Here is a 115,343-nt window from a genome sequence, read left to right on the forward strand (position 1 = left end):
TTTTTTGCGTATTCTTTCGCCGAGAGGGTCCATTATGCCGAAGTTTACGTTCATCGGCTGAAAATCAACAATTCCGCGGTTGCTGATGTAGTTTGCAAGCGCGCCGATTGCCGTTTCACGCGTGAAATCAAGCATTTCTTTGCCGTTTAAAAGCATCAGCATATTAAGCCCTGCGTTAAGTCCCGACGCGGCGGATTCGACATAACCCTCAACGCCCGTGAGCTGACCCGCAAAAAATATTTTTCCGCACTTTTGAGCCTGGTAATATTTGTTCAAAAGCTTGGGCGAATTTATATAAGTATTTCGGTGCATAACGCCGTAACGGAGAAATTCTGCATTTTCAAGGCCCGGAATAAGCGAAAACACACGTTTTTGCTCGCCGAATTTTAAATGCGTCTGAAATCCGACGATATTATACATAGTCGCACCGGTGTTGTCTTGGCGAAGCTGAACAACTGCGTAGGGCAGAGTTCCGTTTTTTGGATTTTCCAGTCCTACGGGTTTTAACGGCCCGAACAAAAGCGTCATTTCACCGCGCTTTGCCATCTGCTCAACCGGCATACAGCCCTCGAAAACAGAACCGTTTTCAAAGCCGTGGACCTCGGCGCATTCGGCGTTTATAAGCTCGGTGTAAAATTTAAAATACTCGTCTTTTGTCATAGGGCAGTTTATATAATCCGCGTCGCCCTTGCCGTAGCGTGCGGCTTTGTATGCCTTTGTCATATCTATGCTTTCGTATGAAACTATCGGCGCGGCGGCATCGTAAAAATGCAGATATTCGCCGCCGAAAAATTTCTGAATGTTTTCGTAAAGCGCACCGCTTGTGAGAGGTCCGCTTGCAACGATTGTATAGTCACCCGTGTCAAAATCGGTGATTTCCTCGTTCATCACCGTGATGTTGGGGCTGCTTTTTATTTTTTCGGTAACAAGACGTGAAAAACCGTCCCTGTCAACCGCAAGCGCACCGCCTGCCGGAACGCGCGTTTTGTCGGCACATTCCATAATGAGCGAACCCAAACGGCGCATTTCTTCCTTTAAAAGTCCGACCGCGTTTTCGATATTTCCCGCGCGCAGAGAATTACTGCACACAAGCTCGGCGAAATTTTCGCTCTTGTGCGCCGGCGAAAACTTTTTTGGTTTCATTTCGTATAAATTAACCTTGATATTGTTTTGCGCAAGCACATATGCCGCCTCACAGCCTGCAAGACCTGCGCCGATAACATTAACCGTCATATTGCATATCCTTTATTTTTCAGTGTCTTTTTTGGTCTTCTTTTTGCTCTCTTTTTCGTCACGGCATTTGGGACAGTATTTGCCTTTAAATCTGCCTGTGCGCTGATACATCTGCGAACCGCATACGGGACATTTTTCGTCCAGCGGTTTATCCCAGCTTGTAAAGGCACATTCGGGATAACCCTCACAGCCGTAGAACAATTTTCCGCTCTTTGTTTTTTTCTCCACAATCGCTTTTCCGCATTTGGGGCAAAGCGTGCCGGTTTTCTTCACAATCGCCTTTGCGTTACGGCATTCGGGGAAACCGGGACAAGCGAGAAATTTGCCGAAACGGCCGTGTTTGTAAACCATAAGACGACCGCATTTTTCACACACAACGTCCGAAACTTCGTCTTTTAATTCAATATTTCCGATTGCTTTTTCCGCGTCCTCAACGGTTTTTACAAACGGGGGATAGAAGTCTGCAATAACCGTGTGCCAGTCTATGTCGCCGTCGGCAACCATATCAAGCTGTTCCTCCATTGCCGCGGTAAATGTAACGTCCACAATTTTTGAAAAATATTCTTTCATAAGGTCGGTTACAATCATACCGAGTTCTGTTGCGACAAGCTGTTTTTTCTCTCTCAAAACATATCCGCGCGCAATGATTGTTGTAATTGTCGGCGAATATGTGGACGGTCTTCCGATTCCTTTTTCTTCAAGCGCTTTGATAAGACTTGCCTCGGTGTAGCGTGCCGGCGGCTGAGTGAATTTTTGTTCTTCTTTAAGTTCTTTAAGCTTTAATACATCACCGTTTTCAAGCTTGGGAAGCTTCTTTTCCGCCTCTTCTTTCTGGTCTGCGCCCTCGGTATAGAGAATTGTGAAACCGTCAAATTTAACGGTTGAGCCTGTTGCCTTGAATGTGTATGAATTTGCGTCAATCGTCGCGGAAACCGCGTCGTAAACAACGTTTGTCATCTGGCTTGACAAAAATCTTTCCCACACAAGCTTGTAAAGCTTAAACTGGTCGTTTGAAAGATTGTCTTTTATCTTAACGGGCGAAAGGTCGAGCGACGTGGGACGTATTGCTTCGTGCGCGTCCTGTGCTTCTTTTTTCGTCTTATAAAAACGAGGAGCGGGGGTGATGTACTCATCGCCGTATGCCGTCTTAATATATGCGCGCGCCTGCGCCTGAAATTCCGACGAAATACGCAGTGAGTCGGTTCTCATATAAGTTATAAGACCGACAGTGCCTCTGCCCGTGATGTTAATTCCCTCGTAAAGCTGTTGTGCCGCCTGCATTGTGCGCTTGGTGGTAAAGCCGAGTTTCCGCGCCGCCTCCTGCTGCATTGTGCTTGTGGTGAACGGTGGTGCAGGGGTGCGCTGTTTAACAGACTCTTTAACGTCGGAAACCACGTAGGACGCGCCGTCAAGCGCTTTTAAAACCTTGTTTGTGTCCTCTTCGGTTTTAAGCTCGCATTTTTTGCCGTTAATGCCGTAAAATTTCGCGGTAAGCGCTTTTTTGTCTTTTAAAAGGTGCGCGTCAAGCGTCCAGTATTCTTCGGGGATAAAATCCTTTATTTCGTTTTCTCTGTCGCATACAAGGCGCGTTGCAACCGACTGCACTCTGCCGGCGCTCAAGCCTTTTTTTACCTTTTTCCATAAAAGCGGGCTGATTTTGTAACCCACAATTCTGTCAAGAACACGTCTTGTCTGCTGGGCGTCCACAAGGTTAATGTCTATTTCACGCGGTTTTTTGATGGAATCGGTAACCGCGGTTTTTGTGATTTCGTTAAAAGTTATACGGCATTTTTCGCCTTCGTCAATGCCTAAAATCCGCGCAAGATGCCACGAAATGGCTTCTCCCTCGCGGTCGGGGTCGGTTGCGAGATAAACTTTCGATGACGATTTTGCCTCTTTTTTCAGCGAGTTTACAAGCTCCGCTTTTCCTCTTATTGTGATGTATTTCGGCTCATAATTATTTTCGGGGTCAATGCCGAGCTTGCTTTTGGGAAGGTCGATTAAATGCCCCATACTCGCCATAACCTTATAATCTTTGCCGAGATATTTTTTTATCGTTCCTGCTTTTGCAGGCGACTCCACTATGACCAGTTTTCCTTTTTTTACAGTTTTAGAACCGGTTGATTTTGCCATTTGGATTACAAACCTCCGTTAAATTTATATAAAGTCTGAAATTCTTCTATATTGCAAGCGTGTATAAATCGCCTGCCTGTGAAATGATTTTACCGTTTAATTCGAGTTCGAGCAAAGGTACACTCAAATCGGAAACGCTTATTCCCGTGAGTGCCGATATTTTGTCGATGTGCATAGGCTCGCCGTTTATAACCGAAAGAACCTTTTCGGATACCGACAGTTCCTTAACCACTGCGGTGCCGTTTTCTTCCGCGAAAGCTTGATTTTCTGCATTTTCGTCCGAATTAAAATCAGAGTCTGGCGCAAAACGCATTTTTGACTCTTTTTCTTCAAGATTAACAATCGCGCGTGCGATTTTCTCCTTAAATTCGTCTTTTGACGCGTAGTTGACAATAATATCATCGGCGTTTGTCGCAAGAAGCGCGCCGTCTTTTAAAAGCTGATTTGTGCCCTTTGAATTAAGACTGTTTATGTTGCCGGGAATTGCGTAAACCTCTCTGCCTGCTTCGTTTGCAAGCGACGCGGTGATAAGCGAACCGCTTTTGAAAGTTGCCTCAACCACAACAGTACCGCTGCAAATTCCGCTTATAATTCTGTTGCGCTCGGGAAAATGATGCTTCATAGGCTCGGAATTGGGCGGATATTCGGTCATAACCATACCCGTTTCCATTATTCTTTTCATAAGGTAAGCGTTTGATGCAGGGTAAACCCTGTTTATTCCGCAGCCGAGAACGGCAACCGTGGGCGCTTTTGCGTCCAGCGCACCGAGATGCGCTGCCGAATCTATACCGTCCGCCATACCGCTTACAACAAGTGCGCCGTTTTTAGCAAGGTCGTTTGCAAGAGAACGCGCAACGTTAAGTCCGTATTGCGTAGCCTTGCGCGAGCCTACAAGCGAAATACACAGATAGTCATTGAGATTTATAAAATTCCTGCCTCGGCAGTAGAGGACATACGGATAATCGGCGGTTTCCTTCAAAAGATACGGATATGCCTCGTTATCGGATGTTAAAATTCTTACATTATACTGCGCAAGCGTGTTTAAAAATTTGTCTATTCCGTCAACGCTTTTGTCGCAGAGTCTGCTTTTTTCTTCTGCGTTAAGAAACTTGAATTTGCCGTAATCGCTTTCCGATGCGTCATAAAGTGCGTCGATGTTTACGAAAACCTCGTCGAGCATAACCTTAATCTTTGCACGTCTTATTCCGCATTTAACAGTCAGCCAAAGCCATTTATCAACGTTCGTCATTTGCAGTCACTCCGAAATATGTGTTTGAAAATATTCACTATTTTATACAGTACAATAAAATTTATCATTTGTAAAGAGTTTTTTTAAAAAAGTTTTTTCCTTTATAATAAGCAAATATTAAAAAAACGGCGCAAAAATGTCAAAAACCGTCTTGTTTGCTGTGCATTATGCACAAAAATAAAATTATGATGATATAAAATTGTGCATATTTCACATAAAAATTATAAAATTTTGGTTATTATATTTTTTTAATTCAAAAGGAAATAACCAAAGTAAAATAGAAATATAATGATAAAGGCGAAAATGAAAATTTATGCCGAAAATATAAAATTATATAACAAGGAGGAAAGGTAAATGTTTGACTATGAAACCAAAAACTTAAGAAATGTTTGCTTGATTTCGCACGGCAACGCCGGTAAGACGTCGCTTTGCGAGGCCTTGCTCTATAAGGCTAAAGCGACGGACAGACTTGGCAAAGTGCTTGACGGAAACACAGTATCGGACTATGATGCAGAGGAAATTAAACGTAAAATTTCGATTAACACAACAATCGAGCCGCTTGAGTGGAAGGGCGTTAAAATTAACATTATCGACACGCCGGGATACTTTGATTTTGTAGGCGAACAAATCGAGGGCGTCGAGGCTGCGGACAACGCGGTTATTATGGTTAGCGGAAAATCGGGCGTCAGCGCAGGAACGGAACGTTCGTGGGATTTTGCCTCTTTTTTCAGCGAGTTTACAAGCTCCGCTTTTCCTCTTATTGTGATGTATTTCGGCTCATAATTATTTTCGGGGTCAATGCCGAGCTTGCTTTTGGGAAGGTCGATTAAATGCCCCATACTCGCCATAACCTTATAATCTTTGCCGAGATATTTTTTTATCGTTCCTGCTTTTGCAGGCGACTCCACTATGACCAGTTTTCCTTTTTTTACAGTTTTAGAACCGGTTGATTTTGCCATTTGGATTACAAACCTCCGTTAAATTTATATAAAGTCTGAAATTCTTCTATATTGCAAGCGTGTATAAATCGCCTGCCTGTGAAATGATTTTACCGTTTAATTCGAGTTCGAGCAAAGGTACACTCAAATCGGAAACGCTTATTCCCGTGAGTGCCGATATTTTGTCGATGTGCATAGGCTCGCCGTTTATAACCGAAAGAACCTTTTCGGATACCGACAGTTCCTTAACCACTGCGGTGCCGTTTTCTTCCGCGAAAGCTTGATTTTCTGCATTTTCGTCCGAATTAAAATCAGAGTCTGGCGCAAAACGCATTTTTGACTCTTTTTCTTCAAGATTAACAATCGCGCGTGCGATTTTCTCCTTAAATTCGTCTTTTGACGCGTAGTTGACAATAATATCATCGGCGTTTGTCGCAAGAAGCGCGCCGTCTTTTAAAAGCTGATTTGTGCCCTTTGAATTAAGACTGTTTATGTTGCCGGGAATTGCGTAAACCTCTCTGCCTGCTTCGTTTGCAAGCGACGCGGTGATAAGCGAACCGCTTTTGAAAGTTGCCTCAACCACAACAGTACCGCTGCAAATTCCGCTTATAATTCTGTTGCGCTCGGGAAAATGATGCTTCATAGGCTCGGAATTGGGCGGATATTCGGTCATAACCATACCCGTTTCCATTATTCTTTTCATAAGGTAAGCGTTTGATGCAGGGTAAACCCTGTTTATTCCGCAGCCGAGAACGGCAACCGTGGGCGCTTTTGCGTCCAGCGCACCGAGATGCGCTGCCGAATCTATACCGTCCGCCATACCGCTTACAACAAGTGCGCCGTTTTTAGCAAGGTCGTTTGCAAGAGAACGCGCAACGTTAAGTCCGTATTGCGTAGCCTTGCGCGAGCCTACAAGCGAAATACACAGATAGTCATTGAGATTTATAAAATTCCTGCCTCGGCAGTAGAGGACATACGGATAATCGGCGGTTTCCTTCAAAAGATACGGATATGCCTCGTTATCGGATGTTAAAATTCTTACATTATACTGCGCAAGCGTGTTTAAAAATTTGTCTATTCCGTCAACGCTTTTGTCGCAGAGTCTGCTTTTTTCTTCTGCGTTAAGAAACTTGAATTTGCCGTAATCGCTTTCCGATGCGTCATAAAGTGCGTCGATGTTTACGAAAACCTCGTCGAGCATAACCTTAATCTTTGCACGTCTTATTCCGCATTTAACAGTCAGCCAAAGCCATTTATCAACGTTCGTCATTTGCAGTCACTCCGAAATATGTGTTTGAAAATATTCACTATTTTATACAGTACAATAAAATTTATCATTTGTAAAGAGTTTTTTTAAAAAAGTTTTTTCCTTTATAATAAGCAAATATTAAAAAAACGGCGCAAAAATGTCAAAAACCGTCTTGTTTGCTGTGCATTATGCACAAAAATAAAATTATGATGATATAAAATTGTGCATATTTCACATAAAAATTATAAAATTTTGGTTATTATATTTTTTTAATTCAAAAGGAAATAACCAAAGTAAAATAGAAATATAATGATAAAGGCGAAAATGAAAATTTATGCCGAAAATATAAAATTATATAACAAGGAGGAAAGGTAAATGTTTGACTATGAAACCAAAAACTTAAGAAATGTTTGCTTGATTTCGCACGGCAACGCCGGTAAGACGTCGCTTTGCGAGGCCTTGCTCTATAAGGCTAAAGCGACGGACAGACTTGGCAAAGTGCTTGACGGAAACACAGTATCGGACTATGATGCAGAGGAAATTAAACGTAAAATTTCGATTAACACAACAATCGAGCCGCTTGAGTGGAAGGGCGTTAAAATTAACATTATCGACACGCCGGGATACTTTGATTTTGTAGGCGAACAAATCGAGGGCGTCGAGGCTGCGGACAACGCGGTTATTATGGTTAGCGGAAAATCGGGCGTCAGCGCAGGAACGGAACGTTCGTGGGATTTTGCGCAGGCGAAAAATATGCCCGTTATGTTTTTTATAAACAAGCTTGACGATCACAAGGCAAACTATCAGAAAGTATTGGAAGAGCTTAAAGATAATTTCGGAAAATCTGTCGCGCCGTGCCTTTTCCCCATTAAAGACGGCGACGATTTTATAGGTTTTATAGATATCGTTTCAATGCAGGCTAAAATGTTTAACAAAGACGGAAGTATCACGTTTGAGGATATTCCGGAAAATATGCAGGAAATCGCGCAGACAAACCGAGATATGCTTATGGAGGCGGTTGCCGAGGTGAGCGACGAATTTATGGAAAAATATTTTGACAGCGGAGAATTTACCGATGATGAAATTACATATGCCCTGAAACACGGCGTTAAAGAGGGAACTTTCGTGCCTGTTTTGTGCGGTTCGGTTTTAAAAGGTATCGGCATTGAAATTCTGCTTGACTATATGAGAAAATATTTCTGCAATCCGCTCGAGGCAGGCACCGTAATCGGCGAAAATCCCAAAACGGGTGACGCGGCTGAAATTGAGGCGGACCGTGACAAACCGCTTTGTGCAAAGGTTTTCAAAACGATTGTAGACCCGTATGTGGGCAAAATGTCGTTTTTAAAAGTTATGTCCGGCACGCTTTGTGCCGACAGCACGGTTTATAACTCGACGAAAGGCGAAAACGAAAAAATTGCAAAATTATACGTTATGCGCGGAAAAAAACAGTTTGATGTTCCGAAGCTTTACGCAGGCGATATCGGCGTTACCGCAAAACTTTTGTGCACCGATACGTCGGATACTCTGTGCAGTGCGAAAGAACCTGTTGTGCTTGAAAAAATAGATTTTCCCGAGCCTGTTCTGTCGCTCGCGGTTATCCCGAAAGCAAAGGGTGACGAGGAGAAAATCAGCGCCGGACTCAACAAACTTGTTGAGGAGGACCCGACGTTTAAGGTTTATCAGAATAAGGAAACAAAACAGACGATAATCGCCGGCACGGGCGAACAGCACCTTAATATCATAACCACAAAACTGCAAAATAAATTCGGTGTTGCTGTGGAGCTTGCCGAACCTAAAATCGCGTACAGAGAAACAATTAAGAAAAAAGTTAAAGTTGAGGGAAAACATAAGAAACAGTCGGGCGGTCACGGTCAGTACGGTCACGTTTGGATTGAATTTGAGCCGTGCGACAGTGAGAATTTGGTGTTTGAAGAAAAGGTATTCGGCGGTTCTGTGCCGAAAAACTTCTTCCCGGCGGTTGAAAAAGGACTTCGCGACAGCGTTAAGAGCGGAGTTTTGGCGGGTTATCCCGTTGTAAACCTTAAAGCAACGCTTGTTGACGGTTCGTATCACAGTGTCGATTCGTCCGAAATGGCGTTTAAAACCGCGGCAAACCTTGCGTATAAAGCAGGTCTTGCCCAGGCTGACCCCGTTTTGCTCGAACCTGTCGGACGTCTTAAAGTTAAGGCGCGAAACGACTACACAGGCGATGTTGTGGGTGATATAAATAAGCGTCGGGGCAGAGTGCTCGGAATGGAGCCGAAAGATAAGAATATCACCGAGGTTGAGGCGGAGGTGCCTATGGGAGAAATGGCGAAATATGCAATAGACCTCCGTGCCATCACGAACGGACGCGGTAAATTCAGTTTTGTTTTCGACCATTATGAGGAGGCGCCGTATAACATCCGCGACAAGGTTGTTGCCGAGAGCAAAAAACAGTAAAATGTCCGAAAAATAAAACTTAAATCCGGCTTTTCGCCTTCTTCGAGTGCGTGCTGCGGTACGCGTTCGGAGTGGTGAAAAGCCTTTTTTTGAATATAAAGAAAAAGTATTCAATGGAGTTAAATCCCGAAAAATAGGCAATTTCCTTAATTGAATAATCGGAATTTTCCAAAAGTCCGCACGCGTATTTTAAACGCAGAGTGTTGACGTAATCGTTAAACGAAACACCGATGTTTTTCTTGAAAACCGAGCCGAAATAATTCGGCGCAATTTTAAGATGTTTTGCGGTGCTTTCAACCGATATGTCATAACGGAAATTTTTGCGTATATAATTTACCGCCTGCTGGATTGTACCGGGTGCAGAGTCGGCGCTGTCTTTCGTTGATTTTCTTATAACATCTATGATGATTTCGTTAAGAATACTTTTTGACATCTGATAATAAAATTTATCTTTTTTTTCGTTTTCTTCAAAAATTCTGTTTACACAGCCGATGATTTTTTGAATTTCGTCCTCATCGAATTTAATGTTGAATTTTCCTATTCCCGACAAAAGATTATCGCAGATTTCCTTGCCGACCGAATTTTCAAAAAATCGTATGTTTATCATTACAACGTCTGAAATATGATTTAAAGCGTGGAAATCACAGTATGACATAAGGGTTGCGTTTCCGCGCGACGCAATAAATTTTTCGTTGTTATATGTAACCTCTTCTATGCCTGAAACGATAATTTCAAGCTCAAAATAATCGTGCCAGTGTATGCCGACCGCAGTATCTTTTTTTAGTGTTTTTTCAACTACGATAAATTCGCCGTCAAAAACCGCACCGCGCTCATACACCTCGGGAACAATATTCATAAGACGTTTTTCTTTCATAATGCTTCCTCGCAAATCTTTGATTTTCTTAATAATTATATCACTTAAAGATCAAAATTTCAAGTTTTTTTACTGGACGAATATTTAAAGTATGACAGAAAAATTATCACAGGTCACGATATAAACGAAGTGAATATAATGTTTGATTTAAGCGGAAAACTTGCATTTGTCACAGGTTCGAGCTGTGGAATAGGCAAAGCGTTTGCAATAAAGCTTGCAACGGTGAAAAACCACGCAAGCCATATTCTGCAAAAGCTTTCGGTTACGCGCAGGAGGGAGACGAAAACCGCCGCTGAAAAATTTAAACTTCACCGTTAAAATTAAAAAAATCCGAGCGTATCGTTCGCTCGGATTTTTCGTTTATATAAGTTTTGCAGTTTTTAAAAGATTGTAAATTCTGACTGCAATTTCACCGCGCGCTGCGTTGTTTTGGGGGTTTATTAAGTCTGTATCATCGGAGAAAATGTCATTTTTATAACAAAACGCGAGTGCATTTTGTGCCCAGTCGCTTGACGCGGTGTAGTCTTCAAATACAGCGAGAATATCGCGCGCACCGTCCTGTGAAATATCGTTTTCAAGTCCGCAGATTTTCGCCGCGCGTTCGAGCATAACCGCCGTTTCTTGGTTTGTGATAAATCCGTTCGGGTTAAATTCCGTGTCCGAAATTCCTTTCACTATCCCGTAATTTGCGCATACCGAAATGGGAGTGAAAAACCAGTCGTCCGCCAAAACGTCATCAAAATTTTTGACATTTTCTGCCTTTACAAGACCGAGTGCACGCGTTATTAGAGCCGAAAACTCCGCACGCGTAACAGGCATATCGGGCGCGAAAATATCGTCTGTTTTTCCGTTTATGATTTTTCGCGATGCAAGCGCCTCAATTTCGTTTTGCGCACTGTTGCCGATTATATCGGAAAACGTCCTATTTTCCGAAAATCCGGGCACGTTTATATCGGGATTTTTGCCTGAAAGTCCCGTGTTATTCGCGTTTTCGTCCTGTTTTTTTATGTCTGTCATATCGTATATCGAACATAAGTTTTCGTTAAACCTTTTAAGCGACACCAGTGCGCAGAAAGCCTGTTCCGATGCCATTTGATTTGAACCGCTTTTGTCCGTGTCGTGATAAAAACCGCCGTTGCCGTCGTAATACGTCATAAGATTGTCGTACGGCGTCTTGCCGTTTTTGACAAAACGCGCGTCGTTCTGCGGAATTTTAAGTGCGCAAAGTGCGATAATAACCTGTGACACGCTTTCAGAGGTTTCTGTTCCGTAGGTTGAAAAACCGCCGTTTTCGTTCTGCGAATTTGATAAAAATTCAACAGCCGAATTTACCGCCGTGCTTATTTTTTCATCATTTTTATACTTTGCGAGAGCGGTCAATGCCATAGCTGTGAGATCGGTGTCCGACGTACCCGTATCGCTGAGCGACCAACCGCCGTCGGGATTTTGTTCCGAAATTATTTTTTCAATATATTTTCCGCGGATTTCTGTGTTTTCGGAAATGTAATTTCCGCTGTCAAGCGCTATAAGCGCCCAAATTGCGCCGTTTATGCCCTGCCAAACGGTGTTGTCAAAACCGCATAAAGGCGTTATAAGATTGTATCCCGAAACGTTTTCCGCGTTTTTGCCGATTGCGGTCACAGCCAAAATTACGCGCGAATACTCCGTGTACTTTCTGTCGTGAAGAACGCCGTTTTTTTCTGTGAGTTTTTTTACAAGGTTGTCATAGTATTTGCCGAAAAATTCCTGTTGATTTTCTGCACCGCTCCGCGCAAGCGCGGTAACCGCCCATTCACCGCCGATTGACGAAACGTTGGGTGATGGGACTGCCGAATTTATGTACTGAACGCTTTTTTCAACCGCAGCGTCCAAATCGGGCGCGGAATATGCAACGGAAAACAACATTATAAATGTCAGTAAAATGCTGGCTGTTTTTTTCATTTTGTCACCTCAATAAAATACGGAGCGAATTTATCCGCCCCGTAAAATTCAAAAGTAAAATTATCTTACCAAATTCTGCTCTCTGTTCGGACCTACGCCGACCATAGAAACCTTGCAGTCACAAAGTTCCTCAATGCGCGAAATGTATTTTTTTGCGTTTTCGGGGAGCTCATCATAGCTTTTAACTCCCGAAATATCACCGTTCCAGCCGTCAAATTCCTCATAAACAGGCTCGCACAAAGCAAGTTCCTCAAGGCTGGGTGGAAATTCCGAAATTATTTCGTCGCCTTTTTTATACGCAACGCAGATTTTAAGCTTGTCAATACCGCTCAAAGTGTCGATTTTGTTAACCGAAAGCGAGGTAAGTCCGCTTGTTCTTACGGCAAATTTAACGATAACCGCGTCGAACCAACCGCACCTTCTCGGACGTTTTGTAACCGTGCCGTACTCAAAGCCTTTCTCGCGGATTTCGTCGCCTGTTTTGTCGAAAAGCTCGGTCGGGAAAGGACCTTTGCCGACTCTGGTTGTGTATGCTTTTACAACGCCGAGACACTCGTCAATCATAGTCGGTCCGATGCCTGTTCCTATGCAAACACCGCCCGAAACGGGATGCGACGATGTAACATACGGATAAGTTCCGAGGTCGATGTCGAGAAGCGTGCCCTGCGCGCCCTCAAAAAGAACCTTTTTGCCTGCTTTGATTTCGTTATACAAAATTGCCGTTGTGTCCGCGGCATATTTTTTGAGCTTTTTCGCATAGCCGAGGTAATCGCTTATGATTTCTTCGGCATCAACACCCTCACCGCCGTATATTTTTTCGATAATTGCATTTTTGATTTTTACATTTTCGCGCACCTTTTTAACGAAAACTTCCTCGTTCATAAGGTCGCACACGCGTATGCCTATTCTCTCGGCTTTGTCCATATAGCACGGACCGATACCGCTTTTTGTTGTGCCGATGTCACCCGTGCCCTTTGCCTTTTCCGAAAGAGTGTCAATCACAATGTGATAGGGCATAATAAGATGTGCTCTTAAATCGAGCCTTAAATTTTCGGTTGAAACACCTTTGGAGTTTAACATATCCATTTCCTCTAAAAGAACCTTGGGCGAAACAACCACGCCGTTTCCGATAATGCAGAGCGTGTTTTTGTTTATAATTCCCGACGGCGTTAAACGGAGCTTATACTGCTCGCCGTTTGCCTCAACGGTATGACCTGCATTGTTTCCGCCCTGCGAGCGCACAACAACGTCCGACATACCTGCAAGTATATCTACAATTTTGCCTTTGCCTTCGTCGCCCCACTGCGCGCCGATTACCACTTTTGTTGGCATTGCAAATCCTCCTTAAATTATGTAAAAAGTTAAAACAGTTCAAAGCCCGAACCGAGAAAAGGGTACGGGCTTTGAAAAATTATTTTGTTTTGAGATAGTCGTTGATTTTGTTTACAAGCTCGTCGGCGTCAACGCCGTGAACCGCGCACGCCTCCTCGATAGACTCGCCCGAAGCCGAGGGGCAGCCGAGGCAGTGCATACCGATTTCAAAGAAAAACGGTGCCGTGCCTGCATCAATTTTCAAAACATCTGCAATAATAGTATTTTTATCAACACTTGCCATTGTAAATTCCTCCCGTAAGTTATATTTAAGCAATACATCTGTTATTATACCACCGAAAAACAAAAAAATCAATCCTTTTTGACGCAATATTTATAATATTTTTTCAATTTGTAAAACAGTTGACTTTTTGAGCGTTTTGTGCGATAATAAAACAGTATATAATATAATAGGAAAAATATCGACAAAGAGGTGAAATTTATGAGCGGCAAAACATATGTTTCGGTGAGAATTTACGGTCACGACTATACCTTTACGGGAACGGAAAGCGAAGAATACATTCAGAAAGTATGTTATAATGTGGACAAAAAAATGCGCGATTTCAGACAGCGCGACCCGAAGCTTAACGAAACCAAGCTTGCAATACTTACGGCGGTGAACACTGCCGACGAGTTTTTTAAAAACAAGGCGCTGCTTGATGAAACCATTGCGGATTTGAAAAAATACAAAGAGGAAGCTTTTAACGCTAAAAACAAACTTCTTGTAACCGAGAAAGAAAACGAATATTTGAAAGAAGAAATTCAAAGTCTTAAAATAGAGCTGGCGAAAAATGGAAAATAATATCGAAATTCTTGCGCCGGCAGGCGGTTATGATACATTTGTGTCTGCAATAAACAACGGCGCGGACGCAGTGTATATCGGCGGAAAAAGCTTCAGCGCGCGAAAAAATGCCGTGAATTTTTCGGACAAAGAAATTATAAACGCGGTGAAGTATGCGCATCTGCGTGGTGCAAAGGTGTATATAACGCTTAACACACTTTTAAAAGACAGCGAAATTAAGGATGCGTCGGAATTTGTGAAATTCTGCGATAGTGCAGGCGTTGACGCGCTGATTATTCAGGATTTGTCCGTTTTGGCAATGATTAAAAATATGAACGTCAATCTTGTGCCTCACGCGAGCACGCAGATGACGGTTATGAACACCGAGGGTGTGAAAATCTGCGAAAAAATGGGATATACGCGCGTTGTTTTGGCGCGTGAGCTTTCGTTTGACGATATTAAAAATATCAGCGAAAAAACAAACTGCGAACTTGAGGTTTTTGTACACGGCGCGCTTTGCGTGTGCTGTTCGGGACAGTGCCTTTTGAGCAGTGTTATCGGCGCGAGAAGCGGAAACCGCGGTGACTGTGCCCAGCCGTGCAGACTGTGGTACAATCTTATTGATTATGACGGCAAAAAGGTATTCAAAACGCCGAAATATCTTATTTCGCTGAAAGATTTGTGCCTTGTCGATGAGGTGGGAAAATTTAAAGAAATCGGTGTAAAATCGTTCAAAATCGAAGGCAGAATGAAAAGCAAAGAATATGTTTCTCTTGCGTCAAATGCCTATCATACGGCGAAAATTAACGGCAGTGTTTCGTCTGAAACGGTTGCGGAACTTGAAAATATTTTCAGCCGTTCTGGATTTACAAAGGCATATTTTAACTCGAAAATCGGGCGCGGTATGCTAAATTTTGACAAAAATAACGACGAAGTTTACAAAAATATAGATGAAAACGTTTTGAAAAAAGCGTCCGAAATGGCTAAAAACGAAGGTGTAAAGCGGAAGATTGAAATTTATGCAAGAGTATTGAAAGACGAAAAAATTCTGGTGAAGTTTTCCGATGATTTCGGCAACGGTATTTTTTATGAAAGAGATATTGTTCCGCAGACCGCAAGCAACGCACCGCTGACATACGAAAAGCTTTATGACGCGTTTGCAAAGCTTGGCGGTACGGCATTTTCGCTTGAAAAATTCTCGTGTGATTTGGACGAAAATCTTTTTGTTTCTGCAAAGGATTTGAACTCGGTACGGCGCGAAGGCGTGCGTCTTTTAGAAGATAAAATTTTAAATACGCAAAACCGAAAAACGGTTAAAAATTTTGAATATCATACAGAAAACAAAGAGATTGAAAAATGCGGTTTTACCGCGTCGGTGCGGACGTCCGAACAGCTTGAAACGGTTATGCGCGAGGATGTGTTTGAAAAAATTTTCGTGCCGTATGAATTATACAAAAAATATGAAAAAAATTTTAAAAACGATAACAGAATTGTGTGCGTTCCGTATGACACATTCGGTGATAAAATGCCCGATTTAAGCGGTATTGAACGCATTTCGGCAACAAACATAAGTCAGCTTGGCATTTGCCGTGAAAAAGAAATTTTCGCCGAGGCATCGCTTAACATCACAAACAGCGTTGCGCTCGATATGTATAAAAATCTCGGCGTTTCGTGCGCGCATCTTTCAAACGAACTTACAATCGGCGAAATTAAAAATATGAAAAAGTGCATTGACACCGAAATCACGGTTTACGGCAAAATTGCGGTTATGCTCACGAAAGCGTGCGTTGTGAAAAACGGCATCGGCAAATGCGGGTGCAAAAGCGAAAAGTTTTTGTATATTGAGGACAGGCTCGGCAAAAAATTTCCCGTTATCACAAACAAACTCAACTGCACGAATACGATTTTCAATTCCGCGCCTATTGTGATGTCGGACAGGCTTAACGAGGTGAAAAATATCGGTGTGCGGTATCTTCGTCTTGAATTTACCGACGAGGGTAAGGATTTGGTTAAAAGCATAATTTCGCTTTATAAATCGGGCGGAAAATGCGGTTTTGAATTTACGAGAGGTCATTATTACCGAGGTGTGTAAATGCTTAAAAAAGGCGATTTTATTGCGGTTTTCACGGTTGCTTTTGTGTGGATTTTGTCGCTTGTGCCGTTTTTTGCGTACGGCAGAACGGCGAATCTTAAAGCCGTGATTTATCTTGACGGTGAAAAATATGCCGAATACACGCTTGCAAAATATGAAAAGCCGATTTCGGTGACGGTTGACGGCACTGGCAGAAATGTTGTTGAAATTTCCAAAAACGGCGTCCGTGTTGCCGAAAGCGACTGTGCCGACAAGCTTGAAATAAACGGCGGTACGATAAACAAGGCAGGGCAGTCGCTGATTTGTCTGCCGAACAGATTTTTGGTGAAAATTGAGGGCGGCGGTGATGAAATTGACGCGGTTACCTATTAGAAAAATTCTTCTTGCAGGAATTTTCTGTGCGGCGGCAACGGTTTTGGGAATTTTTGAAAATTCACTTCCCGTGCTTAATGCCGTCCCGGGCGGAAAAATCGGTCTTGCAAACGCGGTGTGTATGCTTGTGCTATATATTTACGGCGCAAAATATGCCTTATCCGTGAGCATTGTCCGCGCATTTTTGGTGTCGTTTATCCTGGGCGGTGCAAACGTTTTGCCGTATTCTTTATCGGGTGCGGTTTTGAGTATGGCGGTTATGGCTTGTTTTTACTGTAATGAAAACTTTTCGCCTGTCGGAATTTGCATTTTGGGTGCGTTTTTCAACAACACCGCGCAGATTTTGACCGCGTGCGTAATGCTGGGAAACACCGCTCCGCTCTGCTGTTTTACATATCTTGCGCCCGTGTCGCTTATATGCGGAGGTGCGGTCGGAATTTTGGCAAACAGACTTTTAAAGTATAAAAATATAATTTTGAAAGAAGATAAAAGATGAAAAAAATTATTCTGGCGTCAAATTCGCCGAGAAGAAAAGAAATTTTGGAAAACCTCAATATAAAATTTGATATTTTGTCACCCGATGCGGACGAGAACAGTGTTGACAAAACGCTTCCGCCCGAGCTTTACGTTGAAAATCTTGCAAGCTTAAAGGCCTTTGCGGCGGCAAAAGAGACGGTTTTGGAAAAAATCATAATCGGCGCGGACACCGTTGTTGCGCTTGATGATAAAATTCTTTTAAAACCGAAAGATGATGACGACGCGTTTAATATGCTCAAAAGTCTTTCGGGCAGAGCGCATTCGGTTTATACGGGAATTTGTGTTGTAAATTCGCACACCGCAAAATCGTGCATTGCATACGAAAAAACCGATGTTTATTTCAGAAATCTCGATGATGACGAAATTACGCGCTACATTCAAACGGGAGAAAGCGCGGACAAGGCAGGTGCGTACGGAATACAGGGACTCGGCAGTCTTTTTATCGAAAAAATCAACGGCGACTATTTCAATGTTGTGGGACTTCCCGTGTGCAAATTGGCAAAAATTTTAAAAGACGAATTTTGCACGCCTGTTTTGTAAAAGATATACTGTAAATTCAATTTTAAGCAGAAAGAAAGGCTGAAAATATGAAAAACGATATTGGTGTGGATATTGGCACTGCAAATACGCTTATTTATATGAAATCAAAAGGAATTGTGGTGAACGAACCGTCGGTTGTGGCGCTTGACAAAGAATACAAAAGCGTTCTTGCGGTCGGAACGGAGGCAAAAGAAATGCTCGGAAAAACTCCGTCTGCAATTTTGTCGGTTTGCCCCATAAGAGAGGGTGTTATCGCGGAATTTGACACGGCGCAGTCTATGCTCAAAAGTTTTGTGCGGAAAGCTTTTTCAAAGAAAGCATTCGTCAAATCGCGCGTTGTTGCGTGCGTTCCGATAAACGTTACCGCGGTGGAAAAACAGGTTATAAAAGACGCGCTTATAAATTCGGGCGCACGCGAGGTTTTTGTTGTTGAAAAGCCTATGGCGGCGGCAATCGGCGCAAATCTTCCCGTTTCCGAGCCTATTGCAAGTATGATTGTGGACATCGGCTGCGGAACGACCGAAATCGCGGTTATTTCGCTCGGCGGGATTGTATGCGGAAAAACGGTGAAAACCGCGGGCGGAAGTTTTGACCGCGCGGTTGAAAAGTATATAAAACGTGCGCACGCACTGCTTATCGGCGAGCAGACGGCGGAGAAAATCAAAATCGAGCTTGGCTCGGCATTTGACGTAAACGACGGAGAAACGCTTGAAGTGAGCGGTTCGGACTATATGACGGGACTCCCGAAAAACGCGGTCATCACGGCGGAGGAAATCCGCGGTGCCTTAAAAGACAGCCTTATGGGAATAATCGAGGCGATTAAGGACGTTTTGGAGGACACGCCGCCCGAACTTTCGGCGGACATTATCGAGCGCGGAATAACGCTCACAGGCGGAGGCGCGCTTTTAAGGGGAATTGACAGTCTTATAAAAAAGGAAGTCGGTATGCCCGTTTATATAGCGGACGAGCCGAAAGAGTGCACGGCGAACGGCACGGGCATTATTTTGGACGACATTGACCTTATAAGAAAGGACAGCTTGTATCTTTCGGCAAAATAGCATAAATTTACGGAGAAGAATATGTCATTTTTTAAAAACAAAACAAAGGTACTGATTTTAATACTGACAATAATTTTAGCGGCGCTTATGGCAGTTTCCACGCTTCCCTCCAAAAATGCGGGGTTTATTTCCAATGCGTTCGGCTATGTTATAACACCCGTGCAAAACGCTCTTGAAAGGGTTATCGACGCGACCGAAGGGTTTTTTAAGTATTTTATCGATATGAAAAATTTGGAGCGCAAAAACGGCGATTTGAAAGAGGAAATCTCGGCGCTGAACTCGTCGCTCCGCGAGATGACTGACCTTAAAAACGAAAACGAACAGCTCCGCAGTCTTTTGGGATTAAAGCAGAGAAATTCGGATAAACAGTATATCGCCGCGGAGGTGTCGGCACGCAATTTCAACAACTGGTACTGCGTGCTTACGCTTGACAAAGGCACCGACGACGGCGTTGCGGTAAACGACGTTGTGCTGACAAACGACGGCGTTGTGGGATATGTTTACGAAATCGGCACAAACTGGGCAAAGGTTACGGGAATAATCGACTCTACCTCGTCCGCCGCGGCTATTGCAAAGCGTACTGGCGACAAATCGGTTGTCGAGGGCGATATTAACCTTATGCAGAACGGACAGTGCAAAATGCCGTATATCCCGAAAGAATCGGGAATTTTGCAGGGCGACGAAGTTTATACGTCGGGCGGCGGCGGTGTTTATCCGGAGGGGTTATACATCGGCACGGTTGAGGAAATCGTAAATTCCGCGGACGGAATGTCGAAAGAAGCGGTTATAAAAACCGGCGCGTCGCCGTATGACGTTAAATGTGTATTTATTCTTAAAAGATAATTTTGCGGGGTAGGGTAATTGAAAAATTTTAAGGAATATTTGTGGATTTTAATACTTTTTCTCTTGCAGACGACACTGTGCGCGCGGTACAAAATTTTCGGCGTTGTGCCTAATCTTGTGCTTGTGTTTGCAGTGAGCGCGTTTGCGGTAAATTCTATTCCGCGCTCGGCATTTCTGGCGGTTTTTGCAGGTCTTATGCTGGACTGGTCGGCGGGCAGAGCGGGGGTAAACGCGCTGCTGCTTCTCTATCTTTCATTGCTCGTTTCATATGCCTCAGAAAAGTTTTTCTATAAACGGCTTGTTTACATAGTAATCCTGACGTTTGCGGCGGATATTTTATACAGTGTGTTTTATCTTGCACTTAATTTTTATATCTGGGGTGTTTTTGTAAACTTTCAGTCGTTTATGCGCGTAATCATTCAGGCATCTGTTGACACGGTTCTGTCGGTAATTTGCTATTTTGCGTATGTAAAATACAAAAACCGAGAAAACATAAAACTTTCATTTAAAAAGGACGTGATTTTTTGAACGAAAAGCTTTATAACAAACATTTTATAGTTATCACCGTCTTTTTTGTTTTGTTTTTTCTCATACTCACAAGACTTGTAAATCTTCAGGTTATAAACGGAAAAACGTATTATGAAAAAGCGCAGAACAGACTTTTAAATTCGCAGTCGGTTCCTGCACCGCGCGGTGAAATTACCGACCGCTACGGCAGAGCTTTTGTAACGAATGAAACGGGTTTTTCGGTGGAAATCACAAAAAATGCGTCAACCGACGACAATATGCTAAATCAAACGGTTTTAAACGTTATAAACGTGCTCAACGACCATAACGAAAAATATACCGATAATTTACCGATTACCTATGCGCCGTACGAATACAAGGAAAGTGAAGGAATTGAGAAATTTTCCGTTGACGAAAAGACTGGACAAAGCGTCACGGCAGAGGAAAAAATGCGTATTTTGTGCAATAAATACGGCATAAACGAAAACTACAGCGAAAATGAAAAACGTGTTCTTGCAGGCGTACGCTGCGAAATGGAAACGCGAAATTTCAGTTCGGTCACACCGTTTACTCTTGCTCCTAACGTGTCGCTCGGCACGGTTACAGTGCTGAAAGAACAAAAACTTTCGTTTCCGAACGTCAGCATTGTGACGCGCCCTGTGCGAAAATACCCGAACGACGGGCTTGCGTCGCACATTCTCGGCAGGGTAGGCATTATTTATAAAGAAGAATTTGAGGCGATGAAGGACGAAAATTATTCTATGAACGCCATCATCGGCAAAGACGGTATGGAAAAATACCTCGAACGCTATATCCGCGGAAAAGACGGAAAAAAAGTTGTGGAGCAGGCAGTGAACAATTCGTCGTTTGAAAGCGAAAACATTTCGCCCGTTCCGGGAAATAACGCCGCGCTTACCATTGATATGGATTTACAGCGCGTTGCACAGCAGTCGCTCGCCGAGGTTGTTTCAAGCATAGATTCCGCGTCGGGCGGAAGTGTTGTTGCGATAGATGTAAACAGCGGTGAACTTTTGGCAGTTGCAAGCTATCCTACATATTCGCTCGAAAGCTTTGACCGCGATTATGACGCTTTGTCGAAAAATCCGCGAAAGCCAATGTTTAACCGCGCAATCGGCGGTGTGTACGAGCCGGGTTCAACGTTTAAAATGCTCACGTCGGTTGCGGCTCTGGAGGGCGGATACATCACACCGCAGACGAAAATCACCGACAACGGCGTGTTTGAGCTTGCAAACCAGCAATTCAACTGCTGGATTTGGACGAGCCAGCACGCGACGCACGGAAGTATAAACGTGTCGGAGGCACTGCGCGATTCGTGCAACTATTTCTACTATACCGTCGGCAACAAAATGGGTATTGACGAAATTTTAAAATGGGGCAAAAAATTCGGAATTGCCGAGCTTACGGGCATTGAAGTGTCGGGCGAGGCGAGGGGAAATTTAGCGTCGCCGGAGTATAAACAGGACGTGTTTAAAACGCCGTGGTACCCGGGTGACACCGTACAGTGCGCAATCGGACAGTCGTTCAACCTTTTTACACCGCTCGAACTTGCAAGCTATACCGCGACAATCGCGAACGGCGGAACAAGATACCGCGCACATCTTCTTAAGAATGTGAAAAACTATAAAACGGGCGAAACGGTGTTCGAGCCCGAAAAAGAGGTTCTCGGCACGGTTGAAATGAGCAAAAGCACCTATGACGCGGTGACAAAGGGTATGCGCCTTGTTGCGTCGGAGGGCACGGCAAAGACGTATTTTGAAGATTTCGGCGTCGAAGTTTGCTGTAAAACGGGTTCCGCACAGGTCGGCACCAAGAATGCAAACGGTGTGTTTGTTTGCTATGCGCCGTACAAAAATCCCGAAATCGCGGTTGCTGTGGTAATTGAGGCGGCAGGTTCGGGAAGCAGCACAATTCCGGTTGCAAAAAATATTTTGAAAGAATATTTCAATATTGAGTAAATTTTTGTAGACAATTTAAAAATTATGTGATAAAATTAGTATGTTGGACTGCGGAGGTGAAAAAATGGGCGAAGTTTACGTTATAACATCAGGCAAAGGCGGTGTCGGAAAGACGACCGCGGCGGCGAATATCGGCATCGGTTTGTCGCTTGAGGGCAAGTCGGTTATTTTGATAGACACCGATATAGGACTTCGCAACCTCGATATAGCGGTCGGACTGGAAAACGAAATAGTTTACGACCTTGTTGACGTTGTAAACGGCGACTGCGAGCTGAAACAGGCAGTTGTCGTCAACCGAAACCAAAAAGGTCTTGCGGTGCTTCCGGCGGCGCAGACGAAAAATCAGCAGGCGGTTACGGGCGAGCAGATGAAAAAACTCTGCAGTGAGCTTAAAAATATTTTCGATTATGTTATAATCGACTGCCCGGCAGGCGTGGACTACGGCTTTGAAACGGCAATCTGCGCGGCGGATAAGGCAATCGTGGTAACAACGCCCGATTTGTCGTCAATGCGCGACGCGGACAAGGCAATCGAGCGTCTTTATGAAATGCAGATTGAGGACGTAAAGCTTATTATAAACAAAATTTATCCCAAGCTTATGGGTGTTCAGCTTCCGTATGCCGACGAGGTTTTGGAATATCTCCGCATAAACCTTCTGGGCATAATTCCTGAAGATATTAAGCTTGTCATAGCGTCAAACGCGTCAAAGGCGGTTGTCACCGACGAAAAATCGCTTTCGGGCGAGGCATTCCGAAACATTGTAAAACGTATTCAAGGGCAATATGTCCCAATTATAGATTTTGACTGCAAAAGAAAAATAAAAAGATTTTTATAAAAGGGGTTTGGTTAAATGAATATCGCACTTATCGCACACGACAAGAAAAAAGAATTGATGGTTCAGTTTTGCATAGCATATAAAGGTATTTTGGCACATCACAACCTTGTTGCAACGGGCACAACAGGTTCGCTCATCATCGACGCAACAGGTCTTAACGTACATAGGTTTTTGTCGGGTCCGCAGGGCGGTGACCAGCAAATCGGCGCGAGAATCGCATACAACGAAATTGACCTTGTGCTGTTTTTCCGCGATCCTCTCACCGCACAGCCTCACGAGCCTGATGTAAATGCGCTTCTGCGACTTTGCGATGTTCATAACATTCCGCTTGCGACAAACGTTGCGACGGCGGAGGTGCTTGTACGCGGAATGGAGCGAGGCGACCTTGAATGGCGCGATATTGTAAATCCGAAAAGCAACAGAAACATATAAATATTTTGGGGTGATTTTATGAAAGACATTGTAAAAGAAACCATTGAAAACCTTAAGAAAAACAATATGGACGCGTATTATGCCGAGAAAAAAGAGGACGTTTTGCCTATCGTGAAAAGCCTTCTTAAAAACGGCGAAACAATCACGAGCGGAGGCTCGGTGACTCTTAAAGAATGCGGTGTTTTGGAGTTTGTGAAAAACGGCGATTATAATTTTCTCGATCGCTACAAAGACGGTCTGACGCCCGAAGAACGCGAGAAAATCTACCGCGATGCATTTTTTGCGGACACATATTTTATGAGCAGTAATGCTATCATCAAAGACGGCGTTTTGTATAACGTCGACGGCAACGCAAACAGGGTCGCAGCGCTTATGTACGGTCCGAAATCGGTTGTAATTGTAGCCGGAGAAAATAAAATTGTGAATAACTTTGACGAGGCGGTAAAGCGCGTTAAAGAAATTGCCGCACCGCTCAATACAAAAAGGCTCAACTGTGCGACATACTGCAAGGAAACGGGCAAATGCGTAAAAGCCGGCGCCGGTGCGGATGAACCGTATGCAGGCTGTTCAAGCGACGGCAGAATTTGCGCAAACTATGTTATAAGCGCATATCAGAAACACCCGGGCAGAATTAAGGTAATCATCGTCGGCGAAAACCTCGGATATTAAGACAAAACAAAAAGCAGACATTTTAACAAATGCCTGCTTTTTTAATATGTAAGGGGATTATTCCTCTGCTTCAGCGTTGTTATACGCTTCAATAACGGCGTCCTCAATAAGTTTTCTCGTTTCAATATTGATAGGATGAGCAACATCTTTAAAAGTGCCGTCCTTTAATCTTTTGTTAGGCATTGCAACAAAAACTTTGCCGTTGTTTTCAATAACCTTAACGTCGTGAATTGCAAAGCAATCGTCAATGGTGATTGATGCGATTGCACGCATTTTACCCTCCGTGGCGAATTTTTTGATTTTAATACTTGTAATGTTCATAACACCCGTTCTCCTTTGCAGTTAAATATGTATATTGGAATTATATCCCAAATTGTTAAAAATGTCAATATTTTATCGAGTTTTGCAAAGAAATTTGTGGATATTATACATAATGCCGACCGTGCTTTTAGCAGATATGCCATAACACATTAAGGTATGTTATTTGTATTAAAAAAGTATTTCTGATAAAATTTAAAGTTATGCAACAAAAAGCCGGAACAAAGTTTCCTTTGTTCCGGCGTGGAGCTACTGGTCAGAATCGAACTGACAACCTGCTCATTACGAATGAGCTGCTCTGCCATTGAGCCACAGTAGCAAAGTTTTATCGGCAACATCAAGTATTTTAACATAAATCTCACCGCAAGTCAACATATTTATGAAAAAAATTGAATATTATTTCAAAAATTTTCATTAAATTATTAAATATATTGACTTTTTTGCGCCAAAGGGGTAAAATTACTATAAATGGGAGGACTGAATTTTGGAAATTGTAAAAGATGTTTTGCTCGATTCGTTAAAAATACTGCCGCTTTTGTTTGTTGTTTACGCGGTTATAGAATTTTTGGAGCACAAAAACAACAATTCGTCATATCATATTCTTATGAAACAAAAAAAGCTGGGGCCGTTTCTCGGGGCGGTTTTCGGCTGTATTCCGCAGTGTGGTTTCAGCGTCATTGCGTCCGATCTGTATTCGCGCAGGGCGATCACTGTCGGCACGCTTTTGGCGGTGTTTTTGTCAACGTCGGACGAGGCTGTGCCCATTCTTATCACAAACCCGTCGTTTTTTCCCGATGCGCTTAAAATTTTGGGAATAAAGCTTATAATCGCATCGTTTTTCGGATATATAGCGGATTTCATCATAAAAACCGAAACGGGACACGAGTGCGAAAAAAAGGAAAGGCACACGCATTTTCACGGTAACTGCGAGCCGTGCGACCACGGAATTTTGCAGTCTGCGCTCATTCACTCGGTGAAAATTTTTGTTTTTATATTTTTGGTGTCGCTCGCGCTTGAGTTTGTTATGGAAAACGCGGTCGGCGACAATGTTTTTGACTTTTTTGGCACGCACACAGTTCTCCAGCCGTTTTTGACCGCGCTGGTTGGGCTTATTCCGAACTGTGCCGCGTCGGTTATTCTTACGCAGTGCTTTATCGCCGGCAAAATCACACTCGGTGCGCTTATCGGCGGACTCTGCACGGGCGCCGGAGTGGGACTTGTGGTGCTTTTTAAATTTAACAAAAACACCGCGCAAAACTTTTTGATTTTAATTTCTTTGTATTTATGCGGTGTGTTTTCGGGCATAATATTGCAAATGATTTTATAAATTTTTGGGAATGTTATTTATGAAAGGCGGAATTTATATGAATTTTTTTGAAGAACTCACGGTAAAAGTTAAAAAAGGCGCAAAAACCGCGGTTAAAGCGTCGGGCGACGTTGCGAATTTTACGAAAAACAAAATGCTTCTTGCCGACCTTAAAGACCAAATCCGCGAAAAGGAAATGAAAATCGGTCATATTGTTTACTGCAAGTCGAAAGAGATTGAATGTGAATACGACGGTGAGGACATTGAAATTCTGTGCGGCGAGATAGAGTCGCTCAAGGGCAAAATTGCAGACGTTGAACTTGAAATCAACGAATTTAAAAACGCAAAAATCTGCGAAAACTGCGGTGCGGCGTCGAACAAAAACAACGACTATTGCCCCAAATGCGGACATAAATTCTAAAAAATCGGACGGAATAACACTCCGTCCGATTTTTTTTAAAATTTAAGAAAAATTTCGGAACTTTTTTTGTTTTTCAAACGTCTAATAGGTACAGAATAAATTTTGGGAGGATAACAAAATGAAAAAAATGATTTGTGTAAGCTTAAGTATTGCAATGCTTATCACGTCGCTTTTTGTGCCGAGCGCGTTTGCGGCGGACAAGGGCGTTGAGCAGGCAATTCTCACGGCGAAAAATCTTTTGGACATTTCGGACGACCGATATGTTATCGACGAATTTTCGCAGAACGGAGAGGATTATAATCTTTCGTGGAAAAACCGCAGTGAGAACGTTCTCGACGGCATTTCCGCAACCGTTTCGGGCGGTGAAATCACCTCGTATTATAAAAACTACGAGCGCGACTATGACAGAATGAAATTCCCGACGGTTACAAAAGAGGACGCGCAGGCAAAAGGCGAAAGCTTCATCGCAAAGGTTTGCCCGACCGTCTTTGAAAATATGAAAATCGAACGTTCAAACTTTGAGCGTTATGCCGGCGGAACCTACACTTTTACATATACGCGCTATTACGACAGTGTTCCCGTGCGCGACCAGGAAACTTACGTTGAGGTTGCGGCAGACAGCGGCGAGGTTGTCGGATTTAACACAAACTACGACCGTAATCTGACTTTTGAGGACAAAAACGGCGCAGTCGGCTTTGAAAAAGCAAAAGACGGATATATTAAAAATTTCGGCTATGAGCTTAAATATGTTTTAAAATACGACGACAAGGAAAAAACTAACAATGCGTTTCTTGCGTATGTGCCGAATGATGTGAAATATTATACTTATCTTGATGCTATGACCGGTGAACTTGTGGACGTGAAAGATTTGATGTTCGAGAGCCGAGGAGGTATGGGAGATAAGCAATCGGCGGCAATGGGTATGCTTCCGGATGATACAAACAATGCAAAATCGGAAAACGGCGCGGTTTTGTCAAAAGAAGAACAGGCGCTTAACGAGGAAATTGCAATGCTTCCAAAGCAGGACGAGATTGTAAACAAAATAAAGGCGGTTGAGGAATTTAAAATCGACGGCGGATATACAGTTGAAAGATACAAAATTTTCAAAAATTACGACGGCGAATACTTTGCGTCGGTTGAGCTTTCAAACGAGGGCGCAAAACGCGGTGAAGATTACACGACAAAATATATAAAATACAATCTTACCGCGAACCGTTTGGAAAATTACAGTTCATACGGCACAGACATAAGAACGGAAAACGACAAAAAAGCCGATTTTTCGGATATGGAAGAAAAATCGCAGAAGTTTATTGACGAGTATTATGCCGAATTTGCAAATGAATTTAAGTATACAAAAGATGTAAATTCCGATTATGTATATAAATTTAACAGAATTTACGGCGGAATAAAAGTAAACAGCAATTTTATAAGCTTTGCATATGACGAATACACAGGCGAGCTTACAAACGTAAATTTCAACCGCGATGAGGCAAAATTTGCGTCCAAAGAAAATGTTAAAAATATTGACGAACTTTACAGCAAAATACTCACAAGCGATACGTTAAAGCTTAACTACATTGTTTACAGAAAATACGGTGCAGACAACAAACTTATGCGCGCAGCAAAGCTTGTTTACTCGCTTGATGACAACTACACTTTGTATGACGCGAATACGCTTGACGAGGTTGATTACAGCGGTGAACATCCCGTTGAGAGAACGTATAATTACGACGATATTGAAAATCACTATGTAAAACCGTATGCCGAAAAGCTTGCACAGCTTGACATCGGTTTTGACGGCACAAGCCTCCGTCCCGACGAGAGCGTTACAAAACGCGACTATCTGGCGCTTATTGCACTTGCGGACAACAGGTATTATTTTGATTATGCAAGCGACCAGCTGGCTAAAATAATGATAAGAAACGGAATTATCGAAAAAGACGACAAAAACCTTGACGAGCCCGTTTCGCGTATTGACGCGGTAAGATTTATGATTAACAAGCTCGGCTACAAGGAGGTTGCGTCGAAAACGAGCATTTTCAACTGCCCGTTTGCCGACATTCCCGAAAATATGATAGGTTACGCAACGCTCGGCGCGGCATTCGGTATTGTTTCGGATAAGTCGGACGTTTTGGACGCGCAGACAAATCTTACACGCGCGGACGCACTTATAATTATATACAATTACCTTACAAGGGAATAATTTCCGCAAAATAAGGCAAGAATAAAGACGGTGTAAAAGCCGTCTTTATTTTTTTGCAAAGGAGTAAAAACGATGAAACAGTATGTGGAAATTATTGATGTTTTTGCACGTGAAATTCTCGATTCGCGCGGAAATCCGACAGTCGAGGCTGAAGTTGTTACCGACGACGGATTTGTCGGCACGGCGGCAGTTCCGTCAGGTGCGTCTACGGGAATTTACGAGGCAGTGGAACTTCGCGACGGCGGAAAAAGATATATGGGGAAAGGCGTTGAAAATGCGGTAAAAAACGTTAACGACAAAATATCCGAGGCGCTTGTCGGCGTGAATGTTTTAAATCAGCGCCAAATTGACAAAATTATGTGTGACCTCGACGGGACAAAAAACAAGGAAAATCTCGGCGCAAACGCGATTTTGGCTGTGTCGCTCGCGTGCGCAAAAGCGGCGGCAAAGTCATGCGGACTTCCGCTTTACAAGTACATTGGCGGCTGCAACGCGCACACGCTTCCCGTGCCTATGATGAACATTTTAAACGGCGGTGCACACGCCGACAACAACATTGATATACAGGAATTTATGATTATGCCCGTCGGCGCAAAGTGTTTTAAAGACGCACTGCGAATGTGCGCTGAGGTGTTCCACAGCTTGAAATCGCTGTTAAAATCGGACGGATATTCAACTGCGGTTGGCGACGAGGGCGGTTTTGCACCGTCTTTTTCAAAGGACGAGGAGGCGCTTTCATATATTGTTGAGGCGATAAAAAAAGCCGGATACAAAACCGAAACCGACTTTATGATTGCCGTTGACGCGGCGTCATCGGAATGGACAACGGGCGAGGGAGGAGAGTATCTTTTGCCCAAGGCGAACAAAAAAATGACGCGTGATGAGCTTGTGTCATACTGGGAGGATTTGTGCAGTCAGTATCCCATAATTTCAATAGAGGACGGCGTCGCCGAGGACGACTGGGAGGGCTGGAGTCTTCTTACCGAAAGACTCGGTAAAAAAGTTCAGCTTGTCGGCGACGACCTTTTTGTTACCAATACCGAACGTCTTGAAAAGGGAATTGAAAAAAACGTTGCAAATTCAATTCTCATAAAAGTTAACCAAATCGGCACGCTTACCGAAACTCTTGAGGCGGTGCAAAAGGCAAACAGGGCAGGGTACACGGCGGTTATTTCGCACCGTTCGGGCGAAACCGAGGATACCACCATTGCAGACATTGCGGCAGCGCTCAACGCCGGACAGATTAAAACGGGCGCACCGTCTCGCACCGACAGAGTGGCAAAATACAACCGTCTTTTGCGCATTGAAGAAGAGCTTGACGGCGAATGTGAGTATCTCGGCAAGGACGCTTTCTTTTGTATAAAATGACATTAAGGGTGATGAAAAATCACCCTTTTTACATATAAAAAGTGTAAAAAATTATCATTTGCACCAAATATGTAAGTGATTTCTGGTAAAACATTGAAAAAAATTTTCTTATATGTTATAATTTTTACACTAAAAATATAAGTTATGGAGGCACATAATGGATAAAATAAAGATGCTTGACGGCGAGTGCTGGTGGGGCGGAAAAGTTCCGAGCGGCTGTGATATGCCGTTTGATGAAAACAGTGACTGTACTTTTGACATTGAGTCGCGCGATGGTGAAAACGATCAGTCCGCATCGCTTTTTCTATCGTCGTGCGGACGTTACATATGGAATGACAACCCGTTTGCCATAAAATTCAATAAGGGCGAAATTTCGCTTGAGTGTGCATACGGCACTGATTTTGAAATCGGCGAGGGTTATAAAAACTTAAAGGGTGCTTATCTTGCGGCGGCGAAGAAACATTTTTCATTTAACGGTGAACTTCCCGACAAGCTTTTCTTCACATCACCGCAGTATAATACGTGGATGGAGCTGGGCACAGACCAGACGACCGAAAACATTTTGAATTATGCGAGAGGAATTTTGGAAAACGGACTTCCTGCCGGTGTACTTATGATTGACGGCGGCTGGCAGGAGGATTACGGCGTTCTGGAATTTCACAAGGGCAAAATTCCCGACCCGGCGTATCTTATTTACGAGCTTCACAAGCTTGGATTTAAAGTTATGCTTTGGACTTCTCCGATCGTTTCGTCGGCGGGTGTGAGATTTAAATACTTGCGCAGCAAGGGCTATCTTTTAAAGGACAAAGACGGTGAAATTGCGGTCAGAAGATGGTGGAGCGGATTTAGCGCAATGCTTGATTTTACCAATCCCGACGCGGTAAAATGGTTCCGCGGGCAGCTTGACAGTCTTGTTGAATGTTACGGAGTGGACGGATACAAGTTTGATGCCGGCGACGCGAGCATTTACTGCCGCGATGACGATGCATATGTTAAAACCGCGCCGAGAAATCACACAACTGCGTTTAATATTATGGGAGAAAAATACAAATTTAACGAATTCCGTGCAGCGCACAATTCGGGCGGACGTCCTATTGTCGCACGACTTCACGATAAAAATCACAGCTGGGACAATATCGGTCTTAACACGCTTATTCCCAATACAACCGTACAGTCGCTTTTGGGATATGCTTATTGCTGTCCCGATATGGTTGGCGGCGGAATGATCGGCAGTGTGAACAGTGCAAACGATACTGACGGTGAGCTTTTCATACGTTGGTCGCAGGCAAACGCACTTATGCCTATGATGCAGATTTCACTTGCTCCGTGGCGCGTTTTAAGCAGTGAAAACTACGAAATCGTTAAAAAGTCAATTTGTCTGCACAAAGAATACGGCGAGCATATTTATGCGCTTGCGCAAAACAGTGCAAAAACAGGTGAGCCGATTTTCAGAAATATGGAATATGAATTTCCGAACGAGGGGTTTGAGCACGTTTGCGACCAGTTTATGCTGGGAAGTGACATAATGTCAGCGCCTGTTCTGACAAAGGGCGCAGCAAAACGCTCGGTTAAATTCCCCAAAGGCGAGTGGGCGGACAAAGAAGGAAATATTGTTTCGCACGGAGGCGAAACAAAAGAATTTGATGCACCGATTGACACGCTTTTATATTTTAAAAAGGTAAAATAATTTTAAATAAATGTAACTAAAAACGGCAGTTTTAGTAACTGCCGTTTTTGCTATGTTTCGGGATTGTCTTTAAATTTTATTGTGACCGACGAGCCGGTGCCGAGCTCGCTTTCGATAAGCAAATCCGCATTGCCGCCCCACAAAAGTTTTAATCTTTTGTATGTGTTGCAAATTCCTATGCCTTTTCCCGTAAGACTTAAATCCTTGCTTGTAAATTTGTTTCGGAGTTTTTCAAGTTCTTCGTTTTTCATTCCGCAGCCGTTGTCCGATATAACAATAACAATAAAACCGTTTTGCGCATAAATTTTAATTTTTATAACACAGTTTTCAGATTTGTTGTCAAACGCGTGGAAAAAGCAGTTTTCCATGATCGGCTGGAGAATGAGCTTGAGCGTCTTGCGGTTGAGAAGATTTTCGTCAATATCCCATATAAATTTAAATCTTCCGGGAAAACGTATATCCCAAATAGAGAGGTAATTTTTTGTGTTTTCTATTTCGTCGCCGAGAGATACGGTTTCGTTTGCACGGCTTATGGAATATCTGAAAATTTTCGATAAATTTCCTATAACCTTGCTTGTGGAAAAATCGCCGTATTTAAGCAGGTTGAGGTTAATCATTTCAAGAGTGTTGTATAAAAAGTGGGGGTTAATCTGCTGTTGGAGCGCATTCAGTTCTGCCTGAATTTTAAGCGCATTCGCGCGTTCTTCTTCCCGCATAAGCGAGAGCTTATCTTCGGTGATTTTCTTGATATGCCGTATCATTTTGTTGTAAACGTTCAGCATTTCCTCAATTTCGTTCGTTTCGTCCGATATTTTATCGAGCGGATATTCCGATGCCTCTGCGGCAGACATTGCGCTTTTCACTCTTTCAAGCGGACTTAAAAATTTTGACGAGTATCTCCACGAGATAAGCAGAACAACCACAAGAAGTGATAAAATCGCAAAAATATCGAGGCTGATGGTGGTGTAAATACTGCTTTTAAGTTTGGATACGCTTGTGAAAGTGTATAGCTTCCAGCCGAAATTTTTGTAATCGGAGGTGAATACAATTTCAGGCGAATTGCCGTTTATAAGCTTTTGTTTTTTCGCGCTGTCTATAAGCGTGCTCTGGAAAATTGTGTTTCCGCGCAAATCGACCAGCATATAGCCTATATCTGCATTCGCAACCGAAAAGCTCGGCGCTTCCATTTTAAAAATTATAACCTCGTATGTACCGGCATATGTTCTTGTCATAAGTCCGATTGCGCTGTCGCCGAAAAGGTCGGTGGGAATATAAACGAGCGCTTTTTCGCCCGGTGCGTTTCTGCACGCCTCTGAAACGCGCGACACAAATTTCGGGTTTATGATTCCGACCTGACTTTCGTTCGGTATGCTTACAAGATTATATTTTGAGTCGAGCGTCACTTTGTACTTTATGCGGGTCAAAAAATCGTCGCTGATTGTTTCGCCGTCAAGGCAAAATGCGTTTATGTAAAAGTCGAAATTATCCATAAGCTGCTGCGAAAGCTGACGGTGCGACACCTGCGCTTTGTCTTTTATAAAGCGGTTTGACATAAGGTTAAAGGTTGTAAGATACATCGCCGACGAAACGATTGCCGGCAAAAGAATTGCAAAAATCATTGCGTAAAATATATTTTTGCTTATGTCCGAGCGCGGTTTCGCCGAATGGGGCAGACTCAAATAATCAAAGTTTTCAATTTCGTCGCTTTTGTTGTTAAGATAGAAAAATCCGTTGAGTATGCTGTACGGCTCCATAATGCGGTTTGCGTATTTTTCGGAAACGGCAAATGACCATTTGACGAATGCAAAGCACAGAAGAAGCATTGTGCCGATAAACAGAAAATCGGCAAAATTATAGTGAAATCTGCTCTTTATAACGGTGGTGAACATTGATGTTGTATGTACCGGCAGATTTTTTGTGCTGTTTTTTTCATATACGCTGTTAACGGCAAAATCGCCGCCCTTGGTATAAAAAGCAGTATTTGAATTGTCGAGGAGTGCAACGCTTGAATTTGTAAGCCCGGTATCGGCAAAAATATCGTCGAAAAAAGAACTGTTGTATATTATTATGCACAAAACGTCGTCTTTAATGGTGTAATATGTAATTTTGCCGTCCAGCTCATCCAGCATTTTTTCATAGTCCGATTTCATAGTATCGGGAACTTTGATATCTTTGTAATCATTTTTATCAAAAACAAAAATACGCTGGTAGTTAAGCGTAAAAGCGTTGTTTTCAAAATTCTGAATAAGGGGCAGATATTCAAGCTCAAGTTTGCCCATTGACGAAAAAGTTTTGTGAAGATAACTTACGGAAAACTGATTCGGGTTGCGTCCGATAAGATAATATCCCTCGAAATATGTTTCCGAAAGTACAGAATTTTCAATGGTTTTCTTTATTTTGTCATACCGCTGACCGTTTTCGGCAGGCGGAGCAAAAACCAGGTTATCACGGCAGAAAGAAAGCGCCGACGAACTTCTGAAAAGCTCTATAAGATTGTCGGTTTTGACATTTAACGTGTCCGCCTCGGAAAAATAATGATATTTCTGAAATTCCAGCGTTTGCCGATAGCTTGTAAATTTTGTTTTAAGATATGACGACGAAATGGTCACAAACAAAAACGCCTGCACGCAGATTGCGAGTATGCGGATTAGAAGCATTATTTTTTTGTGATATGAATTTTTAGTCGTTTTCACTGTGCTCACTCCTGAAAGTATAGGGGGTAAGACCTGTCTGTTTTTTGAATGCAAAGGTAAAATATCTGGGGTTTGAATATCCGACCGTTTCGGCAATTTCGTTTATTTTGTAGGCAGGGTTTTTAAGGAGCTTTTTCGCCGCGTCAATGCGCAGTTTTGTCAAAAGCTCGGTAAAGCCTATGCCGACTTCGGTTTTTATAACGCGTGAAAGGTATGTCGGGTTTGAATATATGTGCGACGCAACGTCGGTAAGCGTAATCTGTTCGCTGTAATGCTCGTTCATATATTCAAGCGCGGCGGATACGATATGATTTTTTGAATGTGCACCGATTTTTATGGCGCTCTGCGTCTTTTCAAACCGCTCATCCAGCCTTTTTGTCATCTCGCTGAACGTTTCTTTCCATTCGTCAATGTCGATGGGTTTTAAAAGATAGTTGAAAACATCATTTTTAAGACAGTGTTTTACAAATTCAAAATCATTATAACCCGAAAGCGCCGCGATTTCAATATTTTTGTTGTATTCCTTAACAAGGCGTATAAGTTCCAGCCCGTCCATAAGAGGCATCTTTATATCGGTAAGAAGAATATGCACCTCGTTGTTTTTAATGTATTCATATGCGGCGCGTCCGTTTTCAACGGTTGCCGCAACGCTGATGTTAAACTCCGCCCAGTCAAGATATGACAGTCCTTCTCTGATATTCGGTTCGTCGTCGGCGATAAGAAGCTTATACATTTTTACCTCCAAAGTTTCATAGTAGCTACATTATATATTTTACACGAAAATTTTTTCATTGCAAGATGTTTTATAGAAATTATACAATAAAATATTTGAAAATGATAGTCATTTTGCCGATTATGTAAAAATTTATGAACAAAAGCAAAATTTTATACGTTGTGGATATTGCGTGACAATGGTATAATTTTAATATAAAATACTGCACGTTTTTGTGCAAACATTACAATATATAAGGAGAATGAGAAGATGAGAAAATCACTTTGCTTGCTTATTGCAATCGCTGTTATGATGTCGTGCACACTTAACGCCTTTGCAGTAACAGAGCTCACCACTTCAACCGGAATGGAAACAATTCGTATTGACGGCAGAAACGGTAAGTATTTCTATTATGACCCGTTAACCGGTAAAGTTTCGGCTGATTCATCAACAACCGCGACGGGGCTGGGTGATCTTATTATGCCGACAAAGGAAAATTCTGCATATGCGTTTACTGCAGAAACAAACGGCACTGTTTATCATTATCAGGTGCTTGATGAAACTGTAGTTGACGGTGAAAAGCAGTATTTTATATACTGCAATGACCTTTACGGTACAAACCCCACGGCGTATCCGACAAATGTGTTTGACCCTGATGTGGAGGGGACTATTGCAAACTGGCTCAATATATCCTTTTTAAACGGCGAGCAAGGTGACGGAATGGTTGCGCTTGATGAAAACATAAAAGGTCATATAGTTCAGCACGACTGGCTTGTTGAGGCAAACAAAAATGCGCCGGAAGGTTATCCGACGACTGACTATTCGGTAAACTGCAAAATTTCTCTTCTTTCAATTACCGAATATGCAAAGTATGCTAAAAAAATCGGTTGGGGTGCGTATGTAAATGGTACGATGACTTCGGGCGGAATTCATATATTTTTCAGATCGCCGGTAGGTAACCGGACAAATTTAAGAACTTTATACGCACAAAGCGGTTGTACAGCTAATGTTGCGTCTTCGTACGCAACAGCGCAAATACGTCCGGCATTTTATATAAGTGAAAATTATTTCAGAGAAAACAAACTTACGGGGTACGGCAATTTTGTTTCGGCAATTATAAAGGAAAACAACACACGCGATTCGCTTAAAGAACTCGGATATTCCGATGAAGAAATCAATGGAATCTTCACTGATGAATCCCTTACTTTTGACAGCGTAACTGTTTCGGGTGACGGACTTATCGGCAGCGAGCTTTCGGTTTCGGCGGTATATTCCGACGGCGTTGAAGAAAAATGCGACACTTCGGCGGCGATTATAAAATGGTATGAATCTGCAACGGAAAACGGAGAATATGCTAAAATCGGCGGCGCTGAGGGTGATACTTATACAATCGGCGCGTCGGACAGCGGAAAATACATAAAAGCGTCGGTGACTCCCGTTTCGCTTGACGGTTCGCACGGTATCGAGAAAATATCGGACAATGCGGTTAAAGCAAAAGGTCATATAAATGCGGTTGTTCCGTCAGTTCTTACCTCCACAACATCATTTTACACAAATGACGGTCGTATTTCGGCACAAAGTCCCGAAAATGAATTTGTGTCCAAGAATGATGACGGTGAGTTTACATATTCACTCTTGAATACCGATATAAAAGACGGTGATGTTGCTTTCCTTGTCTTTTCAAACGATAACTATGGTGATGTGAGTACGGTAAGCGAAATTTTCCATACAAACAATACATTTAATCCCGACGACAAAACAAACATTGCACACTGGCTCAATAACGAATTTTTAAACGGTGAGGGAAGTGCACAGAACGGAAACAAGTCAGTATTTGATCAAACCGCAGCGCAGTATGCGCTTGTAAACGACTGGTATGTTGAGGGTAATGGTTGCGGTGAGAACGCAAATTATAAAACCACCTCTGTTACACAGAATGACTACACAGCAACCTGTAAAATTGCGCTTTTGTCGTATAGTGAATATTTAAAATATCACGACAAAATCGGTTATAAAGCAACTTCAACCATTGCGAGCTCCGGTGACAGAACACTTCTTCGTTCACCACATACAGGCAGAGCTTATACGATGAAGTTTTTCGGTTCGGGTACAGGCAGTATTTCAAATCAGAATATGGCGAACGAGCTTAATTCAGACGGCAGTGTAAAAAACGAATATTCATTCTATTTTGAAACCAACCCGGTTGTTATCCGCCCGGTAATGTATTTGAGCGTTGATTACTTTAAAAATGCAAAGCTTGCAAAAGCGGGCGAAAACGTTAAAAAGACAATCAGAGAAAATATTCCGAAAAGCGAGCTTTTGGGACTGTATACCGAAGATGAGCTTGTAAGTATTTTGGGATATTCCTCCGACAGCACGGACGTTTCGGACGCGGTTGTTTACGGTATTGCGGCGGTAGGCGAAACGCTCGGTGTTTACTATGATGAGTCAACTCTCCCCGAAAATGCGAAAGTTACGGTACGGTGGTATGTTTCGGACAGTGCGGACGATGCAGGCAAACAGGAATTTGAAGGGATTCGCTGCACAATTCCGTCAAATTATGAAGGTAAACACATTACCGCGCATTTTGACGTTACCGACAGTGCGAGCGGAGAAAAGCTTAAATCCGAAAAAATTTATGTCGGAAAGGTGAGAAGCGCACAGAGTGTAAGCGCAGTTTATACCGTAGTCGACGACAGGAATGTATCGTTCACAATAAAAAACACTTCCGGGGACGATACCAAAACAGCGCGCACAATCGTTGCCGCGTTTGACGAAAACAATGTGATGCTCGGCATCGAAGGCAAATTATACAGTCTTTCGGCAGCGGTCACCGACAAAATTACCATAAATGAAGTTAACAATGCGGCGTTTTACAGAATTTTGATTTTAAACGCAGATGATAACAGTCCGCTTTGTGCTTTGACGCTGCGATAGGAAAGGAGATTTATAAGGTATGACAATAAAGAAAAAAATATTTACGGCGGTATGCTCGGCGCTTGCAGTGCAGACGGCTTTTGCGGTCTGCTTTGCCGAAATTGAATTCAGACCCGAAAACGGCGGATATTCGCTTGTCGGCACAAACGAGGCTTGCGACGGAAATTATTTGTCGGTTATTGTCGAGCATAGCGACGGCACCGCAACGGTTACCGATCATGCGTCGTATGCCGTGATTGACAGGAACGGAAATTTTAACTACCGTTTCGCATTAAAACCCGACGCGGTATCGGCGGATTACACCGTTAAGGTTTCCGCACCGAACAAAGGCATTATTTTCACAACTCCGTTTTCTCACGCGGATGAAAACAAAAAAGCTGAAATCATAAAATATTTAAACGGAGAAAAAATGCCGGCTGACGCACTCTCCGAGGCGGTTAAGTATTCTATGGTTTCGTATCCCGAAAACAGGCGCGACACTTTCCCGCCGAGCTGGACGGAAGATTATAAAAAGCTTGTTTATTCGCAGATTGCCGAGCACGGCTTTACAGATGCGAACTACGCGCTGAAAATCAATCAGATTTATGCGGTGACCGAGCTTGCGTTTGCAAATGGTGAAAATATATCGGAAATTATTACAAGAAATATTGATTATTTGGGATTTAAAGATTTTTCGGATTATTATAGACGATATACCGAGAATACATCCGGCATAAACGCATTAATACTTAAAAACGAGTTTAAAAACATCTTAGATACGCAAAGGGTGTTCAAGGAGGTAACGGTACTCAATGAAATCAATAAAGCGTCCTCGCCGAGTGCGATTGTGACGGTCATTGACAACAATTCCGGCCTTTTCGACAAATCGGTTACCGACCTTGACGGCAACAGTAAAATTTCACTTGCCGGAAAGATACTCGACGCAAGGGAAAAAGGCACAATTTTAACAAAAATGTAGGAGGTTAAATCATATATTCCGTCAGAGGACGGCAAAACTCCCGGCGGTTCAACTACACCGTCAAAGGGTTCGTCAAGCTCGGGTTCGGGTACATCCGGCTCAAAAATGACGGTTGTTCCGGGCGGAAACATTACCGATGAAAAAGACGAGCTTATGAGCTTTGCAGATATTAACGAAGCAAAATGGGCAAGAGAAGCTATTGAAAGCCTTGTTGCGAAAAACGTTATAAAGGGTTACGAGGACGGCGATTTTAAACCCAACGCAAACATCACGCGCGAGGAATTTGTAAAAATCGTTGTCGGCGCGTTCGGCGTTGAAGTTTTAGAGAGCGAAAGCGTATTTGACGATGTTTCAAACGACAGCTGGGCTAAAGATTACATCACCGCGGCAAAAAACGCAAAAATTATAAACGGAATAAGCGAAAATATTTTCGGACTGGGCAGAAACATTACGCGTGAGGATATGGCGGTTATGCTGGTAAATGCGTACGAGGCGAAAATCAGAGCAATAAACGACGGCATGCACGCATTTGCAGATGACGCACAAATTGCGGATTATGCAAAATCGGCAGTTGCAAAGCTTTACGGCGCCGGTGTGATTTCGGGTTATGAGGACGGCACGTTCCTGCCGAAAAACAACGCAACCCGTGCAGAGGCGGCTCAAATGGTTTATAAGATACTAAAAATAGGGGAGTAGAATAAATGAATAAGAGAATAACAGCATTTATAACAGGAATTGCTATGTTGCTTACACTCTGCGTCTGCACTTCGGTTTTTGCCGAAAATGACAGTGCCGCGGCAAACGACGCTGCATATGACGAGGCAGTAACCCTGCTTTCCGCACTCGGCGTAAACAGCTTGTCGGCAACCGACAAAAACGTTACCTATAATGTGTTTTACGACGCACTTTCAAACATTTTGTCACAGGGCGGTGCGGCGCTTGATATTTCCGACCTTACGGGTATTTCGTTCAGCCGTACGTCGGGCAACACAGGTCTTACATACGAGGACGCGGTGCGCAGTCTTGTAAACCTTTTGGGATACAAGGCGCAGACAGACCCGGCGAACGGAAGTTTTGCGGTTTATGCCTCGATTGCAGGCAGAATAGGCCTCCTTTCGGACGTTGAGAATGCTGACGGTAAAACAATAAACGCACGAAACACGGCGGTTATGCTCAAAAACGCGCTCGACACCGATATGCTCCAGGTTAAAACCCTCGGCACAAAGATAAGCTATGAAACCGTAAAAGGCGAAACGCTCCTTTATGTTTACAGAGGAATTAAAAACGACGAGGGCGTTGTTGAGGCAAACGGATATACTTCGTTTTTCTCGCCCGACGGTATGGGCAAAGACCGGGTTAAAATCAACGGCATTATGTATGAGGACGAGAAAAACTCGGCAGGCGATTTAATCGGCTATGCGGTTAAATATTACTATTACGACACTGGCAAAACCGACAAAATTGTGACAGCGTATAAAAATGACGAGTTAAACGGTGTTATTGAAATCAACGGCAACTTTACGGGACTTGAGGGCAGAAAAGTTTACTATACAAATGCTAACGGCAAAGAGAAAAACGTTACAATCCCCGGCAGTGTGCCCGTAATTTACAACGGTGCGGCGCTTTCGTCGTACAAAAGCTCGGTGTTCGATTTCTCGGACAGCTGTGCATATCTTATTGACAATGACAACGATGGCAAAATCGAAGTCGTTGTAATTTGGAAAAGTACGGAATATTACGTTAACAGCGTTGATACAATTCTTACAAAAATTCACGACGGAATTGGAAATCAGCTTATAGATTTGAGCGAGTCGAGCGAGTTCGACCGCATAAGATTTTATGACGAAAACGGCAACAAAACAACGTTTTACAGCATCGGTGCAGGTGACTTTCTCACCGCGTATATAAGCAATGACGGACACCTTTTCGACGCGTACGTTTCAAAAACTTCGGTTGACGGCAAGGTTATTGAAATCGGAAAAGATAACACCGACAGAATGTTTGTTACAATCGGCGAAAACGAGTATTTTATGACAGACAGTTTTTATGCCAAGGAAAAAGATAATCTTCTCCTCGGCGTTTCGGGAACGTTTTATTTAAACCGCGACGGAAAAATCGCGCACGCGGTTTACACCGACGGCAAAATGGACTACGGTTATCTTACATATATTGACTACGAGGACGGTCCCAGAAGCCCGATTTCGGGAAGAATATTAAAATCTGACGGAAAATTCGGTCAGCTTGAGATTAAAGAAAAGGTGAAAATTGACGGTAAAAACTATACCTCGTCCAAAACCGCACTTGAGGCATTAAGAAACGCGGTAACGGCAAGCGGAACGGGCGTTATACGCTACGATGCCGATGATGACGGAAAAGTTTATGTGGTAGACACCGCATACCGTTCGGAATACGAGAGCGGCAACACGCTTTTCTCGTTCGGTCCGAAGTCGGCGGCATCATACACTGCCGCAACGACACTTTTCCCCACAAAATTCAGACTTGACGCAAAAAATACGGTGCTTTTCTTTGCACCGACCGACGCAAATCTTCAGAGTGAAGACAACTTCGGTGTGGGTGACCCGTCAATGCTTAAATCAAATGCAACACATATTGTTCAGGGATTCGGCACCGACAGAAAGAATTTTATTCCCGAAGTTGTCGTATGTGATGAGAGCTTTATTCTTGACAACAAAATTATAAGCTCTACAGCCTCGTATGTTTTCAAAGAGGCTAAAAAGGTACTTGACGAGGACGGCAACGAAACGTATAGAATCAAATATTTTAAAACATACAATCCGAAAGAAGCATATTGCTCCGAATTGAGCGTGTTTGAGCAAAGCGGCATAAAAAGCGGTGACGTATTTGTGGGACTATTTAACAACAAGGGCGAATTTTCGAGAATGCTCAAAATTTATGACGCAAAAACACATACGCTTGATTTAAGTTATTATGAGTCAGAAGGTATATCAACCGCAAGCTATTCCTCATACTGCTACCAATTTGCAGGATATATTTACTTTAACAACGGAACGACAATCGGTGTTTGCACCGACGACCCTGCGACAATTACCGATATGGGCGACGGAAAAATCACATGGTTTAAAATCAGCGATACTGTCGGCACGCTTATCGACAGCTCGTACAAAGAGAGCGACGCGCGATATATGAGAAGACTTGCGGGTATTGAAATGAAAGATTATGTTCGCTACGGCAGCGACTGCGCAAGATGTTATGTGAGGGTTGACAACAACAGTACACAGCTTGTTGCGGTATATCAAAAGTAGGAGTGTGAGCTTAAAATGAAAAAAATCTTTGTTTTGCTTTTTGTGTTGCTTATGCTTTCGCCTGCGGTATATGCCGAAAAATGCGAGGTCAGCGTGTCGGTGCCGAAAACTTTTTTGAGTATTCAGGATTTCGGCAAGGCATACATTACCGTTTCGGTAACAAACAAAGGCAGTGAAAATACAGAATACGATTTATCGTATGAAATTTTAAACTACGAAAACTACGGCGGAGAACACAAAATCGGCAGTTTGAAAGTTTCGGCAGATTCAACCGAAACGCTCAACGTTACCGATGATTTTCCCAAAGGCTCTTATGAAATTCAGGTTACCGCGTCAAACGGTGACGAAAAGTATACCGCAAGCACAAAAATGGCGGTTATGGAGCCGAGCAAACCGCAGTTTATGGACGAATATACCCGTATCGGCGTGCATACCTCGCTCGCCGTTGCGGACGTAACGTCTACAAACCTTGAAACATCAAGAAAAAATGCGTATATCGCAGTAAAATTCACCGAAACGCTCGGCTTTATGTGCGTGCGTTACGGTCAGGCAATTATGTGGCGTTATATCGAATCGGACGACGGCGAATTTAAAGATTACATCGTTCCGATGGACTATCTTAACAACATACGCGCACAGTCGTTTTTGGGTATTCAGCCGTACCGTCCAAGCAACGGCCCGGGCGGTGAACACGGACAGACGTCCAAAACACCCGAACAAATTCAGAGAAACATTGACTATATGTTAAAAAGACTTCGCAACGATTACCCGAAGATTAAGTTTTTCGCGGAGTTCGGAAACGAACCCGACCTTAACAAATACTTCCCCGGCAACGACAAATACGGCATAATGTATCTTGACCTTGCGCGCCATATTTCGCTTGCGTTAAATGACGAAACAGACGATTTTTCACTTGTCGGCGGTGTTACGAGCGGAGGAAACAACGCAAAGCAGTATTTAAAATATATGTATGAGCAGGACGGTTATAAATATTTCGACGGTTTTTCGTATCACCCCTATATGAAAGCGTCAACGGTTGACTCGCGCTATGATTCGTTTACCGAGGGGTACGAGAGTGCGTCGGACGGTGTCGGCGGCTGGGTTCAGAAAAAAATCACCGAAATCGGCTGGGATGGAAAATGGGTTGCGGACGAGTCGAGCCGCAGTCATTATGAACGTTCGGAAGATGTGACGAAACTCTATCTTAAAACGTATCTGCACGATATTGACACGACAATTTACTATGCGGCGGTATCGACAGGTCTGGGACTTCAGCTCGGCGCTAACGACTTTGAGGTTGCAACTCCCACAAGTATTGTTGCGGCAAACTGCACAAAAATGCTCAATGCGGCGCAGTATGTCGGCGAATATCCAATATGTGAAAACTCGCAGTGTGCAATGTTTATCCGTGACGGCAAACCGTTTATGGCGGTTTGGATTCCGGGTGACGAAACATATACACTCAAATTCAACACACCGGTTACCGTTGAAGATATGTACGGCAATATTACCGAAAAGGATGTTACTGAAGTTGTTATAAATTCCGACGTTAAGTATATCTACGGTTTCGGTTTGGATTATGTTTTCGACACGGCTTATTCGGTAAAAGAGAAGGTTATTGAAAAGCTTTCGGAAAAATACGGCGGAAAATTTGACAAAACCGTATTTGACGGGTTAAAGGCACTTTCGGCTGATGACATTGCAAAAGAGCCGTACGAAGCATTGCAGATTTTCTACAATGTCGGCGACAGACTTATTGATGATTTTATAAACGGAAAAACAAATTTCGAGCTTAAAGAACTTTCGGAATTTTTGTCTGATTTAAACAAACAGGGCGAAAAAATCGCAAACGTTTACGGCATTGCATACGGTGATAAAAACTTGCCTGTAAGCGGAAAATACAACGAAGTTAAGAGTGAAGTTAAAAAGCTTAAAGACGGCGAAAAACACGCGCAAATTCTCTACACCGAGAAAATGCTCGAATATTCGCGCATTTACTACAGCAAAGCAAACGACGCGAAAAGCCGTGATTACGACGTTATGCGCGCACCGATTGCAAACGCGAACAGTTTCCTTTCAGAGCGCGTTGCAGCCTGGGCGGAAAAAATTCTTCCGTTCCAGAAAGTTGACTACACAATCGGCATTTTGTCGCACGCACTTCCCACAACGGCAAATTTCTATTCGCTTGACGAATATGTTGAAACGGAATATGAAGTTTACAATGAGCGTTCCATTCCTATTGACGGTGAAATTATCGTTGAAAACGGCGAGGGCAGACAAATGGGCGAGAGTATACCGCTTAAGCTTGACGCAGACGGATACACAAAAATGACGCTTAAAGTGTATAACGACAAAAGCACAAAAACCTCCGACAGATATTTAATAAAAATCGTTCAGAACGGCGAAGTTTTAAACGAAAGATGGTTCCCGATTACGCGTCAGCTCGCGGTTAAAGCAGAGCTTATGCAGGCAGAGGGCACGTTTGACAATCTTGAACACATAAACGTTAAAGTTACAAACGTTACACCTTACCCTGTTGACGGAACTGTTGAAATCACATATCTGCCCGAGGGCTGGGAGCTTGAAAAAATGTCGGAAAGCTACACGGTCGGCGCAGACGAAACAAAAATCGTAAGCTTTAAAATTCTCTTAAAGAAAAAGGTTGCGTTTAACAACTATGTAATAGGCGTAAAAGTGTCCGACACAAGCGGAACGGAATTTTTGAACGTTAAGAAAGGTCTTAACTTCCCGTTTGTTGTTTCAACGTCCAAAGCGATTGACATTGAGTCGTTTGACGGTGACATTTCAGACTGGGCAGACGCATATCCGCTTTATGCAGGCGGTATTGCAGACGCAGCAACAAAGGAAAACTGGCGCAAAGAGGACGTCGGCTCAATCACTTATATGAAGCATGACAATAATTATATTTATGTTATGTCCACGGTTTACGACAGTATTTACAACCAGCAGTTCACCGGCTCGAACTCGTGGAACGGCGACAGTATTCAGATGTATATCGACCCGCTCAACAACGGCGGAACATCACCGCAGGCAGACGACTACCAATTCTATGCCGCGTATACCAAAAACGGCAATGAAACGGGCGTTATGAACGTTAAAGCAGCTGAATACACGGCTTGCAATGAAAATATTAAAGTGCTCCGTGACAACTCGCTCGGAATTTCTCGTTACATTATAAGAATTCCGTACAGCTCGGTTCAGCCTCTCAAACCGAACGACAAATTCAGGTTTAATGCTTGCTTTAACGATTCGGATATTGAGGTTCGCCACAAGGTTGTCGAAATTACCGACGGTTTGAAGGTCGGCGGTAACGGCAGAGCGCCGTCAAAATATTATGAATATACGCCGTGCGACCCCGAGAGAGCAGCAGACACACCGTTTGAGGACGCGCTTGTTGACATTACAATGCGTCACAGCTTTGTTGACTGATATTTTTTATAAAAATGTAAAAAATTATGACTAAAACAAAAGTTTGTTACGTTGTGCATAATGTATGAAAACAGTATAATTAAATTAAGATGAAATGTTAAATCTGCACAGGCGCAAATTGGATTTTGCGTCTGTGCGGAACAATAACGTGAGGAGGCTTAAATATGAAAAAAAGACTAATCGGCACAGTTTTGTGCGCGGCGGTTGTTGTCGGCGCGTTAAGCGGCTGCGGCAGCAAGGACACCGCAAACGACAATGAGAAAAAGACAATCAGAATTACTTACTCGGCAGGTGAGCTTGACGGCGAGTCGAAAGATTTGAACGTGATATTTGCTGACTTCTACAAGGATCACCCCAACTGTGAGGTTGTTCTTGAAGAGGGCGGAAGTGCGCTTATGGCGAAAATCGCCGCAAACGATGCGCCGGATATTATCAGAACAAACTCTATTTTGGATTTGCCTACATATGTTAACAAAAACATTATTATGCCGCTTGACGATATGCTTAAGAAAAGCGACCTTTACGACGAAAAAGATATTTTCCCCGTTTGTATCGATTGCTTTAAATATGACGGCAAGGATTTTGGAAAAGGCAAAATTTACGGACTTCCCAAAGACTGGGGCCCGTCGTCAATGTGGGTTAACAAATCTATGCTGGATGCAAAAGGCTTGAGAGTTCCCACATATGACGCTCCGATTACGTTTGACGAACTCGCGGATTATGCTAAAAAGCTTACCGTTAAAGAAGGAAACAAGGTTAAAGTGTTCGGTTATTCAAACATTGAGTCGCCCAACGTTACGGTAGAAACTATGCTCAACCTCATAGGAAAATCAATGTATTCGGACGATTTCTCGAAAATCAACCTTAAAGATGAAGATGTAAGAAAAGCTTTCAAATACGTTTACGATATGAAAGTTAACGGTTACACACAGTCGCCGCTTTATCCTATGGGCGGCAACGGAAACTCTGAATTTCCGCAGGGACTCTGTGCTATAAACAATTTCGGTTTGTATTCGGGTTCAACATATGTTAAAAACCCCGACAGAAGTGTTGACTACGACGATATGATTCTTTGCCCAACGCCTGTTATGGAAGAAGGTCAGGGTGCTAAATACACAGCCGGTCCCGTTGGTGCAACAATCAGCGCGAATACAAAAGACCCCGAACTTACATTTGATTGCTGGGAGTTTATCCACCTTGGAATACCTGCACAGAAAAGAGCAAACGCAGGCTTTAATCTTCCGATTAAAAAATCGCTTGCCGAAAATGCAGACATTAAAAACGAATTCCAGAAAAGAAACTTTGATACCACCGTTAAGTATGCGGAAAACGGCGAATACACCTTCGTAAGATCCAATCCTTATGTTGCGGCTAATGCGGTTGAAAGCATTATGGAAAAATATTTTACACCGCTCCTTTACGGTCAGTATACCTTTGACGAGGCTATGAAGCTTATGGAAAACGAAATTCAGCTTTTGATTGACGAAGGTATGGCGCACTAAAAATCAGCATTATTAAGTTTAAAGCCGAAGGAGTTATCTTTCGGCTTTAAATAAAAAGATATTTATTTTAAGGAAGATGTATTATGAAAAACTTAACAAAGAAGGCATCGGCATCTGAAACAGAAAGAGTGCTTAAAGTGAAGAAAAGCGGAGTAGGACTTGAAAAAGCGCGCTACCGTGCGTTTTATGCCATTATGGCGCCGTTTATTTTCTTTTTCCTCTTATCAAAAGGCTATCCGCTTGTATGGGGACTTTATATCAGCTTTACAAACTTTACGGGATTTAACCTTGACAATCTCACCTTTGTGGGACTTGCAAACTTTAAACGTGTTTTTGTTGACAACGAGGCTTTGCCGTCAATTCTGCGCGTAATCGGAATAGGCGTTATAACCGTTCCCGTCGGCACGGTAATATGCGTTACCATATCGCTGATATTAAGCAACACATTCCGCGGTGTCGGCGTGTTTCGAACGCTGTTTTATCTGCCGTCGGTTATCCCTGCGGTTGCAATAGCGCTTATGTGGAAAGGCATTTACGCATATGACGGCGGACTTTTCAACTTTGTGCGCGAGCTTTTCGGCGCAGAGGCGGTAAACTGGCTTGGATTTGATTATGTAAAACGCGCCCTTATAATTATGATGTTATGGACATCGGGCGGCGGCGCGCTCACAATTATTGCGGCGATAAAGGGAATACCCGACGATTTGTATGAGGCAGCGGATATCGAGGGAGTAGGCGCAGTGTCTAAAACATTCAAAATCACATTGCCGCTTGTGTCGAATATGATTTATATGCACATAACCACCTCCATCATCGGTACACTTCAGCTTTTTGCTCAGCCGGTGCTTTTGGCGGGCGCAAGCGGAGAGGGACTCACAAGCGTTCCGATACGTCCCGTTTACACATATCTCGTTCACGTATATCAGCAGATTTTCGTAAATATGCGTTTCGGTTACGGTATGGCTATGGTATGGGTAATTTTTGCAATAATTATGACAATAACGTTTGTGCTTGAGGGTACAAAAAAATATTGGGTATATACCGAATCAAATTAACTTGTAGGAGCTTATTATGGAGAAGAAAAAAAGAATTACATATATTATTTGGTTTACAGTCTGCACAATTATAAGCATCATATTTATAGTTCCTCTTTATTACACCTTTGTAAATTCACTGCGTTCGATATATTCGCTTCCCTCAATAGCGCTGACGCAAAAACCCGACTGGAGTAACTATAAATATGCGGTAACGCTTATACCGTTTTTAAGATACCTTAAAAACTCGTGTATTGTAGTAAGTATAACAGTATTTTTCGGAGTAACGGTCGACTTTTTCTACGGTTTTGCATTTGCAAAGCTTAAAGTTAAAGGAAACAAGTTTTTGTTTATGCTCCTTTTGTCGTGTATGATGATACCGGGCTTTGCATTACAGATTCCGCAGTACATCGCATTTTCAAATTTCGGCATAAAGGACACGTACTGGATTTGGTTTTTGACCTGTATGGCAGGTTCGCCGGGTATTGTGTTTTTGTATAAACAGTATATCGAAAGTATTCCGAGCGAAATTGAAGAGGCCGCATTTATCGACGGATGCGGATTTTTCAGAATTATAACACAGATTTATATGCCGATTTGCAAAAGCATCTTGGCGGTAGGACTTTTCAGGGTGTTTATCGGTGAGTGGGGAAACTATATGACTCCGTATATGTTTTTGACAGAAAAGAAGTATCCGCTCTCCATTGCGCTTTTTAACGCGAGCTACACATTGCCGAGCGACCCTACGGCAAATCTTGATCCTATCAAATGTGCGGCGGCTTTGCTTTACGCAATTCCCTCGATTTGCGTGTTCTTCCTTTGTCAGAAACAGCTTGTCGCAGGTCTTACGGCAGGAAGTGTCAAGGGTTAATATATAAAATTTAAGAACGGAGTGAAAGTTAATGAAAAAGTTTATTGCATTGTTTTTGGCTTTTGTTATGGTGTTTGCGGTTTCTGTTAACGTATTTGCGGTAACAGGGGCAGAAACGTCAACGCCTATGGCAACTATTCGTATTGACGGATATGAGAAGTCGGGTAATGTAAACCCGGGATGGTATTACTATAATCCGTCGGACGGGGCGATTACGTTTGTTGCGGAGGGTGAATCTGCAGAAGGAAAAGGGAATCTTATAAAGCCTGAAAAAGTAAATGCTGATTATGCATTTACTGCAACAACAAACGGTACGGTTTATCATTATCAGGTGCTTGATGCAATCACTGTTAACGGTGAAAAACAGTATTACATTTACTGTAATGATTTATACGGCAAAAATCCCACTGCATCGGCAACAAATGAATTTGATCCCGATGTTGACGGAAATATTGCAAAATGGCTTAATACGTCATTTTTAAACGGCGGGCAGGGCGACGGGTTTGTTGCGCTCGACACAAATATTAAACCGTACATTGCTGAGCATGACTGGCTTGTTGAGGCAAATGCAAAGGCACCGAGTGGTTATCCGAAAACCGATTATACTGCAAAATGCAAAATTGCACTTCTTTCAATCACGGAATATGCAAAATATTCAAAAAAGATTGGTTGGGGCGCATACGAGAATGGTTCTCTTGTTTCAAGCGGTACTCACACTATGTTGAGATCACCTGTAGGGAACAGTACGAATTTAAGAACGTTGTATCAACAAACTGGCTGTACTGCAAATGTGGCGGCAAATTATAAAACTGCCCGAATACGTCCTGCTTTCTACGTAAGCGAAAACTATTTCAAAAATGTTAAACTTGATTTAAGTTCTGTCGGAAGTGAAGTTAAGAAGATTATTTCAGAGCTTAATCCGTCTATATACTCGCCCGACGAAATGCTCGCATTGAAAGGTATTTTCACAATCAGCGCAGACGGCAGCGAGGGAACACTTTCGTCGTCTGATTGGACAAACACAGCAAATGCAACAATAGATGAAAACGGCGTATATAACATTACTAACGGCAAATGGATCGGCAGAAACCTTCCCGAAAAAGTTCAGGGCGGTGTAATCACTGTTGAGGCTGACGTTAACGAATCAATCGGAACCGGCTTTCATATAGGTCTTTTGTATGACGGCGATGTATCTCCGGCCTATAAATATCCGTTCTATATAATGGGCTCTTCTGATGTAGGTCAGGGCGGATATTACAAAGAAGCCTCACATGGCAAGGGCGCAAGCTATAAAAGGCTCGAAAACAAAAACTACGATCTTTGGTGTAATCATTTTAACAAACCGTTCAGAGTTAAAGTTACAGTAAATCTTGACACCGGAAACAGCTATGTTTCGATTTCGGGAAAAGCAGTTGCAGGCGGCAATGATTTGGTTAAATATTCCGACGGTACGACAATTTTGCCGTACATAAACAGAGAAAAAGTATTTTCCAAAGTTGCGTTTTATAATGCATCGGCACAAGCGACCAAGGTTGACAACATAAAAATTACTTACGACGCTAACGGCAACGCTTACGATACGGTTAAGGCGCTTGATGATAATACACTTATCGTAACATTTAAAGATTATGTTGACACAGCAAACGTTACCGCGTCCGATGTTTTGATTTCAAATAACACCGCGGTGTCGGCTGTTCCCAATGGCAACAAGCTTACTGTTAAATTTGAGAAAAAGCTTTCCGCAGACGGCGGATATATTATTGTCAACAACTTAAAACGCGCAGACGCTAAGAGTGCGTCGTACTGCGTAATAGGCAACGGCACGGCATTTAAATATGAATTGGCTGAATACGCTGCCGGCGTAACAATAAACAATCCTGCTTTCACAAGCGGAAGCACAGTTACTGCGACGGCAAGCTTCACGGCTGGAAATACGTCGGGCAAAGCGCTTGAACTCATTCTTGCGGCGTACAAAGGAAACAGAATTATCGGAATTTCCGATATTGTAAGATTTAACGTTACTGGCGGTTCTGCCGACGAACAGACCGAAACCGCAACGCTCACTCTCGGTGATGATGCCGACACCATAAAAGCATTTTTGTGGGACGACAATATGCTTCCTGCGGCGTTTGACGCTGTGTCCGCACAATAATACGAACGGAGAATAACAATGAAAAAATTTGTTTTATCGGTGGTTATACTCGCATTTGTTATTGTTTTGTTAACACCTGCCGTTCCGATTTATGCCGCGCAAACGCTTTACTGCAAGGCAAATGAGTCAAACGGCATAACCGCGTCAGGCAGTTCTGTAACCGCACAGAGCGGTCAAAGTGTTTTTTATGCCGATACGGCAAACGGCAACAAAACAATTTATTTTAATGTTAATGATGGAGTGATAAACGGTAACACGGAATATAAAAATGTTACCGTGAAGATTGAATATATCGATTCGGGTGAAAGCGGAAAGTATTTCGCGTTTGAATACGATTCGCTTTCAAATCCGCAGAAACGCCACGAAGTATACGGCGAAACCACGTCGAAAAAGAATGTCACACGCACCGCGGTGTTTGAAATTGAGGACGCATATTTCGGAAACAGGCTGAAAAATGCAGATTTCTCAGTGGTTATGCCCAAAATGAACATTGTTTATTTCGTAAGCGTGACACTCGAAATTTCGGACAAAGCGTCGGGTGTGGAAATCGGCGGCGCAACAGGAAAATTCGGAAATATATTCTTTAAAGATGACGAAAAAAGTATAGATGTTAATTTTACAAATCACCGCAGTACCGCCGTTTCGGGCAATGTCACTTACAGTGTTAAAAACGATGCGGACGGTGCGGAGGTTTACAGTTTGCAAAAACCGCTTGAGCTCGGCGCAAACTCCGGCGGTTTGCAGACGGTTGCAATACCGTCGGAAAACATTAAATTCGGGACGTACACGCTGAACGTGAATTTTTCAAATTCCGAGCAAAACATCAGCGCGAACGGAAAGATACCGTTTTCAGTGTGTCAGAGCGTAACGGCGAACGGCAAAAATACAAAAATGGGCGTCGGCGCGCACTTTAACTGGGGCGGAAGAAACATTCCCGGCAGTATAAATTTGCTTGATAAAACGGGATTTTCGCATATTCGTGAGGGATATGCCTGGACGGCGTTTGAAACCGTAACGGACGGCGAAAGAAACTACGGCGCGGTTGACGTTTGCACCGATTATATCGAGCAGTCGAGCGCAAAGAATATGAAAACGCTCATTATGGCAGGTTACGGAAACGTTAACGTCTTAAAAAGTATTCCTGCCGAGGTTTCGGCGGCATTGGCAAACGGCGAGGAAATCACCTTGTATTACCTCCCTGTTACTGCCGAGGGCAGAAAGGCATATGCCGATTATGTTGTAAAACTTCTCGATACTTACGAAGGCAAAATCGACACAGTGGAAATATGGAACGAGCCTAACCTCAGACAATACTGTGAAAACGCGTATACGGTGCCGACAGGTGTTGAGCGTTATACAGCGCTTTTGAAAGATACTTATACTGCGGTTAAGGCAAAATACCCCGATGTTAAGGTTGCAGGACCTGTAATCTCATCGCTTATGGATTATGCGGATAAATACCTTAAATCGTTTCTTGCACAGCCCGATATAAATAATTATTATGACGTATTTTCGTTTCATAATTATTCGTATTCAAACAGCGGACTTGACAACATAATAAGCAGTATAAGCGCCGACCTTGCGCTTATTCCCGAGAATAAGGAAATTTATGTTACCGAGTTTGGTGTGCGCAATACAGCGTACAGTGATACCGAAGACGAACGGTATCAGGCGGCCGGACTTGCGAAATATTATCTTTCTATGGCGTCGGAGAATTTCTGCGACAGATATTATATTTATCAGCTTTCCAAAGAGAACACGCGTTCGGAAAGCCTCGGAATACTTAATTACCACAACTCAAAATATCCGTATTCGGCGCGCCCTGCCTTTTTGGCAATGGCGAATGTAAACGCGCTTACGGCAGGCTCGACGGGTAAAGGTTATACAAAACTTAATTCAAACGTGCGCAAACTTTCGTTTGAAAACAGTGCAAAACACACCGAAACGGATGTGTACTTTGCGGTGTCGAAAACGGAAAATGTGTCGGTAGAAAGCAAGGGCAAGCTTACGGAGTTTTACGATATGTACGGCAATATGCTTGACATTGCCGAAAATGACGGCGTATTCAGCTTTGACGTAACAACAGAGCCGATTTACGCGGTTACGTATTATAAAGATAAGCTTGACGTTTCGGTGACGTACAAGTTCGGCACTCTTACCGTGTCGGGAAATGTTTATACATCGCACAAAGATGAGATTTTGACTATAAAAGTTTTTGACGATAAAAACAAGCTTATTTACATAAACCAAACTGCGCTTGACGAAAATTTATCGTTCAAATTTAACTTTGTTCCGCTCAGCGAGAGCGCAATATACACCGTTAAGCTCGGAAACGCGTCGTTTGACGAAATACATTCGGCAGAATATACCATTCCGAAAGTTAATGATGAGATAAGCGTTTCGGCGTCGAGAAATTTTAACAAAATCACGCTTTCGGGAACGGTTAAAAAGGCTTTAAAAGACGAAAACGTTACGGTTAAAGTTTTTGACAGCAGCGGCAGTATTATTTATGTAAATCAGACGAAGACAGATGCAAAAGGCGGTTTTGAATTTGAATTTGTACCGCTTAAAACGAGTGATGTTTATGTGTTTTATATTGCGAATAAATCGCTCAGCGAAATCTTTTCGGTTAACTTTGACGGCGAAACGTTTACGGGCATAAAGCTCAAGGCGCTTTCAAACAGCGACGGAGTTTTTAATTTATGCGATTACAATTCGGCGGACACAGTAACGGTTTCGGTTGACAACGACGGAGAGGTGTATGACGGCGATTTTACCGTTGCGGTTGCAAGCTATAAAGGCGATGCGCTTACCAAAATTGAAATGATTGAAAAAGGCGATATGCTTTTTGACGGCAGTGTGTACCGCTATGACATTCACAACAAAATAAGCAATGCCGATAAAGTTAAAATCTTCTTGTTTAATTCTTTTTCAAATATAAAACCGCTCACGTACAGTGTTGAGCTAAAATAAAAGAAAGCAGAGGAATGAATGATGAAAAAATTAGTATGCATACTGCTGACCTTGTGTATGCTTATGTCGGCAGTAAGTGTATTGGCGTTTGAACAGGTTTTGGACGAAAATGGCAGTCCGAAATATACAAGTTCTGCAAATTATACCAATTCGGGTGATATTAACGATACAAACACCGAATATGAGTTTAAATCACCGTCGGGATATTATTATACGGTTATCCCTGTTGACACCGTTACGGTTGACGGCGAAAAACAGTATTTGTTTATTTCAAATAATTATTACGGTAAGTTTCCTGATGGAACTGTTGCCTTGACAGGAAGCGCAACTAAAGAGGAAAGAGAAAAATTCATTTTTGATCCTGAAATTACAACAAGCTATGCTTATTGGCTCAATAACGGATTTTTTGACGGCAGTAAAAAGGCTGTTGCTGTAAACAGCAACGGCGGTGTTGCTCTGGACAGCGAAATTGCAAGTTATATAAGAACACACGACTGGTATGTTAACGGCTACAACGGAAAAAGTACAGATAACACATATATTGATAAAAAATACAACTTCGACTATACGGTTAACTGCAAAGTTGCGGTTTTGTCCATTGACGATATTGTAAAATATGCTCAGTATATGAAAAAGACACTCAAATCTGCAGGTTCGGAAAATACAGTTAATGCCGATACTTATGCTTGTATTTTGAGAACATTCGGTGCTCTTGACGGTGCCGGTGCAAGTTCATTGATAAAAAGACAAAATCCTGCAAGCGGAAATGCCGCTAACAGCGGTTCAAGTCTTTGCGGTATAAGACCGATTTTCTATGTAAGTGAGGATTATTTTAAAAACGTTAAGCTTGACTTAACCACTGCCGGAAGTGAAGTTAAGAAAATTATTTCCGAGCTCAATCCGAGCGTTTATAATGATGATGAGCTTCTTGCGCTGAAAGGTATATATACTCTTACCGAGGACGGCAGCAGTGAATCTCTCTCAACTGATGATTGGTACAACACTGCCGGGGCAACTATTGCAAACGGCACAATAAATCTTCCCGGTGTAGGCGGCAGATTTCTTGCAAGAAATCTTCCCGGAAATGTAAAAGGCGGAATAATAAACATTGAAACCAAGGTTATCGGCAATACGGCCGGAAGCAGTTTAAACATAGGATTTTTAGATCCGAGTTCAAACAGTCCGAGTTTTAGATATCCTTTGTATTTTTTCGATGGCAATTTTTTGGGATATTATGCAGAAGCCAAGACAGGAACGGGAACAAAATATAAAAGATTGGATAATAATGATAATGACTTGTGGTACACACATTTTGCATCACCGCGTACTTTAAGGCTTACTGTTAATCTTGACACGGGTAATTGCTATGTATCGGTTTCCGGTGAAAAAGCCGGGGCAAATACAACCGCCAATATAAGATATTCACTCGGAACAACCGTTGTACCTTATGTTGACAGTGCAAAAACATTTTCAAGAATAGTTTTTTATAACAGTTCAAGTATTGCAACAACACTTGATGATATAAAAATCACATATGACCCCAACGGCAATGCAATTAAGTCGGTGAAAAAGACAGGCGATAAAGAAATAAAAATCACTGTTGAAGATTATGTTGATTTGAAAGATGTAACAAAAGACAGTATTTGTCTTACTGCAAATAGTGTGTCTGCAATTTCCAAAGACGAAAACACTATAACCGCAACACTTACAAACAAGCTTACTGACGGCAATACATGCTGTGTTATCGTAAACGATATGAAACGAAACGACGTAGGAAGTGCAAATTACACAATAATCGGAAACAGTAAGGTATTTACCGTTAAAACACCGACCGAAACGGTAATCGGTGCACCTGTTATTTCGGGCAATTTGACGTCAGGCTCAACCGTTTCGGCAGCGTCAGCGGTTACAAAGGGCACGCTGACCGACGTTAAACCCGTGCAGTTTGCTATTGCGGCATATAACGGCGACAGACTTATCGGAGCTAAAATTGTTAGCGTTGCAGATGTTAACACAGCCGCAGAATTAAAAGCCGAGATTACACTTTCGGAAAACGCAACGGAAGTCCGCGCGTTTATCTGGGACGCAAACAACTATCCGATATGTTCGGCAGTATCGAAAAACAAATAATTAAACCTAATAAAAGCTCTCACCGTTAGGTTGAGAGCTTTTTGCACAACATATACAAACATTTAAAACACAGATAAAATCATAGGAGTGAAAGTATGTCTGTTCAGTATTTTGAAAACGAGAAAATTTTTATGCTTCAGGGGCGCAAAAGCACCTACGCTTTTGAAATTCAGAACGGCGGTGCGGTTTGCAATCTGCACTGGGGCGGAAAGGTTAACGATGTTATTGACCTTCCGACAACCGAGGAGCTTGTAAACCACATTTCAACCGGTCCGTTTTCGCAGGTTAACACCGACGACCGCCAGGAATACAGACCGTTCGGCGGTAAATCCGTTACCGACCCGGCGCTCAAAATCACATTTAAAGACGGCACGCGTAACGTTTTTTTGAATTATGTATCACACAAGATAGATAACGACACTCTTTATGTTGTTACAAAAGACCCGAAATATCCCGTTGAGGTTACGCTCGTTTACCGTCTTATCGAGGAATTTGACATAATCGAGCGAAAGGCGGTAATTAAAAACACCGGAGATGAAGATTTTGTAATCGAAAATGCGTTTTCGGCAAAATATTATCTTCCCAATATTGACAAATACCGTCTTACATATTTCCCCGGCGCGTATTATCACGAATTTCAGAGAACACAGGAAATCATCAAAAATGGGCGCCGTGTTGTGGAAACGCGCAAAGGCTTGTCAGGCAACGACGCTATGCCGTTTTTTATGATTGACGATACAACCGCGGTTGAGGAATTCGGCGGTGTTTATTTTGGTACGCTTATTTGGAGCGGTAACTGGAAATTTATTTTCGAGCGCGATCAGACTGACAGAATTGTTATCACTTGCGGTGCAAACGATTTTGATTTTGACGTTTGTCTTGAGGGCGGTCAGACATACGAAACACCCGTTATTGCCGCGGGCTACACCAACGGCGGTTTCGGCAACGTTACGCGAAATCTGCACAGATACGAGAAAAAAGAAATTATCCACCCGACCGAAAAGGACAGAATTCTGCCCGTTATCTATAACACGGCCGGAAGTCTGCGAAATGCTGCAAACGAAGAAATTGTTTTAAAAGAAGTTGATATGGCGCACGAGGCAGGCATTGAGCTTTTTGTACTTGAGGGAGGCTGGACAGGTACGGAGGATATCGGCTCGCCGACAAACAACGGTCAGTCGCACAGGCTCGGTTTCGGCACGTGGACGGTCAACAAGGTGCGTTTTCCCAACGGACTTAAGGCAATTTCGGACAGAGTTCATTCGTACGGTATGAAATTCGGTTTGTGGATTGAGCCGGAGTCGGTATTTCCTTTGAACGAACTTGTCACCGAGCACCCCGACTGGATTGTCGGCTACGACCACCGCGACCTTGAAATTAAAGGTATCGGCTGTTATTCGCTCAATATGGCGAACGACGACGCGTGCGAATACATAACAAACGTGCTTATAAAGCTTATAAGCGAAAACGGCATTGACTACATCAAAAACGATTTTAACCGCGCAAACACGCATCTCGGCTGGAGAGGCGAGGAGATTAAGCATCAAAAAGAGGCGTGGGACAAATATGTGAGAAATATGTGGAAATGCTACGGCACAGTTAAGGAAAAGTTCCCGAACCTCATATTTGAAAATTCCGCCGGCGGAGGAAAAAGAACCGACCTCGGTATGCTGAAATTTGCCGGACGGATGCACCGAAGCGACAATCAGGACCCTGTGGACAGCCTTAAAATGCACGAGGGATTTACATATCTTTTGCCGTCGAAATTTGCAGGCGGTGCGTGCTTTATTTCGGATTTGTACTCTCAGCTTGTAAACAGGCGCAAAACCACTATGGAATTTCAGGCGCACGTCGGTATGATGAGCGGACTTTCGGTGTCGCTTAAATTTGCGGAGCTGTCCGACGATAGAATGGCGGAATTGAAACGTTTGCTTGCGCTTAACAAAGAAATCCGCGAAACCGTTCAGACGGGCGAATTTTACCGACTTGTTTCAATTTACGAACGTCCGTACTGCGCGTATCAGTTTAGGGGCAATGACGGAAAAAGGAGTATTGTTTTCTGTTTTGCCGAAAATATCGCATTCGGCAAAACCGCCGATTTTATACGTTTGAAAGCGCTTGACCCCGACAAAAAGTACAAGGTTACGGGCAACGGAACATATTATAAATATCACACAACGTCGCCGAAATACAAAACCGAAATTCCGTCGCATAAAAAAGATTACGGTATTCACACCGGCGCAGGTCTTATGAATGTCGGAATTCAGATTGGTATTCACGGTCAGGGAAGCAGTGAAATCCTCGTTGTTGAGGAGCAGTAAAAGGAGCATAAAATATGATAGACATAAATTCACTTTCGCTCGAAGAAAAAATTCTTCAGACAAAAGTTGCACAGATGAAAAAAGGCGAAAAAATCACAGAACAGGTCGGCGCGGCTTTCTTCTTCGGCGAGATTATCACCGAGGCGGAGGAGGGCGGTATCGAGGAACTCCGCGGTTATGTGAAAGATTTGTATGCAAATGCAAAAATTCCTCCGTTTATAACGTCCGATTTTGAAAACGGCTGCGGAAGTATGGTAAAATGCTTAACTCCGCTCCCGTATCTTATGGGACTCGGCGCGTCAAACGACGAAAAGCTTGCCTACGATTACGGCAAGGCGACTGCGCTTGAGGCATGCAGTGTAGGCGCAAACTGGACATATTCGCCCGTTGCGGATTTAAACATTAACAAAAGAAATCCGCTTGTAAACGTAAGGTCGGTTTCCGATAATCCCGACGTTGCGTCAAGGCTTTTGAAACAGGTTGTCAAAGGTATGCAGGAAAACGGACTTTCCGCGTGCGCAAAGCATTTCCCGGGCGATGGCCTTGACTGGCGCGACCAGCATATTGTCACCACAAATAACACTCTTTCGTTTGACGACTGGAAGAAAAAATCGGGTAGAGTGTTTAAAGAACTTATTGACTCAGGCGTTGACACCATTATGGCAGGACACATCACGCTCCCGTCGTATCAAAAGGAGCGCGACGAAGAGTTTAATATGCCGTATCCCGCGACACTTTCAAAAGAACTTATCACCGGCCTTCTTAAAAACGAAATGGGTTTTAAAGGAATTGTTGTCACCGACGCGCTCGGAATGGGCGGTATAAACGGCTGGTACGAGTCGCGCGAGAGAACGGAAATCGAGGCATTTAAAGCCGGCTGCGATATGATGCTTTGGCCCACCGAAAATTACGTTGAAAATATGAAAAAAGCGATTGAAACGGGATATATTTCGGTTGAAAGGCTCAACGACGCGGTGGAAAGAATTATCAGAACCAAAGAAAAAGCAGGGCTTTTTGACAAAAACAGACCGATGTTCAAAGATCTCACCGCCGAGGAAAAGCAGTTTGTTAAAGACACACAGGAAAAAGTGTCGCTCAAAAGTATGACGCTTATAAGAGATACCGTCGGAAATCTTCCTCTCAATAAAGGTGATGTTAAAAAAATCCTTGTAATTCCCGTAATAAACTATGAGCCGGCGTTTAAATCCGCAGAGCATTTGTGTGACCTTATAAGGCAGAGAAACGTTGAGGTCGTATACAAGCCGTACATCACACCGGCGGATTTTTACAAATACACCGAGGAGTGCGACCGCGTAATTTTTGCAATGTTTTCGCGCTCATTCAAACCCGTCGGATTTTTGGATTATTACGAACGTGCCGCGTCCACAATGCAAAAGGCACTCAACAACGGGCGCAAAAAGACAATCGGCGTGTCGTTCGGCTCACCGTACTTTTTCAAACAGTTTTTCGAGCGTTCGTGCACGTTTGTAAATGCGTATTCAATGCTTGACTGCGCTGTTGAGGCATTTGTAAAATGCGCTTTCGGCGAAGAAAAATTTAACGATTTTTCGCCTGCGGAACTTTAAAAATTTATATGAAAATCTCCCGATTTTGCATAAAACGGGGGATTTTTTGTAATTCCTGCATTTTTATATGCCTTTTCATAAAAATACTTGACTTTTTTTTGTCAAAAATATATTATTATATTGAAAAATCGGTAATAATAGGGATGGTGATATTATGCGAAAATTTAAAATTACCGGTATGAGCTGTGCGGCGTGCAGTACGCGCGTTGAAAAAGCGGTTTCAAAGCTTGACGGCGTAGATGTATGCAGTGTAAATCTTCTTACAAATTCAATGAATGTCGAGGGCAGTGCAAGCGACGGGGAAATTATTTCCGCAGTGGAAAAGGCAGGCTACGGCGCGGGCAAATTCGGCGAGAAAAAACAGGCGAAAGCTGCCGATATTGACGAAAACAAAGATTTTGTAACGCTCAAAAACAGGCTTATCTGGTCGGTCGGAATTTTGGCTGTGCTGATGTATGTTTCTATGGGACATATGATGTGGGGCTGGAAACTGCCGTCGTTTTTAAGTGACAATCACATTGCTATGGGGCTTGTTCAGCTCATTTTGTCAGCACTTATTATGGTTATAAACCAAAAGTTTTTTATATCGGGATTTAAAGGTCTTTTGCACCGCGCACCCAATATGGATACTCTCGTTGCGCTCGGTTCGGGAGCGTCGTTTGTATACAGCACGTACGCGCTTTTTGCAATGACCGACGCACAGCTAAAAGGCAATGCCGACGCGGTTATGCACTATATGCACGAGTTTTATTTTGAGTCGGCGGCAATGATTTTGACGCTGATAACCGTCGGCAAAATGCTTGAGGCATATTCAAAAGGAAAAACGACGAACGCGCTGAAAAGCCTTATGAAACTTGCACCCAAAACCGCGGTTATAATCCGTGACGGAAAGGAAGTCACAATTCCGGCGGACGAGGTTCAAAAGGGTGATATTTTTATTGTCCGTGCCGGCGCAAACGTGCCTGTTGACGGCATTGTTGAGGACGGCGACGGCTCGGTGGACGAGTCGGCATTAACGGGCGAGAGCATACCCGTTGACAAGTCGAAAGGCGACAAAGTTTCGGCAGGAACGCTCAACACGTCGGGATATATGCGATGCAGTGCGGTGAAAGTGGGAGAGGACACAACACTTTCGCAGATTATCAAAATGGTAAGCGACGCGTCCGCAACAAAAGCACCCGTAGCAAAGGCGGCTGACAAGGTTTCGGGAATTTTTGTTCCGACGGTTATCGTTATTGCGGTTGTCACATTTTTTGTATGGTTTTTCGCCGGCAAAGACGTGGGATTTTCGCTTGCACGCGGAATTTCGGTTCTTGTTATAAGCTGTCCGTGCGCGCTCGGACTTGCAACACCCGTTGCAATTATGGTGGGAAACGGCGTCGGCGCGAAAAACGGAATTTTGTTTAAAACCGCCGTTTCGCTCGAAGAAACAGGCAAAATTAAAAATATTGCGCTTGACAAAACGGGAACAATTACAAAAGGCGAGCCGACCGTTACGGACATAATTCCGCTCGGCGGCTGCACAAAAGAAAAGCTTTTGCAGACGGCGTATTCCGCCGAGAAAAAGAGCGAACATCCGCTTGCGGGCGCGATTGTAAAATTCGGTGACGAAAACAGTGTTTCCGCAATTGAAGTTAACGATTTCAAAACGCTTTCGGGAAGCGGAATAGAGGGAAAAATCAACGGCAAAACCGTAATTTGCGGAAGTTTGAAATTTATATCGCAGAAGATTAAAATACCGGGCGAAACCGAAAAAATATCGGACAAGCTTGCAGACGGCGGAAAGACACCTCTGTTTTTTGCGGAAGATGACGTTTTGCTCGGAATTATCGCGGTTGCCGATACCATAAAGGACGACAGTGCGTCGGCGATTGCGGAACTTAAAAATATGGGAATTAAAACGGTTATGCTCACGGGCGACAATCAGAAAACCGCGGACGCAATCGGAAAAATTGCAGGTGTCGACACAGTTTTTGCGTCGGTTATGCCGAACGAAAAAGAGAGCGCAATAAGGCGCCTTAAAGAAAGCGGAAAAACGGCAATGGTGGGCGACGGAATTAACGACGCGCCGGCGCTTACGAGCGCTGACGTGGGAATTGCAATCGGCGCCGGCACCGACATTGCTGTGGAGTCTGCCGACGTTGTTCTAATGAAAAGCTCACTTTCCGACGCGGTGAGCGCGGTAAAATTAAGCCGTGCAACACTGCGCAACATACACGAAAACCTGTTCTGGGCGTTCTTTTATAACGTCCTCGGCATACCGCTTGCGGCAGGCGTGTTTATTCCGCTTTTCAATCTGCGTTTAAACCCGATGTTTGCGGCGTTTGCTATGAGTTTGTCGAGTTTTTGCGTGGTGACAAACGCGTTAAGGCTTAATCTTGCAAAAATCAAAGTCAACGGGGATAAAAATGCAGTAACTGAAAAAACTGAAATAAAAAAATACGAAAGAGAGGGCAAAATTATGGAAAAAACTTTGAAAATCGAAGGTATGATGTGCGGTCACTGCGAGGCAACAGTTAAAAAATGCCTTGAAGCGGTGGACGGTGTTGTAAGCGCAGATGTCAGCCATACAAACGGAACGGCGGTTGTTAAACTTGACAAAGATGTACCGTATGACACGCTTAAATCCGCGGTGGAAAATCAGGGTTACAAGGTTATAGGTTAATTTTGCGGGACGGGTAACCGTCCCGTTTTTGCGTAAATAAGTAAAAAAATATGAACAAAACAAAATTTTTTTGCGTTGGCAAAATTCCGCGCGGATTTTATAATATCATTGTGAGGCGGTAACGTGAAAGCATCTTCTGATGCCGTTAGCCTCCGGCAGGATTAAATGCCCGTGCGAAAATTTTCTCGCTTTGCTCGGAAAACGCACATGGGCGTAATAATCTCTTATCATTCCTTGCCCTGCCGATAAGAGATTTTCGTTACTATTTATGCGCTCGCAGGGCGGCGGAATGGAGATTATTATGTCAAACGAAGCGGTAAATTTCAAAATCGTCCCGTCTGTTGTAAGAGCGAACGAGGAAACGACGCTTAAAATTTACAGTTACAACGCACGGTTTGGATTTTTTGACGATATAACATATAATATTGTTTTTACGCCGATGGAGAAAAGCGATGTTCCGCAGGACGAATTTGTAACTTTGAGCGGACGCAGTAAAATGCGCGAAATACATAAGGTTAAGCCGAAAAATGGAGTTATTGAAATCAGCCGTAAATTTTTCGGCGAACAGGAATGGCGCATACACATCAGTGCAAGCGTTGACGAGTACAAAAAATATCAGCCTCCGATTTACGAGGCGTTAAAAGCAGGGTGGGGCAATCTTATAAACGTTCCGGCAAGAGGTTTTACGCTTTCGGTTTATTCGCTTTTGCCCGATTTATACGAGCGGAAACTTAAAAAATGCGATTTCCACAGTCACACGAATTGGTCGGACGGCGCGGAAAATCCCGAGCGCACCGCGTCAAACTACCGCAAACGGGGATTTGATTTTCTTTCGATGACCGACCACAACGTTTACAATTCGTCGCGGTATGTGTCGGAAAAACTTAAATTTGTGAAAAATTATGAAATTGTGCGCGGTGAAGAAGTGCAGAACGACTATCCCGGGCTTATTCATATGGTCAATGTCGGCAGTGATTACAGTGTAAACGAGATTTTCATAAACGAACCCGAGCGCGTGGAAAAAGAGGTTGCCAATCTTGCGAAAACAACCGAAATTCCCAACGGTTTGGACAAAAAAGAATATCTTTACAGAGTGTGGATTTACAACGAAATCAAAAAAAGCGGAGGTTATGCAATATTTCCGCACCCGTTCTGGACCATAAAGGAGCAGTATCACACCGAAACGAAAATGAGCAAGGCAATTTTTAAAAACAAATTGTGTGACGCGTTTGAAATTATGGGCGGATGTTCGCCAGAGGAAAACAATCTTCAGCTTTCGCTTTATTACGATATGCGCCTTAAAGGTATGGATATGCCGGTTGTCGGTTCGAGCGACAGTCATTCGTCATTGCCGGGCGTTCAATGGTTTGATGAAACGTTTACGATTCTTTTTGAGGGAGATAACGGCGTTTTCGGTGCGGTTGACGACGGCTTTTCGGTTGCCGTGGAGAGGCTTAACAACTCGCCTGCAAGAATTTACGGAAACTTCAGAATTGCAAAATATGCGCATTTTCTGCTTAAAAATTATTATCCGAAACAGGAGGAGCTGTTTTCGGCGTCGGGTATGCTTATTGAAAGGTATCTTGTTTACGGCGAAGATACAAAAGATTTGATTTTGCAGATTGAAGAAAAAATAGAAAACGTTAAAAAAGAATTTTTCGGAATATAAACAAAAAAGCTTGAACAGGTAAATTGTTCAAGCTTTTTTATGTTAATTATGCTATTTGTATTCTTTACAAAGCTCGTCGGACAAAGCGTTGATTTGAGCTAAACTTTCGTCGTTTAATGCCGATTTTATATGAACGGTATTTTCGGCAAATGTGAGATTTTTGCTGTTTGAAAGCATTGTATGCATAACTTTTGCCGCCGTGGGCGCCCACGTGCCGTTTTCGATAAATGCAACAGTGCGGTTTTGGTAATTTCTTTCGGTGAGATGGTTTATAAATTCTTTCATAAACGGGAAAATATCAGCATTGTAGGTTGTTGCCGCAAGAACAAGCTTGCTGTAACGGAACGCGTCCTCAACCGCCTCTGCCATATCATCGCGCGCGAGATCGCAGACTGCAACTTTCGGACAGCCTTTCTCTTTAAGCTGTTCGGCAAGCATTTCCGCCGCCTTTTTTGTGTTGCCGTAAACCGACGTGTACGCAACCAGCACACCGTCGTTTTCGGGTTTATATGACGACCAAACATCGTAAAGATTTATGTAATATCCAAGATTTTCTGTGAGAACGGGCCCGTGGAGCGGACAGATTATCTTAATGTCGAGCGCGGACGCTTTCTTTAAAAGATTTTGCACCTGAACGCCGTATTTTCCGACAATTCCGAAATAATATCTTCGCGCCTCGCAAGCCCAGTCCTCGTCGGCATCAAGCGCGCCGAATTTTCCGAATCCGTCTGCGGAGAAAAGCACTTTGTCAAATTTATCATAAGTTACAATGACCTCGGGCCAATGCACCATAGGCGCGGTTACAAAGGTTAATTCGTGCTTGCCGAGCGAAAGCGTGTCGCCCTCGCCGACAACGATTTGACGGTCGGAAAAATCCGTGCCGAAAAACTGTTTCATCATAACGAATGCTTTTGCGCTCGATACGATTTTCGCTTGCGGATATTTTTCCGCAAAAACTTTAATGTTCGCCGAATGGTCGGGTTCCATATGCTGAACAATAAGATAATCGGGCGTTTTTCCGCCGAGTGCATTTTCGATATTTCCGAGCCACTCATCGGCAAAATTTGCGTCAACGGTGTCCATAACGGCAATTTTTTCGTCGGTTATTACATAAGAATTGTATGCCATTCCGTTTTCAACGGCATACTGACCTTCAAAAAGGTCGATTTTGCGGTCGTTAACACCGACATATTTTATATCGTTTGTAATTTTCATATTTAATCCCCCTTACGGTGTACTGTAATATGATTTATATTACCACATTTTGTGCAAAGTGTCAATAAAACACGCAAAATGCGATAAATTTGCGCGGAAAACTGTATATTTAACGGCAAAAACGGCATAAATAACATTTTTTGCAAAAATTTTCAAATTTTTATTTACTTTTTTTGCATTTTATGGTATATTATTAGAATACTATGTTTTGAGGAGTGGAAAAATGGGTGACAAACTTGATATTCTGATTGCGATGGCAGGATATATGCTTGTTGTAATTTTCATCGGCATATACTTTGCAAAACGCGCACAGCAGAGTTCTGAAAACTATTTTCTCGGCGGACGTTCGCTCGGTCCGTGGGTTACGGCGATGAGCGCCGAGGCATCTGATATGAGCGGATATCTTCTTATGGGCGTTCCCGGTCTTGCATACTGGGGATATTTTGCCGAGGCATCGTGGACTGCAATAGGTCTTGCGGTCGGTACGTACATAAACTGGCTCATAGTTTCAAAAAGACTACGCAGTTACTCTATTGTTTCGGGCGACGCGATTACCGTTCCGGACTTTTTGAGCAACCGTTTTCACGAGAAGAAAAAAGTAATTCTCAGTATTTCGGCATTGTTTATTCTTATATTCTTTACGGTATACACAGCAAGCTGTTTTTCGTCGTGCGGAAAGCTTTTTGCAGGACTTTTCGATATGCCGTATCACAATATGATGATTGTCGGCGCGGTGTTCGTTGTTTTATACACCGTTCTCGGCGGATTTCTGGCTGAAAGTGCGTCCGACTTTATGCAGTCAATCGTTATGATATGCGCGCTTGTGGCGGTGCTTGTATGCGGTGTTATTTACGCAGGCGGTATCGGAAATGTTATAGAAAACGCGAAAAACATTCCCGGATATTTGTCGCTTAACACTATTGCAAATCCTGTTGTAAATTCCGACGGAGTTCAGCAGGCGTCAAACGGCGCGGCACTTTTCGGCGAGGCGGGCAAATACGACTTTATCACAATTTTGTCAACTCTTTCGTGGGGACTCGGTTACTTCGGTCTGCCCCAGGTTCTTTTAAGATTTATGGCTATAAGACGAGGTGACGAGCTTAAAAATTCAAGAAGAATTGCAACCGTTTGGGTGGTAATTTCGCTTTTTGCCGCAGTTTTAATCGGTATTGTGGGAAGAGCGGTATTTCCGTATGATGCGTCGCTCGCAACACAAAGCTCGGCTGAAAATGTGTTTGCGCATCTTTCTTCGCTTTTGTTCCACCCGCTTTTTGCCGGAATTGTAACGGCAGGTATTCTTGCGGCGATTATCAGCTCATCCGACTCATACCTTCTTATTGCGGCGTCGGCGGTATCAAAAAATATTTATGAGACAATAATAAAGAAAGACGCAACCGACAAACAGGTTATGCACGTTTCAAGAGCCGTTTTGCTTTTGATAGCACTTATCGGCATTGCCATTGCGTGGGATGAAAACAGCGTAATTTTCCGTGTTGTTTCGTTCGCGTGGGCAGGTTTCGGTGCAACGTTCGGTCCGATTATGCTTTTCTCGCTTTTCTGGAAAAGAACAAACCGCCCCGGTGCGATTGCAGGTATGCTTGCGGGCGGTATAATGGTGTTTGTATGGCACTTTGCAATTAAACCTCTCGGTGGAGTTTTCGGAATTTACGAACTCCTTCCGGCTTTTATCTTCTCCTGCATCGTAATTGTTGCGGTTTCGCTTATGACGGAAAAACCGTCCGAGGAGATTGAGAAAGAGTTTGAACGTGCAAAAACCTACCGCGATGAGGAGTTTGTAAAATAGGTATAATTTGATAAGTTTTCATCAAATTTACACATTTTTTTGATAATTTTTACAAAAATTGTCGGTTTTTTTATAAAATTACAGTAACACTGTGATGAAATCGCAAAAAAGCTATTGACATTTTGCTGAAAAAATAGTAAATTGATAAAAAGTGCCGAAAACGATTTCGGTATAAAAATGGAGGATGGTATCTATGAAAAAAATCTTGGCAGTGGTTTTATGTGGTTTAATGGTATTCGCTGCACTTGCGGGCTGCGGTAACGGCGGCCAATCGGCAGGTAACAATTCTTACACGGCAAACAACACAGAGTTTGTAATCGGCGGAACGGGTCCGTTGACAGGCGATACTTCGTCTTACGGTATTTCCGTTCTCAACGGCGCTCAGCTTGCTGTTAAAGAAATTAACGCTAACGGCGGTCTTAACGGCGTAAACTTCAAGCTTGAGTTCAAAGACGACAAATCTACTGCGGCTGACGCTGCAACGGGTTACGACACACTTTTTGAAGGCGGTATGCAGGCTTCAATCGGCGCGGTAACATCGGGTTCCTGTGACTCTTTTAACTCCAAAGCGGCTGAAGACAACCTCTTTTCAATTACACCTTCCGCATCTGCGGCTAACGTAATCGAAAACAGAGATAACGCTTTCAGAATTTGCTTCGGCGACCCTGACCAGGGTGTTCTTGCGGCAAAAGAGCTTACTTCAAAATATAAAAACATCGGTTGCATTTACGACACAAGTGATCCGTATTCTTCGGGTATCTACAAAGCATTTGAAGAAGAAATGAAAACGCTCGGCGTTGAATTTAAAACTCAAACATTTGACGCTGAAAACAAAAAAGACTTTTCAACGCAGGTTGAGGCTCTTAAGGACTGCGATGTAATCTTCCTCCCGATTTACTACACAGAGGCAGGATTTATTGCTAAAAACGCAACCGCTAAAGAGTGCAATGCAGTTCTCTTCGGCTGTGACGGTTTCGACGGTATCGCAGACCAGATTGACGCATCGGTTAAAAACGAAATCAAATACATCACACCGTTCGATGTTAACGGCGAAAGCGAAGCAACAAAGAAATTTGTTGAAGCTTACAAAGCTGAATACAATGAAGCTCCCGACCAGTTCGCGGCTGACGGTTATGATGCGGTTATGGCAATCTACGAAGGTATGAAGAAAGCTGACGTTAAAGACGTTAAGATTTCGGCTTCTGACCTTTGCGACATTCTTAAAACTACAATTACAGCTTCCGACTTTAAGCTCGTAGGCGCAACAGGCGAAATGACTTGGGACGCTTCGGGTGCTTGCGAGAAAGTTCCACAGATTGTTGAGCTTAAAAAATAATCTTAAAATTTAATCTTTTTAGTGCGGTTTTTGGTTGGGTGCTCTCTTTGCGCCCAGCCATAACTTCATTTTTACGAGTATTGCAAAAGTTTTGTTTCACATGGTTTATACAGTTTTATCAACTGCCGTTTTTCGGCAAAAATAATGATTGTGTTTGTTCTTTAAATTTTTATATCCGCTGCGTCTGAAATTTGAAGCACCAACCGAAAGGAGAAATTCTAAATGAGTACTTTCATTGACGGGTTGAGTCTTGGCAGCATATACGCGCTGATTGCACTCGGCTACACAATGGTATATGGCATAGCGAAAATGCTTAACTTTGCTCACGGCGACATTATTATGGTCGGCGCGTATGCAATTCTTACAACACTAAATATCTGCGGTAATCCTATTGTCGCTATCGTGGTATCCGTCGTCGTGTGCACACTGCTCGGTATTGTTACGGAAAAGCTTGCGTACAAACCGCTCCGCGGCGCATCTCCGCTGGCAGTTCTTATTACCGCCATAGGTGTCAGCTATTTGCTTCAGAGTATTGCCCAGCTTATATACGGCGCAAAATTCCGCTCGGTTACAATTGCAACTTTTAAGGCAATTTCAATCGGCGGTGCAAAAATAAACATTGCAACAATCATTTCACTTGTTGCAGGCGCAATCATTATGGCGGCGCTCACAATTTTTATCAAAAAAACACGAACCGGCAGAGCTATGCTCGCAGTTTCGGAGGACCGCGGCGCGGCGCTTTTGATGGGAATTAACGTTAACAGAATTATAACAATAACCTTTGCAATCGGCTCGGCACTCGCCGCTTTTGCAAGTGTATTTTATCTTATGCAAATCCCCAGCACCAACCCGACACTCGGTTCAATGCCCGGTATCAAAGCTTTTACGGCGGCGGTTATCGGCGGTATCGGTTCGGTTTCGGGCGCAATGCTCGGCGGTGTTTTACTCGGTGTAATTGAAAAAATCGCATTGAGTGTTCCTGCTCTTGCACCGTACACCACGGCGCTTGAGTTTGCGTTGCTTATAATAATTCTGCTCGTTAAGCCGACAGGTCTTATGGGCAAGCAGATAAGAGAGAAGGTGTGATGTATGGCAGGATATTTTAAAAATATTAAAAATGGTTTTAAATTTAAGCATTTTATAAACTACATCGGTGTGACGCTGTTTCTTGTCATCACCGCATCAATGCTTTATTCGGGCAGTCTTAACCGCTCGACCGCAAACCTTATTACACAGATTGCATATTCCATCATTCTTGCGGTTTCGCTTAACCTCGTTGTAGGTTTTCTGGGAGAATTGAGCCTCGGCCACGCGGGATTTATGTGCGTCGGCGCGTATATAGGCTGTTATGCGGCAAATCAGCTACATCACGTTATTTCGTCACCGCTCGCAGTTCTTATTATATCAATGTTTATCGGCGGTCTTATTGCTGCGGTTTTCGGCTTTATTATCGGACTTCCGGCATTAAGGCTTAAAGGCGACTACCTCGCCATTGTTACTCTTGCGTTCGGCGAAATTGTCAGAACAATTTTCAAAAACCTCGATATGTTCGGCGGTGCGCTCGGACTTTCAACAAAAAAATACGGCACAAGCCTTTTTATACCGGCTTTGATTGTTGTTTTAATTATGCTGATTTTGGTTCAGAACCTTATCCGCAGTAAGCACGGCAGAGCAATTACAGCGATACGCGACAACGAAATTGCGGCGCGTGCAATGGGTATCAATGTTGCATTTTACAAGCTTTTTGTGTTTATAATTTCAGCGTTTTTTGCAGGAATTGCAGGCGTTATTTACGGTCACTACGCAACTCCCGTTTTGTATTCGTTTTTCTCGTACAACTATTCGATTGAAATTCTCGTTATGGTTGTCCTCGGCGGAATGGGAAGTATAAACGGTTCGATACTTGCCGCGGCGCTTATCACGTTTATCAACTTCCAGCTTACAACAAAGCTTTCGGGTGATATGGCGGCGCTGAAATTCTTGATTTACGCTATTGTTCTTATCACAATAGTTATATTCAACAATGCACCTGCGCTTCAGCCGATAAAAGAACGTTTCAGCCTTAAAGGCAAATTTGCCGGACTGGGCGAGAAAATCAAAGGCATTTTTGTTAAAACGAAAGACATTGACAAAGAAAGAGCCAAAATTAAAGATGATGCGGCCGAATGGACGAGAATTCCTACCAAAATTGACGTTGACGCAATCCTTTCCGTTGATGTTAAACCCGATAAACTCGGCAGCAAACCCGATGAAAAGGAGGATAAATAATGAGTGAATATATGCTTGAAACAAAAAATCTCGGAATATCCTTCGGCGGTCTGAAAGCAGTTCAGGACGTTAATATTAAAATAAAGAAAAAACAGCTTTACGGTCTTATCGGCCCCAACGGTGCAGGTAAAACCACAGTCTTCAACCTTTTGACGGGTGTTTACACGCCTACAACAGGCGAGTTTATTCTGGACGGCGAAAATCTCACCGGCAAGTCGCAGGAGGTTATAAATCACCGCGGAATTGCAAGAACGTTCCAGAATATCAGACTTTTCAATAATATGAGTGTTATCCGCAATGTGCTTGTCGGACTTCACAATCAAAATGAATTTCACGTTAATCCGTTAACAAGTATGCTCCGTCTGCCGAGGCATTATAAATGCGAGGTTGAAATGCGAAACAAAGCTAAGGAGCTTTTGAAAATTTTCGGTCTTGAAGAGGAGCGAAACAACCTTGCGTGTAATCTTCCTTACGGAAAGCAGAGAAAGCTCGAAATTGCGCGTGCGCTTGCAACAAACCCGAAGCTTTTGCTGCTTGATGAGCCGGCAGCAGGTATGAACCCGAACGAAACAGCAGAGCTTATGGATACAATAAGATTTGTACGCGACAAATTTGATATGACAATTCTTCTTATCGAGCACGATATGAAGCTTGTAGGCGGAATTTGCGAGGAGCTTACGGTGCTCAACTTCGGCACCGTTCTTGCTCAAGGAAAAACCGATGAGGTGCTTAATGACCCGAGAGTTATTACGGCATATGTCGGCGAAGACGAATAGGGGGTGCTCTTGATGCTTAAAATTGAAAACATTGAAGTTTGCTACGGCTTTATTAAAGCAATAAAGGGTGTATCCTTTGAGGTTGAAAAAGGCGAGATTATCGCGCTTATCGGTTCAAACGGCGCAGGTAAAACAACCATTTTGCACACTATTACAGGTCTTATTTCGCCGAAATCGGGCACCATCACATTCGAGGGCAAGGATTTGACAAAAACTCCGGCGCATAAAATTCTCGGTATGGGTATGGCACACGTTCCCGAGGGCAGACGTATTTTCCAGGAACTTACCGTTTTTGAAAACTTAAAACTCGGCGCATATATTTTGCGCGATAAAAAACAGATTGAAAAAAATCTTGAATATGTTTACGAACATTTTCCGCGTTTGAAAGAAAGAAAAAATCAGCTTGCAGGTACTCTTTCTGGCGGTGAACAGCAGATGCTCGCGATGGGCAGAGCGCTTATGTCCAACCCGAAAATTATCCTTATGGACGAACCGTCAATGGGACTTTCGCCGATTTTGGTATCGGAAATTTTCCAGATTATCAAAGAGGTGTCGCAGGACGGCACAACCGTTCTTTTGGTTGAGCAGAACGCGAAAAAGGCGCTTACAATCGCCGACAGAGCATATGTTCTCGAAACCGGTAATATCACTCTTTCCGGCAAGGCAAAGGATTTGCTTGCCGACGACAGGATTAAAAAAGCGTATCTCGGCGAATAAGATTTTGAAAATTTATTATGCAGTAAAAAAGGTTTGTACTTCTTAATGAAGTGCAAACCTTTTTTATATCGGCAATATAAATTTTACAACATAAAATTTACACAAAGCAAAAGCATCATTTGCCTTCGTGCTTTGCCAAATGTTCTTTTATTTTCGAAAAAGTGATATCGCTGATATCGTGCTCTATTTTGCAGCTGTCCACATAGGCGGTCGCCTCGTCAACACCAAGCACCATAAGTGCCCTTGCAATTACCTGATGACGTTCATAAATGCGCTCGGCAATTTCAAGACCTTTATCGGTAAGCTCAATCAAACCGTCGGCGCTCATCGTGATATAGCCCTCCTCACGAAAATGCTTCATAGCAACCGACACGCTCGGCTTTGTAAAATTCAGCTCATTTGCAATGTCGATACTGCGCACACTGCCTTTTTTGCCTTTGATAATTAAAATTGATTCGAGATAATTCTCGGCAGATTCTTGTATTTTCACTTCAAAACCCTCTTAATTTCCTAGATATATTAACATTGTATCACAAAAGTTAAACTTTGTCAAAAATATTTTTAAAAACTATTGACAAATATAAAACAGGGTGCTATAATACGATTGTTGAATGGTTGTTCAACTATCGAATTTATCTGCGGGGTGAAAAAATGGCAAAGCTTACTTGCGATTGTGAAGTTATTCATCAGGATGTCGTGAATAAGGTTAAAGAAAAAATGTCGGACGACAGTGAATACATCACGCTTGCGTCGCTTTTTAAAATTTTCGGAGACAGTACGCGTATTAAAATTTTGCACGCGTTAAGGCAAAATGAAATGTGCGTATGCGATATAGCAAGCCTTTTAAAGCTTACAAAATCGGCAGTTTCGCACCAGCTTAAAGCGCTTCGATTGGCAAATCTTGTCAAATACCGCAAAGAGGCGCAGATTGTTTACTATTCGCTTGCTGATACGCACGTTGAAAAGATTCTTGATATAGGAATTGAGCATTTGCGCGAATAGACAAGGGACAATAATTTAGTAAATTATTATTTTTTACACTCGTAGTTGAATACTTGAGCAACAACTCAAAAACATAAGGAGGATATTATGCAAAGAATATATTTCTTAAAAGGTCTTGATTGTCCACATTGCTCGGCAAAAATCGAAAATGACGCCGGAAAGATTGACGGTATTTCGCTTTCAAGAGTTAATCTTATGGAACAGACTTTAACTCTTGATTCGGATAAATTCTTAAATTCGATTGATGACGAGGTTGAAAAAATCGTCCATAAATATGAGCCGGACGTTGAAGTGAGCATTTACGACAGCAGTGCGCACAGTCACTCGCACGGCGCGCATACGCACGGCGAAGAGAGCCGCAGCGAGGACGAAGAAGATTTAAAACCGCGCATAATCCGAATTGCGATAGGAGCGGTAATTTACGGTGCTGCGGTTGTTTCGTCAAAGTTTATAAACAACATATATTTTGAAATTATTTCGCTTGCGGCGGCGTTTCTCATTTTGGGCGGCGACGTTTTGCTCCGCGCGGTAAAGAACATATTAAGGGGTCAGGTATTTGACGAAAACTTTCTTATGAGCGTTTCGAGCATCGGCGCGTTTTGCATCGGCAGTTACACCGAGGCGGTCGCGGTTATGCTTTTGTATCAGCTCGGTGAGCTTTTTCAGGATATGGCGGTCGGAAAATCGCGCAAATCCATTGCAAGCCTTATGGATATACGCCCCGACAGTGCGAATGTTATCCGTGACGGCAAGGTTGTGACGGTTTCGCCCGAAGATGTGAAAATAGGCGAAACGATTATAGTTAAACCGGGTGAAAAAGTTCCGCTCGACGGATTTGTTATTGAGGGCAAAACGATGCTTGACACAATGGCGCTTACCGGCGAATCAGTTCCGAGAAGCGCAAATGTCGGCGACGAGGCGCTGTCAGGCTGTATAAACGAAACGGGCGTTATAAAAATCGAGGTTACAAAATCTTTCTCCGAAAGTACTGTTTCAAAGATTTTGTCGCTTATTCAAAACGCGTCGTCCAAAAAAGCACCGTCCGAGAATTTCATCACAAAATTTGCACGTTACTACACACCTGTTGTCGTAATTTTGGCGGCGCTTATAGCAGTCATTTTCCCGTTGACAATCGGCGGCGGATTTGTTAAATGGGTTCGTCAGGCGTTTGTATTTCTGGTAATTTCCTGCCCGTGTGCGCTAGTAATTTCAATACCGCTTTCGTTCTTCGGCGGAATAGGCTCGGCGGCACGTAACGGAATACTTGTAAAAGGAAGCAACTATCTTGAGGCGTTGAGCAAACTCGATACGCTCGTACTCGACAAAACCGGCACGCTTACAGAGGGAGTTTTTGCGGTGCGCGAGGTACTGCCTGCAAAAGATTTCTCGGAAAACGACGTTCTCTTTGCGTCGGCATATGCCGAGAGCTACTCAAACCACCCGATAGCGCAGTCGATTAAGTCGCATTTCGGCGAAAAAATCAATGAAAGCATTATAAGCGACTACACCGAAATTTCGGGCAAAGGCATATCGGTAAAAATCAACGGCAGTGAGATTTTGGCAGGCAATATGCGTCTTATGGACGAATTTAACATCAAATGCGAAAAATGCGATAAGGCGGGTACGGTTATATACGTTGCAAGCGACGGAAAATATATCGGCTGTATTGTAATTTCGGACAAAATCAAAAAAGACAGCGCATCGGCACTTGAAAATCTGCGCAAAATGGGCGTTGATAACATAATTATGCTTACCGGCGACAACGAAAAAACTGCATCTTCGGTTGCGGAAAAACTCAAAATTAAGAAGTATTTTGCGTCGCTTTTACCGCAGGATAAGGTTGCAAAATTTGAAGAAATAGTATCGGGCAAGAAAACAAACGGCACTACGGCATTTGTCGGCGACGGAATTAACGACGCACCTACGCTTGCAAGGGCGGATATCGGCATTGCAATGGGGGCGCTCGGCTCGGACGCGGCAATCGAGGCGGCAGACGTTGTGCTTATGACCGATGAGGTTTCGCTTATTGCGAAAGCGGTTAAAACGGCGAAATATACAAAAAGAATTGTTACACAGAACATTGTTATGTCGCTCGGAATTAAACTTTTGTTCTTAATTCTCGGTATTTTCGGAATTGCCACAATGTGGGAGGCAATTTTCAGCGACGTCGGCGTTATGATGCTCGCCGTGCTTAATTCAATGCGCGTTTTAAAAAAATAATGAAAAAATAATCTTGACATTTTGTAAAATAAATGTTAGAATATGTCAGTAAATAAACTGCCACCGGGCAGTAGATGCTTAAGCATTTGTGTGCATATCGTTAGGTCTTTGAAGATATGCACTGCAAATGCTTATTTTTTTGGAGGACGACAGATGAAATACTTTACAAAAAGCGAACTTGCTTTATGGCTCGGCTCAATGCTTGCAATCGTTGTGTCAAATATATTTATCGGCGAATTTGCGCCCGTGTCGCTTGCCGCGTCGCTTATCGGCGTGACGGCACTTATTTACACGGCAAAAGGAAATCCGATAGGACAGGGGCTTATGATAGTTTTTTGCCTTATATACACGTATGTTTCGTACACATTTTCGTATTACGGCGAGATGCTGACATATGCCGTGATGTCGCTTCCTATGGCGGTTTTCTCGTTCATTGTGTGGATTAGAAATCCGTTTCACGGGAATAAATCGGAGGTCAGCGTAAACGAGGGCATAACGTGCAGAGAATATATTTTTATGTTCATATTATCCATAGCGGTGACGGCGCTTTTCTACTTCGTGCTCAAATTTTTCAACACTGCGAATATCGCACCGAGTACCATTTCGGTTACAACAAGCTTTCTGGCGATATATCTTACATTTAGGCGCAGTCCGCTTTATGCTCTGGCATATGCGGCGAACGACATTGTTTTAATTGTTCTGTGGACGCTTGCGGCGTTTAAAGATGCGTCGTATTTTTCGGTTGTGATATGTTTTGCGGCATTTTTTGCAAACGATATTTACGGTTATATGAACTGGAAAAGAATATCTGCACGGCAATGCGCGGAATAAAAATAACAATAATCCGTCTTTTTTTGTAAAAACTCTTGACAAGCTAATGTTCATTAGCTAAAGGAGCGACAAAAAATGAAATATGAATTAAGCAAAAAATATTGCACAGAAAATCTTATGAAAAAAATTATGGGTCCGAACCCGATAAAGCTTGAAGAGGAGCTTATGCAGGGTCACAAAATCAAAAAAGGCGCAGTCGTCTGCGACCTCGGAAGCGGGCAGGGGCTTACGTCGGTATTTCTTGCAAAGGAATACGGTTTTAAGGTTTACGCGTCTGACCTTTGGAGCGACCCTGACGAAAATCAGAAGTTTTTCGCCGAAATGGGACTTACAAAAAACGAAATTATTGCCGTTAAAGCGGACGCTGAAAATCTCGATTTTGACAAAAACTTTTTTGACGCGGTAGTTTCTACCGATTCGTATAATTATTTCGGACGAAATGAGAAATATCTTGACGAAAAGCTTTTGCCGTATGTGAAAAACGGGGGATACATTTATATTTCAATTCCGGGTATGAAAAAAGACTGCCACGATAATCTGCCGAAAGAACTGCTTTTATCGTGGACGCCGGAACAGCTTGAATATATGCACGATGTTGAGTATTGGAAAAATATTGTATCGCAGTGTAAGGGCGCCGATGTTATAGAAGTGAGCGAAATGGAGTCGAACGACGAAGTGTGGGCAGACTGGCTCAAACAGGAAAACGAATATGCGGTCGGCGACAGAAAGTCTATGGAGGCAGGCGGAGGAAAGTATCTTAATTTCATAAAAATCGTACTGCAAAAAAGATAAAAAACAACCCCTCAATCAAATGATTGAGGGGAATTTTTACATAAACATTACAATGGCAACGACGTATGCAATGTATAACGCAAATGCCAAAATACCTTGACTGCGCGAAAATTTCGACCTCATAACGGCAGGAATGAAAATCAGTGCGTTGATTATAAGACAGACGGGAAAATCGAATTTCAGCGCCTGTGCCGGCACGGTGAGCGGTTTGCCTGCCACGAGTGAGCAAACGGGCAGAATCAGTGTTGTGTCTATGATATTCGCGCCGACGATATTTCCTGCGGAAAGCGCGCCCTGCTTTTTGCGTATCGCGGTAATTGCCGTGATAAGCTCGGGCAGTGAAGTGCCTATTGCAATCATTGTAACCGAAATTATGCTGTCGGGAACGTGCAGAATTTGCGCGATAACCGTGCCGTTGTCAACCAAAAGACGCGCGCCGATGATTATTCCCAGGCAACCGCCGATAAATTTTATAACATTGATTTTTACTTCTTTTTTTGACGATATAACGGTGCGCTCGTCCGACTGTTCGTTTTTCGCGCTTTTTAAAGTTTCATATGTAAATATTGCGAATATCAGTGCGAGAATTATGCACCCGATAACTGAAAGCTTTCCCGTCAGCGAAAAAATGTAGAGCGACAAAACCGCAAAAATTAAAAGAAAGGTTTTGAGCGAATAGTCTTTTGCGCGTATTGCAAACGGCGCGAGCATTATAGAAAACGCAAGAATTATTCCTGTGTTTGCGGTTACAGAGCCGATTGCATTGCCGATTGCAATGTCAACTTTTCCCTCGACCGCCGCCATAAGCGATACAATAAGTTCTGGCATTGTTGTTGCAATGCTAACTACCGTCGCGCCGATTATAAATTTCGGTATGCCCGACACACCGGCAATCCACACCGCCGAATCGACGAAATAGTCACCGCCTTTGATTATGAGCACAAGTCCGAGCGCAAAAAGCAAAAACACCAAAACAGTATACATTTTTAAAATTCCCCCTAAAGTTTGTCCGTTTAATTATAGCGTATTACAAAAGAAAAATGTGTCAAAAAAAGCCGATGCAAAATCGGCTTTTTGAAAATTCATATAAAATTATCAGTCTGCAATCGACGGGATTTCTCCGAGAATATAGTAACTGTAATTTTCCGACAAGTCGTTCGACGATTTAATTCTTGTGTCTATAAGTTCAAGAATAAATATAAGTCCAACACCCGCGAGTGCGCCCACAAGAGCGCCCAAAAGCGAGTTTCTGCCGATATTTCTCGGGAGATAATCACTTGAATAGCTTGCGTGGTCAAGCGGTTTTATCGAACCGCCCTCAACAACCCATTCAATTTCTTCTTTTGCGAGCGAAATTACCGTTTCAAGGAGAATATATGAGGTTTTCGGCGAGTCGGATTTAACCGTGATTTCCAAAATTTCCGTTTCGTTGCGCGCCGCCATTGTAACCATACCTTTTAATTTTGCCGGCGAATAGGGGAGTTTTGAAACTTCTTTTACGTGTGAATAGAATTTGCTTGTGTTCAAAACCTCAACCGACGATTTCAAAAGTTCCTGTGATGTTACAATTTCATTAAGGCTGATCTCATCGGTCGGCCTTTGCTGATTGGTTTTGTTAACGTTGCTTATGTAGAGCGTTCCCACAGACTGATAAACGGGTTTTGAAACGTAATACGAAAAAATATACATTGCCGAACCGCCGATTATCATACAGCAGGCAACAATCCACCAGCGCTGAAGAGCCATATTGATTATGTCAAAAATGCTGTATTCCTTATTTGTATTCAAAAAAAGACACTCCTTAATAACTTAGTAAGTTTATAATAACACAAAAAAGTGCAAAAGTCTACAATTTTTATGAAATTATTATGAATAAATTTTAAATTTGGTTGACTTTAATAAAAAAATGAGTTATCATAACTTTAAATCAATGTACTTTTAAAATTACGGAGGATAAAAATATGAAACTTGGTGTGTTTTCACCTGTGTTTAACAACAGAACGCTCGAAGAAGCGCTTGAATTTATGAAAGAGCACGGCGGTCAGGCTATTGAGCTTGGGACGGGCGGTTTTCCCGGCACGGCGCATATCAATCCCGATGAGCTTTTGGCAGATGAGAAAAAACTTAACGATACACTTGACCTTTTGAAAAAATACGATATTGAAATCGCGGCATTCAGCTGTCACGGCAATCCCGTGCACCCCGATAAGGAAATCGCGGCAAAATTCCACTCGGATTTTGAGAAAACCTGCAAGCTTGCTCAAAAAGCAAACGTACATACAATAGTTACGTTTTCGGGTTGTCCCGGCGGAAGCAAGGACGACAAGACACCCAACTGGGTTACATGTCCTTGGCCGAACGATTTTTCGGATATATTAAAATATCAGTGGGACGAAGTGCTTATTCCGTATTGGAAAAAAGCGGCGGAATATGCAAAGCAGTACGGCATTGAAAAAATCGCGTTTGAAATGCACCCCGGTTTTTGCGTATACAACCCTGCAACGCTTTTGAAACTCCGCGAGGCGGTGGGCGATATTATCGGCGCAAACTTTGATCCGAGCCATCTTATCTGGCAGGGAATTGACCCTGTTTATGCGATAAGAGCGCTCAAAGGCGCAATTTATCATTTCCACGCGAAAGACACGAAAATCGACCCGATTAACACAAAAACAAACGGCGTTCTCGATACAAAATCGTACGCGGACGAAATCAACCGTTCGTGGATTTTCCGTTCGGTGGGCTACGGCAACGATTACGCGTACTGGAAAGATATGATAAGCGCACTCCGTCTTTGCGGTTACGACGGCGTTATCAGCATTGAGCACGAGGACAGCCTTATGACACCTGACGAGGGACTTATCAAGGCTATGGATTTCCTCAAAGATGTTTTGATTTACGAGTCCAAGGGCGATATGTGGTGGATTTAGTTTTTTAAAAGGAGAAAAATATGGCAGACCATATGATAAAATTGAGCGAAGTGCCGAAAGGTCAAAAATGGCAGTATTTGTGGGATTATTACCGATTTCCCGCACTTGCGGCTGTTATTGGGCTTATACTTGTAATTTCGCTTGTAAAAACAATATTTTTCACACCAAAGGCAGACGTCGGCATTATTTTCACAACCGAATTGGGCCTTTCGGACAGCGAGGGCGAAAAGTTTGACAAAGCCGTAAACGACGCGCTTGAAGATTATAACGGCGACGGCAAAAAACTTGCCGATACGACGCGTCTTGCGTACAGCGAAACGAGCGCGCAGTCCGACCCGCAGTATGCGCAGGCGGTGCTTACGAAAATAAACGTCGAACTTGCGGCGGGCAACGATATTTTGCAGATTTGCGATGATAAGCTTTATCCGACGTATGAGGGCAACGGCTGTCTGGCAACTTATAAGGTTTTTAAAGATTTCGGCGTTGATATCAAGCATACGGACGACAGCGAAATTGTTAAAATTCCGTTTTCCGAAATAAAGGCATTTGCGGATATTAAATCTGCAAACGGCGCGGAAATGTATCTTACCGTCCGTCCGCCTATGGAAAAATGGTACACTAACGAAAAACAGCGAAAAAATTATACCAACCAGCTCAAATTTATTGCAAAACTTGTAAATGAATAAACGCAAAAACACAAGGAGTCAATGCCCCTTGTGTTTTTTATTTAACACACAAATTTCATTACAAAAGCAACCAGCATACAACACAAAATTCCCAAAAGAGTGGGGAGCAAAACGGAAATCACCGTCCATTTTATGCTCTGTGTTTCCTTTTTTATTGTCAGCACGGTGGTGGAACACGGCCAGTGGAAAAGCGAGAAAATCATTGTGCACATTGCGGTTGTCATATTCCAGCCGTTTGATACAAAAAGTTCTTTTACCGCGGTTAGATTGCCCGTGTCCGAAAGCACCCCCGACGCGGTGTATGCCATAATTACAATCGGAATTACAATTTCGTTTGCCGGAAATCCGAGTATAAACGCGATTAAAATTACACCGTCAAGCCCCATAAGACGCGCAAACGGGTCGAGAAAATCCGAACATATTTTAAGAATACTTGCATCGCCGACGATGATATTTGCCGCAAGATATATTATAATTCCGGCAGGTGCGGCAACCGCGGCTGCACGCCCGAGAACAAAGAGCGTTCTGTCGAACACCGACCGAACAATCACTTTGCCGATTTGCGGTTTGCGGTACGGCGGAAGTTCGAGCGTAAAGGACGACGGCACACCTTTTAACACGGTTTTTGATAATATAAACGTTGACAAAAATGTAAAACCTATTCCTGCGAGTATCAGCGCCGTCAAAAACAGTGCGGACGTAAGCGACGTGAGCGTTTTCGTCTGCGTTCCTATAAAAAACATTGTGATTATCGAAATCAGCGTCGGAAACCGTCCGTTGCACGGCACAAGACTGTTTGTTATGACCGCAAGCAGTCTTTCGCGTTCCGAGTCGATTATTCTGCACCCGACAACGCCTGCCGCATTGCACCCGAATCCCATACACATTGTAAGTGCCTGTTTTCCGCACGCACAGCATTTTTTAAACGGTTTGTCAAGGTTATATGCAATTCTCGGCAGATACCCGAAATCCTCCAGGAGCGTGAACAGCGGAAAAAATATCGCCATAGGAGGGAGCATTACCGAAACAATCCACGCGAGAGTGCGGTATGCTCCGAGAACAAGCAAATTGCAAAAATACTGCGGTATTTTTATAAACTTAAAAAAGCCCATCAGTTTATCTTCAAACGAAAACAAAAGGTTGGAAAGCAGGCGCGACGGGTAGTTTGCACCGCTGACGGTGAGGTAAAACACCAGCGCGACGAGCAAAAGCATTGCAAGGTATCCCGAAACCTTTCCCGTTAGAATTTTGTCGGTTCTGCGGTCAAAATCGGAGTATTTTTCATTTTTATATGTAACAGCATCCTTGCATATTTTTTCGCTTTGCGAAAGAATTGCCGAAACGGTCATATCTTTCAGTTTATTGCGGGATATTTTATTGTCCGAAAGGTATTCTTCGGCGGATTTTACCGCCGATAAAATATCGGTATGCGACAAAATATCGTCCTCTGCAAATTTTGAAAATTCGTTTATCAGCGCGCTGTCATTGTCGAGCAGACGGAGCGCGAGCCATCGGCAGTTTATTATGTTTTTGTAATGCTTTTTTAAAACGGGTTCTAAAATTTCTATCGCGTTTTCGATTTTCTCATCATATTTTATTTTATGTGCGCCGTCACACTTTTTAAAATTTTCAATTTCTTTGACAAGCGCGGAAAGCGTCTTTTTCTTTCGTGCCGACACGCCGACGACGGGAACGCCGAGCTTGTTTTTCAGCATTTGCAGGTCGATTTTTATGTTTTTTCGCTTTGCCTCGTCCATAAGATTGACGCAGATGATTACATTTTTTGAGATTTCCATTGTCTGGATAGCAAGGTTTAAATTTCGCTCAAGGCACGTCGCGTCACACACAACTATAACAGCGTCAACACCGCCGAAACAGATGAAATTTCGGGCGACTTCCTCCTCTTGAGAGTGTGCCATAAGCGAGTATGTGCCGGGAATATCCGCAAGAATAACGGTGCCGTTTTTTGTTTTAAATTCGCCCTGTGCGTTTGTGACGGTTTTGCCGGGCCAGTTTCCCGTGTGCTGGTTCATACCGGTGAGTGCGTTAAATACCGTGCTTTTTCCGACGTTCGGGTTGCCTGCAAGGGCAATCAGCAAATCACCCGCGTTTTTTCGTTTTACGGCAGTGTCCGATGATACACTGCTTCCCGTTGAAGATGAAGTAAGACCCATTTTTTACCCCTCCCCGAAAATATTTTTTATAAGCACACCCTCGCAGTCCTCCGAACGAATGGCGATAACCGCACCGCGGATAAGAAATGCTTTAGGATCGCCCGAGGGACTTTTGCCGATACATTCAACTTTTGTGTTGCCTATAAGACCTATATCGAGAAGCCTTCGGCGTATGCTTCCGCTTGAATTTAATTCGTCAACCGTCGCAGACTGTCCGACTTTTAAATCATTCAATGAATATGCCATACCTATACCTCTTTCCTTTATCGGATTTTTGAGCGGATTTTCAGTTTTAATATATGGTATGTCATATATTTGCAAAATGCTACAAAAAAGCACATACATATGTATGTGCCAAAAATTTATATTTAAAAATAAGGTTTATAATGAATTGTTGTATCGTTTGGAAAATAATATTCAAAAATATCCACAAAATAATCGTCCGTCATACTTGCGATAAAATCGGTCACAATGTCGTCGGGCGGAGTGTCAATATAATTTTCGCCGCCGTAATATTTGCGGTTTTGGTTGACAAAATCAATATGATGTTTGTAAACAAGCGTGTTTTTGTCACCGCTTTTCAAATCGTGCAAAAGCTTAAAATAAAGCTTTTCAAACATCGGCGCGATTATTTTTTCGTTTATATCGGCAACCCGATTGTTGAGGTAAATATAATTGTAATTGTCGTTTTTGCTTTTTGAAAGTTCGGCAAAAATGTCCTTGTCGATTTTTATGTAATCCTTGCCGTAGCTGTTTTCGATAATACTTACAATCATATTGTTGATAATCGCCGCGTTGAAATTCCCCAAAATTCCGCCGTCAAAAACCGCGTCGTTCGGTATGACGTCGGCTTTTACCGCGTCCTGCCTGTCCTTGCCGACGTACGCGATAATGTCGCAAATACGCACAACACATCCCTCCAAAGTGGCAGGAGTGAGATGAACGGAATAATCTTTTTCTGTATAACATTTTTCAACGTTTTTATCAAATTCGTTAAAGGTTTTAAGATTTGACGGGTGATATTCATCACATTCCACCTCGCCGTTGTGACACAAAATTCCGTCCAGCGTTTGCAGTGAAATGTTGTAGGCAAAAATCTTGTCAAGCACGCGTACGCTGTGAAGATTGTGACAAAAATACCGCGAGGTTTGCGCGTGATAAATTTTGCTTAAAAACTTTTCGCCCGCGTGGCCGAAAGGAGTGTGACCTATATCATGACCGAGCGAAATTGCTTCGATAAGGTCAAGGTCAAGTTCCAAAATTCTGCCGATGTTGCGCGCAATGCGCGACACAAGCTGAACATGCAGAGAACGGCGCGTCAAATCGTCATTTTTGTAAAGCGAAAATACCTGTGTTTTGTCGCAGTATCGGTTGTAATACGGCGAATGAAGAATTTTTTCAACGTCGCGCACATATGCCGGGCGCCACACGCTTGCAATGTCGTGCGACGGATTCCGTCTTATTTCACCCGATGATTTATAGTGCAAATCGTGCACGATTTTTTCGGTAAGTTCTTTTGAAAGTGACAAATATTCTGTTTTTCTTTTCATCTTATCACCGCCGTTTTTGTGAATTTATTCATCATATACCGTACATACAGGCTCGGTATCTTCGGAGATATACACCGCCGTCGGGCCGTCCGCACCGCCGATTATGCCTATTGACGAGGCGTAGGGCAGGGGAGTTGAATTTATTAAAACCGTGAGCGCCAATATGAGCGCCGATTGTGAAATTAACATAATAATTCTCCTTAATAATCTAATCGTTAAAGTCAAACACTGCGCGCCCGTTTTCAAGCTTTAAATATCCCGAAAAGTTTTTGCCGTTTTTTGACACAAAATTTTCTATTTTGTATGTTTTTCCCGTTTTCAAAAGCTTTTTAACGTTGGAAAGTGAAATCACACGCTGACAAATAACGCCGTTTATAGAAAATTTGCATCCGTCTTTGTAGCCCGTACAGCCGTAGCCGAATCGCGTGCGGACAACATCTTTTCCGCAAACGGGGCATTTTCCCGCAATATCACCCAAAAATCCGTCGTCGGTGTCTTTTTCGGGCGGAAGTTTCTCGGCAAAAAACACGCTTTTAATTTCGTCCTGTGCCATTTTTACACTGTCCGAAATCATAATTTCACCGCGGTACACTTTTTTGAGTGCTTGTCCGAGCTGACTGGTTTTGTATTTATCCATACTGATGTTCATTCTCATAAGCGAATTTATAAGATTTCTGCCTGCGGGCAAAATGGTGTAAACGTCCTTTTTCAAAAGTATGTATTCGCTTTTCCGCGCGTTGTCGATAATTCCCGTGCGCGTTGCCTCGGTACCGAGTTCCAGTCCCTCAAAAATAGCGCGGTAATCCTCGTCGTCGTTTTCGTCGCTTGACGCCTTGTCCTCTTTGAACGGATTTTTAAGATAATTATTTAGGGTTTCGATTGTATAGTGTTTCGGCGGTGTGGTTTCCTTTTCAACAGGTTCAAAATTAACCGCAAATTGGTCACCCTTTTCAAGGTTCGGCAAAATTTTGTCCTTTTTTGTGTAATCGTCAAATTTTGTCCAGCCTTTTTGTGAAATAATTGTGCCTTTAAGCGCGAAATCTTCAAGATTTCCGACATTTATCTTAATTTCCGTTTTCTGCGCAATACATTCCTCGGCGCAGAAAACCGCGGCAAACCGACGCATAATTGTGCTGTAAACAATAAATTCCTCGTCGGTGAGCGCTTCTTTTTTCGGAATTTTAAAAGTCGGAGTGAGGGCAGAGTGCGACTCGATTTTCTTGTCGTCGAAAATGGTTTTTTTAAACTTAAATTCAACGGGGTAGCCGATTTTTCTAACCTCGCCGATTATTTTTTTAATTTTGTCCTGTTCCGCCGTTGCAAGATACTCCGAGTTTGTTCTGGGGTAGGTGACAAAGCCTTTTTCGTAAAGCCCCTGAACGATGGCGAGGCTTTTGTCCATCGGCATTTTATACTTTTTACCTAAAACGTTTTGAAGTTTTGTAAGCGAAAAAAGTTTCGGAGGGGACAGAGTGTCTTTTTTCACTTTTTTGCCCGTCACAACCGCAGGAAATTTGTTGTATTCGGAGCATAGCGTTTTTGCTTTTTCAAGCGAGTTTTTGTCAAATTTCTGCTTGCTTGTAAGCTCTGTTTTTTCGCCGTTAACGTCTGTTTTGGACGAAATTGCATAATAAATATCGGGCACAAAATTTTCTATCGCGGTGTCGCGGTCGTAAATCGCCTTTACAATCGGCACAATAACGCGTCCGACACGCAGAAGAGTGCCGGTTTTAAGCGTTGCATAGCGTGTTAAATTAACGCCGTAGAGCCAGTCGATATACGTTCGCGCAAAACCCTCGTTTGCAAGGTTGTTGTATTCGTCCTCGTCTTTCATTTCGTTTAATGCTGAAATAATCGTTTCATTCGTCTGGTCGGGAAGCCAAAGACGTTTAAAGTTTTTTCCGCTTATGTTCGCATTGCCGACGATAATTCTTACGATAATTTCGCCCTCTCTGTCCGAGTCGCCGGCATTTATAACAGTGTCAACGTCCTCGCGTTCGCAAAGACGTTTTATTGTTTCAAACTGATTTCGCACACCCGTGTCGACCTTTTTGTTTTGGTCTTTTTTTAGTTCAAACTTAAATTTTTCGGGAAAACACGGCAGATTTTGCATAGTCCAACCGCGCGTGCCCTCGGGCGCGGGATTGTACGTTTCAATGTCCGCAAGCGAAAAAAGATGTCCGAATGCCCAGGTTACGATATATCCGTTGCCCTCGTAATATCCGCCTTTTGTTTTCATATTGGTAATCGCCGACACGATATTGCGTGCAAGCGACGGTTTTTCTGCAATAATAACTTTCATCTTTTATAAATTTCCTTATGTTTTAAAATAAACTGCTTCCGCCGATAAATTCGCGCACAAAGCACATACGCGGAACATAGCTGTCGTCCAGCGGTGAAAAATCGGACAAAAGAGAGTTTATGCTGTCGGTAAAGTTTTTGTATTTATCCGAAACCTGTCCGTCTGACATAAATTTTGCAGCGTGCTTTTTATATACGCAGAATTCATATAAAACCGACGAATTAAACACCACGTCTGCACTGTCGGTGAAAGGATATATGTTAACCTCCGCGGCTTTTTCAACGTCGTCCCACATTTGGAAAGTGAAGTTTGCATTACTGCTCCTGAAATAACAGTCGCGGATAAGACGGCGCAAAAGGCGCGTCGAACGCGGAGAAATTTTGCTTCCGTCGTTGCGTTTTAAACATGTCAGAGCGGTGCAGTATATTTTATAAAGATTTCCGCCGCCGACCCTTGACGTTACAACGTCATTGAGAGCGTGAAGTCCCTCAACGATAATAACCTCGTTGTCGGTAAGACGCATATTTTTTTTGCCGATAATCTGTCTGCGCGTGGCAAAGTCGAAAATCGGGAGCGCCGCCTCGCCGCCTGACAAAAGGGTTTTCATATTTTCTCCGAAAAGGTTATAGTCAAGACTGTCCGCATAGTCAAAGGTGAGATAGTCAAGTTCTTCAAGCGGAGTGTCCGATTTGTCATAGTAATAATCGTCGAGCGAAATAGTTTTTGAGTTTATGCCGAGCACCTTTAAATGGAGCATAAGACGGTGCGAAAACGATGTTTTTCCCGATGATGACGGGCCTGCAATCATAATGATTTTTTTACTGCCGATATTTTCTTTAATCGTTTCCGCGATGTTTGAAATGCAGTGTTCGTGCCATATTTCGCTCAAATTTATTATGTTGTTGATTTCACCCTGCGCAATCGCGCGGTTTATGTCATCGGCGCAAAGTATGCCGAGGCTTGAACACCAGTTTCTGTATTCTTCTAAACTTTTGTCTATTTTTGACATAATTTTCACCGCCTAAAATTTAAAAATTTTCCGTTTCAAAAAGGGTTTCTTTGCGTTTTATCATTTCGTCGGTGCGCTTTATATACTCCGACACTTCTTTAACATTAAATGCGCGCTCGATTTTGTTTCCGCACACAAGTTTCGTTGACGCACCTGCGCCGAGCGCAACGTTCGTCTGAACCTCCTGCATAATCGCAACGTTGTAAATACATTCGCAGTTTTTTTCGCAAAATCCGATATTTTCAAGATTGCCTGCCATATTTTTCTGACGGTACATATAATATGGATTTTTGTTATTTTTTATAAGCGTCTGCGAGGCAAAGTCAAGCATTTTTGCGGTTTCTTTTGCCGACGTGTTAAAATAATCGTATTTTTCGGCAAGATATGCACCTCGCTTTACGCACAGCGTATGCACCGTTACACTTTCGGGATTTAATGCGAGAATTTTTTCAACCGTTTTTTCAAAATCACAAAAATTTTCGCCGTAAAGTCCTGCTATAATATCGGTGTTTATATGTGAAAATCCCATTTCGCGCGCAAGATAAAATTTTTCTTCGGCATCAAGCGCAGTATGGCTTCTGCCGATGATTTCCAGCGTTTTGTCGTTGAATGTCTGCGGATTTATGCTTATTCGCCCGATATTCATATTTTTTAAAACTTTAAGCTTTTCTCTGTCGATTGTGTCGGGACGTCCTGCCTCAACGGTAAATTCGCGGATATTTGAAAGGTCAAATTCGCGGTACAGAGCATTTATGAGCTTTTCAAGCTGATACGCCGTAAGCGTTGTGGGCGTTCCTCCGCCGATATAAACACTGTCAACAGTTTTGCCGTAGTTTTTCAAAAGGCGCGCGCACTGCGAAATTTCATATTCAAGTTTTTCAAGATAAGGCTCGATAAGCTTTTTTGAATATGCAACCGACTGCGAAATAAACGAGCAGTAATGGCACCTTGTGGGGCAAAAGGGGATAGAAACATAAAGGCTGATGCTGTTTTTCGGTATGCCGTTTATAATTTTTCGCTCATTTTCCGCACACAGGAGCGCAAGATTTATTTTTCCGCCGTCAACAAGAAAATCATTTTCTAAAATTTTTGCGATTTTCTCATTTGTCAGCTTATTTTCCATCATTTCGCGCACTGTTTTTGTGGGACGTATTCCCGTTAAAATTCCCCACGGCGGTTTTTGCGAAAATGCCTTTTGCATAGCCTTAAAAAGGCAAAGTTTAAGCGTGTTTTTATCGTATTCCGATTTGTTTATATTATGGCAAAACGTGCCGTTTTCGGTTTTGTATTCCGCAAAATATCCGCCGTTTTCAAGAGATGCCAAAACGTCATAATCAGAACCTTTCACAAATTCGTATTTTTGCATAGGAACAAAAAGGCGGACAATATCGCGCACCGCATATGTTTCGTCGTTGCCGACAAGTTTAATTTTCATATTTTTATCTCACAAACATATTGTTTTCAATTTCATAGCCTATCGTGGTGGGGTCGCCGTGGCCGGGATAAACCCTAATATTTTCGTCCAGCACAAAAAGGCGCGTTTTTATTGATTTTATAATTTTTTCCTGATTTCCGCCGTAATGGTCGGTGCGTCCGACCGACATCAAAAACAGTGTATCGCCCGAGAAAAGGGTATCACCACAGAGTATGCACATGCTGCCTTTGTTATGACCGGGAGTGTGAATAAATTTAATTTCGTGCCCGTCAAGGTCTAATGTGTCGCCGTTTTTCACAATAATATCTGCCTTCGTTTTGGGCGAAACCGTGTGAAAATAAACGGCGAGGTTAAACGCGTCGTTGTTCAGCGTGTCTTTGTCGTCCGAATGAATAACGACGGGCGCTTTTGTAAATTCCGCAATTTCGTCAAGCGCCATAATATGGTCGATATGCGCGTGCGTGATGATGATGTATTTTACCGTAATGCCGAGCTGTTTAATTTTGCTTATTATTGTGTCACCGTCGGCGGCAGGGTCGATAAGCACGGCATTTTTTGTGTTTTCGTCGTAAAAGATATAGCAGTTTGTGTCAAGTGCGCCGAGAACAAGTCTTTCAGTTTTCATATATAACGCTTCCTTTCATATAAAATATCAGTTTGTGCTTCGTGTAACGTCTATTACGCCTTTGAGATTTTTAAGTTTTTTCGCAACTTTTTCCATTTGCTCGATATTTGCAATTTCAAGCGTGATTTCAAATATCGCAAGCGTGTCTTTCGTACGCGCGTTGATTGCTTTAAGCGGAATTTTTGTTTCGCTGATAGCATTCGCAACTTCGATGAAAATGCCCGGGCGGTCGTTCGCCTCAATTTTTAAGTTTGCGGTAAACGCGGTCTGATCGTGTTTCGACCATTCAACCTCTATAAGGCGTGCTTTTTCCTCTGCATTGCTGTATGCGTTTGCTATGTTGGGGCAGTCCTGACGGTGGATTGAAACACCGCGCCCGCGCGTGATGTAGCCGATAATTTTATCACCCGGAACAGGGTTGCAGCAACGGGAGTATCTTATAAGACAACTGTCAATTCCCGATACAATTACGCCGTCTTTCGCGTTTGAATTTTTCTCGGTGTTTGAAATTTTGGGCGGTTCGGTCAAAATTTCGGACGGAATAACGGGAATTTCTTTTTTCTCGGTCTGTTTTTTATGTTCTTCTTTAAGCTTTGAAACGGCCTTCATAGCAGGCAGACTGCCATAGCCGACCGCACTGTATAAGTCGTCGAGCGACGAAAAACCGTAGCGCTTAAACATACTCTGCAAATGCGCCTCGGTTAAAATTTCGGCGCTGTTTAAGCCCTGACGCTTAATTTCGCGGTCAATCATTTCTTTGCCGTGAACAATATTTTCCTCGCGTTTTTCCTTTTTGAACCATTGATTGATTTTGTTTTTCGCCTGACTGGTTTTAACGATTTTGAGCCAGTCACGGCTGGGACCGTGTATAGCGGTGGAGGTGATAATCTCCACAATATCACCGTTTTGAAGCTGATAGTCGAGCGGAACGATTTTGCCGTTCACGCGCGCGCCGTTCATTTTGTAGCCGATAGCGCTGTGAATGTTAAACGCAAAGTCAACGGGTGTTGCGCCGGCAGGAAAGCTTATAACGTCGCCTTTGGGCGTAAATACAAAAACCTGGTCGGTGAAAAGGTCAAATTTTAATGCGCGTAAAAATTCTTCTTCGTTGTCCGCGTCTTTCTGAAATTCCAGAAGCTGTCGTATCCACGAAAGCTTTTGTTCGCTCGACGCGTCGTTTTCGGCAATACCTTTGTATTTCCAGTGCGCCGCGATACCGTTTTCAGCGATTTCGTGCATTTCTTTCGTGCGGATTTGAATTTCAAACGGTGTGCCGTTGGGACCTATAACCGTTGTGTGAAGTGACTGATACATATTGGGCTTGGGCATTGCGATATAATCTTTAAATCTGCCCGGCATAGGCTTATAAAGTTCGTGCGCAAGACCGAGCGCGGTGTAGCAGTCGCTCACCGAGTTTGTGATAATTCTCACCGCGAACAAATCGTAAATCTGGTCGAGAGTTTTGTTCTGTGTAAACATTTTTCGGTATATCGAATAAAAATGCTTCGGTCTGCCGTCTATGGTGCAGTCAATGCCTATTTCCGAAAGGCTGGTTTTGAGCGTGCTTTTAATCTGTGCAATAAACTCCTCGCGCTCCTGGCGTTTCTGGTTAATTCCTTCAACAATTTCGTGATACGCAACGGGGTCGAGGTATTTAAGCGAATAATCCTCAAGTTCCCATTTTATTTTATACATACCGAGTCTGTGCGCAAGCGGTGCGTAAATGTTTAACGTTTCGCGTGCGGTGGCGCGCTGTTTTTCCTCGGGCATACTTATAAGGGTGGAAAGATTGTGCAGTCTGTCGGCAAATTTTATAATGATAACACGAATATCGTTCGCCATTGCAAGAAACATTTTGCGAAGATTTTCCATATGTCTTTCTTCAGACGACGTGATTTCGATTTTGTCAAGTTTTGTAACGCCGTCCACGAGCGCGGCGATGTTGTCGCCGAAAAGACTGCGTATGTCGTCGAGCGTGTATTCGGTATCTTCAACAACGTCGTGCAAAAGCGCGGCGCAAACCGATTCAACGTCAAATTTCAGCTTTGCAACTGTGATTGCAACGTGCAACGGGTGCATAATATAAGGATAACCCGAAATTCTTTTTTGATTTTTGTGCGCCTCATTTGCAAGGTTGAACGCCTTGTAAACAGGCTCTAAATCGGCGTTTGGAAAATTGGTTTTCACAACGTCTATAAGTTCATTTAAAACTTGCTGCATACATCTTTCCTCCTTATTCCGAATATGTGTTAAAATTTTGTGATTTTGCAAGGTCGGTTTTTGCATAAAAATTTTCGTCTTTTTCTACGCTGACCGTGTCGCCGTCAAGTGACAGTTTTATCATTTTAAGGTCATTCAAAACGGCGAGCATACGGTAAATTTTTAACTTTGAACAGTTTATACCATAATTTTTGCCCATTGCATACGATAATTTTTGAATATCGCTGTTTTTAAATTCGCTGTTTTTCAAAACAACATAAAGTGCGCGGAGTTCGTCTTTTGTGAAAAATATTTTCCGTGCACACCGTATATCGCGGACGATAAACTGTGCGCTTGTGCGGTTGTTGTATGTATTTATTCCGAGCGTTCCGCAAATATCGGCATTGTCGTTTTCGGCAAAACACATAATTTTGTCTTTCAACCCGAACGCCGGAACGGTTATTTCGTCCGCGCCGTCCGAAAATGTGACAAAAGAGTGGGGTTTATCCGCCATATTACGTATGTTTTTAATTTTTATGTTTTCTATGCAAAACGTTCCCTGCGGGTTTTTAATTCCGTACGGCTCGGCAATTTTTAAAGCAGACGCATTTTTTAAGCTGACGTCCGAAATTGATATTTTACTGTCGATTTTAACTTTCGGCGTCAAAATCTCGTCCGTCATAATTTTGTCTGCGTATTCGTTTATCATTTTGCCGAATTTTTCTATATTTTCTTCCTTGAGCGAAAGTCCTGCCGCAAGCGAATGACCGCCGAATTTATCTAAAATACTCTCGCAGTTTTTAAGCGCGTCAAAAAGGTCAAAACCCGAAATGCTCCGTCCCGACGCTTTTCCGTTTCCGTCATCGTCAACCGAAATAATGATTGACGGTTTGTAATATTTTTCGGTTATTTTGGACGATACAATGCCTATTACACCGTGATGCCAATTTTTTTCCGCAACCACGATAACGTTATTTTTGTTAAGTTCGTTCTGCGTAATAATTTCGTCGGCACGCTCGAAAATTTTCTGTTCCTCCGCTTTTCTGCGGATATTTTCGCTTTCGAGAGTTTTAGCAATTTCGTCCGCCTTTGATTTGTTGTCACACATAAAAAGTTCAACCGCCATATCTGCGCTTGCAAGACGTCCCGCGGCATTAAGCCGGGGTGCAATGCCGAAACTTACAGAAGTGCTTGTGATGTCGCAAGTGTCGATTTTTGCCTCGTTTAAAAGCGACAAAAGACCGATATTTTTTGTTTCTTTTAATTTTTCAAGCCCGTATTTTGCAATAAATCTGTTTTCTCCGCAAAGCTCCGCCAAATCTGCGATTGTGCCGATTGCGCAAAACGGAACGTAATAATCGAAAACTGTTCTGTTCATATCAGAAAGCGCGCACACAAGCTTGAACGCAACGCCTGCGCCGGCAAGATTTTTAAACGGATAATTTTCCGACGTTTTGGGATTTATAACTATTGTATCAACGGGAATTTTACCTTCTGCCGGCAAATGGTGGTCGGTAACGATAAGGTCTAATCCGATTTCTTTGCAGAGGCGCGCCTCCTCTTTTGCCGTTATGCCCAAATCGACGGTTATAACAAGGTCTGCGCCTTTCTGTTTAAGGTCAACAAGCGCACGTTCGTTAAGTCCGTATCCCTCCTCGGTACGCGATGGGATATAATACGAAGCAAGCGCGCCGATGCTTTTTAAATAGTGCATAAGAATGTATGTCGAGGTCACGCCGTCAACGTCATAGTCGCCGTAAACAATTATGGTTTTCATATTCTTTACCGCGTCTTTGATTTTTTCAACAGCCTCTTGCATACCCGTGAGCAAAAAAGGATTTAAAAACGACGAAAAATCATTTTCTATATATTGCCTGACACCGCCGTCACAGCGGTTTAAAATCAGCACCGAAACACACTCGGGAAGATTGAATTTCTGCGAAATTTCGTTTAATTTTTCCTCGTTTTGCTCCTCAAATATCCAGTTTTTTTCTTTAATATAGTCTTTCAGCATAAAATACCCGTTTCTTTTTATATTTATATATCTCTATATTATACAACTTTTCTGCGTACAGTTCAAGCTTTTTAAACATTTTTGCGCTTAAAAAATTAAAATTCGGCCCGATTTGTGATTATTTTGTTAAATTATGCAAAAAAGGCTTGTTATCGGCACACAAAAAGTTGTATAATAATTTTAATTGAGGTGAGGTTATGAGAAGAAGTGAAAAGGTGTTAAAAATCAAAGAAATTTTTGACAGAGTTTATGCGGACGCAAAATGTTCGCTCGACTATACCGAGCCGTATCAGCTTTTGATTGCGGTGGTTTTGTCGGCACAGTGTACCGACAAAAGAGTGAATATCGTTACACAAACCCTGTTTGATAAATATAAAACGTTAAAAGATTTTGCAGATGCCGATATCGACGAGCTTGCAGAGGCAGTTAAACCTTGCGGATTTTACAAGACCAAATCGCGCAATATAAAAGCGCTCGCACAGAAAATCATAGAGGAGTACGGCGGAAAAATTCCCGATACTATGGAGGAGCTTACCGCACTTCCGGGAGTCGGACGAAAAACCGCAAATCTTATTTTGGGCGATGTTTACGGCAAGCCGGCGCTTGTTATAGACACTCACGCAATACGGCTTACGGGAAGAATAGGTCTTACCAAAGAAACCGACCCTAAAAAGATTGAGTTTGATTTGAAAAAGTTTGTTCCCGACGATTATTCGATACATTTTTGCCATCAGCTTGTGTGGCACGGCAGAGCAATTTGCACGGCGCGGAGTCCCAAATGCGAAATATGCCCGATTGCAATGCTTTGCAGATATTACGAAAAAACTTACTTGAAAAAGGGTGACTGATATGGAAAAAGAAAGCAGAATACTTGTAGTTGACGACGACAAAAACATATGTGAGCTTATAAGGCTTTATTTGCAAAAAGAGGGTTATACCGTCGAAATTGCAAACGACGGTCTTGCAGCTTTGGAAAAGTTTTCGCAAAATCCGCCCGCCGCGGTGATTTTGGACATTATGCTTCCGAAAATCGACGGCATAGAGGTTTTAAAGCGTATGCGAAAGGCAGGAAATATCCCGGTTATTATGCTGACGGCTAAAGGCGAGGTTTTCGACAAAGTGCTGGGGCTGGAGCTCGGCGCGGACGATTATATGGTAAAGCCGTTTGAACCGAAAGAACTTGTGGCGCGTCTTAAAGCGGTTTTAAGACGGTTTGAGTCGGCGGAAAATCTCGACAAGGAAATTGTTTATCCCAACATACGCATAAATTTGAGCACATATGAACTTGTGCTCGGAGGAAAGAGCATTGATATTCCCCCGAAAGAACTCGAACTTTTGTATTTTCTCGCGTCGCACCCGAACAGAGTTTTCACCCGCGACCAGCTTCTTGACGAGGTGTGGGGATACGATTTCTTCGGCGACTCGCGCACCGTTGACGTACACGTTAAGCGTCTGCGCGAAAAGCTTGAGGGCTACGAAAGCTCGTGGCAGCTTAAAACTGTGTGGAGAGTAGGTTATAAATTTGAAGTGGCAAAGGCATAAAAGCACAAAACGGAAAAGTATTTCAAAAAGACTGCTTGTTGCAGGCTGTTTCACCGTTATTATAAGCTACGTTATAGCGGCGGTGTTTCTTTTCAGTATGCTTTTTTCGTCTACGAAAGAAAGCAATTTAAAGGCGATTGAGGTTAAAAAGAAACTTCTTTTGTCAAATGCCAACAGAATAAGCGAATATTCGCTCGACGTTTTCACCGCGCAGAGTTTTTCTCCCAATTTAAAAAGTTATCAGCGCACGCTCGAAATTATTTCGCAAAGTACCGACACGTCTATAATAGTTTTTGACAAAACGGGCAGAATTGTTACCGTGGCAGGGCTTGATTACGATTCATATATAGGAAACTATCTTAAGGGCGACTACATCGACGCGATACTTAAAAACGGTGAAACTGTGAGCAACGACGACGCAATCGACGCGTTTAAAGAACAGGAAAATATGCTGATTGTGGGACTTCCTGTGTCGAACACCGACATATACGGCGGTGTTCTTATAAGCACCACTGCCGACGTTTCGGGCGGAAAACTTCTGTTTGAATTTTTCAAACAGTTCAGTTGTTCGGTTGGAATTTCGCTTGTGCTTACGTTTGTTATCTTCTATATTATATCGCACAAAATCACCGACCCGATTAAACTTATCGACAACACCGTTACAGAGTTTTCAAAAGGCAAATTCGATTTGAGGGTTGAATGCGGAACAAACGACGAATTAAGCTCACTTTGCGAAAATATAAATAATATGGCGACAAGTATTGAAAATCTTGAAAAAATGCGCTCGTCGTTTGTATCGAACGTTTCGCACGAATTAAGAACGCCTATGACGTCTATAACCGGATTTGTCGAGGGAATACTCGACGGCACAATTCCGAAAGAAAAAGAGGACGAATATTTAAAAATCGTGCTTGCCGAGGCAAAGCGTCTGTCACGGCTTGTGAGTGACCTTTTGAGCATATCGCGCCTTGAAAGCGGAAGTTTTAAAATCGAAAAGAAAAATTTTGACATATGCGAACTGTTAAGACGTGAAATTATTAAATTTGAAACACAGATTGTCAAAAAGAATTTGAACGTTGAGCTTGAAATAGAACAGGACGAAATGTTTGTCTTTGCCGACAGTGACGCGATAATCCAGGTTGTGACAAATATTCTCGGCAATGCGATAAAATTTACCCCGCAGGACGGAAAAATAACGATAAAGGCATATTATGACGCCGACAGGGTGAAAGTTGAAATCGCTAACACGGGAGAGGGCATAAAAAAGGAAAAATTAAAATATATATGGGATAGGTTTTACAAAGCCGACGACTCGCGCAATCAAAATCCCGAGGGCACGGGACTCGGACTCTACATTGTTAAAAGCATTATTAACAAAAGCGACGAAAAAATTTATGCCGAAAGCGTTGAAAATGAATACACAAAGTTTACGTTCACACTCAAAAAAGCATAAAATATAATTTTTTCAATGTTTACATTTTATTCACAGTTTTTTAAAAAGTAGGGTGTATCATAATAAACATAAAGGGAGCCGAGAGGCTTTTAGGAATAACTTTTAAGGAGGAGTTCTTATGGACGAATATAAATGGAACAGCGACGATTACCAAAATGCGCCGGAGGTAACCGGCGAAAACAAAACGGCGGAAAACACGGAATGTTTCAGCACGCTTGTTACAACACCGAAAAAGAAAAAATCGAAAAAGAAAATTGCAATGCCTATTTTTATTTTCTCAATTATATTTACAATGATAATTTCTATGTCGGCATATGCACTTTTGGCACCGTCGGTATCACAGCTTGTGAAAGAATTTAAGTTGAGCACAAACAGCAATGTCGGTGACGCAGAGAAAAAGGTTCTTGAAAATATTTCATCGGCTAACCCGACAACGACGGTTTCAAACAAAACGAAGCTTGAAATCCCCGATATTGCCGAGAAGGTTGGCCCCGCGGTTGTAGGCGTTATAAATATGACAACGTATTCGGGATATTCCTATAACAATCCTTACGGATTTTTCTTCGGTGACGGTTCAAACCAACAGCAACAGGGACAGGAAGTAGAGCAGGGCTCGGGTTCGGGCATAATCATATCCGAGGACGGTTACATCATAACAAACAATCACGTTGTTCAAGGCGCATCATCGCTTAAGGTTATTCTTAATACCAGCGAAGAATTTACCGCAACTCTTAAAGGTTCCGATTCGAGAACAGACCTTGCGCTTTTGAAAATCGAAGGCAAAAAATTCCCGTATGCAACGCTCGGCGACTCAACAGCTTTGAGAGTAGGCGACCTTGCAGTTGCAATCGGAAATCCGCTCGGTCAGGAGCTTGCAGGCACAGTTACCGTCGGCTATATCAGCGCACTTAACAGAACTATGACGATAGATAATAAACAGCTTACGCTTATTCAGACAGATGCGGCAATCAATCCCGGCAACAGCGGCGGTGCGTTGGTTAACTGCTACGGTGAAGTAATCGGCATCAACACCGCAAAAGTTTCGTCCTCATCGCTTGAAGGTTTGGGGTTTGCAATTCCTACCGCAGAAGCTAAACCGATTATCGAAGACTTGATTGCAAACGGTTATGTAAAAGGCAGACCGGTTATCGGCATTGCCGGCAGAGCAATAAGCGCGTCCGACGCAAAACGTTACAACCTTGTTGAAGGTATCTACGTATATTCAATGACCGACAATTCGCCTGCACATATGGCAGGACTTAAAATCGGCGATATTATCACAGAGTGCAACGGTAAAGCAGTTAAGACGGTTGATGAGCTTAATGAAATTAAAAACAAATACAAACCGAACGACACTTTGAAATTAAAGGTTTGGAGAACAGGCGAAACGCTTGATGTAAACCTTATTTTGGGCGAAGAAGTGCCTAACTAAAAATAGCCCCCTCATTAGCCGCACCTCAATAAGAACGCATTGGTTTTGAAGCCGTCTTTTACATTCATACCGCGTCAAAAACCTGCCATATGCGTCAAGCATAACGGCAGGTTTTATTTCTTGTCTGAATTGTAAAATCCGATATTCAAAACTGCTCTGCACCTTAAAAACAAGATTTTTTGATGAATTTTAAGGCAAAAAAGTGAGTAATCCTGACGGATTGCGAGCTTTTTTAACGCAGAAAGACGCGAAAAATATGTTTTTAAGGCAATGTTGTCTTATTGAGGAACGGCTTTCATTGTTCTTTTTATAAATATGTAGGCAAGAGGCTGTATAGGGAAGATTTATCCTCCTTATGCAGTCTTTTGCTTTTTTGCTTTGTCTGTTTTTCACAAAATAAAACGGTCGAATTAAGCAAAGTTTTGTATAAAAAAGTAAAATCGCCTAATTATTTTAAAATTTCTTTTCAGAGTATTGACAAGTTAGGTTAGTTGTGGTAAACTAACCGTTGAGGTTAGAAGATACTAACCTATATTTTTAAACACTAAGTTAGTTTATGCTAATTGAAGGAGGTCAATTATGATGCCCTTAATTCTGGCAAATGTAGGCGAAGACAATATCATCAAAAAAGTCGGCGGCAATCCCGAGGTGAAGAAATATCTTGAAAATCTCGGCTTTGTAGTGGGCGGAAACGTCAAGGTTATAAGCGAGCTTGGCGGAAATGTAATTGTAAACATTAAAGAGGCACGAGTTGCTGTAAGCAAGGAAATGGCTCAAAAAATTATGGTTTGATTTTAATTTAAGGAGGATATTATAATGCGAACACTAAAAGATGTCAAAGTGGGGCAGGACGCAAAAGTTGTTAAGCTTCACGGCGAGGGCGCGGTAAAGCGCAGAATTATGGATATGGGCATTACAAAAGGCGTTGACGTACATATCCGCAAAGTTGCGCCGCTCGGCGATCCCGTTGAAATCACGGTGCGCGGTTATGAGCTTTCTATAAGAAAAGCAGATGCCGAAATGATTGAGGTTGAATAATTGGGATTTGAAAGTGAGGAATTGACAATGAATGTAAGAATTGCGCTTGCCGGTAACCCGAACTGCGGTAAAACCACGCTTTTCAATGCGCTGACCGGCTCTAATCAGTTCGTCGGAAACTGGCCCGGTGTAACTGTTGAAAAAAAGGAAGGAAAACTTAAAAAACACGACGGTGTTATAGTTACCGACCTTCCCGGTATTTATTCGCTTTCTCCGTACACACTCGAGGAAGTTGTTGCACGTAATTATCTTATCGGAGAACGTCCCGACGTTATTTTGAATATCGTTGACGGTACTAACCTTGAAAGAAACTTATACCTTACAACCCAGCTTACCGAGCTCGGTATTCCGGTTGTAATTGCTGTCAATATGATGGACGTTGTTGCGAAAAACGGCGATAAAATCAATGTTGCCGAACTTTCGCGCGAACTCGGCTGCAAGATTGTTGAAATTTCCGCTTTAAAAGGTACGGGAATTATGACTGCCGCCGAAGAGGCAATCAAAGCCGCGCAGAACAGCAAAACAGTGCCTATGCACACATTCTCGGGTGCGGTTGAACACGCCATTGCACACATCGAAGAAGAAGTTTTGCACAATATGCCCGAAGAACAGCAGAGATGGTATGCAATCAAAATTTTCGAGCGCGATACAAAGGCGATTGAAAGCCTCGGCGTAGACGAAGCATCGCTCGCACACATTGAAAACGACATTGTTGCGGCTGAAAAAGAGCTTGACGACGACGCGGAAAGTATCATCACAAACGAAAGATACGTATACATTGCAAATCTTATGAAAGCGTGCTATAAAAAGAAAAACGCAGGCAAGCTTTCAACTTCGGATAAAATTGATAAAATCGTTACCAGCCGCCTGCTCGGACTCCCGATTTTCGCGGTTATTATGTTCCTTGTTTACTACATTTCAATGGTAACAATCGGTTCATCTGCCACGGACTGGGCAAATGACGGATTGTTCGGCGACGGCTGGCATTTATTCGGTATAGGCTCGTCTGCATACGGCGACGTTGCTGATGAATACGGCGAAGCGGCACAGATTGTAAACGGCTACATTGAATTTGCCGGCGAAAAAGGCGTTGACACAGAAGAACTTACTGCGGCGCTTGATACAGAGTCGGAGGATTTCGACGCTGCCGCTGCAAAAACAGCACTTGACGGGTTTGTAAATTCGGAAGCAAAAGATTTGGGCGACGCAACATATACTGTTGTTGATGAAGAAACAATGGCTGACGAAGAAGTTACATCAAGCTATGATGACCTCAAAGACGCTGTTGAAACATATGAAAAATACGACTGCACAGAGCCTGACCCTGCTGATTACGGCGTATGGGTTCCCGGTGTTCCTGTGCTCGTTGAAAATGCACTTGACGCTGCAAACTGTGCGGATTGGCTTAAAGGTCTTATCCTCGACGGTATCGTTGCAGGTGTCGGCGCGGTTCTCGGATTTGTACCGCAGATGCTCGTACTGTTCCTCCTCCTTGCATTCCTTGAGGCTTGCGGTTATATGGCGCGTATCGCGTTCGTACTCGACAGAGTGTTCAGAAAATTCGGTCTTTCCGGTAAATCGTTCATTCCTATGCTTATAGGTACCGGCTGCGGTGTTCCTGGTATTATGGCATCAAGAACCATAGAAAACGACCGCGACAGAAAAATGACAATTATGACTACAACATTCATCCCCTGCGGTGCTAAAGTTCCGTTCATCTCGATGGTTGCAGGCGCAATTTTCGGCGGTTCGGCTATGATTGCAACTTCAGCATACTTCGTAGGCATGGCGGCAATTATCGTATCGGGTATTATGCTTAAGAAAACCAAAATGTTTGCCGGCGATCCCGCACCGTTCGTTATGGAGCTTCCGGCATACCATTTGCCTACACTTTTGAACGTTCTCCGTTCAATGTGGGAGCGCGGCTGGTCGTTCATTAAAAAAGCAGGTACAATCATTCTTCTTTCGACAATCTTCGTTTGGTTTACAACATATTTCGGATTTGCAGACGGTCATTTCGGTATGCTTTCGGAGGAACAGATTGATTCTAGTATACTTGCTGTTATAGGTAACGCTATTGCTTGGATATTTGCACCTCTCGGCTGGGGCAACTGGCAGGCGGCGGTTGCGTCAATCACAGGTCTTGTTGCAAAAGAAAACATCGTTGGTACGCTCGGTATCCTCTACGGCGGTTCGGGCAGTGTTTACGGCAACCTTGCACAGGCGTTTACACAAATCAGCGGATATTCGTTCCTCGTATTCAACCTTTTGTGCGCTCCTTGCTTCGCGGCAATCGGTGCTATCAAACGTGAGATGAACAACGCAAAATGGACTTGGTTCGCAATCGGTTATCAGTGCGTATTTGCTTATGTAGTTGCGCTTATGGTTAACCAGTTCGGTTTGCTCTTTACGGGAAGCATAAATGTAATCGGCACAATCGCGGCTCTCGCAGTGCTTGTATTCATTATCTATATGCTCTTCAAACCCTACAAAGAGTCTAACACACTCAAAACTAACGTAAAAATCTCCGCATAAATTTATAAATAATAAACACAAAAGTGCGCTCGTCGAAATGACGGGCGCATTTTTGTTATATTTTTATTTTTACGGCATATATATGTAAAAGAAAAAAATAAATAAATTTCTTGTCACTATTCCTGCCGACAGGAAAATTTTAACATTATACTATATATGCCGGCGCAGGACGGCGGAATGGAGTTATTTTATGGAAATTGAGAAAAAAACCATTAAACTGTGCGGCGGACTGTGCACGGCGTCTTTTAAGGCAGACGCCGACAGCGACATCATAGTTCCCGACACAAAACCCGATGTTTTGAAAATTATCGGCGCGGCGGCAACGCTCGTTATAAAAGAAAAATATGCCCAGAAAGGCAAGGTTACACTGTCGGGCGTTGTGTATTACCGCATAATTTACGAAGGCGAAAACGACACAATGGCGGCACGTTCCATAGAATATACCGCGCCGTTTTCGCATCAGCACGAAATTGCCTGCATTGACGATAATTCCGAGTTTTACGCGCTTCCCGTATCGTCGAGCGTTAAAACAACAGTGGTAAACAGCAGGAAGATAAGCGTACATTCCGTTTTTGACATAAAAGTATCTTCGGCATGTGCAGACGAAAAAACGCTTGTCACATCGCTCGACGACAGTATGCCGTCGCGGAGCAAAACCATAAAGTACACAAATAAGGTTATATCAAAAGAGGAAGATATTGAACTGTCCGAAATGATAGATTTTCCGAATAATGCCGCGGACATTTTGGCAGTCAATGCAACTGTAAACCGAAACGACATAAAGGTTGTTAACAACAAAATCGTCGTAAAAGGCGAGGCGGTTTTGAAAATTGTGTATATTACAACCGACAACGTTATAGATGAATTTAACTATAACAGCGAATTTTCAGACGTTCTTGACGTTTTGGGTATTCAGCCCGAAATGATGACAAATGTTGTTTTGGCAGTTAAGGAATGTAGTGCCAAGCTTGCTGAAAATATGGGAGGAGAAGCGGTTCCGCTCACAGTGAAAATCGTTGCGGCGGCATATATCGACGCATATGAAAGCGCGGAGGAAACGGGAATTTACGACGCGTACAGCCCCGAAATGAACATCGAAACAACCTACGAAGACATAGGCTATCTCACGCTCCTGGCAGATGAAACAAAGCAAAGCAATGTCAGCGATTTTCTGGAAACAAACGGCGCTGTCGAAAACATTTTTGATACGCGCGCAGTGTGCACCGTCCGCTCGCAAAACTACAACACGGAGGGCGATATAACAATCGAGGCGGTTGTCAGCGCGTCGGTCATTTATTCGGAGAACGGACGGCTTAACACCGTAAAAAAAGACATTCCCGTAACGTTTAAGTTTGATGCGCAAAAGGGGCTTGCCGATATTCAAATAGTGCCGTATCTGTCGGTCAGCGGAATAAGCTATGCGCAGAAAGGCGAACGTCAGATTGAGTTGAAAATTCCCGTTATGTGCGAGGTGCTGGTTTTTGCAAAATCCTCCGATAAGCTTTTAAGTGACGTCAGCACCGAAAATGCGGCGAAAATAGACAAAACAAACCAGCCGAGTCTTATAATTTATTTTGTTAAAGAAGGCGACACATTGTGGAATATTGCAAAAAAATACAACGTATTGGTCGAGGACATTGCAAGAATTAACGGAATTGAAAATGAAAACGTCATTATGCCCGGCGATAAGCTGATTATCCCGAAAAAACGATAAAATTTAAACCCGAAGTGAAAACTTCGGGTTTTTTGCATATTTAAAACAGATTTTACGCATATCTGGTGTTTGACGAGCAGTCTTTTATAACCGTGTTTATCGCGTTGCTGCCGAGAAAATTCGTTTTTGAAAACGTTTTTCCGAAATCCTTTGTTGAACAGCTGTAACAGCTGTAACGTTCTTTCCAAGCGACGACAATACTTCCCGACGACGTATACATATATGGCACGACAACCGAGTCTGTGCCGAAGCCAATCGTCTTTTTTTCACCGCTTTTTACCGAGTAGAACACAATGGAATAATGCGTTTTGCTCCTTGTGACATATGCAATATAAACCTCGGCATTAAAACCGCAAATTCCGCAGAAAGCCTCGGTTTCTTCGTCGATATTAAGCGGTTTATGCGAATATTCACCGCTGAAAACGTTGTAAATGCGGTACATAAACCGCCCTGTTTCGTTTTTGTATAAAATATGTATATTTCCCTTGCCGTCGGCAAAAGCCGAGTATTTTCCGTTTTCCGCATAATCGAGAACGTTCGGCTTTTTTGTGCTTTGCAGGTCAATTTTATGATGAATAAGCAAATATCTCTCGCCGTGCTTTAATGAGTAAAACAAATTGACATTTCCGTTTATGTCAAAAAGCTTTATATCCGAAAATTTACAGCCGGCATTTTTGCTTTTCAAAAGGTTGAAATTAAGCCACTTATTCTCGCTGAAAAGAAGATAAAACAAATTTCCGCCCTCGTCCTGAAGCGCAATGTGGATTTTGCCCAGCTCGTTTTGATAAACGTCAAACTCACTGCCGGAATGGGGGAAAATCACTTCTTTTTCACCGCCGTCCGACTGCATGCAAAGGTTTTTCTCACCGTCTAGGAAAACCGCTTTTTCACTTCCCGTAATACCTTTCAATATGATTTTGCGCATAAAAACACTCCTTTTAATATCCATATTACATAATATTAAAAGGAGCGCTGTTTTATGAGTTAAGCCCAGCCCATATTTTTAAGAAATGTTTTGCAAAGCGATGTCCACTCGGCAACGTCGGGATTTTCGGGCGCAAGTCCGAGTCCGTGTCTGCCGTCGCGGAAGATGTGCAGTTCAAACGGAATGTTGTATTTTGCCATTTCGTTTGCAAACAAAATTGAGTTTTGAACGGGAACAGCATTGTCGTTTGCGGTGTGCCACAAAAATGCGGGTGCGGTGTCGGCGGTGACGCGCGTTTCGAGCGAAAGTTTTTTCTTCAATTCCTCGTTGTCTTCACCGCAGAGCGCGTTAAAACTGCCTTTGTGCGCATATTCTCCGCTTGTTATAACGGGGTAACACAAAATTGCAAAATTAACTTTTGACGATACTTTGTCTATTTCGTCGTTTACGTTGTATTCCGACGCCTCGTTCTCGGGCGAGGTGAGGGTCATTCCGGCAAGATGTCCGCCGGCGCTGAAACCGCAAATGCCGATTTTATCTTTGTCAATGCCGAATTTTTCCGCATTGTAACGAACGTATCTTACCGCACGTTTTGCGTCGATAAGTTCGCACGGATACTGATACGGCGCAACACGGTAGTCGAGCACAAACGCTGTAAGTCCGCAGCCGTTAAGATATTCCGCAATAGGATTACCCTCGTGCTGTGCCTTTATGTGGTATCCGCCGCCGGGGCATACAATAACCGCCGCTTTTGCACCTTCTTTTATGTACGGCGTAATGCTCGGCAGACACACGGGATTTTCTTTGTTTATAAGAGGTATTTCGTTTTCATTCCACAAATAATACATACTTAATTTTCACCCCGCAAAATAGGTTTTTGTTCATTATATACCCAATTTTTTGAAGTGTCAAGGCACATTTTTGCACTTATATCGACAATTTTTGCAAATTATTTGAAAAAACTATTGACATATTAAATCTATAAGAATATAATAATCACTGTTGAAGTTTAGAAACGCTAAACAAAATATTTAATAAAAAGAACTTTTAAAGAGGTCTTATGTTATGGAAATCGGCAGTAAACTGAAGCGGTTGAGAATAAAAAACAACCTCACGCAGGAGGAGCTTGCAGACAGGTGCGAACTGTCAAAGGGGTTTATATCGCAGATTGAGCGCGATTTGGCGTCGCCGTCAATTTCAACGTTGTTTGATATTCTCCAGTGTATGGGAACCGACTTAAAGGAATTTTTCAACGACGAAACCGACGAGGAAATTGTTTTCCGCGAGGAGGATATTTTTGTCAAAGAAAACAAAGACGACAAAAACATTATAAACTGGCTTGTGCCCAATTCGCAGAAAAACATAATGGAGCCTATAATCATTGAGCTTTTGCCGAACGGCACATCATATGTGGATACACCGCACGAGGGCGAAGAATTCGGTTATGTTCTGTCGGGAAATATTTCGGTTTTTGTCGGCAGTAAGGAATACAAAGCAAAGAAAAACGAGTGTTTTTATTACAAGGCTAATCAGCCTCATTTTATAAAAAACCGCGGAAAAAGCAAAGCGACGGTACTGTGGGTATGCACACCGCCTAATTTTTAAAATTGGAGTGATTTAAATGAGCGAGCATTTGATTGAATTAAAGGGTATTACAAAAAAATTTGACACCACCGACGCTCTTAACGACATAAATTTATACATAGACCGAAATGAATTTTTAACGCTTCTCGGTCCGTCGGGATGCGGAAAATCAACTCTTTTGAGAATTATTGCGGGGTTTGAAGACCCAACCGGCGGAACCGTTACGTTTGAGGGCAGCGACCTTTTGTGTATTCCGCCTCATAAGCGCAAAATCAACACGGTTTTTCAGAAATACGCGCTTTTTTCTCATATGAACGTTTACGAAAATATTGCGTTCGGTTTGAAAATCAAAAAAGTGAGCAAGGATAAAATCACAGAAAAGGTGAAAAAGGTTTTAAAGCTTGTAAATCTTTCGGGATTTGAAAACAGAAGCATCGATTCGTTAAGCGGAGGTCAGCAGCAGAGAATTGCCATTGCGCGTGCGATTGTAAACGAGCCGTCGGTACTTTTGCTCGACGAACCGCTCGCGGCGCTCGACTTAAAATTGAGAAAAGATATGCAGCTTGAGCTTAAAAATATGCAGCGCGAACTTGGAATTACCTTCATATACGTAACACACGACCAGGAGGAGGCGCTCTCGATGTCTGACACGGTTGTGGTTATGAAAGAGGGAACAATTCAGCAAATCGGCACTCCGACCGATATTTACAACGAGCCGAAAAATGCTTATGTTGCCGACTTTATCGGCGAAAGCAATATTATTTCGGGCGTAATGAAAAAAGACTGTCTTGTAAACTTTTGCGGTGAGGATTTCGAGTGCGTTGACAAAGGTTTTGACGAAAACGAACCGGTTGACGTTGTAATCCGTCCCGAAGATTTTTACATTGTGGACGGCAAAAACGCGAAAATTACCGGTACCGTTGAGTCGGTGACTTTTAAGGGCGTTCACTATGAAATCATTATTGAGGGCGACGGCGTAAAATGGATGGTTCACGACACCGCGTTTTTCCCCGTGGGTCAAGAGGTCGGACTTATCATAAAGCCGTTTGACATACATATTATGAAAAAGAGCGAGGGGGCAGTGCAATGAAAAAAACGGCTGCCGCATATCCTTACATTCTGTGGGCGATAGTTTTCACGGTCATTCCGCTCATTTTGGTTGCTTATTACGGTTTTACCGTTGTTGACGAGGGCGGAAAGGCGACATTTTCAATGCAGAATTTTGTCACGTTTTTTCAAAACGAACAGCTTTTGAAAGCGTTTTGGCGCTCCATTTATATGGCGGTTATCGCAACGGTGATATGCCTTGTTTTGGGTTATCCCGTGGCGTATATACTTGCAATGTCAAAATCAAAGCATACGGGATTTTTAATGCTTTTGCTTATAATTCCTATGTGGATGAATTTGCTTCTGCGAACATACGCGTGGGTTATGATTTTGGACAACACGGGACTTATAAATTCGTTTTTAAACAAATTCGGCATAAAAAGCTTTGAATTTATGTATCACAACGCATCAATCGTTTTCGGTATGGTTTACAATTTTCTGCCGTTTATGATTTTGCCGATACATTCGGTACTTGTAAAAACCGACCGTTCGGTAATAGAGGCGGCGGCGGATCTCGGTGCGGACAACAAAAAAGTTTTCTGCAAAATAATCTTTCCGTTAAGTATGCCGGGCGTGTTTTCGGGTATAACTATGGTGTTTATGCCTGCCGTTACCACTTTTGCGATTTCCGACATTTTGAGCGGACGTAAAATTCAGCTTATGGGCAACGTTATAGAAAGCCAGTTTCTGCGCAACTACAACTGGCATTACGGCTCGGCAATTTCGCTGATTCTGATAGTAATTATACTGTTTTCGGTTATTTTCTCGTCAAAATACGAAAAAGAAAACAAGGGGGGCGGACTTCTGTGAAAAAAATCGCAAAAAACATATATTTATTTTTGATTTTCCTTTTTATGTACGCACCCATCGCGGTTATGATGATTTATTCTTTCAACGATTCGCGTTCGCGCACAACGCAGTGGAAAGGATTTACATTAAAATGGTATTTTAAACTTTTTGAAGACTCACAGATTTTAAAAGCATTGCAGACAACCCTTATAGTCGCGCTTGTTTCGGCGGTGATTGCCACGGTTATCGGAACGCTTGCGGCTATCGGCATAAGCAGAATGGGCAAAAAACTAAAAAGCGCGGTTATGGGCGTAACGTATCTGCCCGTGCTCAATCCCGACATTGTAACGGGTATTTCGCTTATGATTTTGTTCGTTTTTCTGCGCATAAAGCTCGGCAAATATTCGCTTCTTCTGTCGCACATTGCTTTTAACATTCCGTACGTTATAATTTCGGTTTTGCCGAAATTTACCCAGCTTAACAAAAGCGTCTATGAGGTTGCGTTAGACCTCGGCGCAACACCGCAGTATGCGTACAGAAAAGTTGTTCTGCCCGAAATTATGCCGGGCATTATAACAGGATTTTTACTGTCGGTGACTCTTTCGGTGGACGACTTTGTAATAAGCTTTTTCACCGCCGGAACGGGCGCGACAAACCTTTCGATTTACATATATTCGGCAATAAGCAAAAAATACAACCCGTCGATAAATGCGCTTTCGACCATTATGTTCGTTGTGATTTTTACACTTTTGCTGGTGATAAATTCACGAAATAACAAAGACGACAAAAAAATTAAAGGAGATATTGCACAATGAAAAAAATTATCGCGTTAATTCTTATGCTTGCAGTTGTTATCGGCTGTTTTTCGGGTTGTTCCGGAAAGAGCAAAACGACTATTCGCGTTTACAACTGGGGTGAATTTATTGATATGGACCTTCTCGATAAATTCGAGAAAGAAACCGGTATAAAAGTACTTTACGACGTTTACACCGACAACGAAAGCCTTTATGCAAAAATTAAAAATTCGGGCGAGGACGCATATGACATAATCGTGCCGTCCGACTATATGATTAAAAAAATGATTTCGGAGGATATGCTTGCAAAGCTTGATTTTAACAATATCCCCAACTATAAAAATTTGAACGAATCATATCTTAAACCGTCCTACGACCCGACGGGCGAATATTCCGTTCCGTATTTCTACGGTATGGTGGGAATTTTGTATAACAAAAACAAAGTTGACGGCAAAATCACACGTATGAAAGATTTGTTTGACGAAAAATATGCGCGCGAGGTTTGTATGCTTTATTCAATGCGCGACACAATCGGTATGACGCTTAAAATGCTCGGTTATTCAATGAACGACACCGACCCTGCGCACATAAACGAAGCAAAGGATTTGCTTATAAAACAGAAACCGAACGTGCTCGCGTACGGCACAGACGAGCTTGTGCCGAAAGTAACCGACGGCACAGCGGCTATGGCAATGGTTTATTCGGGTGACGGTGTTGTTGCGGCGAGCGAGGACCCCGATAATGTTGAATTTGTTATCCCCGAGGACGGCACAAATATTGCGATGGATTCTATGGTAATTCTTAAAACGTCAAAAAACAAAGAGGCGGCAGAGAAATTTATCAACTTTATGCTTGATGCCGACAATGCCGCACAGAATGCCGAAACAACAGGATATTCCACACCGAACAAAGCGGCGTGGGAGCTTTTGGACGACGAAACAAAAAACGACGAGCGCAGATACCCCTCCGATGCTATGACAGCAAAGAGTGAAGAATTTACCTCCGACAATTCATTTTATGTTGCCGCGTGGGACGAAATTCTTGCACAGTAATTTGCTTGATATTACGCTTTAATACCTAAAAATTACACAAAAAAATATTTTTTTCAAAAAACTATTGAAAATTGTTCGGTAATGGTGTATAATTATATAACGTACTAACAGAGCATTTCTATATAAGTCAATTTAAAGTCTTTTTGGGAGCAGGAGGAAATAAGTTATGTATAGCAAAGAAGTAGTGGTTCAAAATCAGGTTGGATTACACGCGCGGCCGGCTACATTCTTCATTCAGAGAGCTAATGAATTTAAAGCAGGTATTTGGATTGTTAATGACGAAAGAAAGGTAAATGCCAAAAGCTTGCTGGGCGTTTTGTCGCTCGGTATAACAAGAGGCACAAAAATTACTATCGTTGCTGACGGCAGTGATCAGGAGGAAGCAGTAGACAGTTTGGTTGACCTTATTTCTTCAAATTTTATAGATGCCCAATAGATAAATAACGTTCTTTGATACATAAACCTCACATTATTTTTAATGTGAGGTTGTTTTATATAACTTACCAATTACGGAGGTATTATGGAAAACAAACCGTCACTTGAATATAAAATTAAAAGTCTGCCCGACAAAAGCGGTGTTTATATTATGAAAAATGCCGAAGGTGAGGTTATATACGTCGGCAAAGCAAAGGTTTTGAAAAACCGTGTGCGCCAGTATTTTCGCGGAAACAACCATACTCCCAAGGTTGCGGCAATGGTTTCAAACGTTGCGGATTTTGAATATATAATCACCGATTCCGAACCTGAAGCGCTGGTGCTTGAGTGCAACCTCATAAAGCAGTATATGCCGAAATACAACATTCTTTTAAAAGACGACAAAACTTATCCGTTTGCACGCGTTTCCGTAAACGAACATTTTCCCAAAATCACTATGGTGCGCAGTGTTAAAAAAGACGGCGCGAGATATTTCGGTCCGTATTCAAGCGGTATGCTCTTGCGCGAACTTATCGAATTTTTAAAGGAAGTTTACAAAATCCGAGGCTGTAACAAGGTTTTTCCGCGCGATTTTAACAAGGGCAGAATGTGTCTTTATTATCACATCGGCAAGTGTGACGGAATTTGCGGAGGAAATGCAGACGAGGAAGAATACAACAAAAAAATAAACGAAATATGCGCTTTTTTGAGCGGAAAAACCGCACATCTCGAACGTGAAATGGAAGAAAAAATGTATGATGCATCCGAAAAACTTGATTTTGAAAAAGCGGCATTTTACCGTGACAAATTAAACGCGGTGCGCCTTATAACGCAAAAGCAGAAAGCAACCTCAACAGGGGGCGGAAACAGCGATATTCTGGCGGTTTCAACCCTCAACGGTATGTCGTGCGTTCAGGTGTTTTTTATGCGCAACGGCAAAATTATCGGGCGCGAAAATTATTTTATTGACAACGGCGAAAATGCGTCCGACAGTGAGATTTTGAACAGTTTTGCGGCGCAGTATTACGCACAGTCGACGTTTATTCCCGACGAACTTATTTTGCAGTATGAACTTGCCGATATTGACGCAATTTCGCAGATGTTATGCGAAAAACGCGGTAAAAAGGTTGAAATTAAAGTGCCGAAAATCGGTGACAGCTTAAAGCTTGTCAACCTTGTAAAAGCGAACGCAATGAAGGAACTTCAAAACCGTGAACTTAAAATTCTGCGCGATATAAAATTCAAAAACAATGCGCTTGCGTCGCTTAAAACCGCACTTTCGCTCTCTGATATTCCGCACAGAATTGAGGCGTTTGATATATCGGGATTTGCAGGAAGCCACAACGTTGCGGCAATGGTTGTTTTTGTTGACGCAAAGCCGTCAAAAAAAGATTACAGGCTGTATAAAATCAAAACCGTTGTAGACAAAAACGATGATTACGCATCTATGCGCGAGGCGGTTTACAGACGCTATTCAAAGGCGGAAAATTTGCCAGATTTGATTTTTGCCGACGGCGGAGCGGGGCACGTTCACGCGGTGAAAGAGGTGCTTGATGAACTCGGGTTAAACATTCCCGTGTTCGGCATTTTTAAAGACGACAAGCACAACACACATTCTGTTATGAGCGAAAACGGCGAGATTAAAATGGATAAGACGGGTGAGGCATTTATGCTCCTTGTGAACATTCAGGACGAAATGCACCGCCGTGCGATAACGTATTACCGTTCGTTAAGTCAGAAATCGACGGTAAAATCAGAACTTGACAACATTTCGGGAGTGGGGGAAAGGCGCAGAAAAGACCTTATGCTCCATTTTAAGAGCATCAAAAAAATTAAAAATGCAACTGTAAAAGAACTTTGCGAGGTTAAGTCGATAGACAAAAAAACTGCTCAAAATATTAAAAATTATTTTGAGCAGAAAGATGTATAAAATTTTAAAGCGATATGACACGGCACCGCTTTTGGACGCTTAAAACAAGTCCGATTGCAATAAGGTTTGTAACAAGCGACGAACCGGCATATGAGAAAAACGGAAGCGGAATACCCGTTACCGGCATAAGACCGATACACATTCCGATGTTTTCAAAAATGTGAGCCATAAACATAAACGCAACACCGACGCAAATGTAGCGTCCGAATTTGTCTTTCGACGAATTTGATACGTAAATGCATCGCACAACGAGCGTAAATAAAAGCGCGATTACGGCAATACAGCCGATAAGTCCGAGTTCTTCGCCGATTACCGCGAATATAAAGTCAGTGTGCTTTGCCGGCACAAATCCGAGCTGTGTCTGCGTGCCTTTAAAAAGACCTTTTCCGAAAATTCTGCCCGAGCCTATGGCAATTTTCGACTGGACAACATGATAACCGTCGCCCAAAGGGTCGCTTTCAGGATTGAAAAACACTATAATTCGGCTTTTCTGATAGTTTTTGAGAAAAAATTTCCACACTATCGGAACTGCCGCACCGATAAGGATAAGCGCCGAGAAAATGTATTTGTACGATATGCCGGCGACAAAAATCATTCCGGCGAAAATGCACAGAAACACCATTGTCGTGCCGAGGTCAGGCTGGAGCATAATAAGTCCGACCAGCGGAACAAGGTGCAGAATGAGCGCAAACAAATTACGTTTTGTGTTTACGTTTTTCACCATTGAAAGGTGCTTTGCAAACGTGATTATAAAGCCGATTTTCACGATTTCCGACGGCTGAATGCCAATCGAACCGAAACGAATCCAGCTTTTTGCTCCGCTTTCTTCTTTACCCGTTCCGAAAATGAGCGTCGCGCCGAGAAGAAGCAGGCAGACAATATAGATATATTTTGCGTACTGACCGTATTTGCTGTAATCAATCGCGGAAACAGCAAGCATTGCGCAAAAGCCGATCGCGAACGCCCCCGACTGCACAATAATGTATTTTTGACTGTTATCCAGCGATTTCACCGCACTTGAAATTATAACCAAACCGAATGCACAGCAAACCACGGTTATCAATATTAAAAAATAGTCAAGTTTAAAAAAATCTGTCTTTTGTTTCATAATTATCTCCAAAATTTTTGCTGATAATTAGATTATATCACAATTATAAAATTTTACAAGAAATTTTTGTTGATTATACTTAAAAAATGTTATAAAATATATAAGGAGAAAAAATGTTCGGTTATGTAAATGTTTATAAAAACGAGTTAAAAATCAAGGATTTTAACGTCTACCGTGCGTATTACTGCGGTCTTTGCAAGGCGCTCGGCGAGAAATTCGGCGCACTTTCGCGTCTTGGTTTGAGTTACGATTTTACATTCCTTGCAATTTTTCTTGATTCGTTAAATGATAAAAAAGTGAATTTTTCAAGCGAAGGGTGTGCAAAGCATATCGGCAAAAAACACCTCGTTGTAAAGGATAATCCGTCGGTTGACTATGCCGCGGATATGAGCGTTGTGTTAAATTACTTTAAAATTTTGGATGATATAAAAGACGATTTTTTCACAAAATCATATTTTTTATATTTGCCTTATAAATGTGCGATGAGAAAAATTTCGGACATAGACGGTGATATAATAAACGAAATAAAACTTCAGCTTGATACGCTTTCGCGTCTGGAAAAAGAAAAGTGCGCCGAGCCTGACATTGCGTCCGACGCGTTTGCAAAAATTATGCGCGCAATTTTTTCGGTGAAAAACGGTCTTGAAGATTTTGGCTATAATCTCGGAAAATTTATATATTTAATCGACGCGCTGGACGATTTGGAAAAAGATAAAAATAAAAAATCCTACAATCCGTATATTGAAAAATTTGACGGTGACATTGCAAAAACCGTAAATTTCGCGGAATTTGTGCTTACCTACACGCTGTCACGGCTTGCAGATGAGTTTGAAAAACAGAAAATTTACAAAAACAAAGAAATACTCAAAAATATTATCTATCTCGGCCTGCGTGCGAAGTTAGATACGATTTTGAAAAAATACAGATGTGACAAAGGAGAAAACAATGAAAAATCCTTATGAGGTTTTGGGCGTGAAAGAGGGAGCGAGCGACGAGGAAATCAAAAAAGCGTACCGCGAGCTTGTGAAAAAATATCACCCCGACAAATATGTGAACAATCCGCTTGCCGACCTTGCGGCGGAAAAAATGAAAGAAATTAACGACGCTTACGACGCGCTGACAAAAGGCGGAAACAACAGCGGATATTCGTCGGGAAATACGGAAAATTACACAAATTTCAACGCTGTCCGTACGGCGATAAATGCGGGAAATCTTGCCGACGCGGAAAGACTTTTGAACCAAATGTCCGACCGCGGTGCGCAGTGGCACTATCTTTACGGCGTCATTTGCTTAAGGCGCGGTTTTTACGATATGGCGCGCAGTCATTTTGACCGTGCCTGTTCGCTCGACCCGTCCAACGCAGAGTATCAAAATGCGCGCAACAGTATGAATAACGGATTTAACACCTACCGAAATATGGGCAATGCGAACGGCTATCCGGCAGGCGGCTGCTCAACGTGCGATATGTGCCAGGGACTTTTGTGCGCCGACTGTTGCTGTGAGTGTATGGGAGGAGATTTAATTCCGTGCTGTTAGGAGTAATTTTATAATGAAAACAAGAGATGTTTCGCTCGGCGCGGTTATGTGCGCCGTTATTGTGATTATGCTTTTAATCGCGTCATATCTTAACACAATGCGTCTTTCCGCACTATTTTTGTCGTCGCTTTTAATGTGCATTATCGTGAGCTTTTCGGGAGTTAAAACAATGCTCATATGCTACGGCGCGTCG

General features: G+C 42.8%; 92 protein-coding genes, 1 tRNA gene and 2 pseudogenes (2 of these 95 cut by a window edge). 65 read left to right on the top strand and 30 right to left on the bottom strand.

What is annotated here, in order from left to right; all coding sequences use genetic code 11:
* The 3 genes in view from trmFO to dprA (H8706_RS00570) are tightly spaced (at most 46 nt apart) and all read right to left on the bottom strand, a layout consistent with a single transcriptional unit that may run on beyond the window.
* Positions 1-1,233, bottom strand: partial view of a methylenetetrahydrofolate--tRNA-(uracil(54)-C(5))-methyltransferase (FADH(2)-oxidizing) TrmFO gene (trmFO, locus tag H8706_RS00560; protein WP_262431077.1) — the 5' portion only. It extends 84 nt beyond the left edge of the window; the window shows 1,233 of its 1,317 coding nt (coding positions 1-1,233); its start codon is at positions 1,231-1,233; its stop codon lies beyond the left edge, outside the window.
* A 12-nt stretch (positions 1,234-1,245) separates the two neighbouring features.
* Positions 1,246-3,366: a type I DNA topoisomerase gene (gene topA, locus H8706_RS00565; protein WP_262431078.1), complete on the bottom strand. Its 2,121-nt coding sequence runs from the start codon at positions 3,364-3,366 to the stop codon at positions 1,246-1,248.
* 46 nt (positions 3,367-3,412) lie between these two features.
* Positions 3,413-4,615 carry a DNA-processing protein DprA gene (gene dprA / locus H8706_RS00570; protein ID WP_262431079.1) on the bottom strand — a complete coding sequence of 401 codons (1,203 nt, stop codon included), beginning with the start codon at positions 4,613-4,615 and terminating at the stop codon, positions 3,413-3,415.
* Between the two features lie 354 nt (positions 4,616-4,969).
* Between dprA (H8706_RS00570) and H8706_RS00575 the strand changes: the two are divergent.
* Positions 4,970-5,329 (top strand): annotated as a pseudogene (locus H8706_RS00575) (GTP-binding protein); the annotation flags it as partial.
* On the opposite strand, the pseudogene H8706_RS00580 reads toward H8706_RS00575, so the two are convergent.
* Both H8706_RS00580 and dprA (H8706_RS00585) read right to left on the bottom strand, forming a co-directional pair.
* A pseudogene (locus H8706_RS00580) lies at positions 5,293-5,574 on the bottom strand (toprim domain-containing protein); the annotation flags it as partial. The pseudogenes H8706_RS00575 and H8706_RS00580 overlap by 37 nt on opposite strands.
* A gap of 46 nt (positions 5,575-5,620) precedes the next feature.
* Positions 5,621-6,823, bottom strand: a complete 1,203-nt coding sequence (gene dprA / locus H8706_RS00585; protein WP_262431079.1) for a DNA-processing protein DprA — start codon at positions 6,821-6,823, stop codon at positions 5,621-5,623.
* Between the two features lie 354 nt (positions 6,824-7,177).
* On the opposite strand from dprA (H8706_RS00585), the gene fusA reads away from it, so the two are divergent.
* The gene (gene fusA / locus H8706_RS00590; RefSeq protein ID WP_262431080.1) at positions 7,178-9,247 is read left to right on the top strand and encodes an elongation factor G; all 2,070 of its coding nucleotides are present in this window, start codon (positions 7,178-7,180) and stop codon (positions 9,245-9,247) included.
* 19 nt (positions 9,248-9,266) lie between these two features.
* Here the strand turns inward: fusA and H8706_RS00595 are convergent, their stop codons facing one another.
* On the bottom strand, positions 9,267-10,121 hold the full coding sequence (locus H8706_RS00595; protein ID WP_262431081.1) for an AraC family transcriptional regulator: 855 nt from the start codon (positions 10,119-10,121) through the stop codon (positions 9,267-9,269).
* A gap of 138 nt (positions 10,122-10,259) precedes the next feature.
* Here H8706_RS00595 and H8706_RS00600 point away from each other — a divergent pair, with 138 nt between their 5' ends.
* Entirely contained in the window at positions 10,260-10,439 is a 180-nt protein-coding gene (locus tag H8706_RS00600) for a LuxR C-terminal-related transcriptional regulator (protein WP_262431082.1), read from the top strand.
* A 42-nt stretch (positions 10,440-10,481) separates the two neighbouring features.
* Here H8706_RS00600 and H8706_RS00605 read toward each other — a convergent pair whose 3' ends face one another.
* The 3 genes from H8706_RS00605 to H8706_RS00615 form a co-directional block, all read right to left on the bottom strand.
* Positions 10,482-12,062, bottom strand: a complete 1,581-nt coding sequence (locus H8706_RS00605) for an S-layer homology domain-containing protein (RefSeq protein WP_262431083.1) — start codon at positions 12,060-12,062, stop codon at positions 10,482-10,484.
* 60 nt (positions 12,063-12,122) lie between these two features.
* Positions 12,123-13,394 carry an adenylosuccinate synthase gene (locus H8706_RS00610; RefSeq protein ID WP_178348028.1) on the bottom strand — a complete coding sequence of 424 codons (1,272 nt, stop codon included), beginning with the start codon at positions 13,392-13,394 and terminating at the stop codon, positions 12,123-12,125.
* A gap of 79 nt (positions 13,395-13,473) precedes the next feature.
* Positions 13,474-13,677, bottom strand: a complete 204-nt coding sequence (locus H8706_RS00615) for a DUF1858 domain-containing protein (RefSeq protein WP_178348027.1) — start codon at positions 13,675-13,677, stop codon at positions 13,474-13,476.
* A gap of 198 nt (positions 13,678-13,875) precedes the next feature.
* On the opposite strand from H8706_RS00615, the gene zapA reads away from it, so the two are divergent.
* From zapA to H8706_RS00675, 12 genes are all read left to right on the top strand, one after another.
* A complete protein-coding gene (zapA, locus tag H8706_RS00620) occupies positions 13,876-14,235 on the top strand; it encodes a cell division protein ZapA (RefSeq protein ID WP_178348026.1) in 360 nt (119 codons plus the stop codon).
* Complete coding sequence (locus H8706_RS00625) at positions 14,225-16,306, top strand: U32 family peptidase (RefSeq protein WP_262431084.1); 2,082 nt, start codon at positions 14,225-14,227, stop codon at positions 16,304-16,306. Before zapA ends, H8706_RS00625 begins: the two co-directional genes overlap by 11 nt.
* On the top strand, positions 16,307-16,678 hold the full coding sequence (locus tag H8706_RS00630; RefSeq protein WP_262431085.1) for a NusG domain II-containing protein: 372 nt from the start codon (positions 16,307-16,309) through the stop codon (positions 16,676-16,678).
* Positions 16,659-17,174 (top strand): Gx transporter family protein, encoded by a 516-nt coding sequence (locus tag H8706_RS00635; protein ID WP_262431086.1) that lies wholly within the window; start codon positions 16,659-16,661, stop codon positions 17,172-17,174. Before H8706_RS00630 ends, H8706_RS00635 begins: the two co-directional genes overlap by 20 nt.
* Entirely contained in the window at positions 17,171-17,755 is a 585-nt protein-coding gene (locus H8706_RS00640) for a Maf family protein (protein WP_262431087.1), read from the top strand. Before H8706_RS00635 ends, H8706_RS00640 begins: the two co-directional genes overlap by 4 nt.
* A 47-nt stretch (positions 17,756-17,802) precedes the next feature.
* Positions 17,803-18,813, top strand: a complete 1,011-nt coding sequence (gene mreB, locus H8706_RS00645) for a rod shape-determining protein (RefSeq protein WP_262431088.1) — start codon at positions 17,803-17,805, stop codon at positions 18,811-18,813.
* A gap of 21 nt (positions 18,814-18,834) precedes the next feature.
* Complete coding sequence (gene mreC, locus H8706_RS00650; protein ID WP_178348419.1) at positions 18,835-19,656, top strand: rod shape-determining protein MreC; 822 nt, start codon at positions 18,835-18,837, stop codon at positions 19,654-19,656.
* A gap of 18 nt (positions 19,657-19,674) precedes the next feature.
* A complete protein-coding gene (gene mreD / locus H8706_RS00655) occupies positions 19,675-20,184 on the top strand; it encodes a rod shape-determining protein MreD (RefSeq protein ID WP_262431089.1) in 510 nt (169 codons plus the stop codon).
* Positions 20,181-22,139 carry a penicillin-binding protein 2 gene (gene mrdA / locus H8706_RS00660; RefSeq protein WP_262431090.1) on the top strand — a complete coding sequence of 653 codons (1,959 nt, stop codon included), beginning with the start codon at positions 20,181-20,183 and terminating at the stop codon, positions 22,137-22,139. Before mreD ends, mrdA begins: the two co-directional genes overlap by 4 nt.
* Positions 22,140-22,203: 64 nt before the next feature.
* Positions 22,204-22,974 carry a septum site-determining protein MinD gene (gene minD / locus H8706_RS00665; RefSeq protein ID WP_178348422.1) on the top strand — a complete coding sequence of 257 codons (771 nt, stop codon included), beginning with the start codon at positions 22,204-22,206 and terminating at the stop codon, positions 22,972-22,974.
* A 15-nt stretch (positions 22,975-22,989) separates the two neighbouring features.
* Complete coding sequence (mgsA, locus tag H8706_RS00670; protein ID WP_178348423.1) at positions 22,990-23,406, top strand: methylglyoxal synthase; 417 nt, start codon at positions 22,990-22,992, stop codon at positions 23,404-23,406.
* Positions 23,407-23,424: 18 nt separating this feature from the next.
* On the top strand, positions 23,425-24,075 hold the full coding sequence (locus H8706_RS00675; protein ID WP_178348424.1) for a lactate utilization protein: 651 nt from the start codon (positions 23,425-23,427) through the stop codon (positions 24,073-24,075).
* A gap of 57 nt (positions 24,076-24,132) precedes the next feature.
* Here the strand turns inward: H8706_RS00675 and spoVG are convergent, their stop codons facing one another.
* Together spoVG and H8706_RS00685 are read right to left on the bottom strand one after the other, a co-directional pair.
* Complete coding sequence (spoVG, locus tag H8706_RS00680; protein WP_178348425.1) at positions 24,133-24,396, bottom strand: septation regulator SpoVG; 264 nt, start codon at positions 24,394-24,396, stop codon at positions 24,133-24,135.
* 241 nt (positions 24,397-24,637) lie between these two features.
* A tRNA-Thr gene (locus H8706_RS00685) sits at positions 24,638-24,712 on the bottom strand.
* Positions 24,713-24,877: 165 nt separating this feature from the next.
* Between H8706_RS00685 and H8706_RS00690 the strand changes: the two genes are divergently transcribed.
* The 5 genes from H8706_RS00690 (at position 24,878) to H8706_RS00710 (ending at position 31,378) form a co-directional block, all read left to right on the top strand.
* Positions 24,878-25,720: a putative manganese transporter gene (locus H8706_RS00690; protein WP_262431091.1), complete on the top strand. Its 843-nt coding sequence runs from the start codon at positions 24,878-24,880 to the stop codon at positions 25,718-25,720.
* 37 nt (positions 25,721-25,757) lie between these two features.
* Positions 25,758-26,120, top strand: coding sequence for a hypothetical protein (locus tag H8706_RS00695; protein ID WP_178348428.1), 363 nt, complete (start codon positions 25,758-25,760; stop codon positions 26,118-26,120).
* Positions 26,121-26,238: 118 nt separating this feature from the next.
* The gene (locus H8706_RS00700; RefSeq protein WP_262431092.1) at positions 26,239-28,323 is read left to right on the top strand and encodes a YcdB/YcdC domain-containing protein; all 2,085 of its coding nucleotides are present in this window, start codon (positions 26,239-26,241) and stop codon (positions 28,321-28,323) included.
* A gap of 72 nt (positions 28,324-28,395) precedes the next feature.
* Positions 28,396-29,691, top strand: a complete 1,296-nt coding sequence (eno, locus tag H8706_RS00705; protein ID WP_262431093.1) for a phosphopyruvate hydratase — start codon at positions 28,396-28,398, stop codon at positions 29,689-29,691.
* A 157-nt stretch (positions 29,692-29,848) separates the two neighbouring features.
* Complete coding sequence (locus H8706_RS00710; protein ID WP_262431094.1) at positions 29,849-31,378, top strand: glycoside hydrolase family 31 protein; 1,530 nt, start codon at positions 29,849-29,851, stop codon at positions 31,376-31,378.
* Between the two features lie 50 nt (positions 31,379-31,428).
* Here the strand turns inward: H8706_RS00710 and H8706_RS00715 are convergent, their stop codons facing one another.
* Both H8706_RS00715 and H8706_RS00720 read right to left on the bottom strand, forming a co-directional pair.
* Positions 31,429-34,071: a sensor histidine kinase gene (locus H8706_RS00715; protein WP_262431095.1), complete on the bottom strand. Its 2,643-nt coding sequence runs from the start codon at positions 34,069-34,071 to the stop codon at positions 31,429-31,431.
* Positions 34,058-34,804 carry a response regulator transcription factor gene (locus H8706_RS00720; protein ID WP_178348433.1) on the bottom strand — a complete coding sequence of 249 codons (747 nt, stop codon included), beginning with the start codon at positions 34,802-34,804 and terminating at the stop codon, positions 34,058-34,060. Before H8706_RS00720 ends, H8706_RS00715 begins: the two co-directional genes overlap by 14 nt.
* A 249-nt stretch (positions 34,805-35,053) precedes the next feature.
* Here H8706_RS00720 and H8706_RS00725 point away from each other — a divergent pair, with 249 nt between their 5' ends.
* The 15 genes from H8706_RS00725 (at position 35,054) to H8706_RS00795 (ending at position 64,315) form a co-directional block, all read left to right on the top strand.
* The gene (locus tag H8706_RS00725) at positions 35,054-37,720 is read left to right on the top strand and encodes a hypothetical protein (protein ID WP_178348434.1); all 2,667 of its coding nucleotides are present in this window, start codon (positions 35,054-35,056) and stop codon (positions 37,718-37,720) included.
* Positions 37,721-37,739: 19 nt separating this feature from the next.
* Positions 37,740-38,678 (top strand): hypothetical protein, encoded by a 939-nt coding sequence (locus H8706_RS00730; RefSeq protein ID WP_178348435.1) that lies wholly within the window; start codon positions 37,740-37,742, stop codon positions 38,676-38,678.
* 105 nt (positions 38,679-38,783) lie between these two features.
* Entirely contained in the window at positions 38,784-39,374 is a 591-nt protein-coding gene (locus tag H8706_RS00735) for an S-layer homology domain-containing protein (RefSeq protein WP_262431096.1), read from the top strand.
* A gap of 5 nt (positions 39,375-39,379) precedes the next feature.
* Positions 39,380-41,962: a hypothetical protein gene (locus tag H8706_RS00740; RefSeq protein WP_262431097.1), complete on the top strand. Its 2,583-nt coding sequence runs from the start codon at positions 39,380-39,382 to the stop codon at positions 41,960-41,962.
* Positions 41,963-41,977: 15 nt separating this feature from the next.
* Positions 41,978-45,412 carry a sugar-binding protein gene (locus H8706_RS00745; RefSeq protein WP_262431098.1) on the top strand — a complete coding sequence of 1,145 codons (3,435 nt, stop codon included), beginning with the start codon at positions 41,978-41,980 and terminating at the stop codon, positions 45,410-45,412.
* A 164-nt stretch (positions 45,413-45,576) separates the two neighbouring features.
* Positions 45,577-46,914 carry an ABC transporter substrate-binding protein gene (locus H8706_RS00750; RefSeq protein WP_262431099.1) on the top strand — a complete coding sequence of 446 codons (1,338 nt, stop codon included), beginning with the start codon at positions 45,577-45,579 and terminating at the stop codon, positions 46,912-46,914.
* Between the two features lie 83 nt (positions 46,915-46,997).
* A complete protein-coding gene (locus H8706_RS00755; protein ID WP_262431100.1) occupies positions 46,998-47,969 on the top strand; it encodes a carbohydrate ABC transporter permease in 972 nt (323 codons plus the stop codon).
* A 16-nt stretch (positions 47,970-47,985) separates the two neighbouring features.
* The gene (locus H8706_RS00760) at positions 47,986-48,819 is read left to right on the top strand and encodes a carbohydrate ABC transporter permease (RefSeq protein ID WP_262431101.1); all 834 of its coding nucleotides are present in this window, start codon (positions 47,986-47,988) and stop codon (positions 48,817-48,819) included.
* Between the two features lie 31 nt (positions 48,820-48,850).
* On the top strand, positions 48,851-50,971 hold the full coding sequence (locus H8706_RS00765) for a hypothetical protein (protein WP_262431102.1): 2,121 nt from the start codon (positions 48,851-48,853) through the stop codon (positions 50,969-50,971).
* 18 nt (positions 50,972-50,989) lie between these two features.
* On the top strand, positions 50,990-53,944 hold the full coding sequence (locus H8706_RS00770) for a glycosyl hydrolase (protein ID WP_262431103.1): 2,955 nt from the start codon (positions 50,990-50,992) through the stop codon (positions 53,942-53,944).
* A 21-nt stretch (positions 53,945-53,965) separates the two neighbouring features.
* Complete coding sequence (locus tag H8706_RS00775; RefSeq protein ID WP_262431104.1) at positions 53,966-56,074, top strand: hypothetical protein; 2,109 nt, start codon at positions 53,966-53,968, stop codon at positions 56,072-56,074.
* A 95-nt stretch (positions 56,075-56,169) separates the two neighbouring features.
* Positions 56,170-58,395 carry an alpha-galactosidase gene (locus H8706_RS00780; protein ID WP_262431105.1) on the top strand — a complete coding sequence of 742 codons (2,226 nt, stop codon included), beginning with the start codon at positions 56,170-56,172 and terminating at the stop codon, positions 58,393-58,395.
* A gap of 14 nt (positions 58,396-58,409) precedes the next feature.
* Positions 58,410-59,981 carry a glycoside hydrolase family 3 protein gene (locus H8706_RS00785; protein WP_262431106.1) on the top strand — a complete coding sequence of 524 codons (1,572 nt, stop codon included), beginning with the start codon at positions 58,410-58,412 and terminating at the stop codon, positions 59,979-59,981.
* Between the two features lie 154 nt (positions 59,982-60,135).
* The gene (locus H8706_RS00790; RefSeq protein WP_262431107.1) at positions 60,136-62,646 is read left to right on the top strand and encodes a heavy metal translocating P-type ATPase; all 2,511 of its coding nucleotides are present in this window, start codon (positions 60,136-60,138) and stop codon (positions 62,644-62,646) included.
* Between the two features lie 289 nt (positions 62,647-62,935).
* Positions 62,936-64,315, top strand: coding sequence for a PHP domain-containing protein (locus H8706_RS00795; RefSeq protein WP_262431108.1), 1,380 nt, complete (start codon positions 62,936-62,938; stop codon positions 64,313-64,315).
* A 51-nt stretch (positions 64,316-64,366) separates the two neighbouring features.
* On the opposite strand, the gene H8706_RS00800 is transcribed toward H8706_RS00795, so the two are convergent.
* Positions 64,367-65,530: an FprA family A-type flavoprotein gene (locus H8706_RS00800; protein ID WP_262431109.1), complete on the bottom strand. Its 1,164-nt coding sequence runs from the start codon at positions 65,528-65,530 to the stop codon at positions 64,367-64,369.
* A gap of 223 nt (positions 65,531-65,753) precedes the next feature.
* On the opposite strand from H8706_RS00800, the gene putP reads away from it, so the two are divergent.
* The 6 genes from putP (at position 65,754) to H8706_RS00830 (ending at position 72,431) form a co-directional block, all read left to right on the top strand.
* On the top strand, positions 65,754-67,334 hold the full coding sequence (putP, locus tag H8706_RS00805; RefSeq protein ID WP_262431110.1) for a sodium/proline symporter PutP: 1,581 nt from the start codon (positions 65,754-65,756) through the stop codon (positions 67,332-67,334).
* Positions 67,335-67,527: 193 nt separating this feature from the next.
* Positions 67,528-68,670, top strand: coding sequence for an ABC transporter substrate-binding protein (locus H8706_RS00810; RefSeq protein WP_262431111.1), 1,143 nt, complete (start codon positions 67,528-67,530; stop codon positions 68,668-68,670).
* 222 nt (positions 68,671-68,892) lie between these two features.
* Positions 68,893-69,756, top strand: a complete 864-nt coding sequence (locus H8706_RS00815; protein WP_178348450.1) for a branched-chain amino acid ABC transporter permease — start codon at positions 68,893-68,895, stop codon at positions 69,754-69,756.
* Positions 69,757-69,759: 3 nt separating this feature from the next.
* A complete protein-coding gene (locus H8706_RS00820) occupies positions 69,760-70,938 on the top strand; it encodes a branched-chain amino acid ABC transporter permease (protein ID WP_262431112.1) in 1,179 nt (392 codons plus the stop codon).
* On the top strand, positions 70,938-71,714 hold the full coding sequence (locus tag H8706_RS00825; RefSeq protein ID WP_178348451.1) for an ABC transporter ATP-binding protein: 777 nt from the start codon (positions 70,938-70,940) through the stop codon (positions 71,712-71,714). The genes H8706_RS00820 and H8706_RS00825 overlap by 1 nt, the downstream gene beginning before the upstream one ends.
* A gap of 12 nt (positions 71,715-71,726) precedes the next feature.
* On the top strand, positions 71,727-72,431 hold the full coding sequence (locus H8706_RS00830; RefSeq protein ID WP_178348452.1) for an ABC transporter ATP-binding protein: 705 nt from the start codon (positions 71,727-71,729) through the stop codon (positions 72,429-72,431).
* Positions 72,432-72,546: 115 nt separating this feature from the next.
* Here H8706_RS00830 and H8706_RS00835 read toward each other — a convergent pair whose 3' ends face one another.
* A complete protein-coding gene (locus H8706_RS00835) occupies positions 72,547-72,921 on the bottom strand; it encodes a metal-dependent transcriptional regulator (RefSeq protein ID WP_262431113.1) in 375 nt (124 codons plus the stop codon).
* Between the two features lie 161 nt (positions 72,922-73,082).
* Between H8706_RS00835 and H8706_RS00840 the strand changes: the two genes are divergently transcribed.
* From H8706_RS00840 to H8706_RS00855, 4 genes are all read left to right on the top strand, one after another.
* Entirely contained in the window at positions 73,083-73,433 is a 351-nt protein-coding gene (locus H8706_RS00840; protein ID WP_262431114.1) for an ArsR/SmtB family transcription factor, read from the top strand.
* 87 nt (positions 73,434-73,520) lie between these two features.
* Entirely contained in the window at positions 73,521-75,653 is a 2,133-nt protein-coding gene (locus H8706_RS00845) for a heavy metal translocating P-type ATPase (RefSeq protein WP_262431115.1), read from the top strand.
* A 153-nt stretch (positions 75,654-75,806) separates the two neighbouring features.
* Complete coding sequence (pnuC, locus tag H8706_RS00850) at positions 75,807-76,484, top strand: nicotinamide riboside transporter PnuC (protein ID WP_178348456.1); 678 nt, start codon at positions 75,807-75,809, stop codon at positions 76,482-76,484.
* 75 nt (positions 76,485-76,559) lie between these two features.
* Positions 76,560-77,276, top strand: coding sequence for an SAM-dependent methyltransferase (locus H8706_RS00855; protein WP_262431116.1), 717 nt, complete (start codon positions 76,560-76,562; stop codon positions 77,274-77,276).
* A 36-nt stretch (positions 77,277-77,312) separates the two neighbouring features.
* Here H8706_RS00855 and H8706_RS00860 read toward each other — a convergent pair whose 3' ends face one another.
* Positions 77,313-78,260 carry a calcium/sodium antiporter gene (locus tag H8706_RS00860; RefSeq protein ID WP_262431117.1) on the bottom strand — a complete coding sequence of 316 codons (948 nt, stop codon included), beginning with the start codon at positions 78,258-78,260 and terminating at the stop codon, positions 77,313-77,315.
* A gap of 111 nt (positions 78,261-78,371) precedes the next feature.
* Complete coding sequence (locus tag H8706_RS00865; protein ID WP_262431118.1) at positions 78,372-79,064, bottom strand: YveK family protein; 693 nt, start codon at positions 79,062-79,064, stop codon at positions 78,372-78,374.
* Between the two features lie 173 nt (positions 79,065-79,237).
* Here H8706_RS00865 and H8706_RS00870 point away from each other — a divergent pair, with 173 nt between their 5' ends.
* Together H8706_RS00870 and H8706_RS00875 are read left to right on the top strand one after the other, a co-directional pair.
* Positions 79,238-80,203 (top strand): sugar phosphate isomerase/epimerase family protein, encoded by a 966-nt coding sequence (locus H8706_RS00870; protein WP_178348460.1) that lies wholly within the window; start codon positions 79,238-79,240, stop codon positions 80,201-80,203.
* Positions 80,204-80,223: 20 nt separating this feature from the next.
* On the top strand, positions 80,224-80,889 hold the full coding sequence (locus tag H8706_RS00875; RefSeq protein ID WP_262431119.1) for a hypothetical protein: 666 nt from the start codon (positions 80,224-80,226) through the stop codon (positions 80,887-80,889).
* A 41-nt stretch (positions 80,890-80,930) separates the two neighbouring features.
* Here H8706_RS00875 and feoB (H8706_RS00880) read toward each other — a convergent pair whose 3' ends face one another.
* From feoB (H8706_RS00880) to recJ, 10 genes are all read right to left on the bottom strand, one after another.
* Complete coding sequence (gene feoB, locus H8706_RS00880; protein WP_262431120.1) at positions 80,931-83,063, bottom strand: ferrous iron transport protein B; 2,133 nt, start codon at positions 83,061-83,063, stop codon at positions 80,931-80,933.
* A 3-nt stretch (positions 83,064-83,066) separates the two neighbouring features.
* Positions 83,067-83,309 carry a FeoA family protein gene (locus tag H8706_RS00885; RefSeq protein ID WP_178348463.1) on the bottom strand — a complete coding sequence of 81 codons (243 nt, stop codon included), beginning with the start codon at positions 83,307-83,309 and terminating at the stop codon, positions 83,067-83,069.
* Positions 83,310-83,431: 122 nt separating this feature from the next.
* Entirely contained in the window at positions 83,432-84,613 is a 1,182-nt protein-coding gene (locus tag H8706_RS00890) for a deoxyguanosinetriphosphate triphosphohydrolase family protein (RefSeq protein WP_178348464.1), read from the bottom strand.
* A gap of 24 nt (positions 84,614-84,637) precedes the next feature.
* Positions 84,638-84,802, bottom strand: a complete 165-nt coding sequence (locus H8706_RS00895) for a hypothetical protein (protein ID WP_178348416.1) — start codon at positions 84,800-84,802, stop codon at positions 84,638-84,640.
* A gap of 19 nt (positions 84,803-84,821) precedes the next feature.
* Positions 84,822-86,915 carry a type IA DNA topoisomerase gene (locus H8706_RS00900; RefSeq protein WP_262431121.1) on the bottom strand — a complete coding sequence of 698 codons (2,094 nt, stop codon included), beginning with the start codon at positions 86,913-86,915 and terminating at the stop codon, positions 84,822-84,824.
* A gap of 22 nt (positions 86,916-86,937) precedes the next feature.
* Positions 86,938-87,924 (bottom strand): uridine kinase family protein, encoded by a 987-nt coding sequence (locus tag H8706_RS00905; RefSeq protein ID WP_262431122.1) that lies wholly within the window; start codon positions 87,922-87,924, stop codon positions 86,938-86,940.
* A gap of 19 nt (positions 87,925-87,943) precedes the next feature.
* A complete protein-coding gene (hemZ, locus tag H8706_RS00910; protein WP_262431123.1) occupies positions 87,944-89,359 on the bottom strand; it encodes a coproporphyrinogen dehydrogenase HemZ in 1,416 nt (471 codons plus the stop codon).
* Positions 89,360-89,363: 4 nt separating this feature from the next.
* Positions 89,364-89,984, bottom strand: coding sequence for an MBL fold metallo-hydrolase (locus tag H8706_RS00915; RefSeq protein WP_262431124.1), 621 nt, complete (start codon positions 89,982-89,984; stop codon positions 89,364-89,366).
* 27 nt (positions 89,985-90,011) lie between these two features.
* A complete protein-coding gene (locus H8706_RS00920) occupies positions 90,012-92,204 on the bottom strand; it encodes a RelA/SpoT family protein (protein WP_262431125.1) in 2,193 nt (730 codons plus the stop codon).
* A 13-nt stretch (positions 92,205-92,217) separates the two neighbouring features.
* A complete protein-coding gene (gene recJ, locus H8706_RS00925) occupies positions 92,218-94,197 on the bottom strand; it encodes a single-stranded-DNA-specific exonuclease RecJ (RefSeq protein WP_262431126.1) in 1,980 nt (659 codons plus the stop codon).
* Positions 94,198-94,394: 197 nt separating this feature from the next.
* On the opposite strand from recJ, the gene nth reads away from it, so the two are divergent.
* The 8 genes from nth (at position 94,395) to H8706_RS00965 (ending at position 103,911) form a co-directional block, all read left to right on the top strand.
* Positions 94,395-95,045: an endonuclease III gene (nth, locus tag H8706_RS00930; protein ID WP_262431127.1), complete on the top strand. Its 651-nt coding sequence runs from the start codon at positions 94,395-94,397 to the stop codon at positions 95,043-95,045.
* Between the two features lies 1 nt (position 95,046).
* The gene (locus H8706_RS00935; RefSeq protein WP_178347550.1) at positions 95,047-95,739 is read left to right on the top strand and encodes a response regulator transcription factor; all 693 of its coding nucleotides are present in this window, start codon (positions 95,047-95,049) and stop codon (positions 95,737-95,739) included.
* A complete protein-coding gene (locus tag H8706_RS00940; RefSeq protein ID WP_262431128.1) occupies positions 95,720-97,192 on the top strand; it encodes a sensor histidine kinase in 1,473 nt (490 codons plus the stop codon). Before H8706_RS00935 ends, H8706_RS00940 begins: the two co-directional genes overlap by 20 nt.
* Before the next feature lie 118 nt (positions 97,193-97,310).
* Positions 97,311-98,624 (top strand): S1C family serine protease, encoded by a 1,314-nt coding sequence (locus H8706_RS00945; protein ID WP_262431129.1) that lies wholly within the window; start codon positions 97,311-97,313, stop codon positions 98,622-98,624.
* A gap of 579 nt (positions 98,625-99,203) precedes the next feature.
* Complete coding sequence (locus H8706_RS00950; protein WP_262431130.1) at positions 99,204-99,416, top strand: FeoA family protein; 213 nt, start codon at positions 99,204-99,206, stop codon at positions 99,414-99,416.
* 24 nt (positions 99,417-99,440) lie between these two features.
* Positions 99,441-99,662: a FeoA family protein gene (locus H8706_RS00955; RefSeq protein WP_178347554.1), complete on the top strand. Its 222-nt coding sequence runs from the start codon at positions 99,441-99,443 to the stop codon at positions 99,660-99,662.
* Positions 99,663-99,689: 27 nt separating this feature from the next.
* A complete protein-coding gene (gene feoB / locus H8706_RS00960) occupies positions 99,690-102,197 on the top strand; it encodes a ferrous iron transporter B (protein WP_262431131.1) in 2,508 nt (835 codons plus the stop codon).
* Positions 102,198-102,387: 190 nt separating this feature from the next.
* Positions 102,388-103,911, top strand: a complete 1,524-nt coding sequence (locus tag H8706_RS00965) for a DUF3794 and LysM peptidoglycan-binding domain-containing protein (RefSeq protein ID WP_262431132.1) — start codon at positions 102,388-102,390, stop codon at positions 103,909-103,911.
* Positions 103,912-103,963: 52 nt separating this feature from the next.
* On the opposite strand, the gene H8706_RS00970 is transcribed toward H8706_RS00965, so the two are convergent.
* Both H8706_RS00970 and H8706_RS00975 read right to left on the bottom strand, forming a co-directional pair.
* Complete coding sequence (locus H8706_RS00970; protein WP_262431133.1) at positions 103,964-104,836, bottom strand: hypothetical protein; 873 nt, start codon at positions 104,834-104,836, stop codon at positions 103,964-103,966.
* A gap of 59 nt (positions 104,837-104,895) precedes the next feature.
* A complete protein-coding gene (locus tag H8706_RS00975; RefSeq protein ID WP_262431134.1) occupies positions 104,896-105,684 on the bottom strand; it encodes an alpha/beta hydrolase in 789 nt (262 codons plus the stop codon).
* Positions 105,685-105,901: 217 nt separating this feature from the next.
* Between H8706_RS00975 and H8706_RS00980 the strand changes: the two genes are divergently transcribed.
* The 7 genes from H8706_RS00980 to uvrC all read left to right on the top strand — a co-directional run bounded on the left by H8706_RS00980 (position 105,902) and on the right by uvrC (position 112,506).
* Entirely contained in the window at positions 105,902-106,441 is a 540-nt protein-coding gene (locus H8706_RS00980; RefSeq protein ID WP_178347559.1) for a helix-turn-helix domain-containing protein, read from the top strand.
* Positions 106,442-106,457: 16 nt separating this feature from the next.
* Entirely contained in the window at positions 106,458-107,510 is a 1,053-nt protein-coding gene (gene potA / locus H8706_RS00985; protein ID WP_262431135.1) for a spermidine/putrescine ABC transporter ATP-binding protein, read from the top strand.
* A complete protein-coding gene (locus H8706_RS00990; RefSeq protein WP_262431136.1) occupies positions 107,507-108,337 on the top strand; it encodes an ABC transporter permease in 831 nt (276 codons plus the stop codon). The genes potA and H8706_RS00990 overlap by 4 nt, the downstream gene beginning before the upstream one ends.
* A 44-nt stretch (positions 108,338-108,381) precedes the next feature.
* Positions 108,382-109,131: an ABC transporter permease gene (locus tag H8706_RS00995; RefSeq protein ID WP_178347565.1), complete on the top strand. Its 750-nt coding sequence runs from the start codon at positions 108,382-108,384 to the stop codon at positions 109,129-109,131.
* Positions 109,128-110,162, top strand: coding sequence for a polyamine ABC transporter substrate-binding protein (locus tag H8706_RS01000; protein ID WP_262431137.1), 1,035 nt, complete (start codon positions 109,128-109,130; stop codon positions 110,160-110,162). Before H8706_RS00995 ends, H8706_RS01000 begins: the two co-directional genes overlap by 4 nt.
* Before the next feature lie 166 nt (positions 110,163-110,328).
* Positions 110,329-110,598: an HPr family phosphocarrier protein gene (locus H8706_RS01005; protein ID WP_178347563.1), complete on the top strand. Its 270-nt coding sequence runs from the start codon at positions 110,329-110,331 to the stop codon at positions 110,596-110,598.
* 84 nt (positions 110,599-110,682) lie between these two features.
* Positions 110,683-112,506 carry an excinuclease ABC subunit UvrC gene (gene uvrC, locus H8706_RS01010; RefSeq protein WP_262431138.1) on the top strand — a complete coding sequence of 608 codons (1,824 nt, stop codon included), beginning with the start codon at positions 110,683-110,685 and terminating at the stop codon, positions 112,504-112,506.
* Positions 112,507-112,510: 4 nt separating this feature from the next.
* Here uvrC and rodA read toward each other — a convergent pair whose 3' ends face one another.
* On the bottom strand, positions 112,511-113,614 hold the full coding sequence (gene rodA, locus H8706_RS01015; protein WP_262431139.1) for a rod shape-determining protein RodA: 1,104 nt from the start codon (positions 113,612-113,614) through the stop codon (positions 112,511-112,513).
* Positions 113,615-113,727: 113 nt separating this feature from the next.
* Here rodA and H8706_RS01020 point away from each other — a divergent pair, with 113 nt between their 5' ends.
* The 3 genes in view from H8706_RS01020 to H8706_RS01030 are tightly spaced (at most 13 nt apart) and all read left to right on the top strand, a layout consistent with a single transcriptional unit that may run on beyond the window.
* Complete coding sequence (locus H8706_RS01020) at positions 113,728-114,576, top strand: DUF5685 family protein (RefSeq protein WP_262431140.1); 849 nt, start codon at positions 113,728-113,730, stop codon at positions 114,574-114,576.
* A complete protein-coding gene (locus tag H8706_RS01025) occupies positions 114,560-115,150 on the top strand; it encodes a J domain-containing protein (RefSeq protein WP_262431141.1) in 591 nt (196 codons plus the stop codon). The genes H8706_RS01020 and H8706_RS01025 overlap by 17 nt, the downstream gene beginning before the upstream one ends.
* Positions 115,151-115,163: 13 nt before the next feature.
* Positions 115,164-115,343 carry the beginning of a hypothetical protein gene (locus H8706_RS01030; protein WP_262431142.1) on the top strand. Its footprint extends 318 nt past the window's final position, so the window shows 180 of its 498 coding nt (coding positions 1-180); its start codon is at positions 115,164-115,166; its stop codon lies off the right edge, out of view.

This window comes from Qingrenia yutianensis, from assembly GCF_014385105.1.
In the GTDB taxonomy this organism is placed as follows: domain Bacteria; phylum Bacillota; class Clostridia; order UMGS1810; family UMGS1810; genus Qingrenia; species Qingrenia yutianensis.

Excerpts from the sequence above, each read along its gene's own strand:
- H8706_RS00595 (WP_262431081.1), bottom strand. The coding sequence starts at position 10,121 with ATGAAAGAAAAACGTCTTATGAATATTGTTCCCGAGGTGTATGAGCGC.
- rodA (WP_262431139.1), bottom strand. The coding sequence starts at position 113,614 with ATGAAACAAAAGACAGATTTTTTTAAACTTGACTATTTTTTAATATTG.
- H8706_RS00890 (WP_178348464.1), bottom strand. The coding sequence starts at position 84,613 with ATGAAAAGAAAAACAGAATATTTGTCACTTTCAAAAGAACTTACCGAA.
- feoB (WP_262431131.1), top strand. The coding sequence starts at position 99,690 with ATGAATGTAAGAATTGCGCTTGCCGGTAACCCGAACTGCGGTAAAACC.
- H8706_RS00810 (WP_262431111.1), top strand. The coding sequence starts at position 67,528 with ATGAAAAAAATCTTGGCAGTGGTTTTATGTGGTTTAATGGTATTCGCT.
- H8706_RS00855 (WP_262431116.1), top strand. The coding sequence starts at position 76,560 with ATGAAATATGAATTAAGCAAAAAATATTGCACAGAAAATCTTATGAAA.
- H8706_RS00845 (WP_262431115.1), top strand. The coding sequence starts at position 73,521 with ATGCAAAGAATATATTTCTTAAAAGGTCTTGATTGTCCACATTGCTCG.
- H8706_RS00995 (WP_178347565.1), top strand. The coding sequence starts at position 108,382 with ATGTACGCACCCATCGCGGTTATGATGATTTATTCTTTCAACGATTCG.
- H8706_RS00730 (WP_178348435.1), top strand. The coding sequence starts at position 37,740 with ATGACAATAAAGAAAAAAATATTTACGGCGGTATGCTCGGCGCTTGCA.
- putP (WP_262431110.1), top strand. The coding sequence starts at position 65,754 with ATGGGTGACAAACTTGATATTCTGATTGCGATGGCAGGATATATGCTT.
- H8706_RS00640 (WP_262431087.1), top strand. The coding sequence starts at position 17,171 with ATGAAAAAAATTATTCTGGCGTCAAATTCGCCGAGAAGAAAAGAAATT.
- H8706_RS00755 (WP_262431100.1), top strand. The coding sequence starts at position 46,998 with ATGAAAAACTTAACAAAGAAGGCATCGGCATCTGAAACAGAAAGAGTG.
- H8706_RS00600 (WP_262431082.1), top strand. The coding sequence starts at position 10,260 with ATGTTTGATTTAAGCGGAAAACTTGCATTTGTCACAGGTTCGAGCTGT.
- H8706_RS00760 (WP_262431101.1), top strand. The coding sequence starts at position 47,986 with ATGGAGAAGAAAAAAAGAATTACATATATTATTTGGTTTACAGTCTGC.
- H8706_RS00900 (WP_262431121.1), bottom strand. The coding sequence starts at position 86,915 with ATGAAAGTTATTATTGCAGAAAAACCGTCGCTTGCACGCAATATCGTG.
- H8706_RS00895 (WP_178348416.1), bottom strand. The coding sequence starts at position 84,802 with ATGTTAATTTCACAATCGGCGCTCATATTGGCGCTCACGGTTTTAATA.
- H8706_RS00735 (WP_262431096.1), top strand. The coding sequence starts at position 38,784 with ATGACGGTTGTTCCGGGCGGAAACATTACCGATGAAAAAGACGAGCTT.
- H8706_RS00750 (WP_262431099.1), top strand. The coding sequence starts at position 45,577 with ATGAAAAAAAGACTAATCGGCACAGTTTTGTGCGCGGCGGTTGTTGTC.
- H8706_RS01020 (WP_262431140.1), top strand. The coding sequence starts at position 113,728 with ATGTTCGGTTATGTAAATGTTTATAAAAACGAGTTAAAAATCAAGGAT.
- H8706_RS00860 (WP_262431117.1), bottom strand. The coding sequence starts at position 78,260 with ATGTATACTGTTTTGGTGTTTTTGCTTTTTGCGCTCGGACTTGTGCTC.
- H8706_RS00950 (WP_262431130.1), top strand. The coding sequence starts at position 99,204 with ATGATGCCCTTAATTCTGGCAAATGTAGGCGAAGACAATATCATCAAA.
- minD (WP_178348422.1), top strand. The coding sequence starts at position 22,204 with ATGGGCGAAGTTTACGTTATAACATCAGGCAAAGGCGGTGTCGGAAAG.
- feoB (WP_262431120.1), bottom strand. The coding sequence starts at position 83,063 with ATGGGTCTTACTTCATCTTCAACGGGAAGCAGTGTATCATCGGACACT.
- H8706_RS00765 (WP_262431102.1), top strand. The coding sequence starts at position 48,851 with ATGAAAAAGTTTATTGCATTGTTTTTGGCTTTTGTTATGGTGTTTGCG.
- H8706_RS00770 (WP_262431103.1), top strand. The coding sequence starts at position 50,990 with ATGAAAAAATTTGTTTTATCGGTGGTTATACTCGCATTTGTTATTGTT.
- H8706_RS00615 (WP_178348027.1), bottom strand. The coding sequence starts at position 13,677 with ATGGCAAGTGTTGATAAAAATACTATTATTGCAGATGTTTTGAAAATT.
- H8706_RS00780 (WP_262431105.1), top strand. The coding sequence starts at position 56,170 with ATGTCTGTTCAGTATTTTGAAAACGAGAAAATTTTTATGCTTCAGGGG.
- zapA (WP_178348026.1), top strand. The coding sequence starts at position 13,876 with ATGAGCGGCAAAACATATGTTTCGGTGAGAATTTACGGTCACGACTAT.
- nth (WP_262431127.1), top strand. The coding sequence starts at position 94,395 with ATGAGAAGAAGTGAAAAGGTGTTAAAAATCAAAGAAATTTTTGACAGA.
- H8706_RS00975 (WP_262431134.1), bottom strand. The coding sequence starts at position 105,684 with ATGTATTATTTGTGGAATGAAAACGAAATACCTCTTATAAACAAAGAA.
- H8706_RS00840 (WP_262431114.1), top strand. The coding sequence starts at position 73,083 with ATGGCAAAGCTTACTTGCGATTGTGAAGTTATTCATCAGGATGTCGTG.
- uvrC (WP_262431138.1), top strand. The coding sequence starts at position 110,683 with ATGGAAAACAAACCGTCACTTGAATATAAAATTAAAAGTCTGCCCGAC.
- H8706_RS00830 (WP_178348452.1), top strand. The coding sequence starts at position 71,727 with ATGCTTAAAATTGAAAACATTGAAGTTTGCTACGGCTTTATTAAAGCA.
- H8706_RS00790 (WP_262431107.1), top strand. The coding sequence starts at position 60,136 with ATGCGAAAATTTAAAATTACCGGTATGAGCTGTGCGGCGTGCAGTACG.
- H8706_RS00785 (WP_262431106.1), top strand. The coding sequence starts at position 58,410 with ATGATAGACATAAATTCACTTTCGCTCGAAGAAAAAATTCTTCAGACA.
- H8706_RS00915 (WP_262431124.1), bottom strand. The coding sequence starts at position 89,984 with ATGAAAACTGAAAGACTTGTTCTCGGCGCACTTGACACAAACTGCTAT.
- H8706_RS00605 (WP_262431083.1), bottom strand. The coding sequence starts at position 12,062 with ATGAAAAAAACAGCCAGCATTTTACTGACATTTATAATGTTGTTTTCC.
- recJ (WP_262431126.1), bottom strand. The coding sequence starts at position 94,197 with ATGCTGAAAGACTATATTAAAGAAAAAAACTGGATATTTGAGGAGCAA.
- H8706_RS00920 (WP_262431125.1), bottom strand. The coding sequence starts at position 92,204 with ATGCAGCAAGTTTTAAATGAACTTATAGACGTTGTGAAAACCAATTTT.
- H8706_RS00970 (WP_262431133.1), bottom strand. The coding sequence starts at position 104,836 with ATGCGCAAAATCATATTGAAAGGTATTACGGGAAGTGAAAAAGCGGTT.
- H8706_RS00610 (WP_178348028.1), bottom strand. The coding sequence starts at position 13,394 with ATGCCAACAAAAGTGGTAATCGGCGCGCAGTGGGGCGACGAAGGCAAA.
- H8706_RS00990 (WP_262431136.1), top strand. The coding sequence starts at position 107,507 with ATGAAAAAAACGGCTGCCGCATATCCTTACATTCTGTGGGCGATAGTT.
- H8706_RS00885 (WP_178348463.1), bottom strand. The coding sequence starts at position 83,309 with ATGGCATATTCATTGAATGATTTAAAAGTCGGACAGTCTGCGACGGTT.
- H8706_RS00675 (WP_178348424.1), top strand. The coding sequence starts at position 23,425 with ATGAAAGACATTGTAAAAGAAACCATTGAAAACCTTAAGAAAAACAAT.
- H8706_RS00945 (WP_262431129.1), top strand. The coding sequence starts at position 97,311 with ATGGACGAATATAAATGGAACAGCGACGATTACCAAAATGCGCCGGAG.
- fusA (WP_262431080.1), top strand. The coding sequence starts at position 7,178 with ATGTTTGACTATGAAACCAAAAACTTAAGAAATGTTTGCTTGATTTCG.
- H8706_RS00815 (WP_178348450.1), top strand. The coding sequence starts at position 68,893 with ATGAGTACTTTCATTGACGGGTTGAGTCTTGGCAGCATATACGCGCTG.
- mreC (WP_178348419.1), top strand. The coding sequence starts at position 18,835 with ATGTCATTTTTTAAAAACAAAACAAAGGTACTGATTTTAATACTGACA.
- potA (WP_262431135.1), top strand. The coding sequence starts at position 106,458 with ATGAGCGAGCATTTGATTGAATTAAAGGGTATTACAAAAAAATTTGAC.
- H8706_RS00875 (WP_262431119.1), top strand. The coding sequence starts at position 80,224 with ATGGCAGACCATATGATAAAATTGAGCGAAGTGCCGAAAGGTCAAAAA.
- H8706_RS00980 (WP_178347559.1), top strand. The coding sequence starts at position 105,902 with ATGGAAATCGGCAGTAAACTGAAGCGGTTGAGAATAAAAAACAACCTC.
- hemZ (WP_262431123.1), bottom strand. The coding sequence starts at position 89,359 with ATGAAAATTAAACTTGTCGGCAACGACGAAACATATGCGGTGCGCGAT.
- H8706_RS00630 (WP_262431085.1), top strand. The coding sequence starts at position 16,307 with ATGCTTAAAAAAGGCGATTTTATTGCGGTTTTCACGGTTGCTTTTGTG.
- mgsA (WP_178348423.1), top strand. The coding sequence starts at position 22,990 with ATGAATATCGCACTTATCGCACACGACAAGAAAAAAGAATTGATGGTT.
- H8706_RS00955 (WP_178347554.1), top strand. The coding sequence starts at position 99,441 with ATGCGAACACTAAAAGATGTCAAAGTGGGGCAGGACGCAAAAGTTGTT.
- eno (WP_262431093.1), top strand. The coding sequence starts at position 28,396 with ATGAAACAGTATGTGGAAATTATTGATGTTTTTGCACGTGAAATTCTC.
- H8706_RS00625 (WP_262431084.1), top strand. The coding sequence starts at position 14,225 with ATGGAAAATAATATCGAAATTCTTGCGCCGGCAGGCGGTTATGATACA.
- H8706_RS00740 (WP_262431097.1), top strand. The coding sequence starts at position 39,380 with ATGAATAAGAGAATAACAGCATTTATAACAGGAATTGCTATGTTGCTT.
- H8706_RS00745 (WP_262431098.1), top strand. The coding sequence starts at position 41,978 with ATGAAAAAAATCTTTGTTTTGCTTTTTGTGTTGCTTATGCTTTCGCCT.
- spoVG (WP_178348425.1), bottom strand. The coding sequence starts at position 24,396 with ATGAACATTACAAGTATTAAAATCAAAAAATTCGCCACGGAGGGTAAA.
- H8706_RS00700 (WP_262431092.1), top strand. The coding sequence starts at position 26,239 with ATGAAAAAAATGATTTGTGTAAGCTTAAGTATTGCAATGCTTATCACG.
- H8706_RS00795 (WP_262431108.1), top strand. The coding sequence starts at position 62,936 with ATGGAGATTATTATGTCAAACGAAGCGGTAAATTTCAAAATCGTCCCG.
- H8706_RS00775 (WP_262431104.1), top strand. The coding sequence starts at position 53,966 with ATGAAAAAATTAGTATGCATACTGCTGACCTTGTGTATGCTTATGTCG.
- pnuC (WP_178348456.1), top strand. The coding sequence starts at position 75,807 with ATGAAATACTTTACAAAAAGCGAACTTGCTTTATGGCTCGGCTCAATG.
- H8706_RS01025 (WP_262431141.1), top strand. The coding sequence starts at position 114,560 with ATGAAAAATCCTTATGAGGTTTTGGGCGTGAAAGAGGGAGCGAGCGAC.
- H8706_RS01000 (WP_262431137.1), top strand. The coding sequence starts at position 109,128 with ATGAAAAAAATTATCGCGTTAATTCTTATGCTTGCAGTTGTTATCGGC.
- dprA (WP_262431079.1), bottom strand. The coding sequence starts at position 4,615 with ATGACGAACGTTGATAAATGGCTTTGGCTGACTGTTAAATGCGGAATA.
- H8706_RS01005 (WP_178347563.1), top strand. The coding sequence starts at position 110,329 with ATGTATAGCAAAGAAGTAGTGGTTCAAAATCAGGTTGGATTACACGCG.
- mreB (WP_262431088.1), top strand. The coding sequence starts at position 17,803 with ATGAAAAACGATATTGGTGTGGATATTGGCACTGCAAATACGCTTATT.
- H8706_RS00870 (WP_178348460.1), top strand. The coding sequence starts at position 79,238 with ATGAAACTTGGTGTGTTTTCACCTGTGTTTAACAACAGAACGCTCGAA.
- dprA (WP_262431079.1), bottom strand. The coding sequence starts at position 6,823 with ATGACGAACGTTGATAAATGGCTTTGGCTGACTGTTAAATGCGGAATA.
- H8706_RS00820 (WP_262431112.1), top strand. The coding sequence starts at position 69,760 with ATGGCAGGATATTTTAAAAATATTAAAAATGGTTTTAAATTTAAGCAT.
- H8706_RS00695 (WP_178348428.1), top strand. The coding sequence starts at position 25,758 with ATGAATTTTTTTGAAGAACTCACGGTAAAAGTTAAAAAAGGCGCAAAA.
- H8706_RS00825 (WP_178348451.1), top strand. The coding sequence starts at position 70,938 with ATGAGTGAATATATGCTTGAAACAAAAAATCTCGGAATATCCTTCGGC.
- H8706_RS00710 (WP_262431094.1), top strand. The coding sequence starts at position 29,849 with ATGGATAAAATAAAGATGCTTGACGGCGAGTGCTGGTGGGGCGGAAAA.
- H8706_RS00905 (WP_262431122.1), bottom strand. The coding sequence starts at position 87,924 with ATGTCAAAAATAGACAAAAGTTTAGAAGAATACAGAAACTGGTGTTCA.
- topA (WP_262431078.1), bottom strand. The coding sequence starts at position 3,366 with ATGGCAAAATCAACCGGTTCTAAAACTGTAAAAAAAGGAAAACTGGTC.
- H8706_RS00935 (WP_178347550.1), top strand. The coding sequence starts at position 95,047 with ATGGAAAAAGAAAGCAGAATACTTGTAGTTGACGACGACAAAAACATA.
- H8706_RS00725 (WP_178348434.1), top strand. The coding sequence starts at position 35,054 with ATGAGAAAATCACTTTGCTTGCTTATTGCAATCGCTGTTATGATGTCG.
- H8706_RS00965 (WP_262431132.1), top strand. The coding sequence starts at position 102,388 with ATGGAAATTGAGAAAAAAACCATTAAACTGTGCGGCGGACTGTGCACG.
- H8706_RS00800 (WP_262431109.1), bottom strand. The coding sequence starts at position 65,530 with ATGAAAATTACAAACGATATAAAATATGTCGGTGTTAACGACCGCAAA.
- H8706_RS00720 (WP_178348433.1), bottom strand. The coding sequence starts at position 34,804 with ATGTATAAGCTTCTTATCGCCGACGACGAACCGAATATCAGAGAAGGA.